General features: G+C 34.6%; 91 protein-coding genes (1 of these 91 running past the window's edge). 34 read left to right on the top strand and 57 right to left on the bottom strand.

Annotation, left to right across the window (positions count from 1 at the left end):
• Positions 1-1,405, bottom strand: partial view of a SusC/RagA family TonB-linked outer membrane protein gene (locus IEV84_RS14950; RefSeq protein WP_188495363.1) — the 5' end (the start) only. 1,640 nt of this gene lie to the left of the window's left edge; only the first 1,405 of its 3,045 coding nucleotides appear in the window; it begins with the start codon at positions 1,403-1,405; its stop codon lies off the left edge, out of view.
• A 244-nt stretch (positions 1,406-1,649) separates the two neighbouring features.
• Positions 1,650-4,451, bottom strand: a complete 2,802-nt coding sequence (locus tag IEV84_RS14945; protein WP_306451824.1) for a triple tyrosine motif-containing protein — start codon at positions 4,449-4,451, stop codon at positions 1,650-1,652.
• A gap of 197 nt (positions 4,452-4,648) precedes the next feature.
• Between IEV84_RS14945 and uvrA the strand changes: the two genes are divergently transcribed.
• Positions 4,649-7,435, top strand: a complete 2,787-nt coding sequence (uvrA, locus tag IEV84_RS14940; RefSeq protein WP_188495361.1) for an excinuclease ABC subunit UvrA — start codon at positions 4,649-4,651, stop codon at positions 7,433-7,435.
• Between the two features lie 94 nt (positions 7,436-7,529).
• On the opposite strand, the gene IEV84_RS14935 is transcribed toward uvrA, so the two are convergent.
• The 5 genes from IEV84_RS14935 to IEV84_RS14915 form a co-directional block, all read right to left on the bottom strand.
• Complete coding sequence (locus IEV84_RS14935) at positions 7,530-7,823, bottom strand: hypothetical protein (RefSeq protein ID WP_188495353.1); 294 nt, start codon at positions 7,821-7,823, stop codon at positions 7,530-7,532.
• A gap of 133 nt (positions 7,824-7,956) precedes the next feature.
• Positions 7,957-9,426 (bottom strand): lipopolysaccharide biosynthesis protein, encoded by a 1,470-nt coding sequence (locus IEV84_RS14930; protein ID WP_188495351.1) that lies wholly within the window; start codon positions 9,424-9,426, stop codon positions 7,957-7,959.
• An 8-nt stretch (positions 9,427-9,434) separates the two neighbouring features.
• Entirely contained in the window at positions 9,435-10,721 is a 1,287-nt protein-coding gene (locus IEV84_RS14925) for a glycosyltransferase family 4 protein (RefSeq protein ID WP_188495349.1), read from the bottom strand.
• Positions 10,722-10,767: 46 nt separating this feature from the next.
• Entirely contained in the window at positions 10,768-13,200 is a 2,433-nt protein-coding gene (locus tag IEV84_RS14920; protein WP_188495347.1) for a YfhO family protein, read from the bottom strand.
• A gap of 44 nt (positions 13,201-13,244) precedes the next feature.
• Positions 13,245-13,523, bottom strand: coding sequence for a DUF4834 family protein (locus tag IEV84_RS14915; RefSeq protein ID WP_188495345.1), 279 nt, complete (start codon positions 13,521-13,523; stop codon positions 13,245-13,247).
• A gap of 132 nt (positions 13,524-13,655) precedes the next feature.
• On the opposite strand from IEV84_RS14915, the gene IEV84_RS14910 reads away from it, so the two are divergent.
• Both IEV84_RS14910 and IEV84_RS14905 read left to right on the top strand, forming a co-directional pair.
• Positions 13,656-14,609: a transporter gene (locus IEV84_RS14910; protein WP_188495344.1), complete on the top strand. Its 954-nt coding sequence runs from the start codon at positions 13,656-13,658 to the stop codon at positions 14,607-14,609.
• Positions 14,610-14,624: 15 nt separating this feature from the next.
• Complete coding sequence (locus IEV84_RS14905; protein ID WP_188495343.1) at positions 14,625-15,743, top strand: GTP cyclohydrolase; 1,119 nt, start codon at positions 14,625-14,627, stop codon at positions 15,741-15,743.
• 165 nt (positions 15,744-15,908) lie between these two features.
• On the opposite strand, the gene capB is transcribed toward IEV84_RS14905, so the two are convergent.
• On the bottom strand, positions 15,909-17,171 hold the full coding sequence (gene capB / locus IEV84_RS14900; RefSeq protein ID WP_188495342.1) for a cysteate-C-fatty acyltransferase: 1,263 nt from the start codon (positions 17,169-17,171) through the stop codon (positions 15,909-15,911).
• 300 nt (positions 17,172-17,471) lie between these two features.
• Here capB and IEV84_RS14895 point away from each other — a divergent pair, with 300 nt between their 5' ends.
• The 7 genes from IEV84_RS14895 to IEV84_RS14865 all read left to right on the top strand — a co-directional run bounded on the left by IEV84_RS14895 (position 17,472) and on the right by IEV84_RS14865 (position 26,723).
• Positions 17,472-18,311 (top strand): hypothetical protein, encoded by an 840-nt coding sequence (locus tag IEV84_RS14895; protein WP_188495341.1) that lies wholly within the window; start codon positions 17,472-17,474, stop codon positions 18,309-18,311.
• Positions 18,312-18,592: 281 nt separating this feature from the next.
• Complete coding sequence (locus IEV84_RS14890; RefSeq protein ID WP_188495340.1) at positions 18,593-19,378, top strand: hypothetical protein; 786 nt, start codon at positions 18,593-18,595, stop codon at positions 19,376-19,378.
• Between the two features lie 740 nt (positions 19,379-20,118).
• Positions 20,119-20,916 carry an NYN domain-containing protein gene (locus IEV84_RS14885; protein ID WP_188495339.1) on the top strand — a complete coding sequence of 266 codons (798 nt, stop codon included), beginning with the start codon at positions 20,119-20,121 and terminating at the stop codon, positions 20,914-20,916.
• Positions 20,917-20,991: 75 nt separating this feature from the next.
• Positions 20,992-22,500, top strand: a complete 1,509-nt coding sequence (locus IEV84_RS14880; RefSeq protein WP_188495337.1) for an FMN-binding glutamate synthase family protein — start codon at positions 20,992-20,994, stop codon at positions 22,498-22,500.
• Between the two features lie 274 nt (positions 22,501-22,774).
• Positions 22,775-23,353 (top strand): non-canonical purine NTP diphosphatase, encoded by a 579-nt coding sequence (locus IEV84_RS14875; protein WP_188495336.1) that lies wholly within the window; start codon positions 22,775-22,777, stop codon positions 23,351-23,353.
• 647 nt (positions 23,354-24,000) lie between these two features.
• A complete protein-coding gene (locus IEV84_RS14870) occupies positions 24,001-25,866 on the top strand; it encodes a DEAD/DEAH box helicase (RefSeq protein WP_188495335.1) in 1,866 nt (621 codons plus the stop codon).
• 89 nt (positions 25,867-25,955) lie between these two features.
• On the top strand, positions 25,956-26,723 hold the full coding sequence (locus IEV84_RS14865) for a carboxypeptidase-like regulatory domain-containing protein (protein ID WP_188495334.1): 768 nt from the start codon (positions 25,956-25,958) through the stop codon (positions 26,721-26,723).
• 74 nt (positions 26,724-26,797) lie between these two features.
• Here the strand turns inward: IEV84_RS14865 and IEV84_RS14860 are convergent, their stop codons facing one another.
• Positions 26,798-28,261, bottom strand: a complete 1,464-nt coding sequence (locus IEV84_RS14860; RefSeq protein ID WP_188495333.1) for an aminoacyl-histidine dipeptidase — start codon at positions 28,259-28,261, stop codon at positions 26,798-26,800.
• 111 nt (positions 28,262-28,372) lie between these two features.
• Between IEV84_RS14860 and IEV84_RS14855 the strand changes: the two genes are divergently transcribed.
• Complete coding sequence (locus IEV84_RS14855; RefSeq protein WP_188495332.1) at positions 28,373-29,434, top strand: DUF3810 domain-containing protein; 1,062 nt, start codon at positions 28,373-28,375, stop codon at positions 29,432-29,434.
• Between the two features lie 9 nt (positions 29,435-29,443).
• Here the strand turns inward: IEV84_RS14855 and IEV84_RS14850 are convergent, their stop codons facing one another.
• The 3 genes from IEV84_RS14850 to IEV84_RS14840 all read right to left on the bottom strand — a co-directional run bounded on the left by IEV84_RS14850 (position 29,444) and on the right by IEV84_RS14840 (position 32,518).
• Positions 29,444-30,652 (bottom strand): 3-oxoacyl-[acyl-carrier-protein] synthase III C-terminal domain-containing protein, encoded by a 1,209-nt coding sequence (locus IEV84_RS14850; RefSeq protein WP_188495331.1) that lies wholly within the window; start codon positions 30,650-30,652, stop codon positions 29,444-29,446.
• A gap of 325 nt (positions 30,653-30,977) precedes the next feature.
• A complete protein-coding gene (locus tag IEV84_RS14845; protein ID WP_188495330.1) occupies positions 30,978-31,799 on the bottom strand; it encodes a lysophospholipid acyltransferase family protein in 822 nt (273 codons plus the stop codon).
• 68 nt (positions 31,800-31,867) lie between these two features.
• Complete coding sequence (locus IEV84_RS14840) at positions 31,868-32,518, bottom strand: NUDIX hydrolase (RefSeq protein ID WP_188495328.1); 651 nt, start codon at positions 32,516-32,518, stop codon at positions 31,868-31,870.
• A gap of 87 nt (positions 32,519-32,605) precedes the next feature.
• On the opposite strand from IEV84_RS14840, the gene IEV84_RS14835 reads away from it, so the two are divergent.
• The 4 genes from IEV84_RS14835 to IEV84_RS14820 all read left to right on the top strand — a co-directional run bounded on the left by IEV84_RS14835 (position 32,606) and on the right by IEV84_RS14820 (position 40,242).
• The gene (locus IEV84_RS14835) at positions 32,606-33,043 is read left to right on the top strand and encodes a DUF4268 domain-containing protein (RefSeq protein WP_188495326.1); all 438 of its coding nucleotides are present in this window, start codon (positions 32,606-32,608) and stop codon (positions 33,041-33,043) included.
• Positions 33,044-33,108: 65 nt separating this feature from the next.
• Positions 33,109-36,372, top strand: coding sequence for a toxin-antitoxin system YwqK family antitoxin (locus IEV84_RS14830; RefSeq protein ID WP_188495324.1), 3,264 nt, complete (start codon positions 33,109-33,111; stop codon positions 36,370-36,372).
• On the top strand, positions 36,329-38,275 hold the full coding sequence (locus IEV84_RS14825) for a DUF3857 domain-containing protein (protein WP_306451823.1): 1,947 nt from the start codon (positions 36,329-36,331) through the stop codon (positions 38,273-38,275). The genes IEV84_RS14830 and IEV84_RS14825 overlap by 44 nt, the downstream gene beginning before the upstream one ends.
• Complete coding sequence (locus IEV84_RS14820) at positions 38,272-40,242, top strand: DUF3857 domain-containing protein (protein ID WP_188495321.1); 1,971 nt, start codon at positions 38,272-38,274, stop codon at positions 40,240-40,242. Before IEV84_RS14825 ends, IEV84_RS14820 begins: the two co-directional genes overlap by 4 nt.
• Before the next feature lie 69 nt (positions 40,243-40,311).
• On the opposite strand, the gene IEV84_RS14815 is transcribed toward IEV84_RS14820, so the two are convergent.
• The 4 genes from IEV84_RS14815 to IEV84_RS14800 form a co-directional block, all read right to left on the bottom strand.
• Positions 40,312-40,725, bottom strand: coding sequence for a hypothetical protein (locus IEV84_RS14815; RefSeq protein ID WP_188495319.1), 414 nt, complete (start codon positions 40,723-40,725; stop codon positions 40,312-40,314).
• An 11-nt stretch (positions 40,726-40,736) separates the two neighbouring features.
• Positions 40,737-41,681, bottom strand: a complete 945-nt coding sequence (locus tag IEV84_RS14810) for an NAD(P)H-dependent flavin oxidoreductase (RefSeq protein ID WP_188495317.1) — start codon at positions 41,679-41,681, stop codon at positions 40,737-40,739.
• Between the two features lie 95 nt (positions 41,682-41,776).
• Positions 41,777-42,964 carry a tRNA 2-thiouridine(34) synthase MnmA gene (gene mnmA / locus IEV84_RS14805; RefSeq protein WP_188495308.1) on the bottom strand — a complete coding sequence of 396 codons (1,188 nt, stop codon included), beginning with the start codon at positions 42,962-42,964 and terminating at the stop codon, positions 41,777-41,779.
• Positions 42,965-43,066: 102 nt separating this feature from the next.
• The gene (locus IEV84_RS14800; protein WP_188495306.1) at positions 43,067-43,771 is read right to left on the bottom strand and encodes a toxin-antitoxin system YwqK family antitoxin; all 705 of its coding nucleotides are present in this window, start codon (positions 43,769-43,771) and stop codon (positions 43,067-43,069) included.
• A gap of 324 nt (positions 43,772-44,095) precedes the next feature.
• On the opposite strand from IEV84_RS14800, the gene IEV84_RS14795 reads away from it, so the two are divergent.
• Positions 44,096-45,055, top strand: a complete 960-nt coding sequence (locus IEV84_RS14795) for a fasciclin domain-containing protein (protein ID WP_188495305.1) — start codon at positions 44,096-44,098, stop codon at positions 45,053-45,055.
• 57 nt (positions 45,056-45,112) lie between these two features.
• On the opposite strand, the gene yidC is transcribed toward IEV84_RS14795, so the two are convergent.
• The 7 genes from yidC to IEV84_RS14760 all read right to left on the bottom strand — a co-directional run bounded on the left by yidC (position 45,113) and on the right by IEV84_RS14760 (position 54,183).
• On the bottom strand, positions 45,113-47,005 hold the full coding sequence (gene yidC / locus IEV84_RS14790) for a membrane protein insertase YidC (protein ID WP_188495303.1): 1,893 nt from the start codon (positions 47,003-47,005) through the stop codon (positions 45,113-45,115).
• A 68-nt stretch (positions 47,006-47,073) separates the two neighbouring features.
• Positions 47,074-48,687: a CTP synthase gene (gene pyrG, locus IEV84_RS14785; protein ID WP_188495301.1), complete on the bottom strand. Its 1,614-nt coding sequence runs from the start codon at positions 48,685-48,687 to the stop codon at positions 47,074-47,076.
• A gap of 143 nt (positions 48,688-48,830) precedes the next feature.
• The gene (locus tag IEV84_RS14780; protein WP_188495299.1) at positions 48,831-49,064 is read right to left on the bottom strand and encodes a DUF3820 family protein; all 234 of its coding nucleotides are present in this window, start codon (positions 49,062-49,064) and stop codon (positions 48,831-48,833) included.
• 4 nt (positions 49,065-49,068) lie between these two features.
• Positions 49,069-50,973 (bottom strand): amino acid ABC transporter substrate-binding protein, encoded by a 1,905-nt coding sequence (locus tag IEV84_RS14775; RefSeq protein ID WP_188495297.1) that lies wholly within the window; start codon positions 50,971-50,973, stop codon positions 49,069-49,071.
• Positions 50,974-51,086: 113 nt separating this feature from the next.
• On the bottom strand, positions 51,087-52,616 hold the full coding sequence (gene guaA / locus IEV84_RS14770) for a glutamine-hydrolyzing GMP synthase (protein ID WP_188495289.1): 1,530 nt from the start codon (positions 52,614-52,616) through the stop codon (positions 51,087-51,089).
• 123 nt (positions 52,617-52,739) lie between these two features.
• Positions 52,740-53,456: a hypothetical protein gene (locus tag IEV84_RS14765; RefSeq protein WP_188495281.1), complete on the bottom strand. Its 717-nt coding sequence runs from the start codon at positions 53,454-53,456 to the stop codon at positions 52,740-52,742.
• Between the two features lie 112 nt (positions 53,457-53,568).
• Complete coding sequence (locus IEV84_RS14760) at positions 53,569-54,183, bottom strand: hypothetical protein (RefSeq protein ID WP_188495279.1); 615 nt, start codon at positions 54,181-54,183, stop codon at positions 53,569-53,571.
• 240 nt (positions 54,184-54,423) lie between these two features.
• On the opposite strand from IEV84_RS14760, the gene IEV84_RS14755 reads away from it, so the two are divergent.
• The 8 genes from IEV84_RS14755 (at position 54,424) to IEV84_RS14720 (ending at position 61,213) form a co-directional block, all read left to right on the top strand.
• Entirely contained in the window at positions 54,424-54,810 is a 387-nt protein-coding gene (locus IEV84_RS14755; protein ID WP_128197594.1) for a RidA family protein, read from the top strand.
• A gap of 99 nt (positions 54,811-54,909) precedes the next feature.
• On the top strand, positions 54,910-56,157 hold the full coding sequence (locus tag IEV84_RS14750) for a voltage-gated chloride channel family protein (RefSeq protein WP_188495277.1): 1,248 nt from the start codon (positions 54,910-54,912) through the stop codon (positions 56,155-56,157).
• A 68-nt stretch (positions 56,158-56,225) separates the two neighbouring features.
• Entirely contained in the window at positions 56,226-57,230 is a 1,005-nt protein-coding gene (locus IEV84_RS14745) for a DHH family phosphoesterase (protein ID WP_188495275.1), read from the top strand.
• A gap of 5 nt (positions 57,231-57,235) precedes the next feature.
• Positions 57,236-57,907 (top strand): gliding motility-associated peptidyl-prolyl isomerase GldI, encoded by a 672-nt coding sequence (gldI, locus tag IEV84_RS14740; protein ID WP_188495273.1) that lies wholly within the window; start codon positions 57,236-57,238, stop codon positions 57,905-57,907.
• Positions 57,908-57,970: 63 nt separating this feature from the next.
• Positions 57,971-59,086 (top strand): peptidylprolyl isomerase, encoded by a 1,116-nt coding sequence (locus tag IEV84_RS14735; RefSeq protein ID WP_188495271.1) that lies wholly within the window; start codon positions 57,971-57,973, stop codon positions 59,084-59,086.
• A 37-nt stretch (positions 59,087-59,123) separates the two neighbouring features.
• Positions 59,124-60,278 carry a peptidylprolyl isomerase gene (locus IEV84_RS14730; protein WP_188495269.1) on the top strand — a complete coding sequence of 385 codons (1,155 nt, stop codon included), beginning with the start codon at positions 59,124-59,126 and terminating at the stop codon, positions 60,276-60,278.
• A 225-nt stretch (positions 60,279-60,503) separates the two neighbouring features.
• On the top strand, positions 60,504-60,902 hold the full coding sequence (locus IEV84_RS14725; RefSeq protein ID WP_188495268.1) for a hypothetical protein: 399 nt from the start codon (positions 60,504-60,506) through the stop codon (positions 60,900-60,902).
• Entirely contained in the window at positions 60,899-61,213 is a 315-nt protein-coding gene (locus IEV84_RS14720; RefSeq protein ID WP_188495265.1) for a hypothetical protein, read from the top strand. The genes IEV84_RS14725 and IEV84_RS14720 overlap by 4 nt, the downstream gene beginning before the upstream one ends.
• A gap of 75 nt (positions 61,214-61,288) precedes the next feature.
• On the opposite strand, the gene IEV84_RS14715 is transcribed toward IEV84_RS14720, so the two are convergent.
• Complete coding sequence (locus IEV84_RS14715; protein WP_188495263.1) at positions 61,289-61,729, bottom strand: hypothetical protein; 441 nt, start codon at positions 61,727-61,729, stop codon at positions 61,289-61,291.
• A gap of 310 nt (positions 61,730-62,039) precedes the next feature.
• On the opposite strand from IEV84_RS14715, the gene IEV84_RS14710 reads away from it, so the two are divergent.
• The gene (locus tag IEV84_RS14710) at positions 62,040-63,935 is read left to right on the top strand and encodes a heavy metal translocating P-type ATPase (RefSeq protein WP_188495261.1); all 1,896 of its coding nucleotides are present in this window, start codon (positions 62,040-62,042) and stop codon (positions 63,933-63,935) included.
• 77 nt (positions 63,936-64,012) lie between these two features.
• On the top strand, positions 64,013-65,479 hold the full coding sequence (locus tag IEV84_RS14705; protein ID WP_188495259.1) for a PAS domain-containing protein: 1,467 nt from the start codon (positions 64,013-64,015) through the stop codon (positions 65,477-65,479).
• 162 nt (positions 65,480-65,641) lie between these two features.
• On the opposite strand, the gene IEV84_RS14700 is transcribed toward IEV84_RS14705, so the two are convergent.
• The 8 genes from IEV84_RS14700 to IEV84_RS14665 form a co-directional block, all read right to left on the bottom strand.
• Positions 65,642-66,625, bottom strand: coding sequence for a pectinesterase family protein (locus tag IEV84_RS14700; protein WP_188495257.1), 984 nt, complete (start codon positions 66,623-66,625; stop codon positions 65,642-65,644).
• Positions 66,626-66,630: 5 nt separating this feature from the next.
• Entirely contained in the window at positions 66,631-67,443 is an 813-nt protein-coding gene (locus tag IEV84_RS14695; RefSeq protein WP_188495255.1) for a rhamnogalacturonan acetylesterase, read from the bottom strand.
• 3 nt (positions 67,444-67,446) lie between these two features.
• The gene (locus IEV84_RS14690) at positions 67,447-68,406 is read right to left on the bottom strand and encodes an alpha/beta hydrolase (RefSeq protein WP_188495254.1); all 960 of its coding nucleotides are present in this window, start codon (positions 68,404-68,406) and stop codon (positions 67,447-67,449) included.
• A 181-nt stretch (positions 68,407-68,587) separates the two neighbouring features.
• Positions 68,588-69,589, bottom strand: coding sequence for an alpha/beta hydrolase (locus IEV84_RS14685; RefSeq protein WP_229732704.1), 1,002 nt, complete (start codon positions 69,587-69,589; stop codon positions 68,588-68,590).
• Between the two features lie 91 nt (positions 69,590-69,680).
• Positions 69,681-71,219, bottom strand: a complete 1,539-nt coding sequence (locus IEV84_RS14680) for a RagB/SusD family nutrient uptake outer membrane protein (RefSeq protein ID WP_188495253.1) — start codon at positions 71,217-71,219, stop codon at positions 69,681-69,683.
• Positions 71,220-71,249: 30 nt separating this feature from the next.
• A complete protein-coding gene (locus IEV84_RS14675) occupies positions 71,250-74,567 on the bottom strand; it encodes a SusC/RagA family TonB-linked outer membrane protein (protein ID WP_229732703.1) in 3,318 nt (1,105 codons plus the stop codon).
• Positions 74,568-74,664: 97 nt separating this feature from the next.
• On the bottom strand, positions 74,665-75,816 hold the full coding sequence (locus IEV84_RS14670) for a FecR family protein (protein ID WP_188495251.1): 1,152 nt from the start codon (positions 75,814-75,816) through the stop codon (positions 74,665-74,667).
• Between the two features lie 102 nt (positions 75,817-75,918).
• A complete protein-coding gene (locus IEV84_RS14665) occupies positions 75,919-76,503 on the bottom strand; it encodes an RNA polymerase sigma factor (RefSeq protein ID WP_188495250.1) in 585 nt (194 codons plus the stop codon).
• 238 nt (positions 76,504-76,741) lie between these two features.
• Between IEV84_RS14665 and IEV84_RS14660 the strand changes: the two genes are divergently transcribed.
• From IEV84_RS14660 to IEV84_RS14650, 3 genes are all read left to right on the top strand, one after another.
• Positions 76,742-77,761, top strand: a complete 1,020-nt coding sequence (locus tag IEV84_RS14660) for a LacI family DNA-binding transcriptional regulator (protein WP_188495249.1) — start codon at positions 76,742-76,744, stop codon at positions 77,759-77,761.
• A gap of 47 nt (positions 77,762-77,808) precedes the next feature.
• Positions 77,809-78,798 carry an L-glyceraldehyde 3-phosphate reductase gene (mgrA, locus tag IEV84_RS14655; RefSeq protein WP_188495248.1) on the top strand — a complete coding sequence of 330 codons (990 nt, stop codon included), beginning with the start codon at positions 77,809-77,811 and terminating at the stop codon, positions 78,796-78,798.
• Positions 78,799-78,983: 185 nt separating this feature from the next.
• Complete coding sequence (locus tag IEV84_RS14650; RefSeq protein WP_229732702.1) at positions 78,984-81,317, top strand: glycoside hydrolase family 2 TIM barrel-domain containing protein; 2,334 nt, start codon at positions 78,984-78,986, stop codon at positions 81,315-81,317.
• 303 nt (positions 81,318-81,620) lie between these two features.
• Here the strand turns inward: IEV84_RS14650 and IEV84_RS14645 are convergent, their stop codons facing one another.
• From IEV84_RS14645 to IEV84_RS14605, 9 genes are all read right to left on the bottom strand, one after another.
• Entirely contained in the window at positions 81,621-82,058 is a 438-nt protein-coding gene (locus IEV84_RS14645; protein WP_188495242.1) for a hypothetical protein, read from the bottom strand.
• 240 nt (positions 82,059-82,298) lie between these two features.
• Positions 82,299-82,751 (bottom strand): hypothetical protein, encoded by a 453-nt coding sequence (locus tag IEV84_RS14640; RefSeq protein ID WP_188495240.1) that lies wholly within the window; start codon positions 82,749-82,751, stop codon positions 82,299-82,301.
• A gap of 5 nt (positions 82,752-82,756) precedes the next feature.
• The gene (locus IEV84_RS14635) at positions 82,757-83,014 is read right to left on the bottom strand and encodes a DUF7660 family protein (RefSeq protein WP_188495238.1); all 258 of its coding nucleotides are present in this window, start codon (positions 83,012-83,014) and stop codon (positions 82,757-82,759) included.
• Positions 83,015-83,161: 147 nt separating this feature from the next.
• Entirely contained in the window at positions 83,162-84,010 is an 849-nt protein-coding gene (locus tag IEV84_RS14630) for a hypothetical protein (protein WP_188495236.1), read from the bottom strand.
• Between the two features lie 374 nt (positions 84,011-84,384).
• A complete protein-coding gene (locus IEV84_RS14625) occupies positions 84,385-85,815 on the bottom strand; it encodes a TolC family protein (RefSeq protein ID WP_188495234.1) in 1,431 nt (476 codons plus the stop codon).
• Complete coding sequence (locus tag IEV84_RS14620) at positions 85,815-88,979, bottom strand: efflux RND transporter permease subunit (protein ID WP_188495232.1); 3,165 nt, start codon at positions 88,977-88,979, stop codon at positions 85,815-85,817. The genes IEV84_RS14625 and IEV84_RS14620 overlap by 1 nt, the downstream gene beginning before the upstream one ends.
• A 31-nt stretch (positions 88,980-89,010) precedes the next feature.
• Positions 89,011-90,126, bottom strand: coding sequence for an efflux RND transporter periplasmic adaptor subunit (locus tag IEV84_RS14615; RefSeq protein ID WP_188495224.1), 1,116 nt, complete (start codon positions 90,124-90,126; stop codon positions 89,011-89,013).
• Between the two features lie 103 nt (positions 90,127-90,229).
• On the bottom strand, positions 90,230-90,613 hold the full coding sequence (locus IEV84_RS14610) for a hypothetical protein (protein ID WP_188495222.1): 384 nt from the start codon (positions 90,611-90,613) through the stop codon (positions 90,230-90,232).
• A gap of 232 nt (positions 90,614-90,845) precedes the next feature.
• Positions 90,846-92,423: an NAD(P)/FAD-dependent oxidoreductase gene (locus IEV84_RS14605; protein ID WP_188495220.1), complete on the bottom strand. Its 1,578-nt coding sequence runs from the start codon at positions 92,421-92,423 to the stop codon at positions 90,846-90,848.
• Positions 92,424-92,665: 242 nt separating this feature from the next.
• Between IEV84_RS14605 and IEV84_RS14600 the strand changes: the two genes are divergently transcribed.
• Positions 92,666-92,899, top strand: a complete 234-nt coding sequence (locus IEV84_RS14600; RefSeq protein WP_188495218.1) for a hypothetical protein — start codon at positions 92,666-92,668, stop codon at positions 92,897-92,899.
• Positions 92,900-93,003: 104 nt separating this feature from the next.
• On the opposite strand, the gene IEV84_RS14595 is transcribed toward IEV84_RS14600, so the two are convergent.
• On the bottom strand, positions 93,004-95,199 hold the full coding sequence (locus IEV84_RS14595) for an ATP-dependent DNA helicase RecQ (RefSeq protein ID WP_188495216.1): 2,196 nt from the start codon (positions 95,197-95,199) through the stop codon (positions 93,004-93,006).
• A gap of 85 nt (positions 95,200-95,284) precedes the next feature.
• On the opposite strand from IEV84_RS14595, the gene IEV84_RS14590 reads away from it, so the two are divergent.
• The 3 genes from IEV84_RS14590 (at position 95,285) to lptB (ending at position 97,878) form a co-directional block, all read left to right on the top strand.
• A complete protein-coding gene (locus tag IEV84_RS14590; RefSeq protein ID WP_188495214.1) occupies positions 95,285-96,250 on the top strand; it encodes a KpsF/GutQ family sugar-phosphate isomerase in 966 nt (321 codons plus the stop codon).
• Positions 96,250-97,059 carry a twin-arginine translocase subunit TatC gene (tatC, locus tag IEV84_RS14585; protein WP_188495212.1) on the top strand — a complete coding sequence of 270 codons (810 nt, stop codon included), beginning with the start codon at positions 96,250-96,252 and terminating at the stop codon, positions 97,057-97,059. Before IEV84_RS14590 ends, tatC begins: the two co-directional genes overlap by 1 nt.
• A gap of 78 nt (positions 97,060-97,137) precedes the next feature.
• The gene (lptB, locus tag IEV84_RS14580; RefSeq protein WP_188495210.1) at positions 97,138-97,878 is read left to right on the top strand and encodes an LPS export ABC transporter ATP-binding protein; all 741 of its coding nucleotides are present in this window, start codon (positions 97,138-97,140) and stop codon (positions 97,876-97,878) included.
• Positions 97,879-98,066: 188 nt separating this feature from the next.
• Here the strand turns inward: lptB and IEV84_RS14575 are convergent, their stop codons facing one another.
• Entirely contained in the window at positions 98,067-98,927 is an 861-nt protein-coding gene (locus tag IEV84_RS14575) for a glycoside hydrolase family 25 protein (protein WP_188495208.1), read from the bottom strand.
• Positions 98,911-99,633 carry a CDP-alcohol phosphatidyltransferase family protein gene (locus IEV84_RS14570; protein ID WP_188495206.1) on the bottom strand — a complete coding sequence of 241 codons (723 nt, stop codon included), beginning with the start codon at positions 99,631-99,633 and terminating at the stop codon, positions 98,911-98,913. The genes IEV84_RS14575 and IEV84_RS14570 overlap by 17 nt, the downstream gene beginning before the upstream one ends.
• Positions 99,634-99,806: 173 nt before the next feature.
• Between IEV84_RS14570 and IEV84_RS14565 the strand changes: the two genes are divergently transcribed.
• On the top strand, positions 99,807-100,946 hold the full coding sequence (locus tag IEV84_RS14565; protein WP_188495204.1) for a lipoprotein N-acyltransferase Lnb domain-containing protein: 1,140 nt from the start codon (positions 99,807-99,809) through the stop codon (positions 100,944-100,946).
• Between the two features lie 3 nt (positions 100,947-100,949).
• Here IEV84_RS14565 and IEV84_RS14560 read toward each other — a convergent pair whose 3' ends face one another.
• The 13 genes from IEV84_RS14560 to IEV84_RS14500 all read right to left on the bottom strand — a co-directional run.
• A complete protein-coding gene (locus tag IEV84_RS14560; RefSeq protein WP_229732701.1) occupies positions 100,950-102,344 on the bottom strand; it encodes an exopolysaccharide biosynthesis polyprenyl glycosylphosphotransferase in 1,395 nt (464 codons plus the stop codon).
• 171 nt (positions 102,345-102,515) lie between these two features.
• Positions 102,516-103,865 carry an O-antigen ligase family protein gene (locus IEV84_RS14555; protein WP_188495202.1) on the bottom strand — a complete coding sequence of 450 codons (1,350 nt, stop codon included), beginning with the start codon at positions 103,863-103,865 and terminating at the stop codon, positions 102,516-102,518.
• A complete protein-coding gene (locus tag IEV84_RS14550; RefSeq protein ID WP_188495200.1) occupies positions 103,858-104,943 on the bottom strand; it encodes a glycosyltransferase in 1,086 nt (361 codons plus the stop codon). Before IEV84_RS14550 ends, IEV84_RS14555 begins: the two co-directional genes overlap by 8 nt.
• Complete coding sequence (locus IEV84_RS14545; RefSeq protein ID WP_188495198.1) at positions 104,940-106,061, bottom strand: glycosyltransferase family 4 protein; 1,122 nt, start codon at positions 106,059-106,061, stop codon at positions 104,940-104,942. Before IEV84_RS14545 ends, IEV84_RS14550 begins: the two co-directional genes overlap by 4 nt.
• A gap of 3 nt (positions 106,062-106,064) precedes the next feature.
• A complete protein-coding gene (locus IEV84_RS14540; RefSeq protein WP_188495196.1) occupies positions 106,065-106,616 on the bottom strand; it encodes a serine O-acetyltransferase in 552 nt (183 codons plus the stop codon).
• A 212-nt stretch (positions 106,617-106,828) separates the two neighbouring features.
• Positions 106,829-107,836: a glycosyltransferase family 2 protein gene (locus IEV84_RS14535; protein WP_188495194.1), complete on the bottom strand. Its 1,008-nt coding sequence runs from the start codon at positions 107,834-107,836 to the stop codon at positions 106,829-106,831.
• Positions 107,833-108,861, bottom strand: a complete 1,029-nt coding sequence (locus IEV84_RS14530) for an exostosin domain-containing protein (RefSeq protein WP_188495192.1) — start codon at positions 108,859-108,861, stop codon at positions 107,833-107,835. The genes IEV84_RS14535 and IEV84_RS14530 overlap by 4 nt, the downstream gene beginning before the upstream one ends.
• A gap of 5 nt (positions 108,862-108,866) precedes the next feature.
• A complete protein-coding gene (locus IEV84_RS14525; RefSeq protein ID WP_188495190.1) occupies positions 108,867-109,655 on the bottom strand; it encodes a glycosyltransferase family 2 protein in 789 nt (262 codons plus the stop codon).
• Complete coding sequence (locus IEV84_RS14520) at positions 109,655-111,187, bottom strand: glycosyltransferase family 2 protein (protein WP_188495188.1); 1,533 nt, start codon at positions 111,185-111,187, stop codon at positions 109,655-109,657. The genes IEV84_RS14525 and IEV84_RS14520 overlap by 1 nt, the downstream gene beginning before the upstream one ends.
• Before the next feature lie 77 nt (positions 111,188-111,264).
• The gene (locus tag IEV84_RS14515) at positions 111,265-112,434 is read right to left on the bottom strand and encodes a glycosyltransferase family 4 protein (protein ID WP_188495186.1); all 1,170 of its coding nucleotides are present in this window, start codon (positions 112,432-112,434) and stop codon (positions 111,265-111,267) included.
• Complete coding sequence (locus IEV84_RS14510; protein ID WP_188495184.1) at positions 112,435-113,313, bottom strand: hypothetical protein; 879 nt, start codon at positions 113,311-113,313, stop codon at positions 112,435-112,437.
• A gap of 249 nt (positions 113,314-113,562) precedes the next feature.
• Positions 113,563-113,946 carry an endonuclease domain-containing protein gene (locus IEV84_RS14505; protein WP_188495182.1) on the bottom strand — a complete coding sequence of 128 codons (384 nt, stop codon included), beginning with the start codon at positions 113,944-113,946 and terminating at the stop codon, positions 113,563-113,565.
• A gap of 328 nt (positions 113,947-114,274) precedes the next feature.
• The coding region (locus IEV84_RS14500) for an MBOAT family O-acyltransferase (protein WP_188495181.1) at positions 114,275-115,343 on the bottom strand (1,069 nt) is incomplete at its 5' end.

Genomic DNA, 115,343 nt, shown 5'->3' with positions numbered 1-115,343 from the left:
ATACTTTTCCTCCATAACTGATTTGTTTGGCAAAATCTTTTGATTTACTGTTCGAAGTATTGAATCCCATGGAACTGGACATTACAAAACCATCAAATAATTTGTATTCCAATCCAAAATTTCCATTAATTTTCTTGAAACTATAATCGTTATACGTATTGGCTATTTGTGCCAACGGATTGATAATTTCATTTCCTAAACCAGCAGTATTGGGTACTAAAGTAAAGTTACCGTCATTATCATAAGGACTTAAAGTAGAAGGCACATTTAAAGCATTGAACAACACCGAACCTAAGCCGTTTTCGTTTAAGGATTTACGATTAAAATAAGTATAAATCACATTGGTTTTTAACTTCAAATTATCAGTTACATCCGCATTTAAAGCCACACGGGCGGTGTTTCTTAAAAACCCTGATTTCTTTTGACCCACAATACCTTCCTGATCGATGTGAGATCCGCTTACTGCATAAGATATTTTATCGCTTCCGCCTGAAATAGACAAATCGTGATTGATAATAGGAACTCCGGTACTCATTACCTCATCCTGCCATTTTGTGCCTTTCCCTAATCCGCTTACATTAGGATAGGGCAAGGCTCTTCCTCCATTGGCATAGCTTTCGTTCAATAACAAAGCGTATTCAGTAGCATTGAGTAAATTCAGTTTTTTAGATGCTTCCTGAAATCCTGCATAGGTATTGTAAGCAACCTTGGATTTAGAATTCTTTTTTCCTGATTTTGTAGTTACTAAAATCACACCGTTAGCTCCAATTGTTCCGTAAATGGCTGCCTGAGCATCTTTCAGCACAGTAATGGATTCAATGTCATTTGGATTCAACAAGCCTAATTCTCCCACATATCCATCAATAATGGTTGTAGGACGGTTTTCTCCATTGGTAGCTATACCACGGATTCTAATATCCAAAGCTGCTCCGGGAGAACCTGATTGAGTAGTTACATTAACCCCCGAAACGGTTCCTTGTAAAGCTTGCTCAATTTTGACCGGTTTTAGAACTTCAAGTGTTTTACTATCTACAACAGCTACCGCTCCTGTTACTTCGCGCTTTTTCTGACTTCCGTAACCTATAACAACTACTTCGTCCAGCACTTTTGCATCCTCCATAAGAGTAACACTCATAGCGGTATTAGATCCCGTCACTTTATATTCAAATGTTTTATAACCTATAAAAGTAAAAACCACAACTGATCCGGAGGGAACTCCTTTTAAAGTAAACTTCCCGTCAAAATCGGTAGTGGTACCTTTAGTGTCATTTTTAATTTGAATGTTAACTCCCGGTATAGATAAGCCGGAGTTGTTTTCTTTTACAATTCCTCCAATGTCAAAACTTTGCGAAAAACTCAAAGTAGAAAACATCAGAAAAACAATTAATAGATAATTTGATTTCATATGGTTTGTGTTTTTTATTGTTAATTATAAAATTATAACCTTAAAACGCTGATTCATCAAAAACAACCCCTACAAAAAACATACAATAAAAATAAAAACACTTTTATTTACAAATAATTCAATAAAAATGCGAAAAAACAAGAAATACCGAAACCTTAATTTTTTATTAAAAAACATAAAAAAACCACAATATTTAGCCAATGTTGTGGTAATGTATAGTTTTTACGCTCTTTGTAGAGTGTAGCTATACAGTCAAAATATACTCAACTAAGCCTTGTTCATGCGATAAATCCATTTTTTTACGCAAACGGTATCTTTTTATCTCAACACTTCGTACCGATATATTTAACAACGGAGCTATTTCTTTTGAAGACAAATTGAGTCGTAAGTAAGCACACAACCGCAAATCATTTGCCGTTAAGGAAGGATGTGCTTCTTTCATTTTTTTTAGGAAATCCTTATCCGTTTTATTAAAGGCTTCCTGAAAAATACTCCAGGAATCTTTTCCTGTAATATTCTTATTGATAGTAGAAATAACTGTTTTAATGCTTCGGCTATCACTTTCTTCATTACTTTTTAAATCTTTCTGGATAAATGCCAATAATTCATTTTTACTATGTAAACTCATAGTCGAAGCAGCAAGTTCTTTATTGATTTCATCAACATTCTGAGACAGCTGTTCATTTTTTAAGCGCATCAATTGCTGTTCATTTTCCAACTCTTTTATTTCTAATAATAGGTTGTTTTCCTCAATAAGCTTTTCTTTTTGACGCTGATAATATTTATTGTACTCTTTATGAATTAACCGAATGCTAAAAAATCCCAGAATAACATAAATAAGGATAGCCAAATTAGTCGCATACCAGGGCTTTAAAATGGTAAAACTATAGGTTACGGTATTTTCTAAATCGGAATTAGCCAGTTTTGCCTTTACTTTAAAAACATAATCCCCCGATGGTAAATTCTTAAAATTAACCGAAGGTCTTGCATTCCAATCACTCCATTGATCCTGAAAACCTTCCAAAATATATTGGTACTCCACATTAATATATTTATTGTACTCCGCAACTGTATATGAGAAAGTAAGATTGTTTTCATCATGCGGAAAACTACCTTCTTCAAGAATTGGATTGGTACGCACAGGACCATTAAGTGTATTGGTACTAATATTTGAAATGGAAACTTTATAGTTTTCAAAAGCCAGTTCGTTAATATTCATGGTATAATAACCATCAGTGGTTCCAAAAAAATAAGTAGATGGTGATAACTGAGTAATGTTTTCATACCCCAACATCGAATTAGTCAAAGAAGCCGGAATAGGAATGCTGTTCCTTTTCAACTTATTAATTAACTTACTGGAAGTATAATAGCTGATATAATTTTTAGAAAACAGCCATATTTTATTAGAATGATCTACAATCATTTTTCCCGAAGTGTATTCGTCTTTTTCAAAAACAGAACTCAGAACAGGATCTTTACGAAACTCCTTTGTAGCATTATTTAATTTAAAAACACCCTCCCGATTGGCATAATAAATAGCATTATTAAACTGAACCAAACTGGCATTTTTTCCTTTTTTAGGATTTTTATAGGCAAAATTGGCTCTAAATTCCTGAAGTTTAGCATCGGTTTCCAATCTAAAAACACCTTTGTATTCATGACTCACATAGATTTCAAACCCTTTGGTGATTTCAAAATACTTAGAAGAATAATCAAATCCCTTGATTTTATTTCGAAAAAACCATTCGTTACCCTTTTTCTCTAAAACCGAAACGCCATAATAGTTTCCTTGCAACAAGAGATTTTTAGCTCCGGGAACTTTAACAAAATTCCAGGTTCCTGATTTGGAAAAAATATTCTTTGCTTTCTCATTATCAATCACAAAAGTTCCTGTATCATGCCCGCAAAACAAAGTACCATTATACACATACAATGACCAAACCTGTCCTTTCGTGCCGCTAATAAACCTGAACTCATCATTACTTTGATAATCCTTATAAAACAAGCCTTGATTGGTACCTACATATAATTTTCCATTGTATAATTGTGATGTATAAACAGTCCCTAAAACACCCGAATCATCAACATAGCTTTGTATCGGCGAATTCAGATTGATGCAGTTAATCCCATTATCCAGACCTATCCAAAGATTTTTTTCTTTATCCTCAAACAAAGACAAAGCCGTATTATTACTCAAACCTTTCTTTTGAGAAATATGGTATTTCTTTTTTCCGTCTTTGGTCATGATAAAAATACCGTTCGAAACCGTTCCTATAACAAAACCGCCATCGGACAATGATTCACAACTGTACACACTTTCATCGGCAAAGTGGGTATCAATCTCGGTTGGGAATTTCTTGACTTCTTTTCCCAAAAGGCTGTAAAAACCGGCTCCCTGTGTTAAAATCAACAGTTCATCTACTTTTTCAAAAACATTAACAATTCGATTTTTTTTCAAATCAGGATGTGCCGAAACTAACTTACTCTTCCCTCCTTCGATTTCGAATAATCCCTGATTATTGGTCTGATAATAAATCGCATTCTTGGTTTTAAAAGCCTTGATAATATTAGCACTGGGCGCAATAATTTTAAAACGGTTATTTTGTGTGTCGTAAATATAAATTCGGTTTAAAGATTGAAAAATAACCCAGTAATCATAACTTAGTATATTCCAAAATTGTTCATCGTCTAAAATTTTAGCTTTTATAGAGCTGCTTAAAGACTTGTATTCTAACAAACCGTCTGATTTTCGTTTCCAAAAACCAAATTCCATATAACTTCCCGTATAAATGCGGTCACCAATTACTTTTACCGAACGAAGAATTGTTTCATTAGGAGAAGGGTATAATTTCCAATAAGAACCGTTAAACTCCAATAAGCCTTCATTATTGGCAAAAAACACAAATTGATTTTGATCCTGAGAAATCATCCAGTTTTGATTTCCTGCTCCATAAAAATCAGGAGCATATTTCACAATAGGTGGTAAATCTTGTGAGAAAACTGCAATAGAAAAAATAAAAAATAAAAGAGTAATTTTTGTTTTCAAGGCTAAGTCTTTTTTTGGTCTATTGTAAATTTAAAACTAAATCCAATTGGTTGTTGAAAAATAAACGCATAATAATTCTACAACTCTAATTTACTCAACTCCATACAAAAGCTCCTTATTTTAACTAAATTTAGGATTTGTTCATCCCTGTTTCCCGGCATAAAAATGATTACTTTTGTAAAAATCCAATATTTTTTATGCAAGTTGACTTTTCTAAAATAGATCCAAAGAAAAATATAATAATCAAAGGAGCTCAGGTTCACAATTTAAAAAACCTTGATGTTGTCATTCCCCGCAACAAATTAGTTGTAATTACAGGACTTTCCGGTTCAGGGAAATCCAGTTTAGCATTCGACACTTTGTATGCCGAAGGACAACGTCGTTATGTAGAAAGTTTGTCTTCTTATGCACGACAATTCCTTGGAAGATTAGACAAACCCAAAGTAGAATACATCAAAGGAATTGCTCCTGCCATTGCCATTGAACAAAAAGTAAACACCACCAATGCGCGCTCAACTGTAGGAACTTCTACAGAGATTTACGATTACATCAAATTATTATATGCCCGAATAGGAAGAACTTTTTCGCCAATTTCCGGCCGTGAAGTCAAAAAAAATACGGTTTCGGATGTCATCAATGATGTAAAAAATTTTGAAATTAACAGCAAATGGTTGCTTCTTGCTCCCATTCATCTGGAAGAAGGAAGACAACTCGAAGACAAATTAAAAGTATTGCTTCAGCAGGGTTTTTCGAGAATTTTAGTTGATAAAGAAACTGTTCGTTTGGATGAAATTGACCAACATTCATTAGACAACAAAGACATTACTTTAATCATTGACCGAATTGTAGTTAAAGAGGAAGAAGAATTCTTCAACCGTCTTGCCGATGCGGTACAAACGGCTTTTTATGAGGGAAAAGGGATTTGCTATTTACAGGAACTAAATACGGATAAACGATTGGATTATTCCAACAATTTCGAATTGGACGGAATCACCTTTTTAGAACCTAATGTGCATTTATTCAGTTTCAACAATCCTTACGGAGCCTGCCCAAGCTGTGAAGGTTACGGAAACATCATTGGGATTGATGCCGAATTAGTTATTCCGAACACCAGTTTATCTATTTACGAAAATGCAATTTTTCCGTGGCGTGGTGAAAGCATGAGTTGGTATCGGGATCAATTAGTGAATAGTGCTTATAAATTTGATTTTCCTATTCACAAGCCGTATTTCCAACTTACCGAAGAACAAAAAGAATTAATCTGGACCGGAAATTCTTATTTTCAGGGCTTGAACGATTTCTTCGCAGAACTGGAAGAGAAAAACTATAAAATTCAAAATCGTGTAATGTTGTCACGTTACAGAGGAAAAACCAAATGCCAGAGCTGTAAAGGAAAACGCTTACGTACTGAAGCTTCGTACATTAAAATAAATGGTAAAACAGTTTCAGATTTGGTGGATTTACCAATTAAACATTTGGTGGATTTCTTTAAAAATTTAGAATTAAACGAATACGAAAAGCAAATTGCTAAAAGATTATTGGTCGAAATCAATAACCGTCTATCTTTTCTAAGCAATGTTGGTTTGGATTACCTGACATTGAACCGAAATTCGGCTACACTTTCCGGAGGAGAATCACAAAGAATTAATTTAGCAACTTCACTGGGCAGCAGTTTGGTTGGATCAATGTATATTTTGGACGAACCCAGTATTGGTTTACACCCAAAAGACAGTGAACGTCTGATAAAAGTTTTATTGTCTTTACGCGATTTAGGCAATACGGTGATTGTAGTAGAACACGACGAAGACATTATGAAAGCTGCCGATATGATTATCGACATTGGGCCTGAGGCAGGGACTTTTGGAGGGAATTTAGTGGCTCAGGGTAATTTTAATGAAATTTTAAAATCGACTTCGCTAACGGCAAAATACCTAAACGGAGATTTGGAAATAGCCGTTCCCAAAAAACGCCGTCCGTTTAAAAATCATATCGAAATAAAAGGTGCCAGAGAAAACAATCTTCAAAATATTGACGTTACTTTTCCATTGGATGTACTTTCAGTAATTACCGGAGTTTCAGGAAGTGGAAAAAGTACATTGGTAAAAAAAATCCTGTTCCCTGCTTTACAAAAAAAACTGGAGCATGCAGGAGAAAAAGCAGGACAATTTAGCGAAATATCCGGTTCGTTTTCTCACATCAAACACATCGAATATGTCGATCAAAACCCAATCGGCAGAAGTTCGCGTTCTAATCCGGTGACTTACATCAAAGCTTACGACGACATCAGAGAATTATTTGCCAAAGAAAAACTATCCAAATTAAGAGGTTATCAGGCCAAACATTTCTCTTTTAATGTTGACGGAGGACGTTGTGAAACCTGCAGCGGTGAAGGGACAATTAATGTAGAAATGGTTTTCATGGCCGATGTACAATTGCCTTGTGAAACCTGCAATGGAAAGAGATTTAAAAAGGAAGTACTGGAAGTGGCTTTTGAAGGCAAAAACATCAACGATATTTTAACCATGACCATTGATGATGCGGTACAGTTTTTTGAAACGCACAAGCAAAATAAAATTACACAAAAATTAAAACCATTGCAGGATGTTGGTTTAGGTTATGTACAATTAGGACAATCTTCCTCTACACTTTCCGGTGGAGAAGCACAACGTATTAAACTGGCTTCTTTCCTGGTAAAAGGAGCTACTAAAGAAAAAGCCTTATTTGTATTTGACGAACCTACAACAGGTTTGCATTTTCATGACATTAAAAAACTACTGGCTTCTTTTGATGCTTTAATCGAAAAAGGACATTCATTGTTAGTCATCGAACACAATCTCGATCTGATTAAATGTGCCGACTGGATTATCGATTTAGGACCTGAAGGCGGTGAAAACGGAGGACAACTGTTAGCTGTTGGTACTCCGGAAGAAATTGTAAAAAACAACAAATCGATTACCGCTCAATATCTTAAAGAAAAACTTTGAATACCTCTAAAATAAGAACCGCAGATTTGCAGATTAAAATATAAATCTGCAAATCTGCGGTTAAAATTATCCGGTTTTTATCCTGACTCAGAAACTAACTATAGCATTTTTCTTCAAAGGGGATTCCATCTTCATCAAGGGCAATAATGATTTTCTTTTCTTTTTTAGCTTCAAAAGATTTATATGCCCAGGGAATTGACCACAATCCGAAAGTAGCACAGGAAATCAAAAAATTCAAACGATGATTGACCTTTCCGGGTCTTTTAGACAAAACTACAAAAGGTAATTTATTATTAACCTCTTCCACTACAAAACCCTTTTTAATCTTTTGGGCTAAAACTGTAGCTAATTTTAAATTCTGATTCTTAACAATTAAAGTATTTTCCATGATTTGAGGGATATCAATAGATTAATGTTTATTAAACGATAATAAGCATGCAACAAATTTAATACCACAAATTAACTTTTTCAATACCCACTTTTAGTGATTAACACTATCAAAAAAGGACAAAAAGAGAATCTTATCTTACAATTTTAAGTTTTTTCAATAAACCATCGATTACCTGATTGATTTCGATAGAAATAACAAACTTATAATTCAGATAGACATAAGCTATTGTCACTAAGATGGATTTTAAAATAATGGCAATAATTGGACTCATAGAAAAGTCCCAAAAATAAAAACCTAAAAACAAAACAGCAGTAAGATATAACGAATACAATGTTTGTTTTGTAAAGGGATACAAATGCAATCGTTTTACAACAAACATTAATTTTGCCAAACTATACAACGTAATGGATAATAAAGTAGCAAATGCCGAGCCCATGATTCCATAAATTGGAATAAAAATCATATTCAGTCCTACAGTTAAAACCACCAAAAGAACACCTAAAAACAATACGGCACGGTAATATTTAGTATTGAAAATAATCGCATTATTATTCCCCAAAATCAAATCAAAATACTTAGACAAACCAATCATAAAAACTACAGCTATTCCACCGGCATATTCAGGCGGAACTAACTGATAAAGCATTTTGATATTGACAAAAATACCCAGCATTACAAAACCTCCCACTACCTGTAAATTGATTGATGTCTTTTTATACAAAATATCCATTTCGTCATGGTTATTTTCGTGCATTAATCTGGCTGTGATAGGATACACAATTTGGTGCATCGCCCGACTGGGAACTGAAATAACCAAAGCAATATATGTAGCCACCGAATAGTAGGCAATATTTTCAATATTCATATATTGATTCAATATCATTTTGTCACCGTCCAGCAATAAATTAGCAACACTCCCCGACAAAATAATGTAAAACGTATAAACTAAAATATCCTTTGTATTAGCCGGAATGGTAAATTGAAATTCGGGTTTTTGAATACTAAAAGCATAAAACATGGTTATTAAAAGTGCCAAAAGATAAACAACCGCTGTAGCATAGACAAAGCCTTCTACAGTTATCCAATTATAATACACCCCTACCAATAAAAACAACGAAGCCAGTCGTAAGGCTACTTCTTTTATAAAATTCCCAAAAACCGAGTGCATGTGCACCCGTAACCAGGCATAAAAAATTTCGAAATAAGCCATGCAAATCCCTATAAATGGGATCAGCCAAATGTAGTTTTTAACAATAATATTTTTCTTGGATAAAAAATACAATATTTCATCAAAAAAGACAAAACCAATTAAACATAAGGGAACTATTAACAACAAAGGAAACAGCACCGTAAACGATAAAAACCGTGATTTTTCCTCATTAGTTTCACACTGCGAATAAAATTTTACCAGCGTATTTTGCATTCCAATGGCAAATAAAGGCATGATAACATTAGCAGATGACAAAATATAATTTGTCAAAGCGTAATAAGTAGCACCTAAAAAAACAGGATACAAATAAATAGTGTTAATTCCTCCAATCGCAAAACCGATATAGGTAATTATAGTATTTTTTAAGGACTGATTTAATACGATTCCCATTTATGAAATTAAGAAGTTAAAAGTTGTACCAATTCCTTAGTCAAATTTTTTCTGGAATATTGTTGCAAACCTATGGCATGAGATTGCAATTTGCCTTCAAGAAATTGATTATAAAAGTCCAAAATTAACTTTTTTAACTTTACTTTTTCAGAATAATCAAAAAATACTCCCGTATTTGTATTGCTAATAATTTCGGCAAAATCAGATCCATTAGGACCGATGGCTATAATAGGACGGTTAGACACCATATATTCGAATAATTTCCCCGGAATAATGCTCTTTGTTTCTTCCGAATCAATTTCAATAAGCAACAACACTTGCGACTTACGCTGGTGTGCTATCGCTTCTTCATGTGAAACATATCCCAAATTCTTTACATACTCATTCAGTCCAAATTGACTGATAGTCTCCAGAACTTCCTGACTAACTGCACCAATCAATTTAATTTCCAAATGCGATTTAAAATCGGGAATTTCAGCTATTAACTCCACTAAAGATTCCCACAATAACTTTGGATTTCTTGCCGAAAGAAACGAGCCAATGTGTGCCAGAGAAAATTTTGAATCCAAAGTTTGTCGCTCTACTTTTTCCACATCAAAACCATTCGTAATTACCGAAATAGGTTTAGAGGTCAAAGCTTCAAATTCGGTTTTTGTCGTTTTACTCGTTACAATAATAGTATCTGCCGTATTCAAAACAACCGACTCCATTTTTTTGTGCTTTTTAGCTGCATAACCCGACAATCGCAAGGATTTATGATAACCAATAGTAGTCCAGGGATCTCTGAAATCGGCAAACCATTTTACATTTAGTCTCTGTTTTAATTCCAATCCAATAAGGTGTAAACTATGTGGTGGTCCAGAAGTAACAATGGTATCAATATTATGCTCAGCAATATATTTTTCCAAATAAGCAACCGAAGGTTTTACCCAAAAAAAACGGGCATCGGGAATAAACAAATTCCCACGAATCCACAGTAACACTTTATCTAAAAAAGATTGTTTCTTTTGATTGGGGATAATTCCCGAGTTCATCTTTTTTGTTTTGTTCTTGGACAAAAAAGAAGCCAATTGATAGGGTTCGAATATTTTTTGTTTCAAAATAACAGCCTTATCCGAAACTTCATTGACTAAATTTTCATCAACAATAGGATAAGTGGGATTTTCAGGGATATATACAATAGGCTGTACGCCAAAATCCGGTAAATATTTTACAAATTTCAACCAGCGTTGTACACCAGGACCTCCTGCCGGTGGCCAATAATAAGTGATTACAAGGACTTTTTTTGGTTCCAAAGCTTTAAGGAATTAAGTTTAATTTACTAATTCAAATCAAAAATCGTTAACTAACAATCTTTGATCCTTTTTTTCTTTCATAATAAACTCCTCCTATTAACAACAGTAGCATTCCAACTCCGCTAATAAGCGTGATGGTACTTCCTGTTTTAATTACTTCGGGTTCAAATTTGAATTCTACCGTATGAACTCCTTCAGGAAGCATCATTCCTCTTAAAACATAATTCACAGGAAAATGATTAGTCTTTTCACCATTCACATAGGCATTCCAGCCTTTTTCATAATAAATCTCCGAAAAAACGGCTAATCCTTCATTCTTACTTTCTGAAATATATTTAATATAATTAGGCTTATACTCCCGCAACTGAATTTTCCCTGTAGTGTCCATATTGCGTTTTAAACGGGCGTTTCTAAACTTATCCCGATGCAATTGCATATTGAAAACAGCCACTTTTTTAGTATTCAAATGCTCCAATGCTTTCATTTCGGCATTAGCACTGTTAACCAATTTAACATCGCTTACAAACCAGGCGTTTCCGTTGGCATCAGGATTATAAACAGGAAATTCTTTTCCTTCTTTATCAGTTTGAATGACATATTTTACATTCAGCATATTCAAGATTTCCAAATTATTTTTGGCAATCTGATAATCAAATAATTGCTGCATTCTGCGAGGTTTCACAGCACTGTAACCACCAATGGATTTATGAAAATACGATGCTCTGGCACTGGAGAAATTGCCGTTTATCTCAAAAACACGGTAATGAGAAGAATCTTTTAATATTTGAGTATCGGCAGCAGTTTCCTGAAAAGGAACAGCTACTTCTCTTCCGCTGACAAAATCCTTAGCCGAAACATATTTTTTATCTACAAAAAACAAATCGGAAATCATCAATAAACCAACCAAAATAATAGCCGTATTCTGTGCCAACTTATTTTTAATAAGCATCCACAAAACGCCGGCTGCTAAAACAATCAGAAAAGCAGAGCGCAACAAATCGGCACTAAACATCGTCTTTCTGTCGCTTTTCAGCGCATCAACAAAACCGGGACCATAACTTTCAGTAAAATAACTATCACTGGCTCCTGAAAAACTGAACATCCCTTTGCTTAAAAACAAAATTACGATAGTTCCAATCACAATAGCCGTTGACTGCCACAAAGCTTGCCATTGTTCGATTTTATCAGCCTTAGAAAAAGACTGCAATCCCATTATGGCTAAAACAGGAAAACATAACTCTAAAATGACCTGAATAGAGGAAACAGCCCTGAACTTATTGTACATTGGGACATTATCAATAAAGAAATCTGTTAAAGCCGGGAAATTTTTACCCCAGGAAAGCAACAAAGCTACAACTGCTCCTGAAAGAAAAACATATTTTATCTTTCTCTCGTCTATAATTAAAGCTAAAATTCCTAAAAAGAAAACCACCGCACCTATATAAGCGGGCGCAGCAACAATAGGCTGATCTCCCCAATAAGTAGGCATAGCAGTTACAAAATCGGCTGCTTGTGGAGCAGGAACTCCCTGACCTACCATAAAATCATACATGCTGCTGTCGGTTCCTAAACTTTCGCTATTAGAACCACCAAAAAGTCTTGGCGCAATCAAGTTGAAACTTTCCATAATTCCGTAACTATACTCCGTAATATAATCACGGGTCATAGCACTGGTATCTGTATTTTTAGAACCGTCAGGATTAAAAGTCAGTTCGCTTTTTCCACGCGTACTAAAATCAGCATATTCGGCTGTAGCCAACAAATTAGTAGCATTGGCACCTAAGGCAAAAATCCCTGCTACTAATAAAACTCCTGTGGCCGTTAAAAACGATTTATATTCTTTTTCTTTTATAAAATTAAATGTAAAATAAGCTGAAAGAAGCAACAGAAAAATCAGCAAATAATAGGTCATCTGGAAGTGATTAGCATTAATTTCTAATGCTGTAGCTAACATTGTGAGCAGACCTCCAACAACATATTTTTTTCTAAAAACCAATATAAAACCGGCTATTACCAATGGCATATAGGCTATAGCATGTGCTTTGGCATTATGACCAACTCCTAAAATGATAATCAGATAAGTCGAAAAACCAAAGGCAACGGCTCCAAAAAAAGCTTTTAAAGGATCTGTTTTTAGGACTAACAATAATCCGTAAAAGCCTAAAAAGTACAGAAATAAATAATCGGCAGGACGGGGTAAAAACCGTAAAACATCGTCTATGGCTCCGATAAAATCATTCGGATATTTAGCCCCTAACTGATAGGTAGGCATTCCTCCAAAAGCCGAATTAGTCCAATAAGGCTCTGTTTTTTCGGCGGCTCTAAAATCGTTTTGTTCTTTCGCCATACCCGTATATTGGGCAATATCTGATTGAAAAATTTGTTTTCTTTGAAGAACCGGGTAAAAATAAATTAGTGAAACTAATACAAAACCAAGAATGGCAATAGCGTGCGGATATAACCTATTTATTATTTTCAATTTTCGGGAATTTTATTAAAATTTGGATTACTTGTGAGGCAAATTTAATCTATTTCTTCGTAATCCACATAATCTCCTACTTTTTTGGTCTCTCTGCTTTGTTTTACGTTTTGAGTAGTATAAACAGAGGTTTCTCCTTCTCTGGTATTTTGCTGGAAATCCTGATACTGACGTTGTTGCTGTTGCATATTCTCGCCTGCTTTTTCCACTACTTTTTTAATTAATAACGGCAAAAACAACTTAGCCAGAAATCTAAAAATATAATAGAATGCGACAATATAAAATAACGTTTTTATAAACCCTGTAAATGATGCTTCTTGCATAACCATAATAATTTTTAGCAAAATTAATAAATCAATCCCGAAAGTTCGGGACAAAATTAGAATATCATTCTTAAATAAATAATAAAATATAGTACTTTTGGAAAGCTTAATACTTTTAAAATCCCAAACATCATGTCGAAAATCAAAATTTTATTAGTTACAGCCATTTGTCTCTTAGCAAATTACAACTACGCTCAGCACACCGACGAGATTAATTCCAACAGGCCCGGAGAAACCATGTCGGCTTATGCTGTCGGAAAATCAGTAATCCAGGTCGAAACAGGCATCTATGGTATTCAGGAAAACCATCGACTGCTGGGTTATGATGCCAACGGCTATGGAGCCGACCTGACATTGCGTTACGGCTTTTTGATGGAAAAACTGGAAGTAATTGCCGATATTCAATACCAAAATCAGGATTTTGTAAATGGCTTTGACCAATACAACAAATCCAACCTAAAACAAACCGTTTTAGGAGCTAAATACCTGATTTATGACCCTTATAAAAATTACGAAAAGAAAATTAACGTTTACAGTTGGAAAGCCAATCACGCTTTTAACTGGCGACAATTAATTCCTGCTGTTTCTGTTTTTGCAGGTGGTAATTTCACCTTAAAAAATAATCCGTATGCCTTTTCGCCTGATGCCATGATTTCTCCAAAAGCCATGTTAATTACACAAAATCACTTAGGAGACGGTTCCTGGGTTTTTGTTACCAATATTATTGCCGATTACATTGGAACCGATTATCCCAGCTACGGCTACATCATCACCTTAACCAAAGGAATTAGCCGAAAATGGTCGGGATTTGTAGAAAACCAGGGATTTAAAAGTGATTTTTACAGCGATGCTATAGTACGTGGCGGAGCGGCTTTTCTACTAAACAAGAACATGCAAATAGACGCTTCTATAAGTCATAATCTAAAAGACACTCCTACTATTTTCTATGGAGGAGTGGGTTTTTCCTGGCGCTATGACACCAATTACAAAGAAGTCCGAATCGACCTGAACGATGCTCCTTCTCAACCAAGATCGGTTCGAAAGGCAGCCAAAAGAGACCAAAAACGAAAAGACGCAATACAATAGAAAAGAAACACAACAATGATTACAGTAAAAGAAGTTACAACAAAAAAAGAACTAACCGAATATATTAAGTTCCCTTTCTCGTTATACAAAGACAATGAATTCTGGGTTCCGCCATTGATTGCTGACGAACTGGAAACTTTCGATAAAACTAAAAATCCGGCTTTTGAAAATGCCGAAGCTTATTTTTACATTGCCTACAAAAACAACGAAATTGCCGGACGCATTACCGCCATTATCAATTGGGCAGAAGTAAACGGACAACAAAAGAAAAAAGTGCGTTTTGGCTGGTTTGATGTAATAAACGACATCAATGTAACCGAAGCTTTACTGGAAAAAGTATATGAATTAGGCCGAAAAAACAACTTAGAATACGTTGAAGGTCCAATGGGATTTTCTAACCTTGACAAAGTTGGGGTTTTAACCGAAGGCTTTGACCAATTGGGGACTATGATTACCTGGTACAATCATCCGTACTATGCTTCTCATTTTGAACAACTGGGTTATGTGGTTGAAAAAGAATACATCGAGAGTAAATTCCCTTTTTCAAACGTGCAACCTGAGTTTTTCCAAAAAGCCAACGAATTGGTCAAAAAAAGATACCAATTAAAAGCTTTAAACTTTAAATCAACCAAGGAAATTATGCCTTATGTGGACAAGATGTTTGACTTATTCAATACTTCTTACGCGAATTTATCCTCATTTGTAGCTATTTCCGATGTACAAAAAGAATATTTCAAAAAGAAATACATCAGCTTCATCAATCCGGAATACATCAAGTTTGTGGAAGACAAAGACCAAAACATCATTGCTTTCAGTATTGTAATGCCTTCTTTTTCGAGAGCTTTGCAAAAAGCCAACGGAAAATTATTTCCTTTTGGATTATTTCATTTGCTAAAAGCAAAGAAACACAGCAAAGACGTACTTTTCTACTTAATTGGAGTACATCCCGAATACCAAAACAAAGCGGTAACCGCTGTAATTTTCAATGAATATTACGAAACTTTTAAAGCAAAAGGCATCGAAAATTGCTTTAGAACTCCGGAACTCGCTGACAACGTAGCCATCCACAACCTATGGAAACACTTTGATCCAAAAGTACACTGCCGCAGAAAAACGTTCCGAAAAGACCTTTAGAAAAGTGTTCAGTGTTCAGTTAATAAGTATTCAGTTAAAGATTTAACTAATTTAAATCCATAAAAAAATCCATTCGCAAAACGAATGGATTTTTTGTTTTATAATTTACAGTGACTGAACACTAATTCCGATAGCTATCGGAACTGAACACTGACTACTAAAAGCCTAAGCCTCCATATCAACCGTAGTTTTCTCAGCAATGGCCTTGTAAGTACCATTTACTAATTTCTCACGGATTGCTTCAAAAGCAGTTAGTGTTTCATTAATATCTTCAATAGTGTGTGAAGCAGTTGGAATCATTCTCAACAGGATAATTCCTTTTGGAATAACCGGATAAACTACAATCGACAAGAAAATACCATAATTCTCTCTCAGGTCATTTACCATTACCATTGCTTCCGGGATAGATCCTTCAAGATATACCGGAGTAATACAAGTATTAGTATCTCCAATGTTGAATCCTTTTTCTTTTAATCCGTTTTGCAACGCATTAACATTTACCCAAAGTTTATCTTTAATTTCAGAAGACTGACGCAACAATTCCAAACGCTTCAATGAACCAATTGTCTGAATCATTGGCAATGCTTTAGCAAACATTTGCGAACGTAAGTTGTATTTTAAATAATCAATCACATCTTTATCAGCCGCTACGAAAGCTCCGATATTAGCCATCGATTTTGCAAAAGTCGAAAAGTAAACATCAATTCCGTCCTGACAACCTTGCTCCTCACCTGCTCCGGCACCTGTTTTTCCAAGTGTACCAAAACCGTGTGCATCATCCACTAAAAGACGGAAATTGTACTTTTCTTTCATAGCTACAATTTCTTTTAACTTTCCTTGTTGACCACGCATTCCAAAAACACCTTCGGTAATGAATAAAATACCTCCTCCGGTTTCTTTAGCCATTTTAGTAGCACGTTGCAGGTTTTTCTCCATGCTTTCTAAATCATTGTGCTTGTAAGTAAAACGCTTACCCATGTGCAAACGAACACCATCAATAATACAGGCGTGCGAATCCACATCATACACAATAATATCATTCTTAGTTACCAAAGCATCAATGATAGACACCATTCCCTGGTATCCAAAATTCAATAAATAAGCTGATTCTTTCATAACGAACTCAGCCAATTCATTTTCTAATTGCTCATGATAAGTAGTGTGACCACTCATCATACGGGCTCCCATTGGGTAAGCAGCTCCAAACTGAATCGCAGCATCCGTATCTGCTTTACGAACTTCAGGATGATTGGCTAAACCTAAATAATCATTCAAACTCCAGTTCAAAATATCTTTTCCGCCAAACTTCATTCTAGGCCCTAATTCTCCTTCTAATTTTGGAAACACAAAATATCCCTCTGCCTGCGATGCCCATTTTCCTAACGGTCCTTTATTGCTTTGAATCCTTTCGAATAAATCTTTTACCATAATATATCCAGTAATAATTTTAATTTTAAGAGGTTGCAAAAATAATTATTTAAATTTTATAAAGGTCTTCTAAGTACAATTATTTTCAGGAGCGATAGCCTCTTTGGGCTTTATTCTCTACAATGAAAAATTATAATGAAAAAAGCATAGAGTTATTTGTAAGAAAAAATAAATATATTTGAAAAAAAATAAAGCGAAACAAACTTTCGCCAATCTACCCAATTTTAGGTGTATATACGAAAGTTTGTTTCGCCTATACACAAGTTGTGTGACATTATAAAAAACTAATAACGAAAAATTATGAAAACAAAATCTTTATGTTTAATCCTATTAAGTCTATTTTTTGTAGAAACAGCAATTGGTCAGGATAACTCGACTTCAAAAACTCAATATCACCTTGATTTGTCCTATACGAATCCATTTCAAAAAGACAATAATTTTGTTAGAATTGGAAGTATTTTAGGTATTAAAGGAGGATTGACATTTCAATTAGAGAAAGATAAATTTATTGGATTTGATGCTTCTTCATCTGTCTTTTTTCCCAATGGCGGTGGAGAACCAACTAAACCAAAAATATTGCCTCAAGGTAGAATTAAATTTTCTAACTCTAATAAATTATGGACAGATATTTCTTTTGGTGCTTTATACAATCCATCATCTATCGGATATGAATTAAATTTTTCATACTCATTAAGCAAACCTGATAAAGCAAAAAACATTTGGTCACTCTATTTAAATGGAGTTTCACAAACTTTCAACAATCCTCAAAACGAATACAGAACCAATGCACCGATTTCATCTTTGGGAATAATTGGAATAAAATACATTACACCTATTGCAAAAGAACTTATGTTAATAATAAAACCTGGTGTTGGTGTGAGAGGTGATTCAGATATGAAAAGTAAAATTGTTGGAAATATTTCTACGGTTTTCGTTTGGAAATATTTTAGTGCTGTTGCGGCTTACACTAATAAGGTACCTGAACAAGGATTCCCATCTTATTTTGTGGTTTCAGGTGGAGTTGACGTAGCAAAAATAATTTATGACTTAAAACCAAAAAGGCATAAAAAATCAACTGAAAATTCGTTTATCAAAACCGAACAAGAAAATAAATATCACCAAAATGTTTTATCTTATTAGATTCATTTAAACTAAATAACGTCACACAACAGCACCTACCCAAAAGTGGCGGTTCAGTGGTTAAATCAAAGCTTCTGCTTGGTTGTCAGTGAAGTGCTTCGAAATCGCCACCTTCGGGTAGCGGCAAAACGTCAGGCTGTGAAAAAACTAAGTCAAAAAGAGAAACTATTCGGATACCTGTCTGAGAAAAAATTCATACAGCCGATTCTCAGAGGATCATTTTTGGTTTTTTCACAGACTGACGTTAGCGGCAAGACTTATCAACCATAATAAACAAAATCATGTATAGAGGTTTTAATCTTAAAATTCAAGAAAAATTTACTGATGAAGATTTAGTTGTAGGATGGAGATTATTTGAACATACAAAAGAAAAGGCAGAAGAAGCTCTAGATTCATTTTTATTGGAAAATAGTTCTCTAGATGGAAATAAATTAATGGAAAAATGGTTTCCTAATTTACCATGCCACGTATTTCTTTCTCACTCTAGAAATGATTTTAAGCAGGCTATTACTATTTCGGGAATGCTTTACAATAAATTTAAAATCATAACATTTATTGATTCTGTTGTATGGATGCATTGCAACGAATTACTTAAGAAAATTGACAACGACTACTGCAAAAATGAAAATGAAAATAGTTATAACTACGAAAAAAGAAACTATTCAACCGCTCATGTACATCTAATGCTATCATCTTCACTAAACAAAATGATTGACTCAAGTGAATGCTTATTTTTCTTAAATACTCCAAATTCAATTTCTACCAAAAATGAAATAAGTCAAAAAACTAATTCACCTTGGATTTTCTCAGAAATAGCAACTTCTCAAATAATTAGAAAACAAACTCCAAAAAGATTGAGAAGACTAACAAAATCATTTTCAGCAACTGAAATGAACGAAAGTTTGAGAACACAACTAAGTGTAGAATATGAGCTAGAACTTTCACATCTTACAGACTTAAATTCGGCCGAATTTTTAAAGTGGATAAATACTCATGCTTCCTCACCTGAAGATGCATTAGATAATTTATATGAGCAAAAATCAATTAATACAAAATTCCTATTATGATGTCTGAGAACAAATTAAAACATCTTGAATTTATTCATTCAACAATAAACCGAATGAGTACTAATTCATTCCTCATCAAAGGATGGGCGGTAACATTAACATCTGCTCTATTTGCCCTTGCAGCAAAAGAATCCAATATACTATTCGCTCTCATAATCTATTTAGCCATCCCTATTTTTTGGTATATGAATGGCTTTTTTCTAATGCATGAAAGACGATTTAGAGAACTTTACAATAAGGTTAGGACTGAAAATGAAAATTCAATAGATTTTAGAATGAATGCCAATATATATAATTCTGGTAAATGCACCTTGTTAAGTTCCATGTTTTCAAAATCAATATGGCCTCTTTATATCTTTATAATGATTATTACATGTTTGACAATAATATTTCTCAACAGTCCAGCCGCTAACAGCGCATAAAACTTATGGCTAGTCCCCGTCTGGTGCTCGTTTGCAACGAGTACCTACTTACTTATTAGAACAAAATAAAGCGTTTGCAACGCGACTCATGTACCGCTAAATAACTTAGCAAATGTGATTGCTTCGTTCCGATAGCTATCGGAACGAAGCAATGACTCGGCTCATGAAGTTACTTTATAAATAATCCTTTGTGAAGCTTTGTGTTTTCTTTGCGCATCTCTGCGAAACAACTAGCCCACTATTAACAAAACTTTAAAAACAGCACAAGGCATTTTCACACTTTAGAATTACTATCTTTAGCTTTCAAATGAAATTGCTATGTCAAACAACCCAAAAGAGCTAAAACTTGCCGTGCTGATAGATGCCGATAATGTTCCTTACAGCAATGTAAAAGGAATGATGGAAGAAATTACAAAATTCGGCACTCCCACCACCAAACGCATTTACGCCGACTGGACTAAACCCAATGCCAACGGTTGGAAAGCAGTTTTACTGGAACACGCCATCACTCCCATCCAGCAATACAGCTACACCACAGGCAAAAACTCATCAGATTCTGCCTTGATTATTGATGCTATGGACTTGCTGTATTCCGGAAAACTGGACGGCTTTTGCATTGTTTCCAGCGATTCTGATTTTACGCGTTTGGCCATTCGATTGCGGGAATCAGGCATGAAAGTCATTGGAATTGGAGAGCAAAAAACACCAAAACCTTTTATCAGCGCTTGCGACCGTTTTATTTTCTTGGAAGTTTTAGACGGAGCCATCAAGAAAAAAGTACCTAAAATTAATATCGACACTAAGAAACCAACAGAAAGAACAGTTGTTAAAACCCCGGAAAAAACGACACAAAAACCGCTTAATAAAATTGACGAACCTACTATAGAACTCATAGAATCTACCATTGAGGATCTTGCCGATGATGATGGTTGGGCATTTCTGGGCGATGTAGGAAACCTGATTGTCAAGAAAAAACCCGAATTCGACCCTAGAAATTATGGTTTTTCAAAATTAACCCCGATGCTCAAATCACTTACGGATATTCTTGAAATCGACGAAAGAGATTCAGACAAAAAAGGAATTAAGCATGTTTATGTTCGACTATTATTCAGCTAAAAAATTAAACAAACGGTAAATTCGCCTTCAGTTATTTGATTATCTATAATTAGTAGCTAACCCAAATTTTTTATCATGAGAAAAGATTTTTTTATCATTGGTACAGGACTTTTCATTCTTAGTCTTGCTGCTCACTTTTTGTTCAAAACCAGCTTATTAATTGCCATTTCTATTTTCATCCTATTAATAATTGGCATTTTTAACTCTTTACAACACAAACATTCCATCCTGAGAAACTTCCCTGTTTTAGGGTATTTCAGATACATGTTTGAAGAAATAGCTCCTGAAATCCAACAGTATTTTATTGAGAGAACCACTGATGGCAAACCTTTTTCCAGAAACGAACGTTCACTGGCTTATCGCCGTGCTAAAAACATTAGCGACACTACCCCTTTTGGGACCCAACTGGATATTAACACTTCTTCTTACGAAGGATTGAAACATTCTATTTTTCCGGCAAAAGTAAATCACGAGCTACCCCGCATAACCATTGGAGGTGCCGATTGCAAGCAGCCTTATTCGGCTTCTTTATTCAACATTTCAGCAATGAGTTTTGGTTCGTTAAGCGAAAATGCCATTATTGCTTTGAACAAAGGCGCTCAAAAGGGAAGTTTCTATCACAATACCGGCGAAGGCGGATTGACTCAATACCATTTACAAGGCGGTGATGTTACCTGGCAAATTGGTACCGGTTATTTTGGCTGCCGCAATGACGAAGGAAATTTTGATGCCGAAAAATTCGCAGAAAAAGCCAATCATCCTTTTGTTAAAATGATTGAAATAAAACTGTCTCAGGGAGCCAAACCGGGACACGGTGGCGTATTACCCGCAGCTAAAAACACCGAAGAAATTGCGCAAATAAGAGGTGTAAAACCACATACCGAAATTCTTTCTCCGCCCTGCCATTCTGCTTTTGATTCTCCTAAAGGCTTAATCGAGTTTATTACGCAATTACGCGAGCTATCCAATGGAAAACCTATTGGTTTCAAGCTCTGCATTGGTCAAACTTCAGAATTTGAAGCTATTTGCCAGGAAATGATGGAACAAAACTGCTATCCTGATTTTATAACTGTCGATGGGGCGGAAGGCGGAACAGGTGCTGCTCCTTTGGAATTTTCAGATGGTGTAGGTATGCCATTAGAACCCGCCTTGATTTTTGTAAACAAAACATTAATCCGATTGAACATTCGTGATAAAATACGCATCATTTGCAGTGGAAAAATCATTTCAGGTCATGCCATTCTAAAAGCTATTGCTTTAGGTGCCGACTTATGCAATAGCGCCAGAGGATTTATGTTTTCACTGGGTTGCATTCAGGCTTTGCGGTGTAATACTAACAAATGCCCTGTAGGAATAGCCACCCAGGACCGAATGCTTGAAAAAGGTCTGGTTATTGAAGATAAATTTGAAAGAGTGTATCATTTTCACAAAAATACACTTCATGCCGCCAACGAATTACTGGCTGCCGCAGGAAAATCAAATTATGCAGAAGTAGATGTCTCTCTGTTTATGCGTGGCAACGAATTTACCCATTTGTCTGATTTGTATTTTCCGGATAATTTAAGTAATGTTACCAAACATTAAAAAAAAGGAGGGCTATTAAAGCCCTCCACATTGGTTTTGATTTACTATCTCTCAACTTATAATTAACTAAATTCTGCTGCTGATTGTGCTTTCATTTTCTACCCAAATTAACATACACACATAATGAATCAAAACCACAGTGTAAAGATACAACTATTAATCAAAAACAAAAAAGTCACAACAAAAAATTAATACATAATTAACTAAAATACAACAACTTACACAAACACTTTAAACAAATAAAGAAAACCCAATTCATATCTAAATCAAAAAAATGAAACTTGTATTCGCTTCAAATAACAAAAATAAAATCAAAGAAATCCAACAACTACTTCCCGATTCAATTCAAATTCTAAGTCTGGAAGCTATTGGTTGTCATGAAGAAATTCCCGAAACTGCCGATACGATTGAAGGCAATGCCATACTCAAAGCCAATTATGTAACTGAAAAATACGGCTATGACTGTTTTGCCGATGACACCGGTCTGGAAGTAGCTGCCTTAAACGGCGAACCCGGAGTATATTCCGCCCGCTACGCCGGAGAACAACGCAACGCCGAAGACAATATGAATTTATTATTAGATAACTTAAACCAAAAAGCCAATCGGAATGCTCAATTCAAAACCGTTATTGCTTTAAACCTTAATGGAAAGCAACAATTATTTACAGGAATTGCCAAGGGAAAAATCACTACTGAAAAATCAGGCTGTCAGGGATTTGGTTACGATCCTATTTTTCAACCGGAAGGATACAACGAAACCTTTGCCGAGTTAGCATTGGAAACTAAAAATCAAATTAGCCACAGAGGAAAAGCAACCCAATTATTGATTTCCTATTTAAAAGAAACCAAGTAATCGTTGTGAATTTAATTTTTCGTTCTTTTTTACAAAAGTATAAACATCGGTTCTAAGCATAAAAAAAGGGGGCTATTAAAGCCCCCCACTTTGTAGTTTTGATTTATCATTATCAACTTATACATATACCAGCATAGCTGACTATTGAAATATTCATCTCGCGTAGAAGAGTAATACTTTCAAGTAATTAATCGAAACCACATAGTAAAGATACAAAAAAACACCAATCAACACATTGACAAACAACACATTAACCAATATTTAACATTCTGTTTTTGAATACAGAAAAAGAAGATACAGGTTATTTTATCTTTCCTGTTAAAAATCAAAATTATCAATTCGATTTCTAATTTTCGAAACCAAAAAAATTTTAAAAAAACTTTACCGAATCAACTCTAAAGAAAAAACAACTCAAAAATTGAGCTTTTAAGAGTACTGAAAAAATGTTTAAAATGGAACATTTTTCTACATTTTTATTATAAAGACCCTCGACAAATACTCTAAAAAACAGAAAAAAGAAAGTCTCAATTTCAATTACAAAACCTAACTTTCTGATAATCAAAAGCTACTAAATCACTAAAACTTAGATTTGCATTAGTTTATATGGATTATTAACAGTAATTTTGCACCCTATTTTAAAAATACATATGAATAAATTTGAACAATTAGGATTAAGCGAATCGTTACTGAAGGCGATTATTGATCTAGGATTTGAGAATCCGTCAGAAGTACAGGAGAAAGCGATTCCCCTATTATTGGAAAAAGATACAGATTTAGTTGCGTTGGCTCAGACTGGGACAGGGAAAACGGCAGCTTTTGGTTTTCCAGTTATCCAAAAAATTGATGCCGACAACAGAAATACGCAGGCGTTGATTTTATCTCCAACGCGCGAGCTTTGCTTACAGATTACCAACGAACTTAAAAACTACTCTAAATACGAAAAAGGTATTAATGTGGTAGCAGTTTACGGAGGAGCTAGTATTACAGAACAAGCCAGAGACATTAAAAGAGGTGCACAAATTATTGTGGCAACTCCTGGTAGAATGCAGGACATGATTAACAGAGGATTAGTAAACATCACTCAGATTAATTACTGTATTCTTGATGAAGCAGACGAAATGTTGAACATGGGATTCTATGATGATATCGTAAACATCCTTTCAACTACCCCAGACGAGAAAAACACTTGGTTGTTTTCTGCAACTATGCCGGCAGAGGTTGCCAGAATTGGAAAACAATTCATGAGCAATCCGGAAGAAATCACTGTTGGAACTAAAAACTCAGGTTCAGCAACAGTTTCTCACGAATTTTATTTAGTAAATGCCCGTGACCGTTACGAAGCATTGAAACGTTTAGCTGATGCTAACCCGGACATTTTCTCAGTAGTTTTTTGTAGAACAAAACGTGATACACAAGCTATTGCTGAAAAATTAATCGAAGACGGATACAGCGCTGCTGCATTACACGGAGATTTATCTCAGGCACAACGTGACGGGGTAATGAAATCTTTCAGAGGAAGACAAATCCAAATGCTTGTTGCCACTGACGTTGCTGCCCGTGGAATTGACGTTGACAACGTAACTCACGTAGTAAACTACCAATTACCTGACGAAATTGAAACGTACAACCACCGTTCAGGACGTACAGGTCGTGCAGGTAAATTAGGTACTTCTATCGTGATTGTAACTAAAAGTGAATTGCGCAAAATTTCTTCTATCGAAAGAATCATCAAACAAAAATTTGAAGAAAAAACAATTCCTTCCGGAATCGAAATTTGCGAAATTCAATTATTGCACCTAGCGAACAAAATCAAAGATACTGAGGTTGATCACGAAATTGACAACTACTTACCGGCTATCAATGACGTTCTTGAAGGTTTGTCTAAAGAAGAATTGATTAAGAAAATGGTTTCTGTTGAATTTAACCGTTTCATCAACTACTACAAGAAAACAAGAGATATTTCTGCTTCAGGTTCTGAAAGACGTGACCGTGGAGGTGATGACCGCGCGCCAAGAGAAAACAACAATGGTGGTGCTACCAGATATTTCGTTAACATTGGTTCCAGAGACAATTTCGATTGGATGTCATTAAAAGATTACCTGAAAGAAACATTAGACCTAGGTCGTGATGATGTTTTCAAAGTAGATGTAAAAGAAGGTTTCTCTTTCTTTAACACTGACCCGGAACACACTGACAAAGTAATGGATATTTTAAACAACGTACAATTAGAAGGACGTCGTATTAATGTAGAAATTTCTAAAAATGATGGTGGCGGAAGACGTGACCATAACGGAAGAAACTCCGGCGGAAGACGCGAAGGCGGAAGACGTGAAGGTAATTTTGCCCCAAGAAGAGAAGGCGGATTTAGAAGCGACAGAAATGCAGCTCCTAGAGAAGGTGGTTTCAGAGGCGAAAGAAGCTCTTCAAGAAGAGAAGGTTCATCTGAAAGAGCTCCTAGACGTTCTGAAAGTTTTGGTGATTCATCCAGACCAAGAAGACCAAGAAGAGACTAACAGCCCACTGTTAATTTTCTTATAATTAAAATAATAAACTACAAAATATTTAAAGCCGTTTTATTACTTTTAAAGTTTTAAACCAGTCTATGAAATATTTTGTAGTTTTCTTTTTTTTAGTACTATCTGCAAGCTCTTTTGCTCAAATTACTACTTCCTCTCAAAAGGTAACAGGTTATATCTATAACGACAATACTAAAACACCCCTAACAGGAGTTAATATCATAAACATCAACAAAGTAAGAGGTGCTATAACTGACTCAAAAGGTTATTTTGAAATTGATGTCCACCCTACAGATACCTTACATTTCTCGTTTTTAGGATTTCAATCGTTAAGAGTAAAAGTTACTAACGACTGGATTAAAAATAAGGTCGCTAAAATTTTCTTAACCGAAAAAGCGATCGCATTAGAAGAAGTAGTTATCAGACCTTTTAATCTAACCGGTTATCTGGAAGTTGATTCCAAGACAATCCCTATCAATCAAAACTACCGTTACAATATATCAGGTCTAAATACAGGCTATGAAGCAGGAGAATATTCCCCGGGAGCTTTCGGAAAAGTATTAGGATCAATTTTCAATCCCGCTGATATGTTGTATAATTTCTTTGGTAAAAAGTCAACCGAATTGAAGAAACTCCGGGAAATGAAAAAAGATGATACCGTTAGAAATCTTCTTGAATCTAAATTTGACCGCGAAACACTGGCTGTTTTATTAGGTATCGATAAAAAGGAAATCCCTGAAATATTACAAAGGTGCAATTATTCGGAATCTTTTATTCAAACCGCAAACGACCTGCAGATTATGGATGCTATTAGCGGTTGTTACGAACAATATAAAGTTTTGAAAAAGAAATAATTTCAAGTAATCAGTGTTCAGCTTTTTAGTGATTAGTAAAACTGCAAACCAAAAAGCTGAACACTTAAATACTATTATTTTACCGGAATATTAGCCAAAATCTCTACTAAAAACTTCCAGAATTTTTGAGATGAACTGATACTGGCTCTTTCGTCAGGAGAATGCGCTCCACGAATAGTTGGTCCAAAAGAAATCATATCCATATCAGGATAATTCGCTCCTAAAATTCCACATTCTAAACCGGCGTGACAGGCTACTACCTTTGGTTTTTCTCCATTTAATTTTTCGTAAATCGGAACTAAAGTTGCTAAAATCTCCGATTCCGGATTTGGTGTCCAACCCGGATAAGAACCTGAAATTTCTACTTCACAGCCCATTAATTCGAAAGCCGAACGCAAATCGTTAGCCAAATCAAACTTAGCCGATTCAACCGAAGAACGCGTCAAACATTGTACTGATAATTTTCCTTTTCCAACTGTTACTTTTGCAATATTATTCGAAGTTTCCACTAAATTGTCAAAATCAGCACTCATTCTATGAACTCCATTTGCTGCCGTTGCCATCGAACGTACAAAGTAGTATTGTGCCATCGGAGGCATTACCTTAGTTGGTGCTTTTTTCAATTTTTCGAAAACAATTTCTAAATTCGGTTCAGTGGTTTTTAATTCATTTTTAATTTCGCTGACAATTTGCTGCATATCAAAAACAAAAGCCTCATCATAAACCGAAGCAATAATCACCTTTGCCACACTTTCACGCGGAATGGCATTGCGCAAACTTCCTCCATGTATTTCCGAAATTTGCATACCAAAATTATCAAAACCGTCAAACAACAGTCGGTTCATGATTTTATTGGCATTCCCTAAACCTTTATGAATATCAATCCCCGAATGTCCTCCGTTGAGCCCTTTTACAGTTATCGAATAACCCACAGAATGTTCCGGAGTTTCCTCTTCATCATACTCAGCAACAGCCGTAACATCTATTCCTCCTGCGCAACCAATATCAATTTCATCATCTTCTTCGGTATCCAAATTCAAAAGGATTTCTCCTTTAAGCAAACCTCCTTTTAAATTCATCGCACCAGTCATTCCCGTTTCTTCATCAACAGTAAACAAGGCTTCAATAGCCGGATGTGCAATGGTGGTACTTTCTAAAACAGACATAATTGCTGCAACACCTAAACCATTGTCAGCACCCAGAGTCGTTCCTTTAGCACGAACCCAATCGCCATCAACATACATTTCAATACCTTGGGTAGCAAAATCAAAAACCGTATCGGCATTTTTTTGATGCACCATATCCAAATGTCCCTGCAACACGATTGGTTTACGATTTTCCATGCCCGCTGTGGCTGGCTTTCGAATAATCACATTATGAATTTTATCTTCAAAAACCTCCAGACCTAAACTTTTGCCAAAGTCTTTTATAAATGCCACTACCTGCCCTTCTTTTTTAGAAGGTCGGGGCACCGCATTCAAATTGGCAAAATTATTCCACAATGCCTTAGGTTCTAAATTGCGTATCTCCTGACTCATATCTTGTATTTGATTTTTCGATTATAAAAACTCAAAGTTACAAAGTTTACTATCCATTTATAGCATCATAATTGATTATTGTATTTATATTTACGCTTAAAAAATGTGGTTTTGAAATCAAAATACTTACTTCCTCTTTTTCTATTATTACAAATTATTACCTTAAAAATAATTCCGTTTTTCCCAGAATTTATAGAGGATTTTTACAGTAATGGCTTGTATCCAAAAATTGCTGCTATTTCCAGAATTACACTGGGATGGATTCCTTTTTCAATAGGCGATGTGTTCTATTTTATTTTGATTCTATTGGCAGTAAAATGGTTTTGGAACAGCCGTAAAAATTGGAAATACAATTGGAAAAATCAATTATTATCCATTTTAAGCATCATTTCAGTATTCCATTTTTTCTTCTATTTCCTTTGGGCAACCAATTATTACAGAATGCCTCTTTTTGAAAAAATGAAAATTGAACGTGATTATTCAGATGCCGATTTATTGGATTTTACAAAAAAAATAATTGCTAAAACAAACAAAGTCCATGGTCAAATTACTAAAAACGATAATCTTAAAGTAGTTTTCCCTTACACTAAAGCAATTACTTTTGCAAAAAATCTGGATGGTTATAAAAAGCTATCCGTTGAGTATCCTTTTTTTACTTATTCGAATCTCAGCATCAAAAAATCACTGTTCAGCCTACCACTTACTTATATGGGGTTTGGCGGATATCTGAATCCTTTTACCAATGAGGCTCAAGTCAATTATTTAATGCCAATGTATAATTTCCCAACAACAAGTTGCCACGAAATGGCGCATCAAATGGGTTACGCCAGCGAAAGCGAATGCAATTTTATAGGTTTTCTGGCTTCGGTAAATAACGATAATTTGTACTTTAAATATTCAGGATATAGTTTTGCCTTGCGCTATTGTTTAGGAAATTGGCAAATTAGAAACGAAAAAATCCTCAATCAATTATTAAAAACTATTCATCCCGGAATTCTAAAAAATTACCAGGAAAGCGAAGATTTCTGGATGCAATACCAAACTCCTATAGAAAAAGGTTTCCATCTATTTTATGACCATTATTTAAAATTAAACCAGCAAAAAGAAGGAATAGACAGCTATAGCAAATTTGTTAATTTACTGGTAAACTATTACAAAACAAAAGCACTTTAAAATTTTACATCAGATTTTTTCCAGCAGTAAAGCTGTTGCAGTGAGTCCGGGACCAAAAGCCATTGCTAATACTCTGGTTCCCGACGCTATTTTGTCATCATGAACCATCTCGTCTAAAACATGAGGAATTGTAGATGAGGACATATTTCCATAACGATATAAAATATCATAAGACCACCTGGCCTGCTCTTTTGAAATCCCTATTGCTTCTACTACATAATCAATAATTTTAGGTCCTCCGGGATGGATGGCAAAACACATTTTATCTTTTTCGTCATCCAGAGTAATACCTACTTTTTTACAAAGTGTTTCTAAAAAAGATTTGATGTTTTTTCTAATAAAAACAGGCACTCGTTTAGAAAGTGTCATCAAAAAATTATATTCACCTAAATCCCAGGACATATCCTCTAAGGTATCAGGAATAATAACTTCGTGCGAAGCTAAAATTCGCATTCCCTGCTTGTCCTCAAAAGTAGTATCCTTCTTCAAAACCGCTTCATCACAAAGGGAATACCCAATAAATCCATCGGCAAAAAGAGAACAAATCATGGTGTTAGCTGCGGAAAATTCGGTAAGATTCAAATGTGCCGATAACAATTCGGTATGAACAATATCTACCCTTCCTTTATCCTGACTCGCATGCAACAAACTACTTCCTGTTCTTATAGCCGGAAAGGCTCCATAACAGCCCATTTGGTACGAATGAGTAACCTTAGTAGTTTCCCAATTTCTTTTAATTACAGCATGCTGGGCAACGCTGGGAGAGGAATATCCCGAACAGGTTACGTGGATAAGATGTTCCGGCTGTGTTTCGTTTTTTAGATAAAATTCATCAAACACATGATCCATGTATTTCTTAAACCATTCCATCCTAACACCTATTTTAGGCCCGAATACATCATTAGGATGCGCCTCTAAACACGACGGCAAAGGATAAGCCGAGAATGGAATTCCATTCATTTTGGTCTCAATAAATTGTTCTACTTCGTCAAAAATCAAAATCTGTCGCTTGCTAATATTCTCAGAAGGTATGCTATACTTATCTACCTGTTCCGAAACTTCATCAAATTGCATCAATTGATTGTCTCCGGCCAGAGATTCGGCATGTAACTTTTGAAAATGGTAATATAAAAATTTAGTGTATTGATTGAGTTTTGATTGATCCATCAATTTCCCCAAAACAATTGGATGAAAATTGAAAATAACAGTACTTTTCATTAATCTGTAATTTTGATTAACAACGAAGCTGTTTTATTGGTATTCTTTTAAATACGCATCGTAAATGCAAGAAGTAATTTTATAACTATAGCCGTTAATTATTTAAAAGAAATACGCAAAAAAACAAACCGACAAAAAAGTATTGTTACATTGGGGCAATTCAATAACAATACACCCCCAAATTCCTGAATAATTTCAGGAATAACACAATCAGAATCTAATTATTAAGTAAATGAATTAGACAAAAAACATCTTTAGAATACCATAAAGTTAAAAAAACTAAATAGGAAAAATTAAATTTTAATAGAAAATTTTAACAAATAAATTAATTTTCTTCATTAACATCCCATCGACGCAATTTATTCAATTGTTCTTGCTCTTCTAATTCCTCCACCGGGATTACCTTTAAAAAAGAAGGATGCTGCTCGATAGCATATTCTATTTTCTCTACGATTTCATCAATGGTATCATTATCATAATCAATCTGAAGCGGTTCTTTGATGATAAAAGACTGTAGAATTCCTTTCTTTTTCATTCGGATTCCCTTTCTGTCAAAAGAACGACGAAAGCCATCAATCACAATAGGCACCACAACAGGACGATGTTGCTTGATAATATGAGCGGTTCCTTTTCGAACCGGTTTAAAAGAACGGGTTGTCCCTTGGGGAAAAGTAATTACCCAACCATCGTTGAGCGCAATTTTAATATTCTCGGTATCATTCGGATTTACTGCTCTTTTTTCAACAACATCTACTCCTTCAGAACGCCAGGTTCGCTCAACAGGAATTGCTCCGGCATAAGACAATATTTTAGGCAATAATCCGGAACGCATGGTTTCTTTGGCTGCCACATAATAAATATTCATCTTAGGTTGCCACAGATATCCGATGTTTTTAATCGAATCGATCCGCCCGCTTAAACTGGCATTAAACACATGGAACATTGCCACTACATCGGCAAAATAAGTTTGATGGTTGGATATAAAAAGTACGTTGGTATCGGGCAGATTTCGAATGATTTCCGAACCTTCAATTTGTAATTCATTAAATCCCCGATAACGTCTATGAGTACAGCTTCCAAAAAAACGGATAAGCCATTTTTTCAGAAATAAAATATGTCCGAAAGGATTTCTTTTAACAAGTCCCATAAACTGTGATTTGGCATTAAAAATTGGATTGCAAATTTACAAAATATAATTGGAGAATACGGATTCTGTTAGCTTTCACGAATCAAAACAGCATTCAAAACATCCCTTAATTCACTTAACATCATGGCTGTAGCCCCCCAAACAATATGTCCGTCAATCTTAAAAGCAGGAACTTCGATATTTACGGCATACGAAGTTGATAAATTCTCGACCGCTACAATACTGTCATCCCTAAAAGTAACCAATGACAACTCAATAATTCCGGCTACTTCGGCAGGATCAGGAACAAATTGAATTTCTTCCTTACATATTCCTAAAAACGGATATACCATAAAATTGCTGGGGGGAATATACAATGAACTAAAGGCTTTTAGAATTTCAATTTTATCAGGACTAATACCTATTTCTTCTTCGGTTTCTCTTAAAGCGGTGGTTTGAAAATCAGCATCTTTTGATTCGAATTTTCCTCCCGGAAAAGCAATTTGGTCTGAATGAACGCCCGGATAGGAATTTCGAACAATAAGAACCAAATGAGTTTGCCCATTTTTAGGATACAACAACATCAAAACAGCTGCTTCTTTAGGATTTCTCTCTTTTAAATTGATTTTTTTCAAAAGCTCCTTACGCTCAAAAGGCATCATCTTTTCATGAGAAATAGCAGCCGGCAACTGCATTTGAACTAAATCAGGTATAAAATTTAAAAAATATTGAAAATCCATAATCAAAGTCTATTTTTGCAAATAAAACATAAATATACTTTAGAAAACATTTTTGCACAAATTTTCTAAAATCAAAGCCTCTCCAAAATGTATAGTAAAGAAGAAACACAAAAATTAAAACGTGAATTCTGGGTGACATTTGCCGAAAAATATCCCCGAAAATGGCTGTTGTATGACACTAAGATTAAAGATTTCTCTTTTAAATTTTATGTTGACAATAAAAAAGCGCAAGTTCTTATAGACATTGAGCCTCGTAATAACGAAAAGAGAATTGCTTATTTTGAAAAACTGGAAGCTTTAAAAAACATTTTAGAAGAAGAATTTATTGCTGATTTAATTTTTGAAAAAGACTATGTTTTGGAAAACGGAAAAACCATCAGTCGCATTTGGGTAGAAAAACAAAGTGTAGGTTTCAGTAATCGCAGCCATTGGGACAGCATTTTTGATTTTTACAATGAAAAAATGGATGCTCTGGAACGTTTTTATTTGGAATACGATGAATTTATAAAGGATATTGAAAATTAAAAAACAACCATATTCTTACAACTGAGAAAAAAAATTTATATTTGAAAAATAAATATAAATTCAAAATGAAACATTTTTTCTTAATTGTATTAATTAGCGTTATTGCTAAAACACATTCTCAGAACAATTTTTCTGACATATACAATAATGATTCTATTATAAAAAAAGGAGTCAATTTATATGATTTAGAAAAATTTGACGATGCAATCGTTGAGTACAACAAAATAACTCCTAACGACCCTAAATATCTCACAGCACAATACGAAAAAGCTTTATGCCTAAATGCTTTAAATAAAAAGGACGAACTTAAGTTATTTTTAGAAAATTTGTATCTGACCAAACAGATGCAAAAAAGTCCGGAACTTTATACGCTATATGGTGTTTTTTTAAGTGACAACAAAGAATACGAATTGTCGGAAAAAATCTTTACTGAAGGAAAACAATATCTTTCAAATTCTGCTTCTTTTTTATACAATTTTGCGATTTTACACATCAGAAAAGAAGAAAATCAAAAATCTATTGATTTACTCAAGCAAGTTATCACTATCAATCCAAATTATGCTTCTGCACATTATTTATTAGGTCTGATTGCATTTGAAAATGGAAAAATAACAGAAGGAACTCTTGCCTTAATGAGTTACCTTATACTGGCTCCAAATGGAAAATTTGCAGAAAAAGCAGTTCTACAATTAAATGCTAAATATGGTGAAAACTATCTGACTAAAAACAATTTTGTTTTTTCAAAAACCGGAGATAATTTTGAAGAAATAGAAACTATTTTAAGAAACCAATTACCTCTAAATAAAGCTTATAAAATAAAATCTGAAATTGATGATGTAATCATCAGACAAGTACAAGCAGTATCCGAATACACTCTTGAACATAAAATGGGTGATGGTTTTTTTGAAACCACTTACATTCCATGGATTAAAGAAATGGTTGAGAAAAACTATTTTGAAGGATTTACATATTACATGCTTTTATCCTATCAAGACAAACTGGAAAAAGAATTAAATAAGCAAAAGAAAAAAATAACATACTTTGAAGAGAATTTTTACAGCAAGGATTTTTGGTATTTTTTCGCAAAACGTAAAAAAGATTTATTTGGAAAAGAGGAAGAAGTTATTACTTTTTTAAAAGATAACGAGCCTTATCTTGTAGGGAAGGTAATTGACGGAAAATACGAAGGAAAATACAAATACCTGAATAAAAATGGTCTTCTTATTGGTGAATTAAACTTTGTGAACAATGAATTAGACGGACTTCAAAAATATTATAATAATGAAGGCCAACTAACTGAAGAAAAAACATTTAAAAATGGAAAATTAAATGGGACGAGAACTACTTATTATCAAAATGGAGGTGTAAGTATAATAGAAAATTACCAAGATGGAATCTTAGAAGGCATCAGCACTTCATTTTACCCTAATGGAAGCAAAAGTTGTGAAGTTAACTTTACAAATGGAGAAAGAAATGGAAAATATGTTTGTTTGTTCGAAAATGGTAAATTAAAATCTGAAATAGGTTATTTGAATGGAAAACTAAATGGAGCTTTCAAAACCTTTAATGAATTAGGCAATTTAACTGCAATAGAGAATTATGAGAACGACATACTTGATGGAGAATATTTAGAATATTACAACGACAAAACCATCAAATCTGAAGCAATCTATAATAAAGGTAAAATAAAGGATTTTTATAAATCTTATTATGCTAATTCATTATTAGAAAAAGAACTTAATTATATCGATGGGAAATTAAAAAATCTAACGAACTATTATTCTAATGGAAAAAAATCCAGTCAGGCCTTTTATAATGACAAAGAGCAATTAGAAAATTATAACTACTACGATATTGAAGGAAATTTGTATTATACCGAAAAATTTAAGTCCGGAGAAATCAATTCAGGTACACAATATTCATTAAACACTCCAAAACCAATTGAAACTAATTTGTTGAATAACAAATTCGATATGGCCGATTATAATGGAACCAGAATGGTTTCCGGTAATTACAGCAATGGAAAAAAGAATGACCTTTGGCTGTACTACTATCCTTCAGGCACAAAAAGGTTAGAGGAAAATTATACCAATAGTGTTCTAAATGGTATTAGTAAAACCATTAACAAAAACGGAAGTGTTAACAGTATAAAAAACTTTACTAATGATAAAATTAACGGAAAATATGAAGTTTATGAAAATGGCAAATTAACTTCTACTCACTATTATACAGATGACATTAAACATGGCCCTTACCAAACTAATCATCCTGACGGCACCTTAAACGAAGAAGGTTACTATATTGATGGAAATTTAAATTATGATTATAAATCATATTGGCAAAACGGAAACATATATAAACATTCTATCTATATTGACGGAATTGCTACAAATACTAAAATTCATAATGAAAAAGGAGAACTTGAAAATGAATTTGACTATAAAAACAAAACTGGAATATTTACCACTAATTTATTTCATGGTACAATAACTCGTAGTTTCCAACTTGCAAATGGTATTTTCAATGGCACTTATACTGAAAAAGACAAATTAGGCAATACTATTGTAAATGCGAACTATACCAACGGTCTTTTACACGGTAATTATAAATATTATGGTCCATTGGGAACTATAAAATATGAAAGTAATTATTTCTTAGGATATACTAATGGCACATCTAAAAATTATGATTTGTATGGAAACCTCCGATCTGAATATACCTCTACTCATGGTGTTGAAAATGGAAAAATAACGCATTACTATCACAATAAATCCAAACTTTCTGAGCATAACAAAATAAACGATTACAAAGAAGGCGACTATTCCTACTACAATCAAAAAGGAGAATTGATTCTTACAATAGCTTACCAAAACGATAGCCCGATATATTACATTTCCAGAAATAAAAACAATGATCCATTATCTAAAACTATCATTAATAAAGAAAATGCTAACATTACAGCTTATTATCCTAATGGAAAAATAGCGATGCAAATGAATCTGGTTAATGGCGAGACAGATGGCAAATTCATAATTAACAATGCTGAAGGGAAAACCGAATACCAATGTAATTACACTAACAGTCTAATGAACGGTGAACGAATCGAATATTATTCTAATGGAAATATTTATAGAAAAGAGCATTTTTTAAACGATAATTATGATGGGATTCAGGAATTTTTTGACGAAAATGGTCAACTAAAAATATCCTCAGAGTATAAGAATAACGATCTAAATGGTAAAACTTTAATTTATACTAACGGAAAACTAAAATCAACTAAAAAATATGATTCTAATGAATTACACGAAATTTCAATACAAGCTATTTAATTTTTTATTCTTATCGTGTTTTTTTAGCTTAAGTACTCTTGCTCAAAATACACTCACTGAATACAAAAAAACATACCCGGACTATAACGAACTTATAATCAACAACCAACAATCCTATAACATATCTATAGAAAATAAAAAATTAAAAATAATACAAGACAACCATTTTGAGTCAATGATTCTCTCTGAAAATGGTATTCAAAACAATAAAGAATCATTTTCTTATTCCAATTTAGTAAAACTAAACAACTATGATGCTTATGCGTTGTTTAATGATAATGGAAAAGAAAAAAAAATAAAAGTATCTCAATCAAATGAAAAACCTTCAAAAAACGGTAGTGTTTTCTTTGATGATGTAATGGTACGTGAACTCACTTTTAACAATCTGGAAACAGGTTCAAAAAAAGTGTACAATTATCAAACTGAATTTATTGACCCATATTTATTACATAAGTTTATTTTTGGTGATGAATTACCAATTCAAAATTCAACACTTGAAATAACTACCGAAAAGGACATTGAAATTGGATACAAAATCTTTAATGACCCTAATAATAGTATTGTTTTTTCAAAATCTGAAAAAAAAGGAAAATGGATTTACAAATGGACATTGAAAGATATTAAACCTTTAAAATACGAAAACAACGCACCTGGTTATTTGTACATAGTTCCTCATATTAATTTTTATATAAAAAATTATGTTATAGATAATCAAACCAATAATGTATTGGGTAATATCGATAATCTTTATTCCTATTACAAAGGATTCATTAAAGACTTAAATAAAGAAGAAGATACTCTTTTAAAAAACTTAACATTAGAAATTACACAGAACAAAAAAACCGATGAAGAAAAGATAAAAGCTATATTTTATTGGGTAAAAGAAAACATCAAATACATTGCTTTTGAAAATGGTTATGAAGGCTTCATCCCTCGTGAAGCAAGTTTAGTTTTTCAACGCAAATTTGGTGATTGTAAAGACATGGGGAACATGATAAACTGTATGGCAAAATATGCCGAAATAAAAGATGTAACCATAGCTTGGATTGGTACAAGAAGTTTACCTTATACTTATAACGATTTACCTACTCCTGCTGTTGACAATCACATGATAGCGGTATTTAAAAAAAATGACAATTATATTTTTCTTGATGCCACTGATAACGAAACCAATTATGGTATCCCAACAGCCTTTATACAAGGAAAAGAAGCCTTACTTTATGAAAATGAAAAATATAAAATTGTAAAAGTGCCTATTGTCCCTGCAGAAAACAACACAATATCAGATGATGTAAGTCTTAGCATTAAAAACAATAAACTAATTGGAACAGGAAAATTAAAGCTTGAAGGCTACAATAGGAGTCATACACTAATGAAAATTGGGGATACCTATAATAAAACCAGATTTGAATCTATTAAAAACTTAGTTTTAAAAGGCTCTAATAAATTTAATTTAACAGAATACAATGAAGAAAACAAAAATGACAAAGACAAACCCTATATTATAAATTACAATTTTGATTTAGATAACTACATCATACAATTAGATTCTGATCTCTATATCAATTTATTTCTGGACAAATTTTTTGATGACCTTCTAATTGAAAAAAACAGAATTTCAGATTTTGATTTTGAATACCTAACACAATTCAGTAAAAATTACAATTTAGAAATTCCAAAAAAATATAATATAAAACAAATCCCAAAGAATTTTAGCATAAACAATGATTGTATAAAAGCTGATTTTATTTATGAATTAAAAGACGGGAATATAAACCTAAATATCACTTTAATTCAGAAGAAACTAACCTTAAACAAATCTGACTTTGAACTCTGGAATTCAAGTATAAAAGCATTAAAAACGAATTACAACCAAGTCTTAATTTTATCAAAAAAAATATGAAAAAAACAAATTTAAAAATCATTCTAACATTGCTCTTATTCATCAATGTTACAATCAACTATGGACAAGACTTCTCCTTTAAAAATTATGACTGGCAAGAAAAACCAAACAAAATAGAAATTCCAACACTTTACAAAGACAGTAAAGAAGTTGTTCTGGACTGTACGGAAAAAATTGAAATTGTTGTTAATGGCAATACAGCGAAACAATACCACCTTAAACATGAAAAAATATTTATCAATTCTGATGAAGCAATAGAACGAAACAATAAAATCTATATTTCATTTGGAAATAACGAAACCATTTTAATGAACAAAGTAAGGGTACTTTTAAAAAATGGTTCTGTAATTACTTTAAATCCAGAAGACATCAAAGAAGAGATAGATAAAGAGAGAGGAGTTAAATACAATTACTTTGCAGTAAATGGTCTGGAGAAAGGTGCAATAATTGAAAAAATATATTTACTGGAAGAAAACCCTGATCTAAAAGGAAAAACCATAAAAATGCAAGCACAACTTCCTATTAGCAATCTAAACTTTCAACTAATTTACCCAAAAAACTTAGTATTCAAAACCAAAACTTATAATGGCCTAAGTAATCCAATACTTAATGATAACGAAATAGCCGATAAAGCTGTACTTACAATTAATGAAAAAGATATAGCAGCATTAGATGACGACGAAAAGTATTCGAATTGGGATGTTCAAATTAAACTTTTCAGATACAAATTAGATGCAAACAATAATAATGGCGCAAAGAACCTTTATAATTACAAAGAATTTGCAACTAATGTACACAACCGTATTAATGCAGCTCTAGATAAAAAAGAGCAAAAATCAATTGATGATTTTTGTGCTACAATTACAAAATCCAATGATGAACAAGAACAAATTTGGAATATTGAAAACAAAATCAAAAAAACAATAACTTTTGAACGTTTTATTGATTCTAAAGAAAATCTAACCGAAATCATCAAATCAAAACAAGCTAATGAAGTTGATATTTTAAAATTATACAAAGCCGTTTTGAAAAATTTTAAAATTGAAAACAATGTAGTCTTTACAACGAGCCGTTATAAAATACCTTTTGACAAAGATTTTGAAAGTTATGAAAACCTAAATGATTTTTTACTTTATTTTCCAAATATAAAGAAATACCTGAGCCCAAGAGAAGTTGAATTTAGAATTCCTCTTTTCCCAAAATTTTTAGGCAATAACTATGGTCTTTTCATCAAGGAAAAAGAATTTGCAGGAACTACTATGGCAATTAGTGATGTAAATTTTATTGAAATTCCGGGAACTGAAATTTCTCATGACTATATGGATATAGTGGTCGATTTCACAAAAGATATTGCTAATCCCAATATAACCAGTAAACTTTCATTTGGAGGTTATTCAGGATTTAATATGCAACCTATCAAAGATTTTTACCCTGCAGAGCAATATCAAACCATACTTAAAAATATTGCCGAAAATTACTCTGTTAAAACAGAATACAAAACGCTAACAGCCAGCAATGATGGTGTTGAAAATATAGGTAAAAAACCATTTGTTTTAGATTTGAATTTTGAAGGAAAAGAGCTTATTCAGATGGCAGGAGATAAATACTTATTTTCAATTGGTCAAATTATCGGTCGTCAAATGGAGTTTTATCAGGAAAACAAAAGAGTCTTACCTGTAGAAATTGACTATCCACATTTTTACACTCGTAAAATTAAAATAATTTTACCTCAGGGTGCTACAATTCAGAATTTAGAAAAATTCAACATGGATTTCAAAACAAACATAAACAATAAAACAGAAGCTGCTTTTATAAGCAATTACAATAAAAAAGACAATGAAATTGTTGTAGAAAACACCGAATACTACAATATAATAAACTACCCTCTATCTTGTTTTGAAGATTATAAAGCAGTAATAAATGCAGCTGCCGACTTTAATAAGATTGTAGTAATACTTTCCAATTAATAAAAAGTCAAAATCATTTTGCAATAAATAATTAAAGGCGGTTCAAGAGTAAATTTTGAACCGCCTTTTTTACATCGTAAAAATATTATACACAATTACATGATCGCTGTAAGTAATATACAATTGCTTTCGATTTTCCTGTTTTTTTCGGGTAATGATTGAAACCGTACAGTCTATACCATCATTATCTCTACATGTGAAAGAGTAAACCAAATCACTTTCGGATTCTGACTCCGGCTGGTAGGTTAATATCTCATACAATTGAATATTTTGGGAATAAATCAAAAACCTGTTTTTATCTGTATCCAGGGTAACTACAATATTCACCAAACTTAAATCGGACCATTTTCCCCATTTTCCCTTTTCGTTTTTTTCTAAAACGCTAAAGCCTGAAGTTTTAAACCGATAGACCTGACTGTAGGACTGCTGTATTCCCAGAAGTAAAAAAAATAAGCTTACATAAAAGCATTTCAATTTTGTCATTTCAATTTATTTTAAAATAAGAAATCAGCAACTTCTTTTTGGGCTCGCTGATATTCCTGCATCATATCTGCAATTATTGTTTCGGCAGTTTTTATATCGTGAATTAATCCTGCTACCTGCCCTATTTCTAATTCACCTTCTGTCAAATCACCCTCAAAAATGCCTTTTTTGGCACGAGCCCTGCCTAACAATTGAGACAAATCTTCTTTAGTTGGACACTTTTTATATAACTCCTGAATATCTTCAAAAAATTTATTCTTAATCAACCGCACCGGAGTTAACTCTTTTAATGTTAACTGCGTTTCTCCTTCTTTAGTATTCAGAATTACTTGTTTAAAATTATCATGTGCCGAAGATTCAACCGAAGCTGCAAATCGGCTGCCTACCTGAACGCCATCAGCACCTAAAACCATCGCTGCAAGCATTCCGTTTCCATTGGCTATACCGCCGGCTGCAATAATAGGAATTTTTATTTGTTCTTTCACCATCGGAATTAAAGTAAAAGTAGTAGTTTCCTCCCGACCGTTATGACCTCCGGCTTCAAAACCCTCGGCAACAATGGCATCAACACCTGCTTCTTGCGCTCTTAAAGCAAATTTGCTGCTGCTCACCACATGCACTACCGTAATACCATTTTCTTTCAAATAGGACGTCCAGGTCATCGGGTTTCCTGCGGAAGTAAACACAATTTGCACCTTTTCTTCAACAATAATTTTCATAATTTCTTCGATATTGGGATACAACATCGGAATATTGACACCAAAAGGTTTCGAAGTGGCTTTTTTACATTTTTGAATGTGTTCCCTTAAAACTTCCGGATACATCGAACCCGCTCCCAATAATCCCAAGCCTCCTGCATTACTTACCGCACTGGCTAATTTATAACCACTAACCCAAACCATTCCTGCCTGAATTATGGGGTATTTGATATTGAAAAGCGTGGTTATTCTGTTCATAGAAACTTATTTATTCTCTTGGGGAAATTCAAAAAAAAGTGATTAACTCCTAAACGAATTAATCACTTAAATATATTATTTTTTTCGAAAACAAACTACGAAATCACTCCTGAACCTACTAATTCGTCACCAATGTGCCAGGCTACAAACTGTCCTTCGGTAATTGCCGATTGAGGTTCTTCAAAAGACACATACATACCAGATTCAAACTGATGTAAAATGGCTTCCTGTAACGGCTGTCTGTATCGGATTCTTGCCATTACTTTCATGGTTTCGCCATTGGCTAAAGCCAAATCTTTACGAATCCAATGCACTTCTGATTTTTCTATAAACAAAGCTTTTCTAAACAATCCCGGATGATGACTTCCCATTCCGGTATAAATAGTATTGGTTTCAACATTTGTTGCAATAACAAAAAGACCTTCAGCCGTACCTCCTACATTTAACCCTTTTCGTTGTCCAATGGTAAAATAATGAGCTCCTTGGTGCTTTCCTACTTTTTTACCCATTTCAACTGCATATTGAATAGGTTTTGCCGCTAAAGACAAGGCTTCTTCTGTAACTAAATCGTCTGAAACCGTAGTGTTATAAACCGGATGATCTTTATCAATTTGAACAATAATTCCTTCTTTAGGCTGTAATTTTTGTTGTAAAAATTCCGGAAGACGTACTTTTCCAATAAAACACAATCCTTGCGAATCTTTCTTTTCGGCAGTAACTAATTCCATTTCGGCAGCAATTTCACGCACCTGAGGTTTCGTTAATTCGCCAATTGGAAACAGTGATTTTGCCAATTGTTCCTGCGATAACTGACACAGAAAATAAGATTGATCTTTATTAGTATCTACTCCGGAAAGCAATTGATATACCGGCTTTCCGTCAACTTCAATTTCACTTTTTCTGCAATAATGTCCTGTTGCCACATAATCAGCGCCCAGACTTAAGGCAATTTTCATGAAAACATCAAATTTTATCTCGCGGTTACACAATACATCAGGATTTGGAGTTCTTCCTCTTTCGTATTCGTTGAACATGTAATCAACGATTTTTTCTTTGTATTGCTCACTTAAATCAACGGTTTGAAACGGAATTCCTAACTTTTCAGCGACTAACAAAGCATCATTACTGTCTTCTAACCACGGACAATCATTGGAAATGGTAACCGAATCGTCATGCCAGTTTTTCATAAAAAGACCAATCACTTCATAGCCTTGTTGTTGCAACAAATAAGCCGCAACACTCGAATCGACACCTCCGGAAAGTCCTACTACAACACGTTTCATAATAAAGTTTATTTTTGAGGCTGCAAAGGTACAAAGTTTTCAAACGATTCCGATAATTATAACATTCCGTTTGTAATCAAAATCCTTTTACAAAAAGCAGGATTACTTTGTTTTCACTGTTGTTTTTGCTTTAGGATGGCTCATATTGGTTTCTTCTTTTAATTTTCCGTTTTCGAAAAATTGCCAGATTCCCGTTTTTTTTCCGTTTGTAAATTTACCCTTCGAAACCATATTACCATCTACATCCTTAAAAACAGCAGTCCCATCGTATTGATCGTTCTTAAAAAAAGCCTCTTCCAATACAATTCCTTTTTCGGAATATTTTTTAGAAATTCCATTTTTTAAACCTCCTTTATATATTGTTTCTTCGGCTATTTTTCCACTGGGAAAAAACACTGAACGCAAACCTTCCAGTTTACCGTTTTTATAATGCTCAATACTCATAATCGTTGTGGCTGCTTTATGGTAATACTTCCATTCGCCTTCAAACAATTTATTAACCACTTTCCCTTCGCTTACTTTATTTTTTGCCTGATCATAAAAAACGGTGTAAGCCGCATTATCATTTGCATTAAAAGTTCGGGTTGCAATTACAGTTCCCGCCTTGGTATCATCATAAAACTTAAATTCTCCAATTTCTTTTCCATGCGAAAAAGTGCCTTCGTATCGCAATCTTTTGGATTCAGGATAAAAACCTTTCCATAAGCCATCTTTTTTTTGCTCACTGTCAAATTGATTAATTGCTGTCTGAGCTATTAAAGCTGTGCATTGTATAAAGAAAAAGAAAAACAAACTCTTTTGTATCATTTTGGTCAAATTAAATTTTAAACAACTTATATGTATTAACAGCAATTAGTCAAACAGCTTTGAAATATGGCCATTAAACAATCAGGCGACTCAATTGTATCCTTAGGTCAAATTTACTAAATGACGGCGTACAAACAAGAATTTATCAGGATGTTATTTTGTTTAACAATTAATCTAAAATAACTAAACAAAAAGCTTTATCAACAATGAAAAAGCCCATTTTAAAAAGTTAAACAACTATTAATCAAATTATAAAGTAATTTTTGTTCAACTTTTATTAACTAACTTTAAACAAAATTAACAACAACTATAAAACTAAGAATTATGAAAATTGTATCAAAACTCAGATTAGCCCTAACCTGTATTGCATTTTTATCATTAATGGTATCTTGCGATAATGACGACAATCCTAAACCGGTTGACAATACAATAACTGGTCTTGCAGTTAAAAATTCAAATCTTAAAATTTTAGTACAGGCCTTAACCCGTGCCGAATTAGCCACTACACTCAAAGGAGCAGGTCCTTTTACTGTGTTTGCACCTACCGACGCAGCGTTTACAGCTTTTTTAGAAACAACACCTTATGCAACAATTAACGACGTCCCAAAAGACGTATTGACACAAATTTTATTAAATCACGTTGTGAGTGGCAACGTAAAATCTACTGACTTAACAACCGGATATGTTAAAACACTTGCTAAAAGTGCCACTTCAGGAACTAACACAATGAGCATGTATGTGGACCTAACATCAGGAGTAAAACTAAATGGAGTATCCAAAGTAATAACCGCTGATGTAATGGCTTCTAATGGAGTAATACATGTGGTTGATGCCGTAATCAATCTGCCTACAATTGTTACGCATGCAACTGCAAATCCTAACTTTACCTCATTAGTGGGGGCTTTAACCGGAGCAGGTCAACCTGACTTTGTTAGTATTTTATCCGGAACAGGACCTTTTACTGTATTTGCGCCAACGAATGCCGCATTTACCGCTTTGAATACAGAACTAGCTCCAGGGGGAATTGCAGGAGTTTCAGCTGCCAATTTAACAAAAGTATTGCGATACCATGTTGTAAACGGAAACATTTTAGCAGCAAGTTTAACCGAAGCACAAATAGTCAATACACTACAAACACCACAAACATTTACTGTGCAATTAACAGGAGGCGCAAAAATTAAGGATGTTAACAATAGAATTTCGAATATCACAGCAACTGATGTTCAATGCTCAAATGGTGTTATACATGTAGTTGACAAAGTATTATTACCGAATTTGAATTAATTTTGAATCATAAAAAAAGCTCTCAAATTGAGAGCTTTTTTTATGATTTAAAATCTGTTATTTCTTTTTATTTTGAGCTTTCATAGCTTCTTGTTGTGCCATAGCTTCCTGTAATTTTTGTTGAAATTTACTTGGCTTCTTAGGCTCTTTCTTTTTGTTTTCCTGAATTTGAGCGTGAATCTTATCACTATCAATAATATAGTTTTTGATAACTAACATAATTCCGATAGTAATAGTATTAGAAACAAAATAATACAAACTCAATCCTGAAGCATAACTATTAAAGAACAACAACATCATTAATGGCGAAATGTACACCATAATTTTCATCATCTTAGCCATATCTGGCATTCCTTCCTGTTGTGGTGTTGCCATTTGTTGGTCTCCGGTTGTCATTTTCATATAAAAGAAAATAGCAATCGAAGCTAAAATTGGGAACAAACTAATGTGATCTCCATAAGCAGGAATATGGAAAGGCAATTTGTAAACTGAATCGAAAGAAGACAAATCGTCTGCCCAGAAGAATCCTTTTTGTCTTAACTCAATAGCAGCCGGAAAAAACTGGAATAAAGCATAAAAAACAGGCATTTGCAACAAACCGGGTACACAACCAGCCATTGGGTTCACGCCGGCTTTATTGTATAACTTCATCGTTTCCTGTTGTTTTTTCATTGGTTCATCCTTGAATTTCTCACTAATTTCAGTGATTTCAGGACGTAACACTTTCATTTTTGCCTGAGACAGGAATGATTTATAAGTAACAGGAGACATGATTAATTTTACCAAAATAGTAAACAATACAATTGCCCAACCTTGTGAAATAAACATACTTAACAAACCATACATTGGGATAAAAGCATGACGGTTAATCCAACCGAAAATTCCCCAACCTAAGGCTACAATGTCTTCCAGATTTCTATCGTAAGACTTTAACAATTTGTAATCTGTAGGACCATAATACCAATTCATTTTTTGGTCAATCTCACCATTTTTAAAAGCCAATGGCAAAGTAGCCTTAAACTGCTTTGTAAAAGTAGTATCAACCTTATCATCATTTACTAAATTGTTAGAATACAATTCGGCTGTTTTAAACGGAGTTGACGACAACAAAATAGAAGAAAAGAAATGTTGCTTGTATGCTACATAAGAAACATTCTCAGCAGTTTCAGTTTTATCATTTCCCTGCCCCAGGTAATCACTTTTACCTTCTTCATATTCGAAATAAATTTCAGAATAACGGTTTTCATAAGAGATACTTTTTTCATTAGCATACGTCTTAAGATTCCATTCTAACTGCAATGGTTTTTCTGTTTTCAAAACAGTATTCAAACCTTGGGACTGAATATCAAAATCCAACATGTAATCAGTTGCTTTTAATACATATTTGTATTCCAAATACGCATTATCAGAAGCTTTCAAACGCATTGTCAAAATTTGGTCTTCACCATTTTTTGTCAAAGTAGGCTCAAAATAAAGATCTTTCGTATTTAAAGTATGATTGTCCTTAGTAAATAACTGAAGATTAAATTGTGCATTATTGTCTTTTACCAATTGCACTAATTTACCTGAACCTTTTTTAAATCGTTCAAAGTTTTTTAAAGTTGCCTCTGCAATATAACCACCTTTATTAGCAATTTTAAGTTTTACCAATTTGTTTTCGATGGTAGTATAATCATCTTTTGCAGAAGGTAAAGTAGCCGAATAAGCAAAACTTCCTAACGATTTTTGTAATTGTGCTAATTTCAAAGTATCACTACTTGTAACCGGAGCTGCATTTAGTTTCACAGCATTTTCCTGAACCTTAGCCTCTTTTGCGACCAATTCTTTTTTGGCTTTTTCTGCAGCAAGTTCAGCTTCAGAGGGCTTGTTCTGGTACATTATCCAAAGCAAAATACCAAAAATCAATACAAAACCGATTAACGAATTAGGGTCAAACTTTTTTTCTTCCATTATTACACAACTTATTTTATTGGCCTTTTAAGCCTAATTTATTTGATTCTATTACTAGAAAACACTAATTATTTTTTTCTTGCTTTTACGGCAGCTGCCACAAAATTCACGAAAAGCGGGTGTGGATTTGCCACTGTACTCTTGTATTCAGGATGGTATTGTACCCCAATGAAGAAAGGATGATTTTCGATTTCAACAATTTCCACTAATCCAGTATCCGGATTCACACCTGAAGCTTTCAATCCTGCTTTTTCTAAGTCGGCAACATAAGCACTATTGTACTCATAACGATGACGGTGACGCTCATTAATAGTAGTCTGACCGTATATTTTATAGGCTAAAGTATCAGGTTTAATTTCACATTTCCATGCTCCAAGACGCATTGTACCTCCTTTGTCGGTTACATTTTTTTGCTCTTCCATTAAATTCACAACCGGATTAGGAGTATCTGAATTCATTTCTGTTGAATTAGCATCAGCTAAGCCTAATACATTTCTGGAATATTCAATAACTGACATTTGCATTCCAAGACAGATTCCGAAGAAAGGCATATTGTTTTCACGAGCGTAACGCACCGCAGCAATTTTACCTTCAATTCCTCTTTCACCAAAGCCCGGAGCAACTAAGATAGCATCAATATCTTTAAATTTTTCAGCAATATTCTCCTCATCAATGTATTCTGAGTGAATAGAAACTACATTCACTTTAGTTTCATTGGCTGCACCCGCATGGATGAAAGCTTCTAAAATAGACTTGTAACAGTCCTGCATTTCAACATACTTCCCAATCAAACCAACATTTACGGTATGTTTTGGGCTTTTCAATCTTTTCAAGAAAGTATTCCAGTTTTTCAAATCCGGTGCTGCTTTCTTAGGTAAATCTAATTTTTTCAAAGCCACAATATCCAATCCTTCTTCGAGCATTAAATTAGGCACTTCGTAAATTGTTGACGCATCAATAGACTGAATAACTGCTTCTTTTTTCACATTACAAAACAAAGCCAGTTTACTGCGAATTTCCTGCGAAAGTTCATGCTCCGTTCTACAAACCAGGATATCGGCTTTGATTCCGCTTTCCATCAAAGTTTTCACTGAGTGCTGGGTAGGTTTGGTTTTCAACTCACCGGCAGCAGCTAAGAAAGGAACTAAAGTCAGGTGAATTACAATAGCATTATTTTCACCTAAATCCCAAACTAACTGACGAACCGATTCAATATAAGGCAAAGATTCAATATCACCTACAGTACCACCAATTTCAGTAATAATAATATCATAATCACCGGATTGCCCCAGCAATTGCATTCTGTCTTTAATTTCGTTAGTGATATGAGGAACAACCTGAACCGTTTTTCCTAAAAATTCTCCTCTTCTTTCTTTTTCAATAACCGAAAGATAAATTCTACCGGTAGTAACGTTATTAGCCTGAGAAGTTGGAACATTCAGGAAACGCTCGTAGTGACCTAAATCCAAATCAGTTTCAGCTCCATCATCAGTTACATAACATTCTCCGTGCTCATAAGGATTCAAAGTTCCCGGGTCAACATTTAAGTAGGGATCAAATTTTTGAATAGTCGTTCTATACCCTCTTGCCTGTAATAATTTTGCTAATGACGCTGCTATAATTCCTTTTCCCAAAGAAGAAGTAACCCCTCCAGTAACAAAAATATATTTTGTTTGATTCATGCTGTTCTAGTTTGTATTGTAGTTGTGTAAAAAACGTGGCAAAAATACGATTATAAATTTAGATTATGCTAATTTGGAAATGAGATAATTTCTAAAATTGAGATTTACCGATACAAAAATAAAAACCTCATTAAATTAATAATTCAATGAGGTTTTGGGTATCTTTTTTTAATATTTCGTATCAATTCTTCTAAGCCATTCAATTTTAATTCGTAAACCAATTGCAACTGCTCACCTAATTCTCCCTTTGGGAAGCCTTTGTTGTGATACCAAACCACATAATATTCGGGTAAATCGATCAAAAATCGACCTTCGTATTTTCCAAAAGGCATTTTAGTATGCGCTAATTTAATGAGTTTCTGTTGATTTGCATCCATAAAATTAATGTGCTACTTTCTCAGTCAAATCAGCATCATAATACATGATGTAAACTCCTTTGTTACTATAACCCGCTCCGTCCTTTTTATAATACTCAAACTTATTTTCAAATTGCTCTGTTGCTGTCGCATTAACCGTTTCTTCAAAAGATTTATTTTGCATCAAACGCATCATAGTATCAAAAGTGACATCAAATCCCCTCACTGCGTAATCACTTGGAGCAATCGAATTCAACTTTCTGAATTTATTTTCAAAAGCTATTCCTTCAGGGGAATTATTATCCCTGGTTACCGAAGGATACATCAATTTTAACTTCACTAAATTTGAAAAATTAATTTCATCCGTATCTAAAGTTTCATTAGGCTCTAAAATCACTAACTGAACCTGATAATCAGACATAGCACTCAACATCGAAGCAATAGTTGCTTTAATCATCATCGTATTAGCCGTTTCCATAACCACATAATTCATGCGCCCGGCAACCAGCATCCCTCTCAAAGTTTCGGCTGCTACACTGCCTTTTTCAGTCAAAGGAACTAATCGCACGTCAGGCTGATTCAGTTTTAGATATTGAATTACCGATTCTTTTTTTCTATCCACCACCGCAACAACATTTCCTTTTTTAGATCGCATATAATCAAACATAGCTGCCTTTAAAACATCATTCACAGGAACAGATTGATACAAATTAACTATGGAATTCCCCGCATCTTTTGACAATGGTGAAATCACCGGTACATTATTAGCCGCCAACAAACGGGCAGTTGCTTCAGCATTATTTTGGTAAAATGGACCTACAACAGCATCGGCAGTTTGCAAATTATTCGCTTTAACAACAGTCGCAATATCCGATCCATATTTTTTCTCTTCCGAATCCACTATCTGAACATCGATAGGCAATCCTAAAGTTTTAGCCGAATCTATTGCCATCAAAGCTCCTGCATAAAAATCCAAAGTCATATTTAAAAACTTATCCTTTTTTAACTGCTCAACAACCGAATTCACTGAATCGCCCTCTACTCTGCTCACGTTAAACGGCAAAAGCATTATCATTTTTTTACGCCCTGCAATGTTAGTTTTTGGAACTAAATCAGTATAAACTTTATTTTCCTGAACAGGAACAAAACCGGCTGGTACTTTTAAAAGCATCCCTATTTCAACACCATTTTTAAGTTCCGGATTTAAAGTCAATAATTCCTCCTGACTCAGATCAAACATTTTAGACAAACTATACAAAGTTTCCTTTGGTTTTACTTCATAAGTTACATATTTCTTAACAGAAGCCGTAATCACTTCCCGCTTAGGCGTTTCTTTTTGAGCCGAAACCGGTGTTTTAGCAGGAGTTCCTTTAATCAATAAGTGCGAACCAACAGTTAAATTAGCTACAATTTCAGGATTTTTCTTTTCTAATTCAGCAATTGTAATTCCGTATTTTTTAGCAATTGAAAATTTAGTTTCTTTAGGAAGCACATCATGATAAATCACTTTTGCCTGCGACAACCCTCCAACTTTAGCAGCGTTTTTAGACGGAATCACCAAAACCTGACCAATCTGCAAACCATCAGTTTCTAAAAAAGGATTGGCTTTTTTCAAATCAGCATCCGAAACATTGTATTTTTTTTCGATCCCAAACAAAGTTTCCTTAGGCAACACCTTATGAGTCGTCTCTTTTTGAACGACTGTTTTTTTAACTACCGCCTTAGCCGGAATCAACAACACACTTTTAGGAGTTAATTTACGTTGCGCATCAGGATTTAATTTATAAATATCATACGGAGTTACCTGATACTTCTTAGCAATATCAATTATAGTTTCTCCATTCTCTACTTTATGAGTTATTGTTCCTTGCGAAAAAAGAAAATTAGCAAACAGTAAAACAGGAATCCAAATTGCAAAAAAACGCTTCATTCGATTATTTTATTTATAAAATTACACACTTAAGATAAAAAACGGTACCAAATTTTATTTCAAAATCTGATACCGTTTTTATAATTTAAGAAACAGCAATTAAGTCGTTTCTATTATTCCCACTCAATTGTTGCAGGTGGTTTCGAACTAATATCATACACTACTCTGTTCACTCCTTTTACCTTGTTGATAATATCATTTGATACTTTCATCAGGAAATCATACGGTAAGTGAACCCAGTCAGCAGTCATACCATCGGTAGATTCTACAGCACGTAGCGCTACTACTTTTTCATAAGTACGCTCGTCACCCATAACTCCAACACTATTTACAGGAAGCAAAATTGCTCCTGCCTGCCAAACTTTATCATACAATCCCCAAGATTTTAATCCGTCAATAAAAACTTTATCTACATCTTGCAGGATTCGTACTTTTTCTAAAGTAATATCTCCTAAAATACGGATAGACAATCCTGGTCCAGGGAAAGGATGTCTTCCTAATAATTCCGGATCAATACCTAAACTTGCTCCCACTCTGCGCACCTCATCTTTAAAAAGCATACGCAAAGGTTCTACAATTTTCAATTTCATATAATCCGGCAAACCTCCCACATTGTGGTGCGATTTAATTGTTGCCGATGGTCCTTTTACAGAAACCGACTCGATAACATCAGGATAAATTGTCCCCTGAGCTAACCAGGTAACATCTTCAATTTTATGTGACTCATCATCAAAAACTTCAATAAAAGCATTTCCGATGGCTTTTCTTTTTAATTCAGGATCAGTAACTCCGGCTAAGGCATCATAAAAACGCTGAGAAGCATCAACCCCCTTCACATTCAAGCCCATTCCTTCGTATTGATTCAATACGCTTTCAAACTCATTTTTTCGAAGCAAACCGTTATTTACAAAAATACAATACAGGTTTTTCCCGATAGCTTTGTTCAATAAAACTGCTGCCACAGTTGAATCTACGCCTCCTGAAAGTCCAAGAACTACTTTATCGTTTCCGATTTTCTCTTTCATTTCAGCTACAATTTCCTCAACAAAAGCATTTGGCGTAAAGTTTTGAGGAACGTGAGCAATTTTCACTAAGAAATTCTCCAGCATTTGTTTTCCATCTGTAGAATGGTAAACTTCAGGATGGTATTGAATTGCATAAGTAGTTTCACCTTCAATTTTGTAAGCAGCAAATTCCACATCATGTGTACTTGCTAATTTCACACCATTAGTAGGCAATGCTTTCACGCTATCACTATGACTCATCCATACCTGACTGTTTGGAGAAACTCCTTCAAAGAAAACTTCGTCTTCTTTAATGTATGATAAATTAGCTCTTCCGTATTCTCTGGTGTTAGACGCTGCCACTTCACCACCGCTAAAATGCGCTAAATATTGTGAACCATAACAAACAGCTAACAATGGAAGCTTCCCTCTAATTTGAGATAAATCAGGATGTGGTGCATCTTCTCCACGAACAGAGAATGGACTTCCTCCCAATATTACTGCCTTGTAACTTGATAAATCCGAAGGGATATTATTGTATGGAAAAATTTCGCAGAATATATTTAATTCGCGAACTCTACGCGCAATCAGCTGAGTGTATTGCGACCCGAAATCTAAAATAAGTACGTTGTGTTGCATGGGCGCAAAATTACTTTTTAAATTTGGATTGCAAAAGTGGATTTTTGAAATTTTTTATTTTTTTTCTATTCCAATTTAACCCCTCTTATTTCAAAAGAAATCAACAGCTAAAAACAGTATTTTTTATTCTTTTATGAAAGTAAATTTAGACTTAACTCCTTTATCAATATTATCCCAATAATTAGAAATCAACATTTTACCTTCCTGATCATAAATCTCAAAATTTCCGGTATTCCCGCCTAAGTTCCCCCGATTAAGTGCTTCTAATTCTAAATAATTCAAACCATCATTCAAATTCACTCTAATATCATCAAAACCGGGACCAAGCAACAAACTATTCGTTAAAACAGTAGGCTTGTAATCATATATCACAGAAGCTTTAACTAAATCACCATCAATTGCTCCATAATCACGAATTCTCACAATTAAATAATTAGATTTTGTTCGAATTACTCCGAAATCCACGTCTGTTTTTCTAATATAGGAATCATCTTCTTTAAGACCATTTGCAATCAACGATTTACTTATACTCTCGTTAAGCTTGTCTCTCACTCTGTCACCGGGATTTATAAAATCATTGGTTTGTTCCATCGAAAAGGACTTTGTTTCCCCTATCTGATATTTAGAACCTAAAGGCATAACCGCATCCGGGTTTTTTAAAATATCAGGTGCCTTGATAACAGGTGCTTCGGCTGTAGCAGACGGAGTTACTTTCTTAGGAACCGGAGCAGTATTCAATGGCGCTTTTATTTTAAGCTTAGTAGTACCAAAATCATTTTGAGCATAACTACCTACTGTAAAACAAATCATTACCAACAATAAAAACTGCTTCCTATTCATGTTATTTTGCCTTTTTTAAAACTCTTAAGCATCAACAAATATACCAAGCTTTCATTTTAGAAAACAAAATCAACATTGAACATTAAAGAAATTTTAACCAAAGCATCCGTTTTTATTCCTTTTCAATTACAATAGTAGCCTTATATCCCTGAGCAATATTCCATTGATTAGCGGTAATAAGATTTCCTTTATCATCAAAGATTTTAAATTCAGCTGTATTAGGTGCAGCATAGCCTTCATTGATTGCTTCAAAATCAATACGATTTACTCCTTTTTGCAAAGTAATATCAAATCCTTGCGCTTCACCATTCAAAAGCACTTCCGGCTCAACAATTACATAATTCAAATACACTCGCACCTTGTCGCCATCAACATAAGCCGCATCACGATAACTTACTTTTGCAGCTCCTGAAGCTGTTTTAACCACTCCAAAATCCTGATCTCTTTTAGCTAATTTTTCAGGATCTTTTTCTTCTCCTTTAGGAACTTCATATTTATTTTCTCCTATGTCAGTTATCACATAATTTTTTATCGCATTATAATCGGCCTTAGACACTTTCACATCTTTCTCTTTGATTTCTTTCGCCTTCACTTCTTTCTTTTTGACCGGAGCAGCTTTAACCTTAAACTCGGCTCCAAATTCTTCCTGAGAATAAGCTGTTGACAGCATCCCGAACATCAAACCGAAAATAAAAACCTGACCTTTAAAACTAAAATATTGACTCATCTTTTTACATATTTAATTTAGAAACTATATTCAAAAAAAATTTTTTTTATTAGTCTATTCCTAATAGATAACAGCAAAGTTTTTAATTTATTATGTACAAAGCTAATCAAAAACAGCCTAATACTATTTGTCTTTATCGAAATGAGTGTTTTTTATTTTACTATTTTTTATAAATTGCGCAAAATATTCTAAACTTTAACCAGAGGTGTATTCCTCTATAAACTAATTAAATACATCAAAATGAAAAGAGAAAACATCTTAACGGGATCGCCATGGGAAGACAAAATGGGATATTGTCGTGCAGTTCGCATTGGAAACATCATCGAAGTTTCAGGAACTGTTGCAATTGTTGATGGCGACAAAGTAAAAGCTGATGACGCTCACGCACAAACTTTAAATATTTTAGAAAGAGTTGAAAAAGTATTGGAAGATTTAAACGCAAGTATGAAAGATGTAATCCGTACTCGTATTTTTACTACTGATGTAAGTACTTTTGAAGCAGTTGCTACAGCTCACGCTACATTTTTCAAAGACATCAAACCTACAACTGGTTTCTACGGAATTAACCAATTAGTAGCTCCTGAATACTTAGTTGAAATTGAATTAACTGCTGTATTAGCTGAATAATTTAATTTCAAAAAAAAAAATCTTTTCGAGCGCAATAAAAGCAATTAGAAACCTAAAACTGCTTTTGTTGCGCTCGAATGCTATACACAACAAAAACCAATGAACTTAAAAAAAGCAATATCACTTTCACTCAAATGGATTTTAATCTGTGCTTTGATAGGTTTTTTTTCCGGTTCGGCTTCTGCGTTTTTTTTAATTGCTCTCGAATGGGTTTCCCAACTTAGAATACACAATAATTGGTTTATTTGGTTATTGCCCGTTGGAGGATTAGCAATTGGTCTCCTTTATCATTATTATGGAAAAAGTGTTGTAAAAGGAAACAATCTTTTACTGGAAGAATACGAAAATCCCAAACAAACCATTCCGTTAAAAATGGCTCCTTTTGTACTTATAGGAACCCTTATTACTCATCTTTTTGGAGGTTCGGCAGGTCGTGAAGGAACAGCGGTACAAATGGGAGGTGCTATTGCCGACCAGTTTAGCCGAATATTTCAACTCGATGCAACCGACCGAAAAACACTTATTATTTTAGGAATCAGTGCCGGATTTGCTTCCGTTTTTGGAACACCCCTTGCAGGTGCTATTTTTGCTTTAGAGGTCGTTTATTTTTGTAAAATCAGCTTAAAAAGCAGTATTTTATCTTTTGTTGTTGCTTATTTCGCTTACTACACTGTAGAATTTTGGCCGGTTCATCACACTCATTACAGTATTCCGGTCATTCCGGAAATAACTATCGAAAATTTACTTTGGATAATTCCAAGCAGTATTCTCTTTGGTTTAGCAGCGATGCTTTTTTCAAGAAGCACTCATTTTTGGGGTTCCTTATTTTCAAAAAACATCCCTTATCCGCCATTACGACCTTTCATAGGCGGAATCATTCTAGCATTCACTTTCTATTATTTTAATGCTGCAAAATTCATGGGATTAGGAGTTCCTTCTATTGTAGAAGCTTTCTCAAAACCGAATGAATCCTATGATTTTCTGCTCAAAATCCTATTCACCGGATTCACTTTAGGAGCTGGTTTTAAAGGCGGCGAAGTAACTCCGTTATTTTTTGTTGGTGCGACTTTAGGAAGTGCTTTATCTGTTTTTATTCCGCTACCAATAGCCCTTTTGGCCGGAATGGGATTTGTAGCTGTTTTTTCGGGCGCTACTCACACACCTATTGCCTGTACTGTTATGGGAATTGAACTTTTTGGTATCGAAAGCGCTGTTTTCATTGGTATTGCTTGCTCTATAGCCTATCTCGCCTCAGGTTCTGTTGGGATTTATCATGCACAAACAGTAAAAGGGATAAAATTCCATTTGTATGAAAAATTCAAAAGAAACAAACTTGACGATTTATAAATTGCAAAAAGAAGTTAATCCTGAAATGTTTTCACAGTTTACACTAAAAAAATGTAAATTCGCAACCTATGAAAACACAAGACATACAAGCAATACAATCCTTACTGGCAACACCTAAAAAAGTTGCTATTATTCCACATAGAAATCCTGATGGAGATGCCATGGGGTCAACCTTGGCGCTGTACCACTTTTTAAATAAAAACAATCACGAAGCCACTGTAATTTCGCCTAACGAATTTCCTGATTTCTTAGCCTGGCTGCCGGGTTCGGAGATGGTTCGTGTTTTTGAAACCGACAAAGAAAATTGTACCCAAATATTACAAGAAGCCGATATAGTTTTCACCCTCGATTTTAATGCTTTTCATCGTGTAGGCGAAATGGAAAAAGTACTCGAAGTACTCGACACCACTTACATCATGATTGACCATCATCAAAAACCGGATGATTATGCGGCTTATACTTATTCCGACACTACATTTGGTTCTACCTGCGAAATGGTGTACAACTTTATCTCTTTTTTAAATCAAAAAGACCAAATTGATAAAACCATCGGAACCTGTATTTATACCGGTATTTTAACCGATTCCGGTTCTTTTAAATTTCCTAACACCACTGGAGACACTCATAGAATTGTTGCCGAATTAATTGATTTAGGGGTTGAAAACACTAAAATTCCTAATTTACTTTTCGACAATAGTTCGTATAATCGTTTGCAATTATTAGGCAGAGCTTTGCAAAATTTAAAAGTATTACCTGAACACAAAACCTCATATATTACACTAAGTCAGGAAGAACTAGACCGTTTTAACTATGTAAAAGGCGATACAGAAGGCATTGTAAATTATGGTCTAAGCATCAAAGGAATTCAGTTTACTGCTATTTTTATCGAAAACAAAGACGAAAAAATTATCAAAATTTCTTTCCGTTCTCAAGGAGGTTTTGATGTCAATGAATTTGCCAGAGAACACTTTAACGGAGGCGGGCATCGTAATGCTGCCGGAGGAAAATCAGAAGTTTCAATGGAAGAAACCATAGCCAAATTTGAAAAATTAGTACATAACCTAACGCTGTAAATACTATGAAAGCAATCCGATTTATGATTTTAAGCTGTTTTTTATGCTTAGGTTTTACCGCTTGCAAAGAACCTCAGGAGGCCCGACGTCCTGTTTCGAGAGCTTCGGGAGTTTTTATGAAAAAATCTATTGAAAGAAATAAAAAACTAATTGCTTCTGAAGAAGACCAAATCAAAGCTTTGATTAAAAAAAATCCAAAAATCAACTACATTGCTTCTTCTAAAGGTTATTGGTATTCGTATGAAATTAAAAACGATTTGGACTCCTTAACACCAAAAAAAGGTGACGTAGCGTTTTTTAACTACGAATTAAAAGACCTTAATGGCGCGGTTATCTATTCGGAAGTAGAATTGAGACCTCAGGTGTATCGGGTAGATAAACAGGACATTATGATGGGATTGAGAGACGGAATCAAATTGATGCGTAAAAATGAAAAAGTAAATTTCTATTTTCCATCGCATATTGCTTATGGTTATCATGGAGACAACAAAAAAATTGGTGTAAACCAACCTTTAATTTGCACCGTAACACTGAATGACTTCAAACCGGAAGCAGTTTATAAAAAAGAATTGGAACAAAACATTACAAATAGTCTGGCGAAAACCGACAGTGTTAAAAAACAAAAAAAAGCAATTGTAAAAACAAAACCAACAGCTAAAGATACTCTTGAGGAATAACTCCAGAACAAGTCCAATTCCAGCTCACCATTGCCCCTGCAATAAATCAAACGACTAACGATTATGAAAAAAAGCATCCTGTTTGTACTACTTCTTATCACTAGTTTTTATTCCTGTAAAAATGAAAGTGATTATTTCGCAGATGGTTTGTATGCTAAAATTGAAACCAACAAAGGGATTATTTATGTTGAACTGGATTACCACAAAGCCCCAATTACTGTAGCTAATTTTATTACACTGGCTGAGGGAAAAAATAATTTTGTCGCTACAGAATACCGAAAAGGACGTCCTTTTTATGATGGTTTAAAATTCCACCGTGTCATCAAAGGATTTGTAATTCAAACCGGAGATCCCGAAGGAACAGGAACAGGAAATTCCGGCTATATATTTAAAGACGAATTCAGTGATGAAATTTTTGATAAAGAAGGCGTTTTGGCTATGGCTAATAACGGTCCGGCATCTAACAGCAGTCAATTTTTTATCACACGCAACCCTACCCCATGGCTGAACGGTAAACACACTATTTTTGGTCATGTGATGAATAACGGAATGGACGTTGTTAATGAAATTTATCAGGGCGATGCTGTCAAATCCATCACTATTATCCGCAAGGGAGAAGCGGCTAAGAAATTCAATGCGGTAAAAACATTCGATGATTACTTTGTTATCGAATCTAAAAACCAAAAAGTACAAAAAGCCATTGAAGCGCAAAACGAGAAAAAATACAATGCAAAGTACGGAAAAACAATTGTAGATAAAATTAACTATTTTGACGCTTTAAAAAGAAAAACAACCAAAACCGTTTCAGGATTAAGGTATCGCATCATTCAAAAAGGAAATGGTCCAAAACCTGCTACCGGAACTACGGTTAATGTTAATTATGCTGTTTATTCAGAATATGGAGAGCTTTTTGATACAACTATCGAAAATGTCGCAAAGGCTTTCGGAAAATTGGATCCGCAACGTGCAGCTCAAAACGGCTACCAGCCAGTCCCTTTTCAGGTAGGAAAAAAAGACGGCATAATTCCCGGATTTACTGAAGGTCTTGAAAAAATGTCTTTTGGAGACAAAGCCGTTTTATTCATACCATCTTATTTAGCCTATGGTTCCGGAGGCGCAGGAAATGTAATTCCGCCGCACACCAACCTTATTTTTGAAATTGAATTAATTAATCCCTAATAATTTTAAATACAACTATTAGAAAAACGCAAAACCAATGAAATTTAGAATATTATTTTTAGCATTTTTTGCTTTATTTACGGTTCAGGCTCAGGAAACTTCTAAAAAAGCAGTAAAAAAAACAACTCCTGTAAAAGAGGACGGTATTTTTGCAACCATTAACACCAGTAAAGGAGCCATTGTTTTACAATTAGAATTTGAAAAAACACCTGTTACAGTTGCCAATTTTATCAGTCTTGCTCAAGGCAAAAACGAATTTGTAACCGACAGCAAACTGAAAGGAAAACCCTTTTTTGATGGTTTAAAATTTCACCGCGTTATTAGTGATTTCATGATTCAGGGTGGTGATCCGCAAGGAACCGGTGCAGGAGGAACAGGTTATTCTTTTAAAGACGAATTCATTCCTGAGTTAAAATTTGACAAAGGCGGAATTTTGGCGATGGCCAATTCCGGACCAAAAACCAATGGAAGTCAGTTTTTTATCACCCACAAAGATACACCCTGGTTAAACGGCAAACACACCATCTTTGGACACGTTGTAGAAGGAATGGATGTTGTGAATAAAATTGTCCAGGATGATGTAATCAAAAACATCACTATTACTCAAAAAGGAACTTTGGCAAAAAAATTCAATGCCCAAAAAGTTTTTGCTAACTATTACAACAACAAAGCCGAAGAAGAAAGAAAAGAAGCCGAAGCTAAAGCAGCAGCTGAAAAAATTAAAAAAGAAAAAATAGCAGCTTTGAATGCTGAAAAAGTAGCATATTTGAACAATCAAAAAACCGGCGCTACTACTACTCCTTCCGGTTTAGTGTACAAAATAACACAAAAAGGAAACGGTGCTAAACCAGCTGCGGGAACCACCGTATATTTCCATTATTCCGGCTTTTTTGAAGACGGAAACTTATTTGACAGCAGCCTTGAATCGGTAGCTAAATCCTACGACAAATTCAACGAAATGCGAGCCATGCAAGGAGGTTACAATCCTTTTCCGTTTGAAATAGGAAAAAAAGACGGTATGATTCCCGGATTTATCGAAGCCATCAATTTACTTTCTTTTGGAGATAAAATGATTGCTTATATCCCTTCAAAATTAGCTTATGGCGAAAGCGGAGCAGGTGGAGTGATTCCGCCAAATGCAACTTTGATATTCGAACTTGAAATTTTTGACAAACAAGCTCCAACAAAATAAAAACAACACTTTAAAATCCGATTGCCTTCTCAAGTCAATCGGATTTTTTTTACCCAACAACTATTTGTATTAAAAAAATAAGTTATTTTTCTTACCTAAACGAAGTTATTTTTTATATATTTGAAAAAATATTCTGAGTTTTTCAAAAACTGCTATTAACCCCCCATTTTGGAACTATCTTGAAGAACTGCTGTAATATATTATAAAAATCAATTTTATAAGCTCATGTTTTATCAAGTAAATGAAATAATAGACATCAACCTGAAATTGCTGTTTTCATCCAAAAACCAATCTTTGAAATTTTCAGAGTTCAAGGATAACAGTGGAAAAAAATTAGGTAAAATAATGGAACTTTTTCAGTTTATGGAAAAAGAAAACCTGATTACAATAGAAAACAACAGGTGTTACATCACCGAATTTGGAAAAAACATTGTTGAAAATGGTGGTTGGTTTGAACATTTGAAAAAAAAGGAAGAAACCGAAATAAGAAAATCGGAAGAATCTAAAAAAAATCAGCATCTGCATAAAAAAGTAAAAAAGAAAAAGGCGGTTTTAATTGGTAAAAGCTCTTTCTTTTTCATCGCTAATCATTTCAAAAATATTCTTAAAAAAAGAAAAGTATGAGTATTCAAGATTTTTTTTCTCAGGAATGCGAGAAACTATTCTTAATTCACAAAAAAAGTTTGATTGAAAAAACCTCATTTAATGAGCAGAAAAAAAACTTAAAACCCGAAGATTATCCCAAATTTGACCGTGAATTCAAACGCTTTCAAAGACAGCTAAGTTTGAATTTATCAAAACTGATTAAGAAAAACCGAAACACTAATGTCGAAGAAATTCTGGAACCCATTGCTAATAAATATGCTAAATCTTTCCTGAATTTAGTGGATTTATCCAAAATTAACCTTGAAAAAAAAACAGAATTAAAACAGTAAAAAAAACAATTTCAGCATACAAAAAAGCCCTTTGATTCCAGAGAATTAAAGGGCTTTGATTTTTAAAATCAGGCATTATTTTTTACCAAACTTCCAGTCAAATTCATCTTTATTATTGATAATGGCGCCTACCTCAACCTTGACCACTTCTTCAAACTCGGTTTGTAACAACAACCAATTTTCTTCGTTAAAGTAATTCTCAAAAGTATCAAACTCCTCCTGTGTGAATTTAGTAATGTTTTTTTGAGCTAAATCTTTCTTTACGTCTTTAATATTTCTGCCGATTAATTTATTGCCAAATAATTCCAAATCAGCCCCGGAAACAACAACATAACCAAATTTAAAATCTTCGTCTTTATAAAAAGTCAAACGCATTTTAAATTTATTATACACAAAAATCACATTATCATCTTCGTCTTTATAATTTCTGTCCGGAGTTCCATAAACGGCAGTGACATCTTTTTGTTTCATCCCGAAAATGAGCTTATCAATTCCGTTTTTAAGGTTTATTTTCATATATGTAAAATTTATTTTTTAGCGGTTATATAGGTTATCGCCTTTTTACTTAGCAGTCTTTGCTTGCGCAAACTTATTCTTAGTGGCGATTTCATATCTGTAATTTTAGCGCAAAGTTCGCAAACTTTTTCACATCTCGGGCATTTTGTCGGTTATAATCTTAAGATTTTACTAAAGCCAAACAGCATCAGGCAAATTTTCAGTAAATTTAATATACAATGCTTTTTTGAATAAAAACTGTTATTTATCAGGCTAAAAAAAGTAAAAAACCACCCAATCTAAAAATTAGTTTTCGAAAAAAAATACTCTTATGAACCTACCTTTTAAAGATAAAAAGTTTGTTTTTTTGCTACTAGCTGTTGGTATTGTTGTTGTTTTAGAAATATTATCGCTTTTAGGAATTCATTTGCCTATGCCTTATGCGCCGTTTATTTTTTGTACTTTTATTATTGCTATCGGGCATAAAGTGATTCTTAACGGACTTCAATCACTCGTCAAACTCAACTTTAGCAGCATCAATTTACTGATGACAATTGCAGTTATTGCTGCCTTATATCTGGGTCAATATCCCGAGGCTGCTGTTGTTATTGTATTGTACGTTTTGGGCGAACGGCTGGAAGATATTGGACTGGAAAATTCAAAATCAGCATTAGACGAATTAATTAAAAGTGTTCCTAAAACCGCATTTGTAAAAAAAGCCAATAAAGAAGTTCCTATCAACCAAATTGAGATAGGGACTGTCATCCAAATCAAGTCCGGAAATATTATTCCACTGGATGGTCAAATCACTTTTGGCGAAAGCCTGATAGACGAATCGGCTATTACCGGAGAACCAATTGCTAAAGAAAAACAAGTAGGAGATTCAGTTTTTGCAGGGACTCTTAATACCAATGGATTCATCGAAATTAAAACTACCAAACTTTCAAATGATACTACTTTTGCAAAAATTATCCAACTCACATTTGAAGCCGGAGCAGCTAAAAGCGAAACTCAAAAATTCATCCAACGCTTTTCTAAATTATACACTCCTGTTATTATTGGATTGGCGTTATTGATTTTTGTTGTTCCTGTTTTTTTACTGCATCAGGATCTCAACCATTGGCTAAAACAAGCCATTACATTATTGGTTATTGCCTGTCCCTGCGCTTTAGTTATATCAACTCCGGTTGCTATTTATGCTGCTATTGGAAACGCTTCTGCAAAAGGTGCTTTGGTAAAAGGCGGAAAATACATTGAAGCCTTAGCCGAAATCAAAGCAATAGCCGTAGATAAAACCCGAACCATAACTTATGGAACTCCTGTAGTTTCAGATGTTTTTCCTTTGATAGGAACGAGCCGAAAAGATTTGCTTTCCTGTGTATCGGGTGCGGAACTATTTTCTGAACATCCATTGGCTCAGGCCATAATTACAGCAACCAGAGCTGAAGGTTTTGAACCACATACCGCTAAAGATTTTAAAAGCATTATTGGAAAAGGCGCAACAGCAAAATGCGAAGTTTGTCAAACCGACAGTGTTCTGGTAGGTAAACTCGAATTTATTAGAGAATACCATGAAATTTCTACTGAAGTGGAAGCAATTGAGGCACAACTGGCCTCCGAAGGAAAAACCAGTGTGGTGATTAGTTTTGGGAAAGGCGTTGTGGGAATTATTGGTCTTACCGACAAAATTAAGCCTGACAGTGTAACAGCCATACAACAACTGCAGGAACAAAATATTGATGTAATTATGCTTACCGGCGACAGCGAAAAAGCGGCACATTACATAGCCCGACAAGTAGGTATCACAAAAGTATTTGGCGGCTTACTTCCGGAAGAAAAATCAGAAGAAATAAAAGCTTTATTACAACAATACGACAAAGTTGCTATGGTAGGCGACGGAATTAACGATGCCCCGGCACTGGCAATAAGCACCGTAGGAATTGCTATGGGAACTGCGGGAAGTGATACTGCTATAGAAACCGCCAATATTGCTTTAATGAACGATCAGCTTTCATTAATTCCTTTTTTAATCCGGTTGAGCAAAAAAACCATGAAACAAATCAAAATGAATACTCTGGGTGCTATTATAACCAAGTTTATTTTTGTTCTGCTTGCTGTTTTTGGTATTAGTAATCTGGCACTGGCCATAGCTGCCGATGTAGGAGTAACATTAATCGTCATCTTATTCAGCCTGAACCTCATGCGGTTTGAAAAATCGAAAACTTAAAATTATCTTTTTGGAGTTTATTCACTAACTTTCACTGAGCAAAAAGATATTTGTAACCAACCAAAAATCAGAAAGCCATGAACATCTCTTTCGAAAAAAAAATATTTCTGGGATTTATAATTAATGTAATGGTTATTATTGCGGCCGCATGGATTTTCTTAGTCCGAATCAATCCGGAACGCGACAGCACTCTTGACAGTAAACTGGAGGTAATTGCAATCTCTCTATTGATACTTTCTGTAATTCTATTGGTTGTTGTTTATTTTATTATACGAAGCCAATTAAAAGCTAAAGAAACAGCCCAAAAACTATTGGAACAAAACAAACAATTGCTTCAGTCAATTATTGATAATACTTCAAATCCTATAGCCATCAAGAAACTAAACGGAGAATACCTGTTAGTCAATAAAAATTTTGGCGAATTATTTGGCATAGCCAATGATAAAATCATTGGTAAAACCGATCAGGATTTTCTCCCGAAAGAAATTGCCGAAACCTATCGAAATTCGGATTTAGAAGTGGCTAAGAAATTAATCGAATTAAAATCAGAAGAAACCATTCCGCAAAAAGACGGAATCCACACCTATATTGCGGTTAAATTCCCTTTGTATGACGAAACGGGAAGAATTTACGCTATCGGAGGCATTTCGACAGATATTACCGAAAGAAAAAAACTGGAAGATTCTCTAAAAGCTACGGACGCTTTTTTCAATATGTCCTTTGATATTTTTACGGTTGCCAAAAACGATCATTTCATCAAAATTAACACTGCATTTACAAACACCCTGGGTTATACACAAAAAGACATGGACGAAATAAAATTCATGGATTTGACGCACCCTGAAGATCGTCCCACATCTGATGAAGTATTGACTCAAATACTTAAAGGAAACACGGTGGTGAGCTTTAAAAACCGGGTACGCCATAAAGACGGCACCTACCGATGGCTGGACTGGAATAGCAGTATTGATTTAAAAGAAGGGATTATTTATTCGGCTGCCCGTGATATTACCGAACAAATAGCTCTTGAAATGGAACAACAAAAAGCGGTTGAAGAACTCTATGAAAACGAAGAAAAATTACGTGTGATTGTCGAAAATATTGGCGAAGGCGTTATTGTTGCCAATGCTGATAAAAAAGTGGTTCTGGCAAATTATATAGCCAATGATATTTTTGGAATTGAAGAAGACGATAAAATCTCAACCGATTTAACCACTCACTTCGAACTCTATTTCCCTGATGAAAAAACCATATTTCCCGCTCAAAATTTACCCATGGAACGTGCCTTTAATGGCGAAATTACCGATGATGTCGATTTAGTACTTTGGGATCCTGTTGCCCGCGAAAAAAGAAGGGTTTTAATTAGCGGTCGTCCTTTAGTTGACCAGGACAACAATATAGTTGCTGCTGTTATTACCATCAAAGACATTAGCAAATACAAAAAAATGGAAGAAGAACTCGAAGAAACCGAAACCAAATACCGCAAACTCATTGGTTTTAAAAACGATTCTAAAGACGACAAAGACAAGAAAAAACCATTGTAAAGGGATTAAAAATACACAAAACAGGCATTCAGTCTTTTTCAGTTAACTCAATATTGTATCTCCGCTATGAAATCCATAGTTTTTTAGCGATGATATTAAAAAAAAACAGCCACAAGAATATTCCCTGCGGCTGTTTTCATTAATATTAAATGACTTAGAATTTTACAACTCATACCATTCTTTTTCTGTGGACTTTGGATTTCCTAAAATATTTTTAAGCGTATATTTTTCGGCTTCTGATTTTTTTAATTGATGTGTCCATGCCGCTCTTTCTTTTGGTTTAAAACCTTCGCCAGTACATTCATACTCCGCAAAAAAAGCTGTTTTTTCATTATCTGCATTCCCCCAATTATCCCATGCTTCAGCAGCGATTTGTTTCGGCAATTCGCATCTTATAAATACTGATTTTGCCCAGGCTCTCCAGGGCCTGCCCAGATACAACTTATCGACTTCTTCGTTGACAATCACTTTGCAATCCAGAAAAACAAAACCAAATTCTTTGTCTTTTGGTGTATTCGGTGCTGTTATATACGAATTAGCTTTTCCAAAGATGGTACAGTTTTTAAATACTGCTGTGGCTGGTCCGAATATAAAATCTGTTGTTCCCTCGATATGACAGTCTGTAAAAAATTGTCTCGAATATTCGCCGCCATGATAAATGGTATCCTGATTTCCCAAAAACTTACAATTCTTAAAAACGGCTTTATCGGCATCAACATATAAGGTAACTGCCTGCCCAACACGACCTGCTGAATTTTCGAAAGTAATATTCTCTGCCCTGAATCGGTTTCCGGATATTTTAGCGGTATAAGAATCAAAAGTCCCCATTTTGCCTCTGCCGGAATAATCATTGTAGGTAATAATCGTTTTATCAACGCTTTCGCCTATAAAAGTCACATCGGTATTATTAGCCGATAATTCTATCTTTTCGTTGTAAACTCCGTTTTTAATATATAAAGTTATCGGAGCCAAAGGGAATTTTCGCATCGCATCAATGGCATCCTGAATGTATTTGAATTCGCCGCTGCCGTCTTTAGCAACAGTAAATTGGTATTTGTACTTTTCAGGATTGGATGTTTGTGCCAAAAACAATTGGGTAACCAATAGAAAAAACAAAATGTATTTTAGTCTGATTGTATTCTTCATTTTTATTAATTTTTAATAGTAGCATTTAATTCTTTCATCCCTTCAAAAACCAGTCTGGCTACCTCAACAGCTCCTTTGGTTTGAAAATGAGTATTATCTTTTTGTCCTTCCGGATAAGCCTCATATTTACCCGCAGGGAAATTCATAAAATAATTTTCTGCCGAAAAAGTTTCTCCTTTTTTAGTAAAAAAGTCCATTGATTTTTTATTCAAATCGATAAACAATACATTCAATTCTTTCGCCACATCTTTTGCCGCCTGATCGTACAATCCGTGCACATTTTGCAATTTTCCATCTTTCCATGGAAAGTTTCTGGCAACAGGTGTTAAAATAATTGGTAATGCGCCTTTAGCTCTGGTTTGATCTACAAACAATCTCAAAAATTCTTTATATCCTTCAATAGGAATATACCTTTCGGTTCTGTCTTCAGCAGCATCGTTATGTCCGAATTGCATAATAACCAAATCGTCTTTTTTAAGTTCTTCAAACACCGAACGCCATCTTCCTTCCTGAAAAAACGTTCGTGTACTGCGACCGCCTCTGGCACGGTCATCGACAACTGCATTTGCTTTTTTTATCAGTTTATTGACTTGTTGCAGACTGTCTTTCACTAAAAACTGCTGAAAAACCTGCCCCCATCCCGTAACAGGATATCGGGTTTTCATGTAATCTTTGCCCGGTTCGTAATTATTGGCATAATCTGCCATAGTAGAATCTCCTATTAAATAAACAGTAGTTACATTCGGTTTTTGCATGCTAAAAGCCATGATGATACAACTGGCTATCACAGCAATTGCAGGGATTATAAATTTTCTCATTTATTATTTATTAAAAACTTTAATTAAAAAATCATTGATATAATTCGCCGTTGGATCAATCCACGGATGAAACAGCCAGAAAGTATGCAGTTGGATATCAAATTTATGAACTTCGGTGTATATTCCCCAATCTTTCATCATTCCGATTAACTCATCCTGACCGGCATGAAATCTGGGAAAACCACTATTGATAAACAAAATGGGACAGGATTTTTCATTCGCCCAAAAAATGGGTGAAGCCTCTTTCCATATTTCCGGTTTTTCATAAAAAGTCCCTCCTAACCATTGTACATCCGGAGAATCCGCTTTTCGATTTAAATTCAATGACAGCGGCGCCATAAAATCTACCACTCCGTCCAAATCTACAATAGCCTGAATTTTGCTTGAAAAACCTAAATTTCCCTGATCACCTTCTTTAGATTCAATTCCGCTTGTAAGTCCTGTTAACAATGCCAATTGTCCTCCTGCCGAACAACCTGAAATCGCAATTTTATCCGGGTCAATTCCGAATTTATCAGCATTAGCGCGCGTCCATCGCACAGCCGATTTTATATTGTAAAGGGCTGCGGGATATTTGGCTTCCTGTAACAATTGGTATTCCACACATATCGTCACAATTCCTTTGGCAGCCAATTTTTGAGCTAAAGGAACCTGCAACATTTTATCTCCCGCTTTCCATCCTCCGCCGTGAACCATGATCAGTGCCGGATATTTTCCTTTTTTCTTTGGCGAAAAAACATCAACATGTAAATCCCGGTCTCCGAAAGGAGTGTTTTTTAATGTGGTATAAACCAAGTTTCGGCTTTCATTTACATTCTCCGGCAAAGAGTCTTTGGCGGATTTTATGTTTGGAAAATATTTTACATATTTTTTGAACTCATTTTTCACCGTAAACGAAGTATCTTTTGGAATCTTAATTGGTGCTTGCTGCGCATTGGTACAAAAAGACACAAAAAACAACATGAGAAATATACTTTTAAAAAACTGCTTCATAGCATTGAAAATTATTTATTAGTTTATTGGTATTTATCTGAAAGATAAAGCCTTTTAAGCATTTAAGAAAATTAAGATTTGCTATTTTATTAACTTTCTTAATTCGCTTAATGGTTTAAAAAAAAGAATGTTCACAACATTTCCAGTAGAACTATTTATTGAAAACTTTTATTAAAAAATTATCTATATATTGAATTGTTGGACTAAACCAAGGCTCATACAAACAAAAAGAATGCGGTGCTCCTTCGAATTCTTTTACTTCAGAATAGATTCCGTTTTTATCCAAAACCTGGATGTAATCTTCTCTTCCGGCGTGCATCCAGGGCACAGCACTATTGATAAAAAGCGTTGGAGGCGTTTGAGCACTCACATAACTCAAAGGCGATGCAGCCTCCCATAATTTAGGGTTTTCTGCTTTCGAATAGCCAAACCAATAAGTCCCGGCCGAAGTACTTTTAGAATCATCTCCTTCTCTACCATCCGGATGTACAAATGACAAGGTTCCGTCAATATCCACAACAGCATTAATCTTAGATTCCGTACCTAAATTACAAGAAGTTCCTTCAAATAACGGCATATTCGCCGTTGTTCCCATAAAAGCTGCCATTTCTCCACCAGCCGAAAATCCTAAAACTGCAATTTTATTGGCATCCAAATTATAAACAGCAGCATTTTTTCGAACCCAGCGTATAGCCGATTTAATATCAAATACAGCTGCCGGAAAAAGCGCTTCGGTAGAAAGGCGGTATTCGGGAGTGAAACACACATAGCCTATGCTGGCTAATTTTTGTGCCATCGGATAATGTTGCTCCCTGCTTCCTGTACGCCAACCGCCACCGTGAATAATGATAACCGCTGTTCGCTTTGAATTTGATTTTTCAGCATTATAAAAAACATCCAGATTCAGTTTACGTTTTTCAATTTCACAATAACTTACATTTCGTTTTTCTTTCACTGAATTAAAACGAAATTCAGGAACAATCTTAATGTTTGGATGTTTTTTTACATCGTACCGATAAGCAGCCTTAGTGGAGTAAGAAGTGTCTTTTACTCCGGTAACTCCTTTATAAGACTGACTGTATATTTTGCTTAGAAATAATGTTGAAGCGAATAGTAAGACAAATTGAAATCTAAAATTCATATTGATTCTCATACAAATTAAATTAAGAAAAAAACCCATGTATTTTAGAAAAATCTAGTCACACATGGGTTTAACCAACTATTTATTAACCAATTTAATTATTCTAATTCAACGGGTATCCCGGATTTTGTTCCAGTTTTGGATTTGCAGTTCGCTGCTCCTGTGGAATAGGATATATTCCTCTAAAAGTAGCCGTTTGTGTTGTTTTAAAAGCCCAGGTTCCAGTGAAATAAGTCCCAAAACGAATCATATCTCTTCTGCGGTGTCCTTCCCAAATTAATTCTCTGGCTCTTTCGTCTTCAATGTTTTTCAGAGTCAAACTTGTCAGAACAGAAGCATTACTTCTGCCTCTTACCGTATTTACTAAATTCAATGGTGTATCCGGAATTGTTGTAGTACCACCTCTAAACAACGCCTCGGCTTTTATCAGTAAAATATCTGCATAACGCATTAAAACTAAATCATTATCTGCATTAAAACCAGACCATGATGTACCAATAGGCGTATATTTCAACACTTTGTAACCTTCATTATCTTCGGCACTAATCAAACTTTGCACAGCAATGATATTCAATTGTGTTCCATTTGGATATTTCAAAGGCGTAACACCATCTAAATAATATTGTGGTCCATATTCAATCAATGATTTACGAACATCCTGATTTTCATATCTGTCCAAAGCTTCCTGATACGTACTATATCCGTTTGCCGGAGTAAAAGGCAAATTGTATTTTAATTTATCTAAACCGTTTTGAGCATATAATATAAACTGATTATTACCCGCATTTTGTGATGGTGAAATCGAAAAAGAAGAAATAATTTCTGTCGAATTTTGCTCATTCGTTGACTTAAAATTGTCCACCACTGCTGCTTCTAACGAATATTTATTGGTACTGATAATTTTATCACACATTGCAACAGCTTCAGTCCATTTAGGAGTTCCGGTATATACCTCCGCATTTAGATACATGGTTGCCAGAAGTCCGTAAATAGCTTCTTTAGTAAATCTTGGATAATAACTTGCTTTGTTAACGGTTGTTATTGAAGGTAAATCTTCAATAGCAGCTAACATTTCTGTTTCGATAAAATCAAATATTTCAGCCCTCGGAGTAGTACCAGGCAAATTATTAGGATCTATTCTTGCTACTGTAACTAATGGTACATTACCCCAAAAATCCATCGCATAAAAATAACCATAAGCACGCAAAGCCCTTACTTCTGCAACTAATCCTTTTAAATTAGCACTGTTTGGCGAAGCCTGCAAACTTTCTAAAACAGCATTCGCAGTACCTATTTCCTGAAAAATATTTCTCCATGCTCTTCCACATGTTGCATTTGTTGGAGCTACAGTATGATTGATGATATCAATATTATTTTGATCAAACCATCCGCCACTTGCTCTTCCGGGAACTATAAATTCATCAGTTCCAAATTCGGCAATACGCCATGGATCCCCAATATGAGCTACCTGTGATAAGGATTGATACACTCCTACAACAGAAGAAAGTGCTTCTGCTTCATTATTATAATAAGTATCAGGAGATAAACTTCCGAATGTTTCTTCATCTAAATTAGTACATCCTGCCAAACCAAATACGGCTACGAATGAACACATTATTAATTTGATTGTATATTTTTTCATAATAGTATTATTTATTAATTGAAATTACCCTTAAAATGACACGCTTAATCCGGCACTTACCGTTTTAGCTTTAGGATAAGCTAAGTAATCCACCCCTATAGGAGCGATTCCTGTACCTGAAACATCTGAATTTACCTCAGGATCTAAACCGGAATATTTAGTAAACAACAATAAATTTTGTCCGGTAATAAACAATCTTGCATTAGAAATTGCAGGGAAATTTTTAAGATTGATATCATAACCTAAAGTAATATTATCCAATCTTACAAAAGAACCATCCTCAATCCATCTTGAAGAATATTGTTTAGGCTGGCTTCTTAAAACACCACTTGAAACCGCTTCCTGCAATACATTTCGCCCCGGAAGATTACTTAAGTAACCTAAATTGTTAGCGGTCAAATTATAAACATCATTACCTACAGATCCTCTGAAATTAAATCCTAATGAGAATCTTTTATAATTTAACGAATTGGTGATACCAAATGTAAAATCAGGCTGTGCTGAACCAATTACTTTCATTTCCGAATCGATAATTTCAACACCGTTTTCAATCCCTTTAAATTCTCTTCCGTAAAAAGTTCCCACAGGCAATCCCGGTTGTATCAGCTGAGCATAAATCCCGGCAGTCAACCCTTGTCCTTGTAGTGGCGCTACCTGAATGTTATCTCCTTTGTATAAACTATTCGACAGACTTAAAACTTTATTTCTGTTTCTGGTATAATTGATAGAAGTACTCCATGAAAAATCGGCTTTTTTGATAATATCAGCAGAAATTTCTAACTCGATACCTTTATTTTGTACGCTTCCTACGTTAGCCAATTGTGTGCTAACTGCTGTAGGCGATGGCACCGGAATACGCAATAATAAATCAGTAGTTTTTTTAACATAATAATCGATGCTTCCGCGAATTCTGCCATCTAATATCGTATAATCGATACCTGTATTGAACTGAGCTGTTTGTTCCCATTTTAAATCAGGGTTAGCATATTGTAATGGTAAAACAGTAGTAATTCTTTGTCCTCCAACTATATATCCGGCTGAAGTAGCTCCCAGTCTTGTTATCGAATTCAAATTCCCTATTTCCTGATTTCCTGTCACCCCATAACTGGTTCTTAATTTTAAATCAGAAATTGTTTTTGATTTAAAAAAGTCCATATTAGAAATCCTCCATGCTAAAGACCCCGATGGAAATACTCCCCATTGGTTTCCTGAACCAAAACGGCTTGAGCCATCGCGTCTGATAGTTGCAGTAGCCAAAATGATGTCGTCAAAATTATAATTCAATCTACCATACATCGAAATCAATTTATTACTTCCTTTGAAAGAAGTTACTCCCTGATTTGTACTGGCAGCCTGTAAACTATACCAACGGAACTCATCTGATAAAAATCCTGAAACTGCATTACGAATTCCTTCATTTACAAAATATTGGTATGAATAACCCGCTATAGCATCTACACTATGCTTACCGAATGAATTATTATATCTCAAAACAGTTTCCAATAACTTGCTGTAATCTTCCAGCTTTTGAACACTGGCATATCCTCCCATACCTTCTCCCAGCGGATTTGATTTTTTAACATAAGAGTTTCTGTTTATGGCTTGGTTGGTATAACCTAAATTCACATTGACACTTAAGGGATTAAAAATCTTGTACGTAGTTGATAAATTCCCTAAGAAACGATTATTGGTAACTTCGTCCAAAACATCATTTGAAAAAGAAACCGGATTGATACGATAAGGTGGAACATGATTGTAGTTTCCATTTGCATCATAAATTGGATACGTAGGATTGAAAACATAGGATTCATAGTTGATACTTGTTCCTGCTTCACTACCTACAGTATTGGATACCGGAGAATTATTAGAAAAAGTTTGTCCATAATTCACTCTTAAATCAAATGAAAGTTTATCATCAAGTGCGGAATGATTTACATTGATTCTTGCATTAGCTCTTTCTAATTTTGAACCAACTAAAACCCCTTCCTGATTTCCATATCCTAAGGAAGCTCTGTATGCGGTTTTGTCTGAGCCTCCTGAAAAAGACATATTGTAATCCTGAGTTTTTGCGGTTCTGTAAATTTCATCCTGCCAATTGGTATTTCCTCCTAAATCAGAAAAAGTCAAATTCAAATCGGTATTAATTTTTCTGTATTCATCAGCTGACAACACATCCAGCTTGTTTGAAACTGTCGAAATTCCTCCGGTAACATCTAAACTCACTTTTAAATTGCCTGATTTTCCTTTTTTAGTGGTAATAACAATTACCCCATTAGCTCCTCTTGAACCATAAATAGCAGTTGAAGAAGCATCTTTTAAAACCGTTACCGATTCGATATCATTTGGATTAATCGTCATCAAAGGGTTGGTTGGTTCCTGATCAAAGAAATCAGTACCATTTCCTCTGATGTTAGCCTGACTCACCCCTGCGGAAGTTGAGATTGGCACACCATCGATAACATACAAAGGGTCATTAGTTCCGGTTAACGAAGTTCCACCACGAATAATAACGGTATTAGAACCTCCTGGTTTTCCACTATTCTGAGCAATTACAACACCGGCCATTTTTCCTTGAATAGCCTGTTGTGCACTCAATTGTGGTCCTTTATTAAAATTTTCTGATTTTACAGAAGAAACAGCTCCTGTCAGGTCTTTTTGCTTACTGGAACCATACCCTACAACGACCACCTCTTCCAGTTTAGCCGTTTCAGGTAAAAGTTGGCAATTAACCACTGTTTGATTATTCACCTTAATTTCTTTAGTTCCGTATCCTATAAATGACACCACCAAAACACTCTCAGCTGATGGTACTCTTATTTGATATTTACCGTCAAGATCTGTCTGGGTTGCTATTTGAGTTCCTTTGACAAGAATACTTACTCCCGGAATCGGCTGATTATTCTCATCAGTTACTTTTCCTGAAATTTTAATATCCTGAATTACTATTTCTTTTTCTTCAGCGGGCTTAGTTGCGGTAGTATGTAAACCCTCTTTAATGATGATATTTTTATCGGCTGTTACTTCAAAATTCAAATTTGCCGATTTAAAAATCTGACCTAACAATTTAGAAACTTCAATAGTACCTTTTTTGAGTTGCACTTTTGGCGCATCTTTAAAAAAGTCGTTAGGATAAATAAAACTGTAACTGGTTTGTTTTTGTATAATTTTAAAAATTTCTTTCACCGACACTAATTGATCTTGCTCAATAGCAATTTTTGCCTGCGAAAAAGTGGTTGCAGTGTTGAAACTGAAAACGGTTGTACAGAATAGAATTAAAAATGTTCTCATCATAATCAGTAGTAGCCGTTTTTGAAATTCAAAACGACAATTAATAGAATTAATTTTCATAATTTTGTGGAGTTAGTTAGACAAATGGTTTAATTAATATATGGGAGGGAAGTAGTTAGGCAACCGCAAATTATCTAAACTACTAACCCTCTTTTTTTTATTTCAATAGCAATGTTTTATTTTTAAATTCATATTTTTTTATAATTCCGGAGTTTTTAATCGATCTTAAAATTTCATCAATATTTCTGTCTTTGATTAAAACACCGTTAAACTGCTCTTTTTTAAGAGATTCGTTTTCAAAAACTACTTCGATATCATACCATCTTGATAAGACTTTCATGATTTCGTCCAATGGTTTGTCTTCAAAACTGAAAACTCCGTCTTTCCAGCATATTTCGCTGTAAACATCTACCTTGGCTATCTTGACTTTATTGGTTTTAATATCAAAATTAGCTCGTTGATTTGGGATTAGTTTTTGCTTTACATTAGCAAATTGCATTTCGACTTTTCCTTCGACTAGAGTGGTAGCGATATTCGAATCGTCTTTGTAGGCTTTGATATTGAATTCGGTTCCTATAACGTGAATCTGCTGTTTCTTTTGATAGACTGTAAAACCGGCACCTTTATGAGCTGTACTTGGAGACACGTCAAAGTAAGCCTCTCCGTAAACCAATTCTACACTTCGGGTTTTTCCTTCTGTAAAGTTGACCGGAAACTTCAGTTTGGTTTCTGAGTTCAACCAAACTTTGGTACCATCAGCAAGCGTAATGGCAAACTGCCCACCACGTGGAATAGTCAAATAATGATAAGCCACTTTGTTTGATGACGAATTGGATTTATTATACAATAACTCTTTCCCTGTGCTGTTTACGCTCTTATTAGTATAGGTTTTCCCTTTTTCCAGAACAACAGTACTTCCATCTTCTAAAGTTAACATGGCTTTATCGGTACCTATTTCAATTTTATTAGGAACAACTTTAGCAATAGCATCCTGATTTTGTTGTTTAAAAACAGCTGTTAATGTTATCAACAATGCCGCCGATGCCGCTACAGCATATTTAAAGAAAGGCTTTTTGTAAAACGGAATTACTTTAACTCCTTCATTTTTGTAAAAATCCAGTTCTAATCGGATTTTTTGATGAATTCTTTCCTGTACATCTTCTTTTGACCCCAGGTGTTCAGGCCAGTTTTTAATTTCCTGATTATTCAAAAAGAAATACAACAGTTTATCTAACTCACTTTTGGTTATGGAACCATCGATAAGTTTAGCAACTAAGTCTGAAAAATTGTGTTGGGGATTTAAACTCATTTGTTCGTTTTTTGAATGCTTATATAACTAAGTCTCCAAAAAAACGTTTCACACCTGCTCTATTAGTAAAAATTTTTACTTTTTTTTACACATCTGTTTTTTTTACTTCAAAAAAAATATGATAAACTCAATACTCACAGCTACTCCAAGCGATTCCTTCAAAATCTTCAAAGCTTTAGAAATATGTCCCTCAACGGTACGTTGTGAAATATTTAACTGCTCCGCAATCTCTTTATTAGACAACATATTCTCCCTGCTCAGCTTATAGACTTCTTTGCATTTATCAGGCAAAGAATCAACAATGGTATCTAAATAACTAATTAATTCCTGATGCATTAACTTGGTTTCGGGATTTGAAGTTTCAATTTTATTTTCAAAATTATCAAACAACTCATCCTTTGCCATTTTTTTATTTTTATTAAAATGGTCATACACCTTATAAACCGTACTGGTGTATAAATAACTTTTCAAAGAAACTTTTATCTGTATCTTATCCCTTCTTTGCCATAGCGAAATAAAAACCTCCTGAACGATGTCTTCACACACCGATCGATCCTTAACAAGATTATAGGCCGCCAAAAACATAATTTCCCAATATTCCTTATAGATAATTGTCAAAGCCCCTTCTTCATTGTTCTGAAGACGCTCAACAAGTTCCACATCGGTATATTTATTTGCAAATGACATTGTATAATACATTTTAATGTTGTTGCGTCAAATCTAAAAATAAATAATTGATTTTCGAATATCTTAAAAAATTAACATAAAATTTTATTAAACAAAGAAAACAATCCTTACAAAGATTGAAATTATATGGTTTTAAAAATCATTAAATCTGTATTTTATTCCAATAAACAAATAAAAGACATCACTAATTCATTATAATCCAAAATAAAATTCTATTTTCGTAAACGATTACGAAAAAATGAAAACAAAAATCACTATTAGCGATATTGCGAAAGAATTAGGAATTGCTCCTGCCACAGTTTCCCGTGCTCTGAGCAATCATCCTGAAATAAGTGCCGCTACCAAGAAAAAAGTCAAAGCAGTTGCCGAACGCATGGATTACAGACCCAACAAATTGGCTTCTTCGCTGCGTTCCGGAAAAACAAAACTGATAGGCGTTTTAATCCCCACAGCCGAACATTTATTCTTTGGATCTGTGATTCACGGTATTTCAAATCTGGCCAGTCAGCAGGATTACGATGTACTTATTTACCAATCGAATGAGTCGGAAGAATTTGAAAAAAAAGGTATAGAAACTTTTATTAACGCGAGAGTTGACGGGATTTTAGTATCCATTTCGAAAAACACTACTGATTATTCCCATTTCGAATGGGTCAAAGAAAAAAACATTCCCATTGCTTTTTTTGACCGTACTAATGATAATCTGGGAATCTCATCCGTTAGTACTGACGATTATCTGGGCGCTTTTATGGCTACCGAATCCTTGATAAAATCAGGATACAAAAGGATTGCACACATTTCCGGACCTCAACACAGTAAAGCATTTGCAGAAAGAGTCCGAGGTTATCAGGCCGCTTTACACCAATACAACATCCCTTTCGATAATAATTTAATTCACAATGGAGACATCAGTATTGAAGCCGGAAGAAAAGGCGTCCAACACTTTTTAAATCTAGAAAACAAACCCGACGCTGTCTTTGCCGTTGAAGATTTCACAGCACTTGGCGCCCTGAAAGAATTAAAAGAAAGAGAAATTCAAGTTCCTAACGAGTTTGGTGTAATTGGTTTTTGTAATGATTTATTTGGCGAACACATTACGCCTTCACTCTCTACAGTCGATCAAAAAACAGTCCAAATGGGCGAAGAAGCCTTCAACCTTATTTATGAATTGATTTCGAAAAAAGGAGAAAAAACAAACAGCCAAAAACGAGTTTTGACTCCAACATTAATACTAAGAGAATCTTCAAAAAAGAATTAAAAAAAATTTAATTATTCACCGTAAACGATTACGTAAACTTATAAAAAATGACATATCAACCAGCAGCTAACCGATACGAAAACATGGAATACCGCCGATGCGGCAACTCAGGATTGAAACTTTCGGCTTTTTCATTGGGACTTTGGCACAACTTCGGACTGAACAGCGATTTTGAAAACAGCCGAAACCTAATAAAAACCGCTTTCGATAACGGAATCACTCATTTTGATTTGGCTAACAATTATGGTCCGCCTCCGGGTTCGGCAGAAGAATGTATGGGAAAAATTTTAAAAATGGATTTCAAAAACCACCGAGATGAAATGATAATTTCGTCAAAAGCCGGTTATACCATGTGGGACGGTCCTTATGGCGATTGGGGTTCGAAAAAATATTTAGTTTCCAGTTTAGACCAGAGTTTAAAAAGAATGGATTTAGAATATGTAGATATCTTTTACCATCACAGACCTGATCCGGAAACACCTTTAGAAGAAACCATGGCTGCATTGAATTTAATCGTGCAACAAGGAAAAGCTTTGTATGTAGGGATTTCGAACTACCGCCCAGTCGAAGCGGAAAAAGCTTTTCAATTATTAAAAGAAATGGGAACTCCCTGCTTAATTCACCAGCCTAAATATTCGATGTTTGAGCGTTGGGTTGAAGACGGACTTTTTGATTTACTAGGAAAAGAAAAAGTAGGCTGCATTCCGTTTTCGCCTTTGGCACAAGGACTATTAACTGATAAATATTTAAACGGAATCCCGGCTGATTCGAGAGTTGCCACCAGCGGGCAATTCTTAAAAGAAGAACATATTACTACCGAAAGACTTGAAAAAATCATCGCACTCAACGACATTGCTAAAGAACGTGGTCAAAAATTAGCGCAAATGGCTCTAGCCTGGATTTTACGTGATGAGCGAATTACTTCAGTATTGATTGGCTCCAGCAAACCGGCACAAATTATAGATTCTATTAAGGCTTTGGAAAACACTGCTTTCAGCGCAGCCGAATTAGACAAAATCAATTCCATTTTAAAATAGCATGACTGTCCGCTAAGCGGACTAAATAAAAAAATAGCACACAGATTACACCGATTGAACAGATAAAAACGGATTTTTCATAAATTACATTTATGATAATCTGCTAAAATCAGCTTAATCTGCGTGCCATTTTCAATAATTAACATGAGGAACGGATAGTCACAATAAAAAATAAACCCACCGAAATGAAAAAACATAAAAATATAAAAACCTACAGTCTTTTATTCTTTTTAGCATTTACAACTACAGTTTTTGCTCAAGTGCGAAAAACAATCAACTTTGACGCCAACTGGCAATTTATAAAAGGAGAAATTGCTGGAGCTGAAAAATTAGATTTCAATGATAAAAGCTGGAGAACACTGGATGTTCCACACGATTGGAGCATCGAAGGTCCTTATGACCGTGAAAACCCTACAGCCCGTGGTGGCGGTTATTTGCCTGCCGGAATTGGCTGGTACCGCAAAACATTTCAATTAGACGAAGCCGATTCAAAAAAATTATTTTCTATCGAATTTGATGGCGTGATGGCCAACAGCGAGGTTTGGATTAACGGCAAACATTTAGGCAAACGGCCTTACGGCTACATCAGTTTTGTATATGATTTAACTCCGTATTTGAACTTTGGAAAAGGAAAAAACAACGTAATTGCAGTTCGTGCAGACAATACAATCCAACCCGCTTCACGCTATTATACCGGAGCAGGAATCTATCGCCATGTACGATTAGTTGCTGTAAACAAAACCCATTTTAAACATTGGGGAACACAAATTACGACACCTAATCCTACTGCAAAAAAAGCGGTAATAAATATAAAAACGGAAATAGAAAACGGAGTTGCCGGAACTTATAAATTACAGATTGACATTATTGATAACAGCGGAAAAGTCGTGAAATCTATAGAAAGTCAGGAAAATATTGTCGCCGGAAAAAACAACGAATTATCAAAAGAGATTGAAATCATCAATCCTAAATTATGGAATATTGAAGCACCCAATTTATATACTGTAACTACCAAATTGTATTCCGGAAAAACGCTTATCGATAATGAGACGACAACTATTGGAATCAGAAATGCCGAATTTAGAGCCGAAACCGGTTTTTGGTTGAACAACAAAAATTACAAAATAAAAGGTGTTTGTCTGCATCACGATGGTGGCGCTGTGGGAGCTGCCGTTCCGCTTGGCGTTTGGAAAGAACGTTTGAAAAAACTAAAAGAAGTGGGCGTAAACGGAATTCGTACTTCTCATAATCCTGTAGCACCTGAATTTTTGGATTTGTGTGATCAAATGGGATTTGTGGTTATGGATGAAACTTTCGATACCTGGACGGCTGCCAAACACAATGGTGAAAAAGGATACAATCTAAACTTTAAGGATTGGTGGGAACAGGACACGAAAGATATGATTTTGAGAGACCGAAATCATCCTTCGATTGTGATTTACAGCATTGGAAATGAAATCCATGATAATTTAAGTTATCCTGAAGGCTACAAAACGTATAAAATGCAGGAAGATGTAGTTAAAAAATATGATAATACCAGACCTGTAACAATGGCGCTTTTCAGACCGGCAAATTCTAAAGTATATCTTAGCGGTTTTGCAGCACAAATGGACGTTGTAGGGCAAAATTACCGTGAAAACGAACTGATAGCTGCTCACGAAGCAAATCCGACATGGAAAGTTATTGGTACTGAAAACACACATGTATTGAACCAATGGTTAGCCTTAAGAGACAAACCATACATGGCTGGACAATTTTTATGGACCGGTTACGATTATTTAGGCGAAGCCGATTGGCCGGAAACCACTAACAATCAAGGATTATTTGACAGAGCCGGAAACTGGAAACAACAATCTTTGCAAAGAGACAGCTGGTGGTCTGAAGAACCGGTTGTTCATATTGTTCGAAAATCAGATAATGCAGGAGCTGGATTTTGGGTTGCCGACTGGACGCCAAATGATTTCGATACGTATGACAATGCCAAAATAAATGTATATAGTAACTGCGACGAAGTAGAACTTTTTCTGAATGATAAATCATTAGGTTCTTTGAAAAAACCTGCCGATGATTCGCCAAGAGAATGGAATGTTACTTTTGAAGAAGGCACTATCAAAGCCATTGGAAAAAACAACGGAAAAATTGTGGCTCAGGAAGAACATACCTCAGCAGGAAAACCGGCAAAAATTATCCTGACCAAAAGCAATGCTACGGTTGCTAACAACTGGGATGATGTGACTTTTATTACCGCAACTATTGTGGACGAAAAAGGAATCCGATGCGCGAATGCTGATAATCTAATCAAATTCTCTATTACGGATTCCGGTAAAATTGTTGCTGTGGACAACGGAAATATTATTGACCACGAAGGCTACCAAGGTCCTGCAACCAGAGCGTATCAGGGTAGCGCCATTGCAATTATTAAAGCAGCTAAAGACAACGGCACAATTACAATTAAAGCGGATGTTGAAGGTCTGACACCAGGTTCAATTCCTGTTGAAATTGTTGCTGAGAAGAAATAATTACTTTTTAAAACTAATAACAAAACAAGCTATCCTTAAAAAAGATAGCTTGTTTTGCTTATAAGAAATGTTTCTGATTTAGTTTCGGATGATGCTAATTAATGTTGTTCTTGTTTTTAAAGAGTCTTTTGAGAGCTGGGGTTGCTCATAACGTTTTGCAGCTACCCAAAAAACAAAATTATACCACAAAACTTGATTTGAAAAACTAATGTTTGATTAACCACAAAACTGTCTGCGGAGCACGAAACCCCGCCTTTTGGGTAGGTGCTGTTATGTGCCGTTTTTCTTTCGGTCGTGTAATTGTCAGTCCAAAACATAGCCTGTTGATTTACTAATAAAATGATTTTTAGTTTCATCCCTGTTGTCAAGTAGTCGCCAATGTTCGTTGTCCGCCTTTGATGCGATTACAGGAAAAACAGTCAAAACTACATTACTGTCAAAACATATTTGAAGTCCGCCAAAATTGTCTGCAAATGCTGATTTTACTAAGTGTTTAGTTTCTGATATAAACCTGTCAAGTTTTACGTCCCTTAAATTTGCGTTGAACTCTTCCCAATTAAAATTTTCGTCATAGTCCGCTGTTTCGTCTGCTTGTTCATATAAGTCGTTACTGCCAACAATTATTTCGTTGTCATTTGTCAAACGCCAAGGACATTGAAGGTGTAATCCAAATTCTCCAGAATTCCAAGTCTCACCTTCTCTGTCTTTGAGATATAAAGTCCCAAATTTTAAACACTCCATATTTGAAGCTCTGGTCGTCCTTGTCAAGGGAAGTCCAACTAAGTCTTGTAATATTTTGTTGATTTTCTCTGTCACTTTGTTGTCGTTGTCTTAAAATGGCACATAACGTTTCGGGGCTTTGCGAAGTTGGGGTTTAAAATGCACTTCGTTTCAGCCTAGCACTAATGTACATAAAAATTCCGAATGTTTTAATTTAGCACTTCAGCCCCAATTTCGCAAAACCCCTGTTATAGCCAGTTTTTATTTCCATACTTTCCACCAAGGTTTTTTAATCAATGATTCTCTTTCATTTTTTAGGTCAATGGTTATTGTTCCACTTTCTTCAACTTCCCAAATTGTTGCTGTCTCAATGTTAATTGAATTTAAGTTTAAAAAACTCTCTGTTTGCTGAGAAATGAATTCTGTGTCCGCAGTATTTGGTGAATTACCCAGCCTTGGCAAAGAAATAATTGCAACGTCCTTGTTTTCTATTCGCCTTATTCTGTCAATAAGCGTTTCAAGATTTTCTTTGGAGTAAGTCGTTGTTATGTCTTTCGCAATATTCAAGTTTTCGTCAAACATAAAATAGTCTGTGACAAGAATTGAGAAAAATTCATTATCTCTTTTATCGTAATAGAATATCTCCGAAAATCGGTCGGTTGGTTGTTGAAGTCCAGTTGTTAGCCAATTATATATTTGTTCCTGCCTGGTCATTTCTTCTATTCGTAAATTTTCGCTCCTTTAAAAATATCGGCAAATGTTGACCAGTCTGGTTTGTCAGCGTTTACATTTAGTTTCATATTGTCGTAATAACCTTGAACGTCTTCTGTGTATGCACTTAACGCTTCTAAAAAGTCAGGCAAAGTTTTATTTTCCCAACTTTCAGGATTATCCAAAAAGTTCTTGCGTAATAAGTCAAGAAACTTAATGAAGCTTTGTCTGTCCTTTACTTTAAAGTCGTTAAGTGTGTCGTTCATAAAATTGGCTATAACGTTCTCGCGCTACAAGCAGTTTGGGACTAAATTAAGCCCATTCTTCGGATTTGCCAAATCTTCCAAATAGACAACCAATTTCAAATTAAGCCTAAAACCCAAATTGCTTGTAGCGTGTGTTATGTGCCGTTTTTATTTTAGTTGTTGGATGACTTTTTTCTCAAATGATTTAGATAATATTTCTTCGTCATCATTCCAATGTGTTAAAGTCTTTTCATCTTTTGGGCATTTATGATGAAAGCCTAAAACTTTGATTTTTGATTTCGTATTATCGCCACTAATTACAAGTTTTGCGTCATATCCTTCAAAACAAAAATCTTCGAAAATAAATAAGGCCACTGTGTCTTTCACAAACTTATCAATAGGTGGCTTTTTTGCATCAATTGTGTCCCAATAATATTTATGAATTTTGTATTTTCCAGTTGAGTCTAAAATGTAATTTTCTTTTTCTTTCTCATATTGGTTAGAAATAGTTTTCAGGTAATAAATTTTTGTTTTAAGAGTATCAATAGGAAAGTCAAAAGTATATTCGTTTTTATATTCTATTTCTGAATCATAGCTAGTAGCTATAAAAGAAAAACAGGTTAAAATAACAATAAATGTTGGATTAATAGTTATGAAATTTTTATTGTCTTTTTGATGATATGAGTAGGAAAATGGTAAAATTAGTAATGCTAATAAATCAGTCAAATCAACAACTCTATTCAGGTTAATTATAGAATATTGATTTATAATTTCAATTAAAGGTTCACTGTAAACTGTTTTCCAATAAATGAATAAAATAGCAGATGCAAAGTATATTTTATCTTTCAATTTTGGAAATAGAATTGTCCAAAATAAGGGAAAAATAAATAATCCAGCAAAGTCAGATAATTTTCCAGTTAGCCAATTTCCGTAAAGACTTTTTAAATAAAAATCATTTAGAAGTAAAATGACCAAGCTTAAAATAAATCCTATTGATGTAAATTCCCTTTGTTTCATTTTTTATTTCCGATTCTGCTGTTAAATGGCACATAACTAGTATATACTCGCTACAAAGTAGCGACAATCTACCCTATTTTGGGTGTATAGTCGCTACTTTATAGCGCATTATTTCACAAATATAGAATAATATTTTTATTACAAATAAACAAGAAAGATATTTAATTTATTCAAATACTTTTCATATATATTCAAAACTCTTTTCTTTTTCACAAAAGCCTCGGGGCAACAGCGCAATTTTTATTATTTGCCTTTGATGAAAAGATAATGCGTAAAAAAAGGTTGTTTGAAAACTAATTTTCAAACAACCTCTAATGCTGTTACAATTTGTACTCTAAATTACAAGCTAAAACGATACCAAAACAGATACCGGCTTATTGCCATCCGCCTCCCAGAGCTTTGTAGAGATGGATTGCTGACTGATGCTGTAATTTTCGGGTAGTAATCAATTCTATTTTGGATTCTAAAGCCGTACGCTGACTCATTAAAACCTCTAAATAGCTGGCTCTTCCTGATTTAAAAAGATCATTTGCAATAGCGGTACTTTGTGTATAAGTAGCCACTTCTTTTTCTTTTAATTCATAGAATTGCTTTAAATTATTCAGATTCGACAATTCATTTGCTACCTCGAAATAGCCTGACAAAATGATTCTCTGATAATTAAGCAGGGCTTCTGTTTGATTCGCTTTGGCCGTATTGAACTGCGCTTTGATGGCATTTCGGTTTAGCAAAGGAGCGCTTAATCCTCCCAAAATACTATAAGCAAACGATTCGGGTGCCTGAAACAGGAGAGCTGTCTTGAAAGCCTGATAACCTACACTTCCGGTTATTGTAAACGATGGATAAAAAGCAGCTTTAGCCGATTTTACATCACATTTTGAAGCAAACAATTCCAACTCAGCCTGACGAATATCAGGTCTGTTTTTAAGGAGTTGCGATGGAATCCCCACGCTTATAAGTTGGCTGTCGAGAGTATTAAATTTTGTTTTGTCCCGCAAAACGGTTTTGGAAAACTGACCACTCAAGAAATTTAATTTGTTTTCAGCAACGGTAATTTTCTGCAAAATTTCAAATTCAAGCGCTTTTGAATTGGAAACCTGACCTTCAAATTGTTTCACAGCCAATTCGTTCAAAACAGCTGCTTGTTTTTTAATTTTAATAATGGCTAAGGCCGCTTGTTGTAATAAAATGGTTTCTCTGATAATATCCAATTCGTTATCCAAAGCCAATAACTCAAAATAAGTAGCGGCAACTTCAGCAATCAGCGCAGTTTGTATGGCATTTTTTGCCTCTATACTAGAGCTGTAACGAGCCAAAGCAGCCTTTTTCTTAGAACGGAGTTTGCCCCAAACATCAACTTCCCAGCTGGCGTTGAATCCTACCAGATAATCCGGTAAGTGTTCCGGCACTCTTTGTCCGGGCAGCATGTCTGTTGTAGCGTTTCCGGCACCGTCCATGGTGTACAACCCAAATTTGCGTTGGGCAGCACCAATACCTGCATTCAAACTTGGCAATTGTGCGCCTTTGTTAAAACGTACGGTGTTTCGAGCGATTTCAATTTTTTGCATTGCGGCTAATAAATCGTAGTTATTAGCCAAGGTGGTTTCTATTAATTGCTTCAGATAAGCATCTTTGTAAAACACATCCCATTTGGTTGCAGCGACATTGATTGTATCTTTTGAGGCTGTATAGAATTCCGGCAGCGGCTTGATGGCCTCCGTTGGAGGAATTACTGCGGTTTTACATCCCAGCGCAAAAAGTACAAGAGCGACACATCCTGTTATTATTTTTATTCGTGACATCATTATAAGGAATCAATTTCTTCGGTTAATGGATTTTCTTCTTCTCCTTCAATAAGGATATTTTTCTCGGAAATAGTGGCAAATATGAAATACAAGCCCGGAATAATCAGTACTCCGAAAACGGTTCCGAAAAACATTCCTCCGGCTGCGGCTGTTCCGATAGTTCTGTTTCCAATGGCACCGGCTCCAGAGGCCAGCATCAACGGAATTAATCCGGCAACAAAAGCAAATGAAGTCATCAAAATAGGACGTAAACGCGCTGTTGCCCCTTCAATAGCAGCCCGCAACGGAGGAAGTCCTTCTTTGTGACGCAATACTGCAAATTCGATAATTAATACGGCATTTTTACCTAATAACCCAATGAGCATTACCATTGCTACCTGAGCGTAAATATTATTCTCTAATCCCAAAGCAGCCAATAGAAAAAAGGCTCCTAAGATTCCTGTAGGCAAGGATAAAATCACCGGTAATGGCAACAGAAAACTCTCGTATTGCGCTGCCAATAAAAAGTAAATAAACAACAAACAAATTAAGAAAATGTATATCGCTTCGTTACCTGAATTGGCCTGTTCACGTGAGGATCCTCCCCAATCATATCCATAACCTTTAGGCAGTTTTTCAGCTGCAATGGTTTTTATAGCTTCAATTGCCTGACCACTACTGTAACCTTCTTTCGGCTCTCCATTTAACATAGCCGAAGTGTACATGTTGTAACGGGTAATTTGCTCCGGTCCGTAAACTTTTTCGATAGATAAAAACGAAGACATTGCCACCATTTCACCTTCGGAGTTTTTGGCATACAATTTCAAAATATCTTCGGGTTTAGCCCGGTATTCCGGTGATGACTGCACCATCACTTTGTACATCTGATTGAATCGGATAAAGTTGGTGGCATAATCACTTCCCAAATAAGTCTGTAAAGTGCTTAAGACTTCGTTGATGTTGACTCCTTTTTGGGCAGCTTTGGTATTGTCAATATTGACCAAATACTGCGGAAAACTGGCATCAAAAGAGGAAAAAGTATTCTTAATAGCCTCATTTTTATTTAATTCAGCAGCAAAATTCTGAGCTACCTCTTCGAGTTTTTTCAAATCCCCTTTTCCGGTTTTATCTAAAATTCGGAGTTCAAATCCACTGGAATTTCCGTATCCGGGCACAGGAGGTGGCGTGAAAAACTCAATTTTAGCATCCTTAATATGATTGGTTTTTTCTTTTAATTCCTGAATAATATCCTGGTCGGTAGCATTTTTACGGTCGTTCCAGCTTTTCAAACTGATTAAATTCATTCCGTAAGAAGCACCTGTTCCATCTGTCAGGAAATTATATCCTGCCAGAGTTGAAACCGAAGCAACTCCTTCGTTTTTCATAGCCACTTCCTGAATTGCATCAACAATTGCTTCCGAACGCTCAAGGGTAGCTCCGGACGGAGTTGTGATACTCGCATAAATGGTCCCCTGGTCTTCATTTGGAATAAATCCGGTAGGCAATAATTTCCCTAAGCCCATAGTTGCAACACAGAAAATCAGTAAGCTCACAATAGTTACTACACGACGGTTAACTATTAATCCTAATAATTTTCGGTAACGATCTGATATCTTATTGTATTGCTTGTTAAACGAATCAATAAAACGATTGATCCAGTTGTCTTTTTTAGCTTGTCCGTGCGTATTTTTCAACATCATTGCGCACAAAGCAGGCGTAAGAGTCAAAGCACTAATCCCTGAAAGTACAATGGCAATAGCCATAGTGACAGAGAACTGACGGTAGAAAACTCCCGCAGGACCGGGAAGAAAAGCAACCGGAATAAATACCGCAGCCATCACTAAGGTAATCGCTATAATGGCTCCTCCTATTTCGTGCATTGCACTTTCAGTAGCCTCTTTAGCCTCAAGGTGTTCTTCTTCCATTTTGGCATGAACCGCTTCCACTACAACAATGGCATTATCTACCACAATACCGATAGCAAGCACCAAGGCAAACAGAGTAATCAGGTTAATGGAAAACCCGAACAACTGCATAAAGAAAAAAGTCCCGATAAGCGATACCGGAACGGCAATAGCAGGAATAAGTGTCGAACGAAAATCTCCTAAGAAGATAAAAACCACTAAAGCCACTAATAAAAACGCTTCCACCAAAGTATGCAATACTCCTTCTACCGATGCGTTCAGGAAATTCGAAACATCATAGCTGTAAGTGTATGAAATTCCAGCCGGAAAAGAGGTTTTTAATTCCTCCATCTTGCTTTTGATATTTTCAATTACATCGCTGGCATTACTTCCCGGACGTTGTTTTAACACAATTGCTGCAGATGGCTTACCATTTTCTTTAGAAAGAACGTCGTAGTCCAGTGAGCCAAATTCTACTTCAGCAATATCTTTTAAACGCAATAATTCGCCCTGAAAATCTCTTTTAATAATTACGTTCTCATACTGCTCTTTGGTATTGTATTTCCCTGTATATTTCACTACATATTGCAGTGATTGTTCTATTTTACCCGAACTTTCTCCCACTTTTCCGGGAGCAGCCTCAATGTTTTGCTGTTTTAAACTTTGCACTACTTCTTCGGTAGAAATATTATAAGAAGCCATTTTAACAGGATTCAGCCACACACGCATAGCGTATTCGCGTTGTCCCATAATATCAGCAAATCCAACTCCTTCAATACGTTTCAGCTCAGGAAGGATATTAATATCGGCAAAGTTGTACAGGAATTTTTCGTCTAATTTGGTATCCGAACTCAAAATGTTGAGGTACAACAACATACTGTTTTGTACTTTTTCAACAATAACTCCCGATTTAATTACCTCTTCGGGTAGTTCGTCCAAAACTGAGGAAACTCTGTTCTGTACGTTTACAGCGGCAATTTCCGGATCAGTACCGGCATTAAAAATGATATTGATAACACTGGTTCCGTCATTTCCGGAAACCGACGACATATAAGCCATTCCGGGAACTCCATTTACAGCTCGTTCCAAAGTGGTTACCACAGCTTTCACGCAGGCTTCAGCATTAGCACCAGTATATTTGGTAGTTACAGTAACCTCGGGTGGTGCAATATCAGGAAATTGGGTCATAGGCAATTGCGTCAATGACAATGCCCCCAAAAGTACTATCATCAGCGATATAACTATCGACAGTACGGGTCTGTGTATGAATTTTGTAAACATAAATTGATTTGTTTTTTGTTTGAATTACGCCTTATTGTAATTTAGAAATCAATTGATGCATCGCTACAAGCTGTGGCTTTATTTTATCCCCTTCTTTTAGATTTTGAATTCCTTCGTAAATGATGTTATCAAATGCGGAAAGTCCCGAAGCAATTACATATAAGTGTGGAATTCGTTGTCTTATTTCGACATTTCGGGCATGTACGGTATTATTTTTATCAACTACGTAAACGTATTGTTTGTCCTGAATTTCGAAAGTAGCTTTTTGAGGAATAATCAAAGCTTTATTCAGGGTATTGGTCAATTGGATTTTTCCACTTGATCCATGTTTTAGTAATAATTCCGGATTCGGGAATTTGGCTCTAAAAGCAATATTTCCGGTATTGGGGTCAAATTCCCCCTCGATAGTTTCTATGATACCTTTGTACTTATGCGGTTTATTATCTGCCAAAAGTAAGGTAATACCATTACGGTCTTTGTTAGTATTTTGTGCTTTAAATTGCAGGTATTCTTTTTCAGATACGTTGAAATACGCATAAACCGAACGGTTATTGGAAATCGTAGTCAGCAAAGTTCCTTCGTTAATCAAACTTCCTGTTTTAAATGGAATACGGTTGATAATTCCATCAAAAGGTGCTTTGATTTTTGTCAGCGACAAATGAATAGCGGCACTTGCTTCGTTAGCACGATGTTCATCAATACGTGCCAAAGCAGCGGCATAGACAGCCTGAGCTTTTTCCAATTCCGTTTTAGAAACGACATTATTCACCGCTAAAGTTTTTACATTCTGCAAATCCAATTCGGCGTTTTTAGCTTCTGCCAAAGCACTTTTCACCATAGCTTTGGCTTTAAGAAATTCCTTTTGAAGACCTTGGCTATTGATGCTGAACAACAATTGTCCTGCCTTAACCGGTTTTCCCTCGTCTATGTGAATTTTTTCGATATAACCATTGATTTTACTACGAATTTCAACATTTTGCAACGATTGAATTTCAGCAACATATTCATTGGTGTAGGTAGTATCTACTACTATCGGTTTTGTTGTTGGATATTTTTCTAAAGCAATTTTTTCTGCTTTTTTTGAGTCACAAGCAATTGTAGAGCCTAAAAGTACAGATAGGCCAAAAACTAAAACAATTTTGTTCATTTTTAGGATTATTTAATAAAATTTAAAAGTAGTTCAAAGCAAAGCTGTTTGCGTATTCTGTGTTTTTAGAATAGCAAATCAGTAGAAGGACTTATAAAAATTATTAAACTTTAGGAGGTGGAGGTACAATATCAGAATGAAATTGCATATGGTAAGTTTCCTCGTAATTAATGGGCACTCGTCTTGGAAAACACAAATGAAAAACATTTAAGAAAATAATATTTTTTACCATCAAAAGATTAGTAACCTCTTCAATATCCGGATTTGATATCAGATTATTTTCTGTAGAAGATTTTTCAGGAAGTCCCTTTCGGGTTGGTTCTGAGGTATTTTTAATACTAAATGCAATCGTTTTTTCGATTTCTGAAAATGACACAAAAGAATCCATTTTTCCTGTAGTATTTGCTATGATGCAAGTACTAAAGAAAAGAAATGGCAGAATTAGCCAAATCAAAATGGAATTAATATGTATTTGTGGCTCTTTCATTTTTGGATTGCAAATATATAGTAATACAAAGTGATAAACTTTGATTTAAGAAAACTTTAAGGTCTTTTTACAACAACGCAAAGTGGATCAGGAGACTTCAAAGCACACTGCTAACTGGGGCTGTTCCTGTACAAAACTCTCAAAATACAGAATACCATATTGACTTTTGGCATAATACAAACACACCGATTATTATCCGTGTAACTGCTTGTTAGTTTATCATTTCGTTAGTTTAGCGAATGACTTTATTTTTCTTCAAAGCTTCGCCAATCATCAAGGCACATTTTTCACCATCAATTGCTGCCGAAATAATTCCGCCTGCATAACCGGCGCCTTCTCCGCAAGGATACAAACCTTTAATTTGCAAATGCTCTAATGTTATTCCGTCTCTCGGAATTCGCACTGGTGATGAAGTTCTGGACTCAGGCGCATGAAGTACCGCCTCATTGGTCAGATAGCCTTTCATAGATTTCCCAAAAGCAGTAAATCCTTCACGTAATATTTGGGTCAAAAAACCAGGGAAAACCTGCCCTAATTCAACCGAAGTTGTTCCGGGCACATAAGAAGTCTTAGGAATATCTTTCGAAATTTTAGATTGCGTAAAATCAATCATTTTTTGAGCCGGTACTTTTTGAGTCTGACCTGCCAAATGCCAGGCTTTTTGTTCGATGCTCTTTTGAAATTCCATTCCGGCCAAAGCGCCAAATTTTGCAAAAGGCTTAAAATCTTCTAATTTTAACTCTACTACAATTCCAGAATTGGCGGTAGCCTGATCTCTTTTAGAAGGCGACCAGCCATTTGTAACCACTTCGCCCGGACTCGTTGCACAAGGAGCAATCACACCGCCGGGACACATACAAAACGAATACATTCCTCTTCCTCCTACTTGTTTTACAATGCTATAAGGAGCAGGTGGCAACAATTCACCACGGTAATCACAGCTGTATTGAATACTGTCAATTAACGATTGCGGATGTTCGGCACGAACACCTAAAGCAAAAGGCTTTGCTTCAATTACTATTTTTTTTCTGTCTAATAATTCGAAAATATCTCTGGCAGAATGTCCGGTAGCTAAAATTAATTTGTTAGCTAAAATAGTATCGCCTTTATGAGTTACAATTCCTTCAATCTCATTATTTTTAACTAAAATATCAGTTACTCGGGTTTCAAATAAAACCTGACCGCCACATTCTTTTATTTTCTCACGAATATCTTCGATGATTTTAGGCAATTTATTCGTTCCAATGTGTGGATGTGCATCTACTAAAATATCGGGAGTAGCCCCAAAAGCCACCAATAATTCTAAAATTCGATTGACATCACCTCTTTTCTTAGAACGGGTATATAATTTCCCATCCGAATACGTTCCTGCTCCGCCTTCACCAAAACAATAATTAGAATCTTCATCAACTACATGATCACGGTTGATCGCTTTTAAATCCCTACGGCGACCACGAACATCTTTTCCGCGTTCGATAAGAATTGGCTTCAGACCTAATTCTATCAATTGCAAAGCAGCAAAAAGCCCGGCAGGACCAGCTCCCACCACAATTACTTCCTGTGCATTGGTCACATTGGGATAATCCGGAAGTTGTAAAATATTCTCCTGATACGATTCGCCATTTAGATAAATAAGAACCTTCAGATTGATTTTTATCGCTTTTTGGCGCGCATCAATGGAACGTTTTAAAATAGCAATATGCTGAATTTCATTTGGAGCAACTTTTATCTGTTTAGATAAATAGTCTTTAAGCAACAATTCGTTGGCAGCTATTTCCGGAGTTACCTGAAGTAAAAGTTCTTTTGGCATGGTATCTTATTTATTCTAATTAGCTTTCTTTTTATGAAAGAAGTTGCAAAAATACTATTTTGAAATAACTTTATGTAATTAACCGCAAAGTGCGCTAAGTTTTTTAAGATCTGGTTGTATAAAAACACAAAGTGAAATTAAATTTTAGCGTACTTTGCGGTTAATTATGTAGCAACTTTTTTCTTCTTCGTAAAACAGACTTTGTAACTTTGCACCTTAGAACCTAAACATCTTTAGAAAAAATGTCCAGAAAAATAAAAATGATTTGGGATTTTCGTGGTCCTGCAGCAGCTAAAACAGCCGAACATCACGAAATTCATTTGAAAGAATATATCGCTATTGAAAAATTGTCGTTAAACATCACCGGATTTGAAATTCAGGGCGAAATGCAGGCTATCGCATTTATGGTTGTTACCGATGAAAATATGATTCAGGTCAGAGATGCATTAAAGCCACATCGAGCTGTACTTTATTAGTCTGCAGTATTCAGAAAGCAGAAGGCAGAAATAAAAAAAGATTTCAGATTAAATCGTTTACAATATAATCTGAAATCTTAATTCTGAAATCTGCATTCTAAAATCTAGTTTGCTACTTCACTAATAAATTTAATACGCATTAAACGCAATTCGTCAATATCATACTCGCCTTCAAATTCTTTTAAAGCTTCTTCTATTTTATCGGTTTTGGATTCCATAAAATAGTCGTGGATTTCTTCCTGCTGATCTTCATCCAGCATATCATCAATCCAATATTGAATATTTAATTTGGTTCCGGCATACACAATTTGCTCCATTTCTTTAATCAAAGCATCCATTGTTAATCCTTTTGCCTTGGCAATATCATCTAAAGACAATTTTCTGTCAATATTCTGAATGATATACAATTTATTAGCCGAATTTGTTCCGGTAGATTTCACTACCAAATCATCAGGTCTGATAATGTCATTATCTTCAACATACCTGCTAATTAATGCTACAAACTCAGCTCCGTATTTCTTAGCCTTTCCTTCTCCTACCCCGTGAATATTAATTAATTCAGCCTGAGAAATAGGATATTTCAAAGCCATATCTTCCAGTGAAGGTTCCTGAAAAACCACAAAAGGAGGCACACCTAATTTTTTCGCAACTTTTTTACGTAAATCACGTAACATTTCCATCAAAACCTCATCAGCTGTTCCTGCTGATTTTGCAGCAGTTACAATCGCTTCATCTTCAGCATCGCTGTACTCATGATCTTCTGACATCATAAACGAAGTAGGATTTGCAATAAAATCCAATCCTTTTTGAGTGATTTTAACAATTCCGTAGGTCTCAATATCTTTGGATAAAAAGCCTTCTACCAAAACCTGTCTCAGCAATGCCATCCAGTATTTTTCATCATGGGCAACACCGCAACCAAAAAACGACTGCGAATCGGTTCTATGCGCTTTTATTACTGCATTGACACGACCTATTAAAGTAAAAACAATTTCTTTGGACTTGTATAAATGCTTCGTATCTCTAACTACTTCCAGTAATTTCACCACTTCGTTTTTAGCCTCAACTTTCGTCTTCGGATTCCTAACGTTGTCGTCCATATCGGCTCCTTCTCCGGTTTCGCTGTCGAATTCCTCACCAAAATAATGCAGTAAAAATTTACGTCTGGACATTGAAGTTTCGGCATAAGCAACCACTTCCTGCAACAAAGCAAAACCTATTTCCTGTTCAGCTACCGGTTTGCCTGACATGAATTTTTCTAATTTCTCAACATCTTTATAAGAGTAATAAGCCAAACAATGTCCTTCACCTCCATCGCGACCTGCACGACCGGTTTCCTGATAATAACTCTCTAATGATTTAGGAATATCGTGATGAATTACAAAACGAACGTCTGGTTTATCAATTCCCATTCCAAATGCAATTGTAGCAACCACCACTTCTACATCTTCCATCAAAAACATATCCTGATGTTTGGCACGGGTTTTCGCATCTAATCCTGCGTGATAAGGAACAGCACTAATACCATTAACCTTTAACACCTCGGCAATTGCCTCTACTTTTTTTCGACTCAAACAGTAGATTACACCTGATTTTCCTTTATGTTGTTTGATAAACCTAATAATATCCGATTCGACATTTTTAGTTTTGGTACGTACTTCGTAATACAAATTCGGTCTGTTAAACGAAGCCTTAAAGGTAACTGCATTAGACATTTCTAAATTTTTCAGAATGTCTTCCTGCACCTTTGGAGTGGCCGTAGCAGTAAGCCCTATTACAGGCACATCACCCAGTTGTTTGATAATATTCTTTAAATTTCTGTATTCCGGTCTAAAATCATGCCCCCATTCTGAGATGCAATGCGCTTCATCGATGGCTACAAAAGAAATGGGTACACTTTTCAAAAAGGCAACATTCTCTTCTTTTGTTAAAGATTCCGGAGCGACATATAATAATTTGGTTAATCCTGAAGTAATGTCTTTTTTAACCTGAGCGGTTTCTGTTTTAGTAAGCGAAGAATTTAACACATGGGCGATACCGTTTTCTGAAGACAAACTCCTTATAGCATCAACCTGATTTTTCATTAAAGCAATTAATGGAGAAACTACTACCGCAGTCCCTTCCTGTATTAAAGCAGGCAGCTGGTAACACAACGATTTTCCTCCACCTGTAGGCATTATCACAAATGTATTTTGCTTATTCATTAAGCTTGTAATCACCTGCTCTTGTAATCCCTTAAATTGACTAAAGCCAAAATATTTCTTTAATTCTTTATGGATATCAATTTCGTTTGAATTCATTCTTTATTATCTGGTATTTTGTATAAATTTGCATCACATAAAGATACAAATTTCTTTTACACACACAAATTTTAAACATTCTGTTTTGATATCCGAAGAAAATATATTGGCCATTGCCAAAAAGACTATACTATCTGAAAGTGAAGCAATTATAAAACTTATTGATTACCTCGATGATAATTTTTCAAAAGCTGTAGAAATTATCTTTCAATCAAAAGGACGCTTAGTAGTTACCGGGATTGGAAAAAGTGCTATTATCGGTCAAAAAATGGTAGCCACTTTTAATTCAACCGGCACTCCCTCTATGTTTCTTCATGCCGCCGAAGCCATTCATGGTGATTTAGGTATGATTCAAAAAGACGATGTAATTATTTGCATTTCAAAAAGCGGAAACAGTCCGGAAATTAAAGCGCTTATTCCTTTATTAAAAAGAGACGGAAATCCACTGATAGGAATTAGCGGCAACAGCAGTTCTGCTCTTGCAAAAGGATCAGATTACACCCTGAATACTACTGTAGACGCCGAGGCCTGTCCTATTAACTTAGCCCCTACTAACAGTACCACAGCGCAATTAGTTATGGGTGACGCACTGGCTATTTGCTTAATGGAAATGCGTGATTTTAAAGCCGAGGATTTTGCCAAATACCACCCTGGAGGTGCTTTAGGAAAAAAACTATTACTCAGAGTAAAAGATTTGATTGAACACAATCAAAAACCAATTGTTAATCCGGACACTCTTGTAAAAAAAGTAATTTTTGAAATTTCAGAAAAAAGACTTGGAGTTACAGCAGTTGTAGAAAACAATGAAGTTGTAGGTATTATCACTGATGGAGATATCCGAAGAATGCTAAACGACAGAGATACATTTACCGATTTGACAGCCAAAGACATTATGACCAAAAATCCAAAATCAATCTCATCTGAAACCATGGCTATTGATGCTTTGCAAGTTCTGGAAAACCACTCCATCACACAGCTGATTGTAATTGACAATAAAGAATACAAAGGTGTTTTACACCTGCATGACATACTAAAAGAAGGAATCCTGTAATGGCAAAAAAAAACGTAAACGAGATGTCTTTTTTAGATCATCTTGAAGATTTAAGATGGTTATTAGTCCGAAGTACTATTGCTATAATCATAATGGGAATGGTAACCTATACCATTAGTGATTATTTATTTGACACCATTATATTTGGCCCTACAAGAGCTGATTTTTTTACCTATGTATATTTTTGTGAACTCTCACACAGCTTGGGTTTTGCCGACAGTATTTGTATCACTGAAATGCCTTTTATCATCCAGAACACCCAAATGGAAGGACAGGTAAATGTATTTATATGGATTTGTATTCTGTTTGGATTTATTTTAAGCTTTCCTTATATCCTTTGGGAAGTCTGGAAATTCATAAGTCCGGCGCTTTATAAAAACGAAAAGAAAAACGCCAAAGTTTTCATCTTCTTCTCCTCTTTATTATTCTTTCTTGGAGTGATTTTCGGCTATTTTGTAGTAATCCCAATGTCGGTTAATTTTGTAGCGACTTTCACAGTCAGCCCTACTGTAATTAACCAGTTCACCCTGGATTCTTACATTGGAATGGTAAAAACTTCAGTGATAGCCAGCGGATTATTTTTTGAATTACCTATCATTATTTACTTTTTAACCAAATTAGGTCTTGTAACTCCTAACTTCCTGAGAGAATACCGAAAATACGCCATTGTACTTGTATTGATTATTGCAGCCATTGTTACTCCTCCTGATGTGGTAAGTCAGACTATTGTAGCAATCCCGATGCTGATTATATACGAAGCCAGTATATTCCTTTCGGTCTTAGTAACTAAAAAAGAAAAGAATAATTAATTGTTAATATCACCTCTTGTTTATGGGCTTATTCGTTAATTTGCCGGATAAACAAATATTCAAATAACCGAATACACGATGATTTTAAGAGCCGATAATTTAGTCAAAACATACAAAGGAAGAAGTGTTGTAAAAGGCATTTCGGTAGAAGTAAATCAAGGAGAAATCGTTGGATTATTAGGTCCCAATGGTGCCGGAAAAACCACTTCTTTTTACATGATTGTTGGTTTAGTAAAACCAAATGCAGGAAACATTTACCTTGACGACACTGATATTACTCATTTCCCAATGTACAAAAGAGCGCAGCAAGGTATTGGTTATTTAGCACAGGAAGCTTCTGTTTTTAGAAAATTAAGTATCGAGGATAATATTTTGAGTGTTTTACAATTGACAAATCTTTCCAAAGAAGCTCAAATTGCTAAAATGGAAAGTTTGATTGCCGAATTTAGCCTGGAACACATTCGCACCAACCGTGGTGATTTACTTTCAGGAGGTGAACGCCGTCGTACTGAAATTGCCCGTTGTTTAGCAACCGACCCTAAATTCATCTTACTTGACGAACCTTTTGCGGGAGTTGACCCCGTAGCTGTTGAAGACATTCAACGAATTGTAGCGCAATTAAAAAACAAAAACATCGGAATCCTAATTACCGACCATAACGTTCAGGAAACTTTAGCCATCACTGACAAAACCTATCTAATGTTTGAAGGAGGAATTCTAAAAGCCGGAAAACCGGAAGAATTAGTTGAAGACGAAATGGTACGCAGAGTGTATCTGGGTCAAAATTTTGAATTAAGAAAGAAGAAATTGGAGTTTTAATTTAGACAGCAGTCAGCAGAATTTAGAATATAGAAAACAAAAAAACAGATTCCAGATTAGATGTTTAACATTCTTAATCNAAATCTGAAATCTGAAATCTGAAATCTGAAATCTGAAATCTGAAATCTGAAATCTGAAATCTGAAATCTGAAATCTGAAATCTGAAATCTGAAATCTGAAATCTGAAACTACTCCTTTGTAATAAACTGCAATTGCTGTAAATCGCCATTAAAAATATTAACATCCACATTTCCTTTTATACCTGACACAGAAGCTTTTTCGGTAAATTGCCAGAAGAGCCAGTCTTCCTCCATTTTTTCGCGGTAAAAATTATAATTGGCTATCCAAAAAAGATAATCCGAGAATTCTTCTTTTAAAAAATCATCATAATAACTTTCGCCGGTGTAGATTATGGGCTTCACTTTATAATGTTCCTCTACCGCAATCAACCAGCGCCTCAATCCAATTTTAAGCCGTTCAACAGATTGATTTTCGGGTAATTTCTCAATATCTAAAACAGGTGGCAAATCGCCTTTTTGCAAACGCACTGTTTTTATAAAAAGCTCCGCTTGCTCCAATGAATTCTCATTCGGACGATAATAATGATAAGCACCACGAATGAGATGATTTTCTTTAGCATTGAGCCAATTCTCCCTGAATCTTTTATCCAATCGGTCATTTCCAACGGTAGCACGTATAAAAACAAAAGACAATTCATTATCATTTTCCAAAGTTCTCACCTCATCCCAATTGATTTCATCCTGATATTCCGAAACATCAATTCCGATGGCTTTGCCTTCATTTTTTTCCAAAACCTGATAATTACGCACATCCGAAAGGCGTTTTTCCCTGGCTTCTTTATCTAAAACCTTATCGGTTTTAAAACTAAAATAGTACGCCAAACCATTTCGATAATGATACACAATCCCCAAAAAGAGCAGTACGCTCGCCGCTATAATTCCTGCTTTAATTAGTTTTTTCCGAAGCACAGAAGGCTTCTTTTTTGATTTTCGGGAAGTAGTTCTGCGCCGGTTATTTTGTTTTGCCATCCAATGAAAATCTATTATTCAATACTGACAACAGCACATAACTCATTATAACCAAAGGAACTCCGGCATAATTAAAAAATAACACCAACAAAACCGAAAGCGTTAAGAAAACAATTTGAAGTATATTATCTTTGAAAGTAAATTTCTTAATTTTCAAAGAGAATAAAGGAATTTCGGCATTTAAAATATAAGCACTAAAGGCCGTAATTGAGAACAAAACCCATTGACTGGTCAGTAATTCCAATACCAACAAAGAGTCGGAATATTTGATTACCAAAGGCAAACTCAGCATAAACAACGAATTAGCAGGCGTAGGCAAACCTATAAAAGAATCCGATTGACGGGTATCGATATTAAAAAAAGCCAATCGATAACAAGAACCTAAAGTGATTATAAATCCTAAAAAAGGAAAATATTCCGAAGCCGTTATTTCATGCTGACTATTAGTCAACAAAGTGTACATCACATAACCGGGAACCACACCGCTGGTGACCATATCAGCCAAAGAATCTAACTGTAAGCCTAATTCACCGGTAACTTTAAACAAACGGGCAAAAAAACCGTCAAAAAAGTCAAAGAAAATCCCTAAAAACACAAAGAAAAAAGCCATTTCAAAATCCTTATTACTCACAAAAACTATGGCAATACAACCACAAAAAAGATTCAATAGAGTAATTGTGTTAGGAATGTGTTTTTTAATATTCATTTTTGAGTTGCTTTTTAGAATGGTTTACAAATTTAATATAATAACTGAATGTGTCCACTTTTCCCGAACATAGATTTCAACAGATTCTTTTATTGACTATTTATTTAAATCAGGAAGAGAACCAACTCATAAAAAAATGATACTTTTGAAAAAAATCAACAAAAAACTTGATTATGACGTCTCCATTTCTTTCTAAAAAAGCACTACTACTATTCTTTCTTAGTTTTTTCAATGCTTTTTGGGCACAAAATATTCAATTATCCCAAGATGCCAAAGTAAGCGTAATTACATGCGGACTTGGGAACGAATCCTATTCTCTTTTTGGTCACACCGCAATTCGGATTAAGGACGATGCTAATTTTGTTGATGCGGTTTATAATTATGGTGCCTTTGATTTTAACACGCCTAATTTTGTTCCAAAATTTGCCAAAGGCGATCTTCAATATTTTGCTGTAGTCAATCGCTACAGCGATTTCATCAATCAATATACTTATGAAAATCGTTCGGTTGAAGAGCAGGAACTCCAAATTCCACTTCAATTCAAACAACAGCTTTTTGAAAATCTAAACACTTCCTTAGCTTCCGGAGACAGTCATTACACCTACAAATTCATTGATAAGAACTGTACTTCGATGGTGGTGGATATCATCAACAAAACATTAGGAAGTACTATTATCTCTAAAAAAACAGATACTGATTTAACTTACAGGAGTATTTTGTATCCTTATTTTGACCATCATTTTTATGAAAAATTAGGAACCAGTATCATTTTTGGTTCAAAAGTGGATGCTTTGGGAACAAAACTGTTTTTGCCTCTGGAATTACAAAAAAGCCTGAAATTAATTCAGTATAACAAGCAACCCTTAGCTCCTAAAAACCAAACTATTTTACATTTTGAAGAAATACACCCTAACTCCTGGTGGAACAACATTTACAGCTATTTGATTTTTCTGGCTTTATTAATAATTTGGAATAAAAAAGGAGTGCATTATTTTTATTTTGTCACGATGGGGTTACTGGGATTATTCTTCCTGTCAATGGGATTTTATTCGGATCATTTGGAATTAGCTAACAATTACAATATACTTTTATTTAATCCTGCTTTATTAATTTTATGCTTTTTTTATGCCATCAAAAACAGCGTGTGGACTTATAAACTAGCCTTATTTAACCTTTTCTCCTTACTGATTTATGTAGTTATTTTAATCAACAAGGCGCATTTATTCATCGTTTTGCCTTTGATAGTTACTTCTGTTTATTTCCTGATTCAATTAGCATTAAAAAACAAAAAACCAATACCAATTATTATTTAACAACTATTGCCCCCGGTAAAATAAAATGGTTGTAATGGTTTTTAGTGCAATATTAAAATCGAGATAAAAACTCCTGTGTTTGATATAATACAAATCATACTGCAGCTTAATTAAACTGTCTTCTATAGTTTCTCCATACGAATAATTCACCTGCGCCCAACCTGTAAGCCCGGGTTTTATGATATGTCGGGTTTCATAAAAAGGCATTATTGCGGCAATTTCTTTTACAAAAAAAGGTCTCTCCGGACGGGGGCCAATAACCGCCATTTCTCCTTTAAGAATATTTACAAACTGTGGAAATTCATCCATTCTGGTTTTTCGCATGAACTTTCCAAAAGCGGTTACCCTATTATCATTGACAGCCGTGAAAACTGCCTTAGCCGACTCGGCGTTTTCTATCATGGTACGGAATTTCAGAATATTAAACACAGTTCCGTCTTTCCCCACACGTTCCTGAGTGTAAAACAAACTTCCTTTATTGGCTATTGTATTCATTAAAAAGATAAATGGAATCAATAACAAGGTAATTAACAAGCCAACAATCGAAACTATAATCTCCAATACCCTAACAATCAACAAGTACAATCGGTTTTGATTACTTCGGCTAAAAGGGAAAAACCGATAAAAATCCCGCTCTACATAGTGCACCGGAATACGTTGTGTTTTTTCTTCGTACACCTGCGAATATTCTCTGATTACTTTTCCTGACTCTAACAATTTCAACAATTGTTGGTACAATTCCGTTGTGATGCTGTCGGGTTTTTGAGTTCCAATTACGATTTCGGTAATGTAATTTTCTTTAACAAAAGCAATTAAATCAGTTGGATTGATACATTTTATATCCAATAAATCCTCTCCCTTGGATTTATCGGTCTCACAATGACTTACATAAGCAATTATCTTATAATGAGGATCTATAGTTTCCAAACCCGCAACAAGTTCATTTAATTGTTCCTTATCACAAACCAATAACGCTTTTTGATGAAAACGTTTGGATGCTAAAAAACGTACATAAAACAATCTCCATAAAATCAATGAGAAGAAAACTACCAAAAGAAAAGCTACAATCTGGAGTCGGTTAGAGGGCAATACCGGAGAATATACAGGCGTTAAAAAATAAGCCAGAACTGTAGTGGTAACCGTAAGTATAGTACTTTTTATTATCGAAAACTCATTACTTGACACCTGAAGATTATAAAGTTCAAAAATGGTTCCTATAATTTTAAGGTAAATTATCAAAACAACTAAATTAACCCAATCTAAAACCGATGATTTCAAATAATCCAAGGCAAAAAACTGCCCCACTACATACAAAGCCACTACAATGCTAAAAACATCTACAAGATGTAAAAGCATTTTCCTTTCGGATATTTCAAAATGGATTTTATCTTTTGACATGTATTTTTTACTCATATTGGCAATATACTCTGTTCCGCTAAAAAACAATAAGAAAGGATTCAATTTCAAAATCAAAGCTAAGATGAGAAACTCTTTTTATTAAAAAAACTATAGTCTTTAAAAAGTCATAATTTCAGTTAAACTACGGCTTTAACACCAAAATAAAACCTTCTAAATGCTGTCTTCTTTTATTATCTGAATTGGATTAAACTGTACATTTAGCAACGTCAAGGCGTAAACAAAAGCAGGAGCTGCCGTTCGCATAGCAGCATGATTGATGGTAAGAAGCCAAAATATATAAAAAGAGAAAAAATAAAAATTCTGATAATTGGTTAAAAAAAGAATGAGTGGAGTTATTAAAAGAATTATCAAAATAAAAATTCCAAACATACCGTGTTCTGACAACAATCGGGTTATTTCATTATGAGAAGCCACCTCTTTTCCTAACATTTGTTCCCTATAGGATTTCCCCAAACCAATACCTACTCCCACTATTGGGTTTTCTTTAAAAAGTACTATTTCGGTATTCATTACTTGTTCTCTTCCACCTAAGCGATCGCCTTTTACCCGTCCTCTGGCATCCTGATTGGCGTATCGTTTGTTAATCAAGCCGCTGGTTTGAATCACACTATAGCTCCAAACCCCTAAAGCCATAATCCCGCTCAGTACGGCAATCCATATTAATTTTCTTTTCCCTGTACTGTTTGTAAAAAAATAAGCCGCCAATAATACCAAAAGAATCATTACATAGCCCGTAATCACTCCTCCTCTTGAAAAAGTCACAATAGCCCTGTAACTTGTAAATACAAAAAGAAAAGCATTTAACGCCATACTACTTTTAGACTTTGACATGAAAACCAATTGGCAGAAAAAAACAAACATCCCCAATCCTAAAATAGTTGCTACCTGATTAGGTCCAAAACCTCCGGAGGTAGCAAAATTAGACTGGGTTCCTGTTACCACATCGCGAACACTTGGATTGTACAACAACAAATACACTAAGATAGAGATGATGGGTAAACCCAAAAGCACTACCACATTTTGTAACTGACTATAAAGCAAGTGTCTTCGGTAACAATACAAAGCACACAATCCCAGGCAAACAGGCCCTGAAATATTAAATGTAATGGCTTTTCTAATTTCTAAATTCAGATCCTCATGACTCATCGTTATTAAAACAGCAGGCAGTAAAAAGAGAAAATACAGCCAATAAACAAAACTACTTTTAGAAAAACCACTTAAGACAAATCCCAATAACATTAAAAAGGAAACCACCACTTTTACGTATTCGTTATTCAAATTTCCTCCTGTCATTCTTAAAAATACCTCAGCACCCACTATATAAGCCGAAACATATAAAACTTCGTTGTTTTTATTGTTGTTGTTAATGACATAATAAAAACCAAAAACGGCAATTAGTAGTGCGTAGATTTTTGACAAAAAAGGAATAAAAAAAATAACAACCGCTATACCCACATGGAGTAACGCCAGTTTAACATAATTAATTTCCGATTTATTCATTTACTATGATTATATTTATCCAATGGATGTATTTTTTTATAATTGAAGCCTGTGAAAATTGCTCCACTACTATTCGATAAAGACTTTCCGAAAATCTATCCTGAAGCGATGGATTATTAATCAATTCCGTTAGTCGATTATAAAACAAATTCACATCACCAGCTGGTATTAAAAAGCCATTTTTTCCATCTTGAACAACAGCACTCACCTGCCCTACACTGGTAACAACAACTGCTTTTTTATGCAAAGCATATTCCAAAAGTGCTACCGGCAATCCTTCTGAATCTGATGTTAAAACTCCAAGTTGTACCTGTTCCAGTACTTTCCCAACATCAGAACAGGAATTATATACAAATACATGATTTTGTAAATCCCGTATTTTGAGTATTTCTTTTAACTGATGGGAATAATTATCCTCAAAATCTTTTCCCACCAAATGAAAACTCCAGTCCGGATGTGATACTTTCAACCGGGTCGCCACTTCAACCAACAAAAAATGGTTTTTCTGCCGACGCAAATTGGCTAAACACAAAATGCGTTTCCCTTCCTGTCCCTGTACTATTGTTTTTGTTTCTTTTGTATCTTCAATGGTTGCAAAATTAGACAAATAAATTCCGTTTTTACAATACAAATGCGCAGATGCCCAATGCTTCAATATCTCATTTACAGCAATACTACCATTGAAAAAAAAACTAGCTAATTGCAAAGCATACTTTGATCGGTTTTCTAAGAATTCACTATTTCCATAGTGGTCATGCCAAATGATTTTGATATTTGGCAAAGTCAATTTCACTAAAACGGCTAAAAAAAAAGAAGAACTGTGCGCCTGAATCAACTGAACCTGATTCCTGATGATGTATTTCCGAAGTTTCAAAACAGCCTTGAAATCGACTGTGTTTTTTTTATTTAAAAACAAATAATGCACTTTATCATCCAATTGCTTTTTAAGTACACCTTCTTTGCGGGTTGCCACTAAGCCAGAAAATTCAATTTCTGCCGATAAGGCATTAGCATAATTTAATGCCATACGCTCTGCACCACCAGCCTCCAAAGAATCTATCAATTGTAACACTCTCATCCTTGTAATAGTTTTTGAATTTCGTTTTCAAAACGCTCTAAGGTATAAGTTCCTGACCAATTCATTGCTGCAATGCTTTTGCTTTTAAAATCAAACGGGTTCTTGATTAATTGACTAATTGCTGTGGCATCTTTATATAAATCCCTCACTAACAAGACTCCCCGATTCCCGTAATCTAACATATAAGGCACACAGGAAACAGCCGTTGCCAGAGGCACTGCACCCCAAAACATCGCTTCGGCAACCGCTTTTGGCCAGCCTTCACTTTTAGAAGGCAAAATTACAAAGTGACTATCCTGGTAGGCTTTTTTCAATACTTCCTGATTGTGATTGCCGTGTAAAAACACACATTCCTTAAGATGGTTCTTTTCAATATAATTTTGTAAAACGGGTCTTAAAAGTCCGTCTCCATAAATATCCAATTGCACATCATAATTGGCTTGCTTTAATTGTTGCAACAGTTGGATAGCATATAATGGATTTTTCCCTTCCACCAAAGTTCCCACAAAAAGCAATCGTATTTTTTCATTTGGATTCATTGCTTTTACTGCTGCTTTCTCTTCGTTTTCAGAATAACTGGCTGTAAAAAAAGGATGTATGTTTTTAGACTGGTTTTCCCATTCCCCATAGACCAACACTTTCATATTTTTAGTCAAAAAAGTATTTGACAAAATCCATTTTTGCAGACGATAACTCCAGGGTTGCTTCGCTTTTGGATCCCAATTACCGGCATATTTGGCTGTTTTAGGTTTGTAAGGGAATAAAATCTGAACCACACAAGCCAACAATCCCATATTTCCGGGACAACGCAAATGAATATGGTCTGCCTGTTGCATGGCTTTGAAAATAATTAATATATTTTTCACCACACTATAAACAGAACCAAAAATCTCTTTTAAATTTCTAACACTAAAATCATACAGCGCTATAACCTTTAGACTAAAGAATGTTAATTCAGACACTAATAAATCCTTATCTTCATTCCATACCGGAGAGCAAAATTGAATTTCATCAACATGCCTAGCCCAAATTTGCATTTCATGTTCATAAGGAGCGTACAAAAATAGATTTCCTTTCAAATTAATGACGGGAGCTGATGAAAACACTATTAATTTCATAAATTAAATATAGCCATTTGATCCTTTTGATGCAATTTTTACGGCAGGCACCCCCATAACAACATTATTCGGCTCTACATCTCTGGTAACTAAAGAACAAGCACTCACCATAACATTATTACCTATATAAATATCCCCTGCAACAACACAATTAGCCCCCAAATACACATTATCACCAATTTTAGGAACTCCTCTGTTTTCATTCAGACCTGAAACTCCAATTGTAACCCCCTGTGAAATATTACAATTATTACCAATAACAGCATTAGCATTAATTATTATTCCACCAAAATGCCCAATATAAAAAGAATGCCCAATTGTAGCTGAAGAAGGAATTGAAATACCTGTTAACATCTCAATTCCTTTTTGCCATACAAGACAAAAAAACTGACCTAATTGTTTTAAAACCGGAATTTTTAAACGATATATAAAATTAGCTATTCGATATTGAAAAACAGCCCAAAAACCCTGGGTAAAAAAAAGTATCGAAACGCAATTTCCACCATACTTTTTATATTTTTTATAATCCAGAATTATTAATTGAAAAATGCTCATAGTAGAATTAATATCACTGACTGGGGTAAATATAGTATTTCTAATTATAATTGCCTATCAAATTTCTCCAACAAGGCTGTTACTTCATTAATTGCAATTATCATGCTTTGTTTTAAAGATGGAAGTTTATGAACACAATATTCAAACACACCCTTAGCCCCTCTAAAAGAGGGGAATTTGCCTGTGCTAAATGGAAACTTATGTTATTTAATTTATGATCCATTCTCTATTTTAGGTTTATTAAATATCAAACTCCAATACCCCACTAAACGCCCTATCGATTCCGTAAAAGCCGCTTTTTTATTTGTAGTTGTAAAAGTATTTGAAAATCGGATAGCAGTTAGTAAAATTGTAATTGCATGCCATTTTATTTTGTCTTTAATCTGAGGATTGGGATTTTTAACCCGCCAAACATACCAGCCGTTTCGAACCACCATTTTTCCGTATTCGTATTGATTGGGTCTTCCGGATGCAGCATGAAAATGACTTAGTCTAGCTGCCGTATTCAAATATAATTTTCCTGTTTTTGCCAATCGCAAACTAAAATCGGCATCTTCATACAAACCATATCCTTCAAAATAAGTCGAAAATTGGAGCTTCTTAAATACTGATTTTCGAAATGAGGAAACACCCCCCATGAACATTTCTACTTCATATACTTTATTTGTTGGAGGTAAAAAACTCACACTACGACCATGTGAAAATTGTGGTGCTATTCCCGGAGGGCAATCCGAATCTAAAGCTAATTTTTTACGCATCACAAATCGGGAACCGTCTTTTCTTTTCCAACCGTCGAAATAAAAATCAGTTGGTTTCGATTTGTAATTCTCCCCTACATATTCCCATTTTATTTCATTATTAATATAGCCCCCTACTCCCAGTACTTCAGGATACAGTTGATAAGTATGTATCAATTGTTCAAAATAATACACTTCCAAAACAGTATCATCATCCAGAAAACAAACAATTTCAGAAGATTCAGCTACTTTGGAAATCCCAAAATTGCGTTGTCTGGTCAAACCTCTGTTTTCTTCCGAAACTAAAAAATAACGCAGATTTTGAAATCTATTTTTTTCTAAAAGCGCTGCTGTTTCCTGATTTAATGAACCATCAATAATTACAATTTCATCCGGATACAATGTTTGTTCCTGTACCGATTGCAACAAACGGAACAAGGAATCAGGACGCATATAAGTACAGATAATTAACGTAAACTTCATTGTATATCAGTCTTAAAAATAGAATAAATTTTCAAAAAATAAGCTTCTCTTTCTAAATGAGTTTGCCATAATTTTCGATTATTTCGCTGTATTAATTCAAAATCTTCCGAACTGCAATTTTGATGAAAATGGATCAAGGTTTCTGCTATTTTATTTGATTTTGCTATCACGCAATGCTTCTCCCAATTAATTTCATTGTCTAAAGGTAAACTAAAATCGGTATCTACCACTAAAGGAATACGTCCCATGGCTAAGGTTTCATAAAACCGAACCGAGAAATTACCGGCTCCCCTCATACAGAATGTATAGGGATTACTTTCCATATTTTCCAAAAACTCCAATGTTGTTTTTTTCTTTGCTGCTTCTGTCTTAACCCCAGCTCTGTATTGATTTCTATAAATAAAATTCGTCTTTATCTCCGGATTCTTTTCTAATAATTTCAAATACTGATATCGTTTTACGCCTGAAGGGTAAAAAGGCTGATAATCCGTTTGAATTTCCCCAATAAACCGTCTGGAATTATAGTTCAAAAAAAGCAGGTACTCTTTTATTTTTTTCAAAAAAGAATGGCTTGCATGACCTACAAAGCCTATTTGAGCTTGCTGTAATTTACCAATCGTTCTAAATTCTTTTGAAAAAGAGGCGTAGGGATCATTGATAAAAGAAGGCAAAATAAACGTTTGCGCATTTAATTTGGATGCAAAACCACTTAATCGAAACGTATAAACCTGATTGCTTACACTTATGCTTTTACCATAATCCCCAGCTGAATACATCCACACTTTTTTATTCAAATTCAAAGCGCTATCTATAAAATCATTTAGTTTTTGTTGCTTTTTACCAGCATCAAAACGAGCAATATCAACTGGAACGACAGCAATATCACAATTGGCAATTTCCGAAACAATTTGGTATTTTTCTACCAAATTAGTATTGGGAGCATACCATAAATCAAACAATAACGGAAAAACAAATCTTCTGTTTTCAGGAATAAGATATTCTTGTTCGGTGTAGAGTTTTAGCATGTTATTTAATTCTTTCTGAAATTTTTATAGGTCTTCAAACCTCTTTTTGAATTTTCGTATAACGCACATTCTAAATACAACCTGAAAGCTCTGGCTATTTTGAGTAAAGATTTATTAATTAATTTTCTATTCTGCTTTTTATTTGATTCATTAGCTAATACCGATTGACTGCCTGCTATTGAAAAAGCCATAAATTGATTAGTAATCCCAATTTTTGCGTTTGATTTTAAAATCCGAATTGCATATTCCGTTTCACCATATCGGCCAGATGTTTCTTCCTGATAATAACCATATTTTACATAAAAACTTTTTTTAGTTATAAATGGATGATCACTATACTGATAATAATTATATAAAAAATTACGAAAAGAAAACTTAGGAATTCTGCTGATAGTAAGAGTTAATGGAATTATTTTTTTAAAATAAAAATTAGACGTAAATCGAATCATATCAACTTTTTTATTTTCCAATAATTCAAAACATTCTGGTAAAACAGTATTTATCTCTACATCCAAAACAAAATCTTCCTGACAATAAATAATATATTTTCCTCTGCAAGCTTTAAGACCTTTGTTGATATTAGCAGCCAAACCTTGATTAAATGGTGCCAGAACTATTTGATCAATTTCATAAGATTGAATTCTTTCAATATTTTCAATTGTACTCCCGTCATCACTTACTACAATTTCATAATTAGAAATTGGGATTTTCTTAATTGCATCAATACACAAAGCCAAATCCGAAGGACGATTGAAATGAGTAATTAAAAAACTTATTTGTATGGTTTGTCCCATTATCTTAATTGATTAGCCCAATATACACTCTTATTCCATTTTTGCCTAAAGTTTTTATAAAAACCCAAATAATCGCGCAAAGCTTCCTGTCTAAGTAATTTTAAAAACAGTACCAACTTATAACTATTAATTTGTTCCTGAGAAAAATGCTTCATCTTCATGTACATGATAGTTGGCGAGGGCTTCGGCTGAATAGTTTCGGATTCCCATTGTTTTTTTATTGGTATTCTAAACCCCCCAATGGGCGCTTTGAGATGGGTAATTTTTAAATCGGGAAAATAAATCACATCGTATCCCCAGTGGCGTAATTGCATCCCAAAATCAGTATCCTCTCCGTAACCAAATTCCAATGCTTTGTCAAAACAAACTGATTCCAATGCTGTTTTTTTAACAAAGCTATTGCCTGAACCAAAAATCCCCGATTGATGAATGGTTTTATAATGTTGGATTTCATTTGGTTGAAGACAAGAAGTAGTAAAAGTCGAAACTCCGTATTGTATTGCTTTAGCAATTGCTTTTTCAAAAAAACTATTTTCAAATCGAATATCATCATCCGCCATAAAACTCCATTCGCTGTCTACTTCTGCCAAAGCTAGATTACGAGAATTGCAAGCCCCGACTTGATGCGTAAAAATGTGTTTAATTGTAAAAGGCCAACTTTGATTTGTTAGGTAATCCAATTCAGAACTGATTTCCGGATTAGGGTTTTGTTCTACAATAATCACTTTTTGAGGCAAATGGGTTTGTGATGCTAAATCCTGCAAAACATTATATAAATACTGTTTTCTGCCAATAGTAGGAATAACAACATCGATTGTTTTTTCTACAGCAATGGCTAAATTAGATTGTACCGGAATAGTATCTAAATCAAATTTTATTTTCCTTCTGCTTTTAAAAAACAGCGCATAGCTGAAAGCTATTAACGGAAATCTTTTTTCATACACCAACAAATTCAACAACAATAATAACAACCATCTTTTTTTATAATGTTGTTTTACAAATCGGAAAAGTGTAGCAGTAGCAGTCGTTTTTTTGTTGCTTACTTTCTGGGCTTTATTTATCAGCAAACGAGGCTCTGAATAACAAAAAAGTCCTGCCATCATTCCTAATTTGGCTACCGAATTTAAAAAATAATCAAAATCAGCATCGGCATTTATTTTAGCTTTTATCCGATTTAAAACTGAAGTATGAATACCCCCCACATTACTACTCATTTGCCAGGTGGGGTATTTTACTTTTTTGTTGACTTTTATAAAAGGGGACTCTTCTACATAACCTATTGCAGAAGACAGAAAAAATGTTTCGTCAAGGTTATAAGAAGCCATTATTTTATGATGGTGGAAAATGGATTCAAATTTTGAAAGATTCAAATTTGGTTTTAAATCAACATCACACCAAATGAGCCAATCCTGAGGATATAATTCTGCTAAGTGATTTATTGTACCAGCAATGATGGGAGAAGAAAAAAATAAATTTTCTTCATCTCTGATTACTTTAACAACTTTATTGTTTTTATGGTAGATTATGATCAAACTACTCTTCTTTTTTAACCGTAAATTACGCAAATTATCACAAAATTATTTAATGCTAAGGCAACCAAAAAATTTGGCTAAAGCCCATTTCTATTTATCCTACCCTTATTAATCAATTGCTGATATAATTGAATATTCTCCAAAGCAATTTTATTAATATAAAATTTCGCTTCCACCCTCTTTCGTGCCTGCTTTCCTATTCGTTCACAAAACGAATCACTCTGCAATAACTGAATAATCCTGTCTGCATATAAATCATGATTTTCCGGATGTACTAAAAAACCACTTTCTCCATCCACAATTAATTCCTGCGCCCATCCTATATTAGAATTCACCACTGCTTTTTGCATGGCCATAGATTCAATAGTTACCATGCCTAAGGTTTCCGCAAAAGTAGGAAACACACAAACATTGGCTTTTTTAATATATTGCTGTACTTCATCATAAGAGATTTTGCCCAAATACTGTACATTTTCTCTATCAACCGAATTAAATTGCTGTTGCATCATCTGCCAGGTTGAACTGGATTGCGTTTGCACATCGGAGGCATCAACTCCTATTAAAAGCAATTGGGCTTCCAGAAATTGTTCTCGAACCTTATTAAAAATAACTGGTAATTCAAAAACGCCTTTTTTTCTAATAATGGTGCCGATATACAAAATCACTCCTTTATCAAAATTTTCCGGATGAGGATTTTGAAACTCCTCTAAATCCAATCCATAATGAATGGTTTGCACTCTTTTTTTGACTTTAAATAAATGCGCCGAAACTTGCCCCGCATAAGTTGTGGGCGCAATAAAAGCATCGGCTCCTGATACGGCAAGTTTTTCAAAAAAGTAATTCTTCCATTTTTGTTTTCTTTTCTCCAAATGACAAAAATAAGTATCACTTCCATGAAAACGCATTACCACAGGCACTTTAAAATTCATAAAAGCGGTAATCCCAGTCCAATCCGGAACTTCAAGCAAATCAATTTTTTCTTTTTTGATAATGGAATTGCAATAACTTTGAATATATTTCCGATGAAAAAACCAGCCCAAACATTTGTATTTTTGGTGTTTTATAAGGTGAATACTAAGTCCGTTTTCAACAATAATTTCTTGCGTTTTTTGACTATAAACTAATACTGTTACTTGAACCCCTTCATTAACCAGAGCTGTAACCAAATTTTTAATACTCGTACCAATACCAGCGGCATGAGCTACTTTAGCATGAGGAAACTCGGGGGTTAAAAAAGCGATATGCATTTACTTTGTTTTAAAAAAATCATTAATAATCCGGGCTGTAAATAATCTCGCACCGGCATCATTCATGTGACCGCAGGATGAAAAATACTTATCTTCAGTTACTACATTTTCGTAATTATGGATTTCAGGATAGTTTTTTTTTACTTTATCAAAATAGTTCATCCCTTTGGTATTTTCACACATGGGTGTCATCACGGCTATACAATTAATTTTATTAGCTTTACAAAGCCGCTTTATTGCTTCGTAATATTTATTTCTTAAAGGTTTCAGGTTTCTAATATCGTTTTTCATATTGCCTTTTTTATTCCCCAAAGCATAATAACCTCCTTTATCCAGTAAACTAGTAGGCTGTTGACTTAGTGTTTTATACATTTCCCTAAAACCTATTAATGCATCAAAATTAATGTAACGATAAAAGGGAAGATAATACAGTTCATTAAAATCGGCTTCATTTTCAAAATGCCTTTTAATGATTTCCGAATCGTGAATATAGGGTAAAAATTTAGCTGCTACTGTTTCGGAGCGTTTATCGTTTGACAAATTCAAATCGGTTTCGAGAATGACTGTTTTAATCTTGTAATTGCGTTCCAGCATCAGTTTCAACATCAAATCGGCTTCAAACAAGTGGCCTCCGCTAATTCCGTAATTGAAGGTCTTTAATCCTTTTTTCTTAAACATTTCGGAAACGAAATGATTGTTGGCACGGGATGATCCCAGAATAACGACATCGTAATTCCTGTTTTTAGAATTGTAAACATATTCTATTTTATTGCGGCTATTGGATTTCAGGTATATTGAAGTATAACCATAGTCTAACAGCACCGCTAAAAGCAGGATTATGAAGATTGTTTTTATTGTGAAAAGTAGAAATTGTTTCATTTTGGTTTTTGTTGTATTTCTTTTTCCTTTCCCTCCCCCTGAAGGGGAAAAAGAAAATTTATACTCTTGATTTCTTTTCCTTTCCCCAGCCCTAAAGGGTGGGAAAAAGAAATTTAGAACGTCATTATTAATCTTGAACGTTGTGAATTTTCGGCTCCCTTTAGGGATGGGGAAAAACGAAAATTTATATTATTCATTTCTTTTTCCTTTCCCCGGTCCTAAAGGGTGGGAAAAAGAAATTTAGAACTTTTATTTTATATGTGATTTAATTTTATCAATAACCTCTTCTAAGTTAGACATTATCTCATCATTTGTAAATCGGATTACTTTTAATCCTTGAAATTCGATATCAGATGTTCTTTTTTTATCTAAAAGTTGCTGTTCCTCACTCAGGTGATATTCGCCATCTATTTCAACTACTAATTTAAGTGCATGGCAATAAAAATCAGCAATGTAAATACTAAGAGGATGTTGTCTCCTAAATTTATACCCTTCTATCTGATTATCTTTAACGGCTAACCAAAATTTTTCTTCTGCTTCTGTTTGATTTTCTCTTAACTTTTTAGCATTAGAAAAAATTTGTGGAGATGCTCCTTTCCACATATTTTCAGATTGATTTTTGTTTTTGTCCATAATTCTAAAATAGCTTTAATGAAATAAAAAACATTCTTTTTTTTAATTTCTTTTTCCTTTCCCCGGCTCTAAAGAGTGAGAAAAAGAAATTTAAAACGTTATTATTAATCTTGAACGTCGTAAATTTTCGGCTCCCTTTAGGGATGGGGAAAAACGAAAATTTAAAACCTCTATTTCTTTTTTCTTTCTATTTTCTATAAAGAGGCAAAGCTCAATTTCTTTTCCCTTTCCCCAACCCTAAAGGGTGGGGAAAAGAAATTAGGACGTTATTATTTATCATAAACGTTATGAATTTTCGGTTTCCTTTAGGAATGGGGAAAATGAAAATTTAAAACTGAAAATAAATAAACTCCTTATAATCCGAATAGGTTCCAAAAGCGATGATTGCGACTAAACACAAAGCTAAGCTAACACTTTGATATTTCCCGGAAATAGGCTCTTCTTTAGTGCGATTGTTCCATTCAACGATTACAAAAGCTAACACCATTAATAGCAATTCGTAATTATAACGTTCATTAGCTAAATATTGTGAGGCAAATTCTCCGTTAGTAAACATTTTTTTCAAATATAAAAAAGCATCGGTAATGGTACTCGCTCTAAAAAACACCCAGGCAATACAACTCAATGCAAAGGTGAGCAGGATATTAGCAATGACTTTTATTGATTCCCAACTTTTATCTAAAACCACAGTGTCTATATTATTTCTGTTGGCTTTTCTTAAAAGAAGCGGCAGAAAATAAAGGGCATTGATTCCTCCCCAGACTACATAAGTCCAATTGGCTCCATGCCAAAAACCACTTACCAGAAAAATAATAAAGGTATTTCGAATTTTCATCCACATTCCGCCTTTGCTTCCTCCTAACGGAATGTATAAATAATCCCGAAACCAGGACGAAAGCGAAATATGCCAACGACGCCAAAACTCGGCTATATCTCTGGAAAAGTAAGGGTAATTGAAGTTGCGTAACAACTCCAAGCCGAATAATTTTGACATTCCCAATGCCATATCTGAATAGCCTGAAAAATCCCCGTAAATCTGGAAGGCAAAATAAACCGCTCCTAAAATAAGCGACCATGAATTCATCGAACTATAATTGTCAAAAATAGCACTGGCATAGGTAGCACAAGTATCGGCAATGACGACTTTTTTGACCAATCCCCAAATCAATTGGTAAATTCCTGCCTTGGCTTGTTCGAAATCAAAGTTTCGTTTCTCTTTTATCTCCGGCAGCAAATGGGTAGCTCTTTCGATAGGACCTGCCACCAAAAGCGGAAAATAACTCACAAAAAGTGAATAATCGACAAAATTGTATTCGGCTTTGATTCTTTTGTAATAAATATCAATTACATACGACAATCCGTGAAAAGTATAGAACGAAATTCCCACCGGCAATACC

It is taken from the genome of Flavobacterium palustre (genome assembly GCF_014639535.1).
GTDB lineage: Bacteria > Bacteroidota > Bacteroidia > Flavobacteriales > Flavobacteriaceae > Flavobacterium > Flavobacterium palustre.
Note: the sequence above shows the minus strand (reverse complement) of the source record. Positions and strands in the feature narration are given on the sequence as shown.

Bases quoted from the DNA above. Each gene is read 5' to 3' on its own strand.
- IEV84_RS14570 (WP_188495206.1), bottom strand. From the start codon at position 99,633: ATGAATATTAAAAAACACATTCCTAACACAATTACTCTATTGAATCTT.
- IEV84_RS14615 (WP_188495224.1), bottom strand. From the start codon at position 90,126: ATGAACAAAATTGTTTTAGTTTTTGGCCTATCTGTACTTTTAGGCTCT.
- IEV84_RS14665 (WP_188495250.1), bottom strand. From the start codon at position 76,503: ATGTCATTTGCAAATAAATATACCGATGTGGAACTTGTTGAGCGTCTT.
- IEV84_RS14695 (WP_188495255.1), bottom strand. From the start codon at position 67,443: ATGAGAAAATTTATAATCCCTGCAATTGCTGTGATAGCCAGTTGTATC.
- IEV84_RS14755 (WP_128197594.1), top strand. From the start codon at position 54,424: ATGAAAAGAGAAAACATCTTAACGGGATCGCCATGGGAAGACAAAATG.
- IEV84_RS14540 (WP_188495196.1), bottom strand. From the start codon at position 106,616: ATGAGCATTTTTCAATTAATAATTCTGGATTATAAAAAATATAAAAAG.
- mgrA (WP_188495248.1), top strand. From the start codon at position 77,809: ATGACATATCAACCAGCAGCTAACCGATACGAAAACATGGAATACCGC.
- IEV84_RS14780 (WP_188495299.1), bottom strand. From the start codon at position 49,064: ATGGATGCAAATCAACAGAAACTCATTAAATTAGCGCATACTAAAATG.
- IEV84_RS14685 (WP_229732704.1), bottom strand. From the start codon at position 69,589: ATGAGAATCAATATGAATTTTAGATTTCAATTTGTCTTACTATTCGCT.
- IEV84_RS14530 (WP_188495192.1), bottom strand. From the start codon at position 108,861: ATGCTAAAACTCTACACCGAACAAGAATATCTTATTCCTGAAAACAGA.
- tatC (WP_188495212.1), top strand. From the start codon at position 96,250: ATGGCAAAAAAAAACGTAAACGAGATGTCTTTTTTAGATCATCTTGAA.
- IEV84_RS14775 (WP_188495297.1), bottom strand. From the start codon at position 50,973: ATGAAGCGTTTTTTTGCAATTTGGATTCCTGTTTTACTGTTTGCTAAT.
- uvrA (WP_188495361.1), top strand. From the start codon at position 4,649: ATGCAAGTTGACTTTTCTAAAATAGATCCAAAGAAAAATATAATAATC.
- IEV84_RS14815 (WP_188495319.1), bottom strand. From the start codon at position 40,725: ATGACAAAATTGAAATGCTTTTATGTAAGCTTATTTTTTTTACTTCTG.
- IEV84_RS14640 (WP_188495240.1), bottom strand. From the start codon at position 82,751: ATGACCAGGCAGGAACAAATATATAATTGGCTAACAACTGGACTTCAA.
- IEV84_RS14625 (WP_188495234.1), bottom strand. From the start codon at position 85,815: ATGATGTCACGAATAAAAATAATAACAGGATGTGTCGCTCTTGTACTT.
- IEV84_RS14545 (WP_188495198.1), bottom strand. From the start codon at position 106,061: ATGAAATTAATAGTGTTTTCATCAGCTCCCGTCATTAATTTGAAAGGA.
- IEV84_RS14595 (WP_188495216.1), bottom strand. From the start codon at position 95,199: ATGAATTCAAACGAAATTGATATCCATAAAGAATTAAAGAAATATTTT.
- IEV84_RS14840 (WP_188495328.1), bottom strand. From the start codon at position 32,518: ATGGATTTTCAATATTTTTTAAATTTTATACCTGATTTAGTTCAAATG.
- IEV84_RS14730 (WP_188495269.1), top strand. From the start codon at position 59,124: ATGAAATTTAGAATATTATTTTTAGCATTTTTTGCTTTATTTACGGTT.
- IEV84_RS14710 (WP_188495261.1), top strand. From the start codon at position 62,040: ATGAACCTACCTTTTAAAGATAAAAAGTTTGTTTTTTTGCTACTAGCT.
- IEV84_RS14635 (WP_188495238.1), bottom strand. From the start codon at position 83,014: ATGAACGACACACTTAACGACTTTAAAGTAAAGGACAGACAAAGCTTC.
- IEV84_RS14885 (WP_188495339.1), top strand. From the start codon at position 20,119: ATGTCAAACAACCCAAAAGAGCTAAAACTTGCCGTGCTGATAGATGCC.
- IEV84_RS14830 (WP_188495324.1), top strand. From the start codon at position 33,109: ATGAAACATTTTTTCTTAATTGTATTAATTAGCGTTATTGCTAAAACA.
- IEV84_RS14600 (WP_188495218.1), top strand. From the start codon at position 92,666: ATGTCCAGAAAAATAAAAATGATTTGGGATTTTCGTGGTCCTGCAGCA.
- IEV84_RS14930 (WP_188495351.1), bottom strand. From the start codon at position 9,426: ATGGGAATCGTATTAAATCAGTCCTTAAAAAATACTATAATTACCTAT.
- IEV84_RS14795 (WP_188495305.1), top strand. From the start codon at position 44,096: ATGAAAATTGTATCAAAACTCAGATTAGCCCTAACCTGTATTGCATTT.
- IEV84_RS14870 (WP_188495335.1), top strand. From the start codon at position 24,001: ATGAATAAATTTGAACAATTAGGATTAAGCGAATCGTTACTGAAGGCG.
- IEV84_RS14680 (WP_188495253.1), bottom strand. From the start codon at position 71,219: ATGAAAAAATATACAATCAAATTAATAATGTGTTCATTCGTAGCCGTA.
- capB (WP_188495342.1), bottom strand. From the start codon at position 17,171: ATGGTAAAAGATTTATTCGAAAGGATTCAAAGCAATAAAGGACCGTTA.
- IEV84_RS14630 (WP_188495236.1), bottom strand. From the start codon at position 84,010: ATGAAACAAAGGGAATTTACATCAATAGGATTTATTTTAAGCTTGGTC.
- IEV84_RS14845 (WP_188495330.1), bottom strand. From the start codon at position 31,799: ATGGGACTTGTTAAAAGAAATCCTTTCGGACATATTTTATTTCTGAAA.
- IEV84_RS14610 (WP_188495222.1), bottom strand. From the start codon at position 90,613: ATGAAAGAGCCACAAATACATATTAATTCCATTTTGATTTGGCTAATT.
- IEV84_RS14700 (WP_188495257.1), bottom strand. From the start codon at position 66,625: ATGAAGAATACAATCAGACTAAAATACATTTTGTTTTTTCTATTGGTT.
- IEV84_RS14800 (WP_188495306.1), bottom strand. From the start codon at position 43,771: ATGATACAAAAGAGTTTGTTTTTCTTTTTCTTTATACAATGCACAGCT.
- yidC (WP_188495303.1), bottom strand. From the start codon at position 47,005: ATGGAAGAAAAAAAGTTTGACCCTAATTCGTTAATCGGTTTTGTATTG.
- IEV84_RS14905 (WP_188495343.1), top strand. From the start codon at position 14,625: ATGATTACAGTAAAAGAAGTTACAACAAAAAAAGAACTAACCGAATAT.
- IEV84_RS14865 (WP_188495334.1), top strand. From the start codon at position 25,956: ATGAAATATTTTGTAGTTTTCTTTTTTTTAGTACTATCTGCAAGCTCT.
- IEV84_RS14825 (WP_306451823.1), top strand. From the start codon at position 36,329: ATGATTCTAATGAATTACACGAAATTTCAATACAAGCTATTTAATTTT.
- IEV84_RS14620 (WP_188495232.1), bottom strand. From the start codon at position 88,979: ATGTTTACAAAATTCATACACAGACCCGTACTGTCGATAGTTATATCG.
- IEV84_RS14690 (WP_188495254.1), bottom strand. From the start codon at position 68,406: ATGTTGTTTTTTGTGTCTTTTTGTACCAATGCGCAGCAAGCACCAATT.
- IEV84_RS14705 (WP_188495259.1), top strand. From the start codon at position 64,013: ATGAACATCTCTTTCGAAAAAAAAATATTTCTGGGATTTATAATTAAT.
- IEV84_RS14515 (WP_188495186.1), bottom strand. From the start codon at position 112,434: ATGCATATCGCTTTTTTAACCCCCGAGTTTCCTCATGCTAAAGTAGCT.
- IEV84_RS14890 (WP_188495340.1), top strand. From the start codon at position 18,593: ATGTATAGAGGTTTTAATCTTAAAATTCAAGAAAAATTTACTGATGAA.
- IEV84_RS14670 (WP_188495251.1), bottom strand. From the start codon at position 75,816: ATGAGTTTAAATCCCCAACACAATTTTTCAGACTTAGTTGCTAAACTT.
- IEV84_RS14505 (WP_188495182.1), bottom strand. From the start codon at position 113,946: ATGGACAAAAACAAAAATCAATCTGAAAATATGTGGAAAGGAGCATCT.
- lptB (WP_188495210.1), top strand. From the start codon at position 97,138: ATGATTTTAAGAGCCGATAATTTAGTCAAAACATACAAAGGAAGAAGT.
- IEV84_RS14535 (WP_188495194.1), bottom strand. From the start codon at position 107,836: ATGAAGTTTACGTTAATTATCTGTACTTATATGCGTCCTGATTCCTTG.
- IEV84_RS14735 (WP_188495271.1), top strand. From the start codon at position 57,971: ATGAAAAAAAGCATCCTGTTTGTACTACTTCTTATCACTAGTTTTTAT.
- IEV84_RS14935 (WP_188495353.1), bottom strand. From the start codon at position 7,823: ATGGAAAATACTTTAATTGTTAAGAATCAGAATTTAAAATTAGCTACA.
- IEV84_RS14895 (WP_188495341.1), top strand. From the start codon at position 17,472: ATGAAAACAAAATCTTTATGTTTAATCCTATTAAGTCTATTTTTTGTA.
- IEV84_RS14820 (WP_188495321.1), top strand. From the start codon at position 38,272: ATGAAAAAAACAAATTTAAAAATCATTCTAACATTGCTCTTATTCATC.
- IEV84_RS14525 (WP_188495190.1), bottom strand. From the start codon at position 109,655: ATGGGACAAACCATACAAATAAGTTTTTTAATTACTCATTTCAATCGT.
- IEV84_RS14675 (WP_229732703.1), bottom strand. From the start codon at position 74,567: ATGAAAATTAATTCTATTAATTGTCGTTTTGAATTTCAAAAACGGCTA.
- IEV84_RS14645 (WP_188495242.1), bottom strand. From the start codon at position 82,058: ATGGAGTGTTTAAAATTTGGGACTTTATATCTCAAAGACAGAGAAGGT.
- IEV84_RS14875 (WP_188495336.1), top strand. From the start codon at position 22,775: ATGAAACTTGTATTCGCTTCAAATAACAAAAATAAAATCAAAGAAATC.
- IEV84_RS14555 (WP_188495202.1), bottom strand. From the start codon at position 103,865: ATGAATAAATCGGAAATTAATTATGTTAAACTGGCGTTACTCCATGTG.
- IEV84_RS14915 (WP_188495345.1), bottom strand. From the start codon at position 13,523: ATGCAAGAAGCATCATTTACAGGGTTTATAAAAACGTTATTTTATATT.
- IEV84_RS14550 (WP_188495200.1), bottom strand. From the start codon at position 104,943: ATGAGAGTGTTACAATTGATAGATTCTTTGGAGGCTGGTGGTGCAGAG.
- IEV84_RS14760 (WP_188495279.1), bottom strand. From the start codon at position 54,183: ATGAGTCAATATTTTAGTTTTAAAGGTCAGGTTTTTATTTTCGGTTTG.
- IEV84_RS14715 (WP_188495263.1), bottom strand. From the start codon at position 61,729: ATGAAAATAAACCTTAAAAACGGAATTGATAAGCTCATTTTCGGGATG.
- IEV84_RS14605 (WP_188495220.1), bottom strand. From the start codon at position 92,423: ATGCCAAAAGAACTTTTACTTCAGGTAACTCCGGAAATAGCTGCCAAC.
- pyrG (WP_188495301.1), bottom strand. From the start codon at position 48,687: ATGAATCAAACAAAATATATTTTTGTTACTGGAGGGGTTACTTCTTCT.
- IEV84_RS14575 (WP_188495208.1), bottom strand. From the start codon at position 98,927: ATGGCAAAACAAAATAACCGGCGCAGAACTACTTCCCGAAAATCAAAA.
- IEV84_RS14765 (WP_188495281.1), bottom strand. From the start codon at position 53,456: ATGAATAGGAAGCAGTTTTTATTGTTGGTAATGATTTGTTTTACAGTA.
- IEV84_RS14725 (WP_188495268.1), top strand. From the start codon at position 60,504: ATGTTTTATCAAGTAAATGAAATAATAGACATCAACCTGAAATTGCTG.
- IEV84_RS14810 (WP_188495317.1), bottom strand. From the start codon at position 41,681: ATGAACAGAATAACCACGCTTTTCAATATCAAATACCCCATAATTCAG.
- IEV84_RS14660 (WP_188495249.1), top strand. From the start codon at position 76,742: ATGAAAACAAAAATCACTATTAGCGATATTGCGAAAGAATTAGGAATT.
- IEV84_RS14720 (WP_188495265.1), top strand. From the start codon at position 60,899: ATGAGTATTCAAGATTTTTTTTCTCAGGAATGCGAGAAACTATTCTTA.
- IEV84_RS14910 (WP_188495344.1), top strand. From the start codon at position 13,656: ATGTCGAAAATCAAAATTTTATTAGTTACAGCCATTTGTCTCTTAGCA.
- IEV84_RS14510 (WP_188495184.1), bottom strand. From the start codon at position 113,313: ATGAAACAATTTCTACTTTTCACAATAAAAACAATCTTCATAATCCTG.
- gldI (WP_188495273.1), top strand. From the start codon at position 57,236: ATGAAAGCAATCCGATTTATGATTTTAAGCTGTTTTTTATGCTTAGGT.
- IEV84_RS14745 (WP_188495275.1), top strand. From the start codon at position 56,226: ATGAAAACACAAGACATACAAGCAATACAATCCTTACTGGCAACACCT.
- mnmA (WP_188495308.1), bottom strand. From the start codon at position 42,964: ATGAAACGTGTTGTAGTAGGACTTTCCGGAGGTGTCGATTCGAGTGTT.
- IEV84_RS14880 (WP_188495337.1), top strand. From the start codon at position 20,992: ATGAGAAAAGATTTTTTTATCATTGGTACAGGACTTTTCATTCTTAGT.
- IEV84_RS14860 (WP_188495333.1), bottom strand. From the start codon at position 28,261: ATGAGTCAGGAGATACGCAATTTAGAACCTAAGGCATTGTGGAATAAT.
- IEV84_RS14650 (WP_229732702.1), top strand. From the start codon at position 78,984: ATGAAAAAACATAAAAATATAAAAACCTACAGTCTTTTATTCTTTTTA.
- IEV84_RS14750 (WP_188495277.1), top strand. From the start codon at position 54,910: ATGAACTTAAAAAAAGCAATATCACTTTCACTCAAATGGATTTTAATC.
- guaA (WP_188495289.1), bottom strand. From the start codon at position 52,616: ATGCAACACAACGTACTTATTTTAGATTTCGGGTCGCAATACACTCAG.
- IEV84_RS14850 (WP_188495331.1), bottom strand. From the start codon at position 30,652: ATGAAAAGTACTGTTATTTTCAATTTTCATCCAATTGTTTTGGGGAAA.
- IEV84_RS14565 (WP_188495204.1), top strand. From the start codon at position 99,807: ATGACGTCTCCATTTCTTTCTAAAAAAGCACTACTACTATTCTTTCTT.
- IEV84_RS14835 (WP_188495326.1), top strand. From the start codon at position 32,606: ATGTATAGTAAAGAAGAAACACAAAAATTAAAACGTGAATTCTGGGTG.
- IEV84_RS14560 (WP_229732701.1), bottom strand. From the start codon at position 102,344: ATGTCAAAAGATAAAATCCATTTTGAAATATCCGAAAGGAAAATGCTT.